At 67.5% G+C, this 112,186-nt stretch carries 106 protein-coding genes and 2 tRNA genes (2 of these 108 only partly in view); 39 read left to right on the top strand and 69 right to left on the bottom strand.

Going from position 1 to position 112,186, the window contains the following annotated elements:
• Positions 1–95: the start of an Rrf2 family transcriptional regulator gene (locus CEW88_RS09370; protein ID WP_108966198.1), read on the bottom strand. 418 nt of this gene lie to the left of the window's left edge; only the first 95 of its 513 coding nucleotides appear in the window; it begins with the start codon at positions 93–95; its stop codon lies off the left edge, out of view.
• Between the two features lie 168 nt (positions 96–263).
• Here CEW88_RS09370 and CEW88_RS09375 point away from each other — a divergent pair, with 168 nt between their 5' ends.
• The 3 genes from CEW88_RS09375 (at position 264) to CEW88_RS09385 (ending at position 1,864) form a co-directional block, all read left to right on the top strand.
• Positions 264–917, top strand: a complete 654-nt coding sequence (locus CEW88_RS09375) for an alpha/beta hydrolase (RefSeq protein WP_108966200.1) — start codon at positions 264–266, stop codon at positions 915–917.
• Between the two features lie 99 nt (positions 918–1,016).
• Complete coding sequence (locus CEW88_RS09380) at positions 1,017–1,268, top strand: hypothetical protein (RefSeq protein ID WP_108966202.1); 252 nt, start codon at positions 1,017–1,019, stop codon at positions 1,266–1,268.
• Complete coding sequence (locus CEW88_RS09385; RefSeq protein ID WP_108966204.1) at positions 1,265–1,864, top strand: HD domain-containing protein; 600 nt, start codon at positions 1,265–1,267, stop codon at positions 1,862–1,864. The genes CEW88_RS09380 and CEW88_RS09385 overlap by 4 nt, the downstream gene beginning before the upstream one ends.
• 109 nt (positions 1,865–1,973) lie before the next feature.
• Here the strand turns inward: CEW88_RS09385 and lpdA are convergent, their stop codons facing one another.
• The 3 genes from lpdA to CEW88_RS09400 all read right to left on the bottom strand — a co-directional run bounded on the left by lpdA (position 1,974) and on the right by CEW88_RS09400 (position 5,619).
• Positions 1,974–3,368: a dihydrolipoyl dehydrogenase gene (gene lpdA, locus CEW88_RS09390; RefSeq protein ID WP_108966206.1), complete on the bottom strand. Its 1,395-nt coding sequence runs from the start codon at positions 3,366–3,368 to the stop codon at positions 1,974–1,976.
• A 234-nt stretch (positions 3,369–3,602) separates the two neighbouring features.
• A complete protein-coding gene (locus tag CEW88_RS09395) occupies positions 3,603–4,187 on the bottom strand; it encodes a DUF924 family protein (RefSeq protein ID WP_108966208.1) in 585 nt (194 codons plus the stop codon).
• 130 nt (positions 4,188–4,317) lie between these two features.
• Positions 4,318–5,619, bottom strand: coding sequence for an MFS transporter (locus CEW88_RS09400; RefSeq protein ID WP_108966210.1), 1,302 nt, complete (start codon positions 5,617–5,619; stop codon positions 4,318–4,320).
• Positions 5,620–6,009: 390 nt separating this feature from the next.
• Between CEW88_RS09400 and CEW88_RS09405 the strand changes: the two genes are divergently transcribed.
• Together CEW88_RS09405 and CEW88_RS09410 are read left to right on the top strand one after the other, a co-directional pair.
• Complete coding sequence (locus CEW88_RS09405) at positions 6,010–6,459, top strand: TadE/TadG family type IV pilus assembly protein (RefSeq protein WP_108966212.1); 450 nt, start codon at positions 6,010–6,012, stop codon at positions 6,457–6,459.
• Positions 6,459–7,751, top strand: a complete 1,293-nt coding sequence (locus CEW88_RS09410; RefSeq protein WP_108966215.1) for a pilus assembly protein TadG-related protein — start codon at positions 6,459–6,461, stop codon at positions 7,749–7,751. Before CEW88_RS09405 ends, CEW88_RS09410 begins: the two co-directional genes overlap by 1 nt.
• A gap of 8 nt (positions 7,752–7,759) precedes the next feature.
• On the opposite strand, the gene queA is transcribed toward CEW88_RS09410, so the two are convergent.
• Together queA and CEW88_RS09420 are read right to left on the bottom strand one after the other, a co-directional pair.
• The gene (queA, locus tag CEW88_RS09415; RefSeq protein ID WP_108966217.1) at positions 7,760–8,809 is read right to left on the bottom strand and encodes a tRNA preQ1(34) S-adenosylmethionine ribosyltransferase-isomerase QueA; all 1,050 of its coding nucleotides are present in this window, start codon (positions 8,807–8,809) and stop codon (positions 7,760–7,762) included.
• 20 nt (positions 8,810–8,829) lie between these two features.
• Positions 8,830–12,111: a YhdP family protein gene (locus CEW88_RS09420; RefSeq protein ID WP_254694379.1), complete on the bottom strand. Its 3,282-nt coding sequence runs from the start codon at positions 12,109–12,111 to the stop codon at positions 8,830–8,832.
• Between the two features lie 87 nt (positions 12,112–12,198).
• Between CEW88_RS09420 and CEW88_RS09425 the strand changes: the two genes are divergently transcribed.
• The 4 genes from CEW88_RS09425 to CEW88_RS09440 all read left to right on the top strand — a co-directional run bounded on the left by CEW88_RS09425 (position 12,199) and on the right by CEW88_RS09440 (position 15,867).
• Positions 12,199–12,651: a peroxiredoxin gene (locus tag CEW88_RS09425; RefSeq protein WP_108966219.1), complete on the top strand. Its 453-nt coding sequence runs from the start codon at positions 12,199–12,201 to the stop codon at positions 12,649–12,651.
• Positions 12,652–12,931: 280 nt separating this feature from the next.
• Complete coding sequence (locus CEW88_RS09430) at positions 12,932–14,245, top strand: M23 family metallopeptidase (RefSeq protein WP_108966221.1); 1,314 nt, start codon at positions 12,932–12,934, stop codon at positions 14,243–14,245.
• On the top strand, positions 14,235–14,726 hold the full coding sequence (locus CEW88_RS09435) for a bactofilin family protein (RefSeq protein ID WP_108966223.1): 492 nt from the start codon (positions 14,235–14,237) through the stop codon (positions 14,724–14,726). Before CEW88_RS09430 ends, CEW88_RS09435 begins: the two co-directional genes overlap by 11 nt.
• Positions 14,727–14,922: 196 nt before the next feature.
• On the top strand, positions 14,923–15,867 hold the full coding sequence (locus CEW88_RS09440; RefSeq protein WP_159099585.1) for a hypothetical protein: 945 nt from the start codon (positions 14,923–14,925) through the stop codon (positions 15,865–15,867).
• Here CEW88_RS09440 and CEW88_RS09445 read toward each other — a convergent pair.
• Entirely contained in the window at positions 15,840–16,424 is a 585-nt protein-coding gene (locus CEW88_RS09445) for an HNH endonuclease (RefSeq protein WP_108966227.1), read from the bottom strand. The two genes, CEW88_RS09440 and CEW88_RS09445, sit on opposite strands and share 28 nt — an antisense overlap.
• Positions 16,425–16,614: 190 nt before the next feature.
• Here CEW88_RS09445 and CEW88_RS09450 point away from each other — a divergent pair, with 190 nt between their 5' ends.
• The gene (locus CEW88_RS09450) at positions 16,615–17,046 is read left to right on the top strand and encodes a VOC family protein (RefSeq protein WP_108966229.1); all 432 of its coding nucleotides are present in this window, start codon (positions 16,615–16,617) and stop codon (positions 17,044–17,046) included.
• Positions 17,047–17,145: 99 nt separating this feature from the next.
• Here the strand turns inward: CEW88_RS09450 and CEW88_RS09455 are convergent, their stop codons facing one another.
• Positions 17,146–17,811, bottom strand: a complete 666-nt coding sequence (locus CEW88_RS09455) for an alpha/beta hydrolase (protein ID WP_108966231.1) — start codon at positions 17,809–17,811, stop codon at positions 17,146–17,148.
• A complete protein-coding gene (locus CEW88_RS09460) occupies positions 17,808–18,458 on the bottom strand; it encodes a DNA-3-methyladenine glycosylase family protein (protein WP_193989025.1) in 651 nt (216 codons plus the stop codon). Before CEW88_RS09460 ends, CEW88_RS09455 begins: the two co-directional genes overlap by 4 nt.
• 131 nt (positions 18,459–18,589) lie before the next feature.
• Here CEW88_RS09460 and CEW88_RS09465 point away from each other — a divergent pair, with 131 nt between their 5' ends.
• Complete coding sequence (locus CEW88_RS09465) at positions 18,590–19,804, top strand: MFS transporter (protein ID WP_108966232.1); 1,215 nt, start codon at positions 18,590–18,592, stop codon at positions 19,802–19,804.
• 48 nt (positions 19,805–19,852) lie between these two features.
• Here CEW88_RS09465 and CEW88_RS09470 read toward each other — a convergent pair whose 3' ends face one another.
• The 6 genes from CEW88_RS09470 to prfA form a co-directional block, all read right to left on the bottom strand.
• Positions 19,853–20,629 carry a squalene/phytoene synthase family protein gene (locus CEW88_RS09470; protein ID WP_108966234.1) on the bottom strand — a complete coding sequence of 259 codons (777 nt, stop codon included), beginning with the start codon at positions 20,627–20,629 and terminating at the stop codon, positions 19,853–19,855.
• Positions 20,616–22,247, bottom strand: a complete 1,632-nt coding sequence (gene cimA / locus CEW88_RS09475; RefSeq protein WP_108966236.1) for a citramalate synthase — start codon at positions 22,245–22,247, stop codon at positions 20,616–20,618. The genes CEW88_RS09470 and cimA overlap by 14 nt, the downstream gene beginning before the upstream one ends.
• Positions 22,244–23,662 carry a cysteine--tRNA ligase gene (gene cysS, locus CEW88_RS09480; RefSeq protein ID WP_108966238.1) on the bottom strand — a complete coding sequence of 473 codons (1,419 nt, stop codon included), beginning with the start codon at positions 23,660–23,662 and terminating at the stop codon, positions 22,244–22,246. Before cysS ends, cimA begins: the two co-directional genes overlap by 4 nt.
• 303 nt (positions 23,663–23,965) lie before the next feature.
• Positions 23,966–24,691 (bottom strand): DUF4167 domain-containing protein, encoded by a 726-nt coding sequence (locus tag CEW88_RS09485; protein WP_108966240.1) that lies wholly within the window; start codon positions 24,689–24,691, stop codon positions 23,966–23,968.
• Positions 24,692–24,918: 227 nt separating this feature from the next.
• On the bottom strand, positions 24,919–25,767 hold the full coding sequence (gene prmC, locus CEW88_RS09490) for a peptide chain release factor N(5)-glutamine methyltransferase (RefSeq protein ID WP_108966242.1): 849 nt from the start codon (positions 25,765–25,767) through the stop codon (positions 24,919–24,921).
• Positions 25,764–26,810 carry a peptide chain release factor 1 gene (gene prfA / locus CEW88_RS09495; RefSeq protein ID WP_108966244.1) on the bottom strand — a complete coding sequence of 349 codons (1,047 nt, stop codon included), beginning with the start codon at positions 26,808–26,810 and terminating at the stop codon, positions 25,764–25,766. Before prfA ends, prmC begins: the two co-directional genes overlap by 4 nt.
• Positions 26,811–26,977: 167 nt before the next feature.
• Between prfA and CEW88_RS09500 the strand changes: the two genes are divergently transcribed.
• A complete protein-coding gene (locus CEW88_RS09500) occupies positions 26,978–27,667 on the top strand; it encodes a glutathione S-transferase family protein (protein ID WP_203595057.1) in 690 nt (229 codons plus the stop codon).
• 49 nt (positions 27,668–27,716) lie between these two features.
• On the opposite strand, the gene CEW88_RS09505 is transcribed toward CEW88_RS09500, so the two are convergent.
• The 4 genes from CEW88_RS09505 to CEW88_RS09520 all read right to left on the bottom strand — a co-directional run bounded on the left by CEW88_RS09505 (position 27,717) and on the right by CEW88_RS09520 (position 31,631).
• Positions 27,717–28,124 (bottom strand): DUF1499 domain-containing protein, encoded by a 408-nt coding sequence (locus CEW88_RS09505; RefSeq protein WP_108966246.1) that lies wholly within the window; start codon positions 28,122–28,124, stop codon positions 27,717–27,719.
• A 137-nt stretch (positions 28,125–28,261) separates the two neighbouring features.
• Complete coding sequence (speB, locus tag CEW88_RS09510; RefSeq protein ID WP_108966248.1) at positions 28,262–29,221, bottom strand: agmatinase; 960 nt, start codon at positions 29,219–29,221, stop codon at positions 28,262–28,264.
• A gap of 4 nt (positions 29,222–29,225) precedes the next feature.
• Positions 29,226–30,392: a M20 aminoacylase family protein gene (locus tag CEW88_RS09515; RefSeq protein WP_108966250.1), complete on the bottom strand. Its 1,167-nt coding sequence runs from the start codon at positions 30,390–30,392 to the stop codon at positions 29,226–29,228.
• Positions 30,393–30,470: 78 nt separating this feature from the next.
• Positions 30,471–31,631 carry a M20 aminoacylase family protein gene (locus CEW88_RS09520; RefSeq protein ID WP_108966252.1) on the bottom strand — a complete coding sequence of 387 codons (1,161 nt, stop codon included), beginning with the start codon at positions 31,629–31,631 and terminating at the stop codon, positions 30,471–30,473.
• 63 nt (positions 31,632–31,694) lie between these two features.
• Between CEW88_RS09520 and mazG the strand changes: the two genes are divergently transcribed.
• Positions 31,695–32,567, top strand: coding sequence for a nucleoside triphosphate pyrophosphohydrolase (mazG, locus tag CEW88_RS09525; protein ID WP_108967700.1), 873 nt, complete (start codon positions 31,695–31,697; stop codon positions 32,565–32,567).
• 91 nt (positions 32,568–32,658) lie between these two features.
• A complete protein-coding gene (locus CEW88_RS09530) occupies positions 32,659–33,660 on the top strand; it encodes a Fe(3+) ABC transporter substrate-binding protein (RefSeq protein ID WP_193989026.1) in 1,002 nt (333 codons plus the stop codon).
• A gap of 195 nt (positions 33,661–33,855) precedes the next feature.
• On the opposite strand, the gene CEW88_RS09535 is transcribed toward CEW88_RS09530, so the two are convergent.
• Entirely contained in the window at positions 33,856–35,001 is a 1,146-nt protein-coding gene (locus tag CEW88_RS09535) for an alpha-D-ribose 1-methylphosphonate 5-triphosphate diphosphatase (protein WP_108966254.1), read from the bottom strand.
• 72 nt (positions 35,002–35,073) lie between these two features.
• On the opposite strand from CEW88_RS09535, the gene CEW88_RS09540 reads away from it, so the two are divergent.
• On the top strand, positions 35,074–35,757 hold the full coding sequence (locus CEW88_RS09540) for a DUF1045 domain-containing protein (protein ID WP_193989027.1): 684 nt from the start codon (positions 35,074–35,076) through the stop codon (positions 35,755–35,757).
• Here the strand turns inward: CEW88_RS09540 and phnN are convergent.
• From phnN to phnG, 8 genes are all read right to left on the bottom strand, one after another.
• Positions 35,739–36,293, bottom strand: coding sequence for a phosphonate metabolism protein/1,5-bisphosphokinase (PRPP-forming) PhnN (phnN, locus tag CEW88_RS09545; protein WP_108966258.1), 555 nt, complete (start codon positions 36,291–36,293; stop codon positions 35,739–35,741). The genes CEW88_RS09540 and phnN overlap by 19 nt on opposite strands.
• Entirely contained in the window at positions 36,290–36,973 is a 684-nt protein-coding gene (gene phnL / locus CEW88_RS09550) for a phosphonate C-P lyase system protein PhnL (RefSeq protein WP_108966259.1), read from the bottom strand. The genes phnN and phnL overlap by 4 nt, the downstream gene beginning before the upstream one ends.
• Before the next feature lie 64 nt (positions 36,974–37,037).
• Positions 37,038–37,808, bottom strand: coding sequence for a phosphonate C-P lyase system protein PhnK (gene phnK, locus CEW88_RS09555; RefSeq protein WP_108966261.1), 771 nt, complete (start codon positions 37,806–37,808; stop codon positions 37,038–37,040).
• Positions 37,805–38,674 carry an alpha-D-ribose 1-methylphosphonate 5-phosphate C-P-lyase PhnJ gene (locus CEW88_RS09560; RefSeq protein WP_108966263.1) on the bottom strand — a complete coding sequence of 290 codons (870 nt, stop codon included), beginning with the start codon at positions 38,672–38,674 and terminating at the stop codon, positions 37,805–37,807. Before CEW88_RS09560 ends, phnK begins: the two co-directional genes overlap by 4 nt.
• Entirely contained in the window at positions 38,671–39,075 is a 405-nt protein-coding gene (locus CEW88_RS09565; protein WP_108966265.1) for a hypothetical protein, read from the bottom strand. Before CEW88_RS09565 ends, CEW88_RS09560 begins: the two co-directional genes overlap by 4 nt.
• Positions 39,072–40,163, bottom strand: coding sequence for a carbon-phosphorus lyase complex subunit PhnI (locus CEW88_RS09570; RefSeq protein WP_108966267.1), 1,092 nt, complete (start codon positions 40,161–40,163; stop codon positions 39,072–39,074). The genes CEW88_RS09565 and CEW88_RS09570 overlap by 4 nt, the downstream gene beginning before the upstream one ends.
• Entirely contained in the window at positions 40,163–40,744 is a 582-nt protein-coding gene (phnH, locus tag CEW88_RS09575) for a phosphonate C-P lyase system protein PhnH (protein ID WP_438839464.1), read from the bottom strand. The genes CEW88_RS09570 and phnH overlap by 1 nt, the downstream gene beginning before the upstream one ends.
• Positions 40,744–41,193 carry a phosphonate C-P lyase system protein PhnG gene (gene phnG, locus CEW88_RS09580; RefSeq protein ID WP_108966269.1) on the bottom strand — a complete coding sequence of 150 codons (450 nt, stop codon included), beginning with the start codon at positions 41,191–41,193 and terminating at the stop codon, positions 40,744–40,746. The genes phnH and phnG overlap by 1 nt, the downstream gene beginning before the upstream one ends.
• 114 nt (positions 41,194–41,307) lie before the next feature.
• On the opposite strand from phnG, the gene phnF reads away from it, so the two are divergent.
• The 5 genes from phnF to CEW88_RS09600 all read left to right on the top strand — a co-directional run bounded on the left by phnF (position 41,308) and on the right by CEW88_RS09600 (position 46,770).
• Positions 41,308–42,036, top strand: coding sequence for a phosphonate metabolism transcriptional regulator PhnF (phnF, locus tag CEW88_RS09585; RefSeq protein WP_108966271.1), 729 nt, complete (start codon positions 41,308–41,310; stop codon positions 42,034–42,036).
• A 76-nt stretch (positions 42,037–42,112) separates the two neighbouring features.
• Positions 42,113–43,294 (top strand): alpha-D-ribose 1-methylphosphonate 5-triphosphate diphosphatase, encoded by a 1,182-nt coding sequence (locus CEW88_RS09590; RefSeq protein WP_108966272.1) that lies wholly within the window; start codon positions 42,113–42,115, stop codon positions 43,292–43,294.
• A gap of 104 nt (positions 43,295–43,398) precedes the next feature.
• Positions 43,399–44,205 (top strand): substrate-binding domain-containing protein, encoded by an 807-nt coding sequence (locus CEW88_RS09595; protein ID WP_254694380.1) that lies wholly within the window; start codon positions 43,399–43,401, stop codon positions 44,203–44,205.
• A 39-nt stretch (positions 44,206–44,244) separates the two neighbouring features.
• Complete coding sequence (locus CEW88_RS25110; protein WP_302664664.1) at positions 44,245–44,376, top strand: hypothetical protein; 132 nt, start codon at positions 44,245–44,247, stop codon at positions 44,374–44,376.
• Between the two features lie 120 nt (positions 44,377–44,496).
• Positions 44,497–46,770 (top strand): methyl-accepting chemotaxis protein, encoded by a 2,274-nt coding sequence (locus tag CEW88_RS09600; RefSeq protein ID WP_108966274.1) that lies wholly within the window; start codon positions 44,497–44,499, stop codon positions 46,768–46,770.
• A 48-nt stretch (positions 46,771–46,818) separates the two neighbouring features.
• Here the strand turns inward: CEW88_RS09600 and CEW88_RS09605 are convergent, their stop codons facing one another.
• The 5 genes from CEW88_RS09605 to phnC all read right to left on the bottom strand — a co-directional run bounded on the left by CEW88_RS09605 (position 46,819) and on the right by phnC (position 51,498).
• Positions 46,819–47,451, bottom strand: coding sequence for a chloramphenicol acetyltransferase (locus CEW88_RS09605; protein WP_108966276.1), 633 nt, complete (start codon positions 47,449–47,451; stop codon positions 46,819–46,821).
• A complete protein-coding gene (gene phnE, locus CEW88_RS09610) occupies positions 47,452–48,762 on the bottom strand; it encodes a phosphonate ABC transporter, permease protein PhnE (protein ID WP_108966278.1) in 1,311 nt (436 codons plus the stop codon).
• Between the two features lies 1 nt (position 48,763).
• Positions 48,764–49,630, bottom strand: coding sequence for a phosphonate ABC transporter, permease protein PhnE (gene phnE / locus CEW88_RS09615; protein WP_108966280.1), 867 nt, complete (start codon positions 49,628–49,630; stop codon positions 48,764–48,766).
• 99 nt (positions 49,631–49,729) lie between these two features.
• Positions 49,730–50,629, bottom strand: a complete 900-nt coding sequence (phnD, locus tag CEW88_RS09620) for a phosphonate ABC transporter substrate-binding protein (RefSeq protein ID WP_108966282.1) — start codon at positions 50,627–50,629, stop codon at positions 49,730–49,732.
• A gap of 50 nt (positions 50,630–50,679) precedes the next feature.
• On the bottom strand, positions 50,680–51,498 hold the full coding sequence (phnC, locus tag CEW88_RS09625; RefSeq protein WP_108966284.1) for a phosphonate ABC transporter ATP-binding protein: 819 nt from the start codon (positions 51,496–51,498) through the stop codon (positions 50,680–50,682).
• A 305-nt stretch (positions 51,499–51,803) separates the two neighbouring features.
• Here phnC and CEW88_RS09630 point away from each other — a divergent pair, with 305 nt between their 5' ends.
• Together CEW88_RS09630 and CEW88_RS09635 are read left to right on the top strand one after the other, a co-directional pair.
• Positions 51,804–53,195 carry a hypothetical protein gene (locus CEW88_RS09630; RefSeq protein ID WP_108966285.1) on the top strand — a complete coding sequence of 464 codons (1,392 nt, stop codon included), beginning with the start codon at positions 51,804–51,806 and terminating at the stop codon, positions 53,193–53,195.
• 32 nt (positions 53,196–53,227) lie between these two features.
• Complete coding sequence (locus CEW88_RS09635) at positions 53,228–54,286, top strand: dipeptidase (RefSeq protein WP_108966287.1); 1,059 nt, start codon at positions 53,228–53,230, stop codon at positions 54,284–54,286.
• 131 nt (positions 54,287–54,417) lie between these two features.
• Here the strand turns inward: CEW88_RS09635 and fabD are convergent, their stop codons facing one another.
• Positions 54,418–55,353 (bottom strand): ACP S-malonyltransferase, encoded by a 936-nt coding sequence (gene fabD / locus CEW88_RS09640; RefSeq protein WP_108966290.1) that lies wholly within the window; start codon positions 55,351–55,353, stop codon positions 54,418–54,420.
• Between the two features lie 214 nt (positions 55,354–55,567).
• On the opposite strand from fabD, the gene CEW88_RS09645 reads away from it, so the two are divergent.
• The 5 genes from CEW88_RS09645 (at position 55,568) to CEW88_RS09665 (ending at position 60,805) form a co-directional block, all read left to right on the top strand.
• Positions 55,568–56,791: an ABC transporter substrate-binding protein gene (locus CEW88_RS09645; protein ID WP_193989028.1), complete on the top strand. Its 1,224-nt coding sequence runs from the start codon at positions 55,568–55,570 to the stop codon at positions 56,789–56,791.
• A 161-nt stretch (positions 56,792–56,952) separates the two neighbouring features.
• Positions 56,953–58,812, top strand: coding sequence for an ABC transporter permease (locus tag CEW88_RS09650; protein ID WP_108966292.1), 1,860 nt, complete (start codon positions 56,953–56,955; stop codon positions 58,810–58,812).
• On the top strand, positions 58,809–59,579 hold the full coding sequence (locus CEW88_RS09655) for an ABC transporter ATP-binding protein (protein ID WP_108966294.1): 771 nt from the start codon (positions 58,809–58,811) through the stop codon (positions 59,577–59,579). The genes CEW88_RS09650 and CEW88_RS09655 overlap by 4 nt, the downstream gene beginning before the upstream one ends.
• Positions 59,572–60,273: an ABC transporter ATP-binding protein gene (locus CEW88_RS09660; RefSeq protein WP_108966295.1), complete on the top strand. Its 702-nt coding sequence runs from the start codon at positions 59,572–59,574 to the stop codon at positions 60,271–60,273. The genes CEW88_RS09655 and CEW88_RS09660 overlap by 8 nt, the downstream gene beginning before the upstream one ends.
• Positions 60,274–60,355: 82 nt before the next feature.
• Positions 60,356–60,805: a MarR family winged helix-turn-helix transcriptional regulator gene (locus tag CEW88_RS09665; protein ID WP_108966297.1), complete on the top strand. Its 450-nt coding sequence runs from the start codon at positions 60,356–60,358 to the stop codon at positions 60,803–60,805.
• Positions 60,806–60,833: 28 nt separating this feature from the next.
• Here CEW88_RS09665 and CEW88_RS09670 read toward each other — a convergent pair whose 3' ends face one another.
• From CEW88_RS09670 to CEW88_RS09730, 14 genes are all read right to left on the bottom strand, one after another.
• A complete protein-coding gene (locus CEW88_RS09670; protein ID WP_108966299.1) occupies positions 60,834–63,947 on the bottom strand; it encodes a multidrug efflux RND transporter permease subunit in 3,114 nt (1,037 codons plus the stop codon).
• 4 nt (positions 63,948–63,951) lie between these two features.
• The gene (locus CEW88_RS09675; protein WP_108966301.1) at positions 63,952–65,178 is read right to left on the bottom strand and encodes an efflux RND transporter periplasmic adaptor subunit; all 1,227 of its coding nucleotides are present in this window, start codon (positions 65,176–65,178) and stop codon (positions 63,952–63,954) included.
• 194 nt (positions 65,179–65,372) lie between these two features.
• Positions 65,373–66,605, bottom strand: a complete 1,233-nt coding sequence (locus CEW88_RS09680) for an OpgC family protein (RefSeq protein WP_108966303.1) — start codon at positions 66,603–66,605, stop codon at positions 65,373–65,375.
• Complete coding sequence (gene mdoH / locus CEW88_RS09685) at positions 66,592–68,400, bottom strand: glucans biosynthesis glucosyltransferase MdoH (RefSeq protein WP_108966305.1); 1,809 nt, start codon at positions 68,398–68,400, stop codon at positions 66,592–66,594. Before mdoH ends, CEW88_RS09680 begins: the two co-directional genes overlap by 14 nt.
• Before the next feature lie 10 nt (positions 68,401–68,410).
• Positions 68,411–68,593, bottom strand: a complete 183-nt coding sequence (locus CEW88_RS24485) for a hypothetical protein (RefSeq protein WP_159099586.1) — start codon at positions 68,591–68,593, stop codon at positions 68,411–68,413.
• Positions 68,590–70,200 carry a glucan biosynthesis protein gene (locus CEW88_RS09690; RefSeq protein WP_254694381.1) on the bottom strand — a complete coding sequence of 537 codons (1,611 nt, stop codon included), beginning with the start codon at positions 70,198–70,200 and terminating at the stop codon, positions 68,590–68,592. Before CEW88_RS09690 ends, CEW88_RS24485 begins: the two co-directional genes overlap by 4 nt.
• A gap of 228 nt (positions 70,201–70,428) precedes the next feature.
• Entirely contained in the window at positions 70,429–71,085 is a 657-nt protein-coding gene (locus CEW88_RS09695; protein WP_254694382.1) for an aspartate/glutamate racemase family protein, read from the bottom strand.
• The gene (locus CEW88_RS09700; RefSeq protein WP_108966310.1) at positions 71,078–71,539 is read right to left on the bottom strand and encodes a RidA family protein; all 462 of its coding nucleotides are present in this window, start codon (positions 71,537–71,539) and stop codon (positions 71,078–71,080) included. Before CEW88_RS09700 ends, CEW88_RS09695 begins: the two co-directional genes overlap by 8 nt.
• Positions 71,540–71,550: 11 nt before the next feature.
• Entirely contained in the window at positions 71,551–72,735 is a 1,185-nt protein-coding gene (locus tag CEW88_RS09705) for an amidase (RefSeq protein WP_108966312.1), read from the bottom strand.
• A gap of 10 nt (positions 72,736–72,745) precedes the next feature.
• Positions 72,746–73,723, bottom strand: coding sequence for an ABC transporter ATP-binding protein (locus tag CEW88_RS09710; RefSeq protein WP_108966314.1), 978 nt, complete (start codon positions 73,721–73,723; stop codon positions 72,746–72,748).
• 94 nt (positions 73,724–73,817) lie between these two features.
• On the bottom strand, positions 73,818–74,891 hold the full coding sequence (locus CEW88_RS09715) for an ABC transporter ATP-binding protein (protein ID WP_108966316.1): 1,074 nt from the start codon (positions 74,889–74,891) through the stop codon (positions 73,818–73,820).
• Entirely contained in the window at positions 74,878–75,765 is an 888-nt protein-coding gene (locus tag CEW88_RS09720) for an ABC transporter permease (protein WP_108966318.1), read from the bottom strand. Before CEW88_RS09720 ends, CEW88_RS09715 begins: the two co-directional genes overlap by 14 nt.
• Before the next feature lie 3 nt (positions 75,766–75,768).
• Positions 75,769–76,722: an ABC transporter permease gene (locus CEW88_RS09725; protein ID WP_108966320.1), complete on the bottom strand. Its 954-nt coding sequence runs from the start codon at positions 76,720–76,722 to the stop codon at positions 75,769–75,771.
• 70 nt (positions 76,723–76,792) lie between these two features.
• Positions 76,793–78,391 carry an ABC transporter substrate-binding protein gene (locus CEW88_RS09730; protein WP_108966322.1) on the bottom strand — a complete coding sequence of 533 codons (1,599 nt, stop codon included), beginning with the start codon at positions 78,389–78,391 and terminating at the stop codon, positions 76,793–76,795.
• 384 nt (positions 78,392–78,775) lie between these two features.
• Between CEW88_RS09730 and CEW88_RS09735 the strand changes: the two genes are divergently transcribed.
• From CEW88_RS09735 to CEW88_RS09745, 3 genes are all read left to right on the top strand, one after another.
• The gene (locus tag CEW88_RS09735; RefSeq protein ID WP_108967714.1) at positions 78,776–79,783 is read left to right on the top strand and encodes a glycosyl hydrolase family 8; all 1,008 of its coding nucleotides are present in this window, start codon (positions 78,776–78,778) and stop codon (positions 79,781–79,783) included.
• Between the two features lie 139 nt (positions 79,784–79,922).
• Positions 79,923–81,092, top strand: a complete 1,170-nt coding sequence (locus tag CEW88_RS09740; RefSeq protein WP_108966324.1) for an HlyD family efflux transporter periplasmic adaptor subunit — start codon at positions 79,923–79,925, stop codon at positions 81,090–81,092.
• A 1-nt stretch (position 81,093) separates the two neighbouring features.
• Positions 81,094–83,073 (top strand): glycosyltransferase, encoded by a 1,980-nt coding sequence (locus CEW88_RS09745; RefSeq protein WP_108966326.1) that lies wholly within the window; start codon positions 81,094–81,096, stop codon positions 83,071–83,073.
• A gap of 19 nt (positions 83,074–83,092) precedes the next feature.
• Here CEW88_RS09745 and CEW88_RS09750 read toward each other — a convergent pair whose 3' ends face one another.
• From CEW88_RS09750 to CEW88_RS09765, 4 genes are all read right to left on the bottom strand, one after another.
• Positions 83,093–83,662 carry a hypothetical protein gene (locus CEW88_RS09750; RefSeq protein ID WP_108966328.1) on the bottom strand — a complete coding sequence of 190 codons (570 nt, stop codon included), beginning with the start codon at positions 83,660–83,662 and terminating at the stop codon, positions 83,093–83,095.
• A 251-nt stretch (positions 83,663–83,913) separates the two neighbouring features.
• Positions 83,914–85,107: a 3-oxoadipyl-CoA thiolase gene (gene pcaF / locus CEW88_RS09755; protein ID WP_108966330.1), complete on the bottom strand. Its 1,194-nt coding sequence runs from the start codon at positions 85,105–85,107 to the stop codon at positions 83,914–83,916.
• A 1-nt stretch (position 85,108) separates the two neighbouring features.
• Positions 85,109–85,792 carry a 3-oxoacid CoA-transferase subunit B gene (locus CEW88_RS09760; RefSeq protein WP_302664670.1) on the bottom strand — a complete coding sequence of 228 codons (684 nt, stop codon included), beginning with the start codon at positions 85,790–85,792 and terminating at the stop codon, positions 85,109–85,111.
• Positions 85,793–85,800: 8 nt separating this feature from the next.
• Positions 85,801–86,508, bottom strand: a complete 708-nt coding sequence (locus CEW88_RS09765; RefSeq protein WP_108966334.1) for a 3-oxoacid CoA-transferase subunit A — start codon at positions 86,506–86,508, stop codon at positions 85,801–85,803.
• A 119-nt stretch (positions 86,509–86,627) separates the two neighbouring features.
• Between CEW88_RS09765 and CEW88_RS09770 the strand changes: the two genes are divergently transcribed.
• On the top strand, positions 86,628–87,389 hold the full coding sequence (locus CEW88_RS09770) for an IclR family transcriptional regulator (RefSeq protein WP_108966336.1): 762 nt from the start codon (positions 86,628–86,630) through the stop codon (positions 87,387–87,389).
• A 102-nt stretch (positions 87,390–87,491) separates the two neighbouring features.
• On the opposite strand, the gene CEW88_RS09775 is transcribed toward CEW88_RS09770, so the two are convergent.
• From CEW88_RS09775 to rpiA, 6 genes are all read right to left on the bottom strand, one after another.
• Positions 87,492–88,895, bottom strand: coding sequence for a DegQ family serine endoprotease (locus CEW88_RS09775; RefSeq protein WP_108967717.1), 1,404 nt, complete (start codon positions 88,893–88,895; stop codon positions 87,492–87,494).
• Between the two features lie 280 nt (positions 88,896–89,175).
• Complete coding sequence (locus tag CEW88_RS09780) at positions 89,176–89,376, bottom strand: DUF2065 domain-containing protein (protein WP_108966337.1); 201 nt, start codon at positions 89,374–89,376, stop codon at positions 89,176–89,178.
• Entirely contained in the window at positions 89,373–90,401 is a 1,029-nt protein-coding gene (gene hflC / locus CEW88_RS09785; RefSeq protein WP_108966339.1) for a protease modulator HflC, read from the bottom strand. Before hflC ends, CEW88_RS09780 begins: the two co-directional genes overlap by 4 nt.
• Before the next feature lies 1 nt (position 90,402).
• A complete protein-coding gene (gene hflK / locus CEW88_RS09790; RefSeq protein ID WP_108966341.1) occupies positions 90,403–91,548 on the bottom strand; it encodes an FtsH protease activity modulator HflK in 1,146 nt (381 codons plus the stop codon).
• 63 nt (positions 91,549–91,611) lie between these two features.
• Positions 91,612–93,069 (bottom strand): FAD-dependent oxidoreductase, encoded by a 1,458-nt coding sequence (locus tag CEW88_RS09795; RefSeq protein ID WP_108966343.1) that lies wholly within the window; start codon positions 93,067–93,069, stop codon positions 91,612–91,614.
• A 176-nt stretch (positions 93,070–93,245) separates the two neighbouring features.
• Positions 93,246–94,016 carry a ribose-5-phosphate isomerase RpiA gene (gene rpiA, locus CEW88_RS09800; RefSeq protein WP_108966345.1) on the bottom strand — a complete coding sequence of 257 codons (771 nt, stop codon included), beginning with the start codon at positions 94,014–94,016 and terminating at the stop codon, positions 93,246–93,248.
• Positions 94,017–94,199: 183 nt separating this feature from the next.
• Between rpiA and CEW88_RS09805 the strand changes: the two genes are divergently transcribed.
• The gene (locus CEW88_RS09805) at positions 94,200–95,573 is read left to right on the top strand and encodes an L-serine ammonia-lyase (RefSeq protein ID WP_108966347.1); all 1,374 of its coding nucleotides are present in this window, start codon (positions 94,200–94,202) and stop codon (positions 95,571–95,573) included.
• A gap of 10 nt (positions 95,574–95,583) precedes the next feature.
• Here CEW88_RS09805 and CEW88_RS09810 read toward each other — a convergent pair whose 3' ends face one another.
• The 3 genes from CEW88_RS09810 to CEW88_RS09820 all read right to left on the bottom strand — a co-directional run bounded on the left by CEW88_RS09810 (position 95,584) and on the right by CEW88_RS09820 (position 98,017).
• Positions 95,584–96,072 (bottom strand): GNAT family N-acetyltransferase, encoded by a 489-nt coding sequence (locus CEW88_RS09810; protein WP_254694383.1) that lies wholly within the window; start codon positions 96,070–96,072, stop codon positions 95,584–95,586.
• Positions 96,073–96,107: 35 nt separating this feature from the next.
• Positions 96,108–96,704 carry a helix-turn-helix domain-containing protein gene (locus tag CEW88_RS09815; RefSeq protein WP_108966351.1) on the bottom strand — a complete coding sequence of 199 codons (597 nt, stop codon included), beginning with the start codon at positions 96,702–96,704 and terminating at the stop codon, positions 96,108–96,110.
• 68 nt (positions 96,705–96,772) lie between these two features.
• A complete protein-coding gene (locus CEW88_RS09820; protein WP_108966352.1) occupies positions 96,773–98,017 on the bottom strand; it encodes a malonyl-CoA decarboxylase in 1,245 nt (414 codons plus the stop codon).
• A gap of 367 nt (positions 98,018–98,384) precedes the next feature.
• On the opposite strand from CEW88_RS09820, the gene CEW88_RS09825 reads away from it, so the two are divergent.
• From CEW88_RS09825 to CEW88_RS09845, 5 genes are all read left to right on the top strand, one after another.
• Positions 98,385–99,410: a BMP family protein gene (locus CEW88_RS09825; RefSeq protein ID WP_108966354.1), complete on the top strand. Its 1,026-nt coding sequence runs from the start codon at positions 98,385–98,387 to the stop codon at positions 99,408–99,410.
• A 22-nt stretch (positions 99,411–99,432) separates the two neighbouring features.
• On the top strand, positions 99,433–100,971 hold the full coding sequence (locus CEW88_RS09830) for an ABC transporter ATP-binding protein (protein WP_108966356.1): 1,539 nt from the start codon (positions 99,433–99,435) through the stop codon (positions 100,969–100,971).
• A gap of 116 nt (positions 100,972–101,087) precedes the next feature.
• Entirely contained in the window at positions 101,088–102,134 is a 1,047-nt protein-coding gene (locus CEW88_RS09835; protein WP_108966357.1) for an ABC transporter permease, read from the top strand.
• Positions 102,131–103,078, top strand: coding sequence for an ABC transporter permease (locus CEW88_RS09840; protein ID WP_108966359.1), 948 nt, complete (start codon positions 102,131–102,133; stop codon positions 103,076–103,078). The genes CEW88_RS09835 and CEW88_RS09840 overlap by 4 nt, the downstream gene beginning before the upstream one ends.
• Entirely contained in the window at positions 103,079–104,365 is a 1,287-nt protein-coding gene (locus tag CEW88_RS09845; RefSeq protein ID WP_108966361.1) for an amidohydrolase family protein, read from the top strand.
• A gap of 146 nt (positions 104,366–104,511) precedes the next feature.
• On the opposite strand, the gene CEW88_RS09850 is transcribed toward CEW88_RS09845, so the two are convergent.
• The 6 genes from CEW88_RS09850 to CEW88_RS09875 all read right to left on the bottom strand — a co-directional run bounded on the left by CEW88_RS09850 (position 104,512) and on the right by CEW88_RS09875 (position 109,729).
• Positions 104,512–104,586, bottom strand: a tRNA-Glu gene (locus CEW88_RS09850).
• Between the two features lie 124 nt (positions 104,587–104,710).
• Positions 104,711–104,785 (bottom strand) — tRNA-Glu (locus CEW88_RS09855).
• 131 nt (positions 104,786–104,916) lie between these two features.
• On the bottom strand, positions 104,917–106,662 hold the full coding sequence (recJ, locus tag CEW88_RS09860) for a single-stranded-DNA-specific exonuclease RecJ (RefSeq protein ID WP_108966363.1): 1,746 nt from the start codon (positions 106,660–106,662) through the stop codon (positions 104,917–104,919).
• A gap of 224 nt (positions 106,663–106,886) precedes the next feature.
• Positions 106,887–107,855 carry a class II fructose-bisphosphatase gene (gene glpX / locus CEW88_RS09865; protein ID WP_108966364.1) on the bottom strand — a complete coding sequence of 323 codons (969 nt, stop codon included), beginning with the start codon at positions 107,853–107,855 and terminating at the stop codon, positions 106,887–106,889.
• A 148-nt stretch (positions 107,856–108,003) separates the two neighbouring features.
• Positions 108,004–109,296 carry a homoserine dehydrogenase gene (locus CEW88_RS09870; protein ID WP_108966366.1) on the bottom strand — a complete coding sequence of 431 codons (1,293 nt, stop codon included), beginning with the start codon at positions 109,294–109,296 and terminating at the stop codon, positions 108,004–108,006.
• 130 nt (positions 109,297–109,426) lie between these two features.
• A complete protein-coding gene (locus CEW88_RS09875; RefSeq protein ID WP_108966368.1) occupies positions 109,427–109,729 on the bottom strand; it encodes a hypothetical protein in 303 nt (100 codons plus the stop codon).
• A gap of 129 nt (positions 109,730–109,858) precedes the next feature.
• Here CEW88_RS09875 and CEW88_RS09880 point away from each other — a divergent pair, with 129 nt between their 5' ends.
• Entirely contained in the window at positions 109,859–110,449 is a 591-nt protein-coding gene (locus CEW88_RS09880; RefSeq protein ID WP_108966370.1) for a TetR/AcrR family transcriptional regulator, read from the top strand.
• 34 nt (positions 110,450–110,483) lie between these two features.
• On the opposite strand, the gene CEW88_RS09885 is transcribed toward CEW88_RS09880, so the two are convergent.
• Positions 110,484–110,912: a c-type cytochrome gene (locus CEW88_RS09885; RefSeq protein ID WP_108966372.1), complete on the bottom strand. Its 429-nt coding sequence runs from the start codon at positions 110,910–110,912 to the stop codon at positions 110,484–110,486.
• 205 nt (positions 110,913–111,117) lie between these two features.
• On the opposite strand from CEW88_RS09885, the gene CEW88_RS09890 reads away from it, so the two are divergent.
• Positions 111,118–111,549, top strand: coding sequence for a DMT family transporter (locus tag CEW88_RS09890; protein WP_108966374.1), 432 nt, complete (start codon positions 111,118–111,120; stop codon positions 111,547–111,549).
• 21 nt (positions 111,550–111,570) lie between these two features.
• Here CEW88_RS09890 and CEW88_RS09895 read toward each other — a convergent pair whose 3' ends face one another.
• Positions 111,571–112,186 carry the 3' portion of a calcium-binding protein gene (locus tag CEW88_RS09895; RefSeq protein WP_108966376.1) on the bottom strand. The gene runs 230 nt beyond the window's last position, so 616 of the gene's 846 nt are visible here — the last part of the coding sequence; its start codon lies off the right edge, out of view; its stop codon occupies positions 111,571–111,573.

The raw sequence follows: 112,186 nt of genomic DNA on the forward strand, positions 1-112,186 counted from the left end.
GAGATGTCTCCCAGCGTCACCAGCTCTCCCTCCGGCTGGAGGGCGATGTCGACCAGCGCGACCATCGCGTAACGCCCCTTGGTGCTCAGCTTCACGCTTGCCTCCCGGGCACCTTCGCGCCCAACCGATTGACCTTGACCGGGCAATTGCATATCTGCAATCAAGCCCTCTCCCGTGCCCGCACGGGATTTAGAAACGTTCTAAAGTGCCGCAGAAATTTCGTCAACAATTTCGCGCACACCGATCAGGAGCACTTCCGCCCGATGCCCGAGGTCATATTTCCCGGACCCGAAGGCCGCCTCGAAGGCCGCTATCATCCGCAGAAAGACAACGACGCCCCCATTGCCATCGTCCTGCACCCGCATCCGCAGTTCGGCGGGACGATGAACAACAAGGTCGTCTATAACCTTCACTACGCGTTCTACAACATGGGATTCACCGTGCTGCGGTTCAACTTCCGTGGCGTGGGGCGCAGTCAGGGCGAATACGACCAGGGCATCGGCGAGCTTTCCGACGCCGCCTCGGCGCTCGACTACCTGCAGTCGATGAACAACAACTCCAAGCACTGCTGGGTCGCCGGGTTCTCCTTTGGCGCCTGGATCGGCATGCAGCTTCTGATGCGCCGCCCCGAGATCACCGGCTTCGTCTCGGTCTCGCCGCCGGCCAACATGTACGACTTCTCATTCCTCGCGCCCTGCCCCTCCTCTGGGCTGATCATCAATGGCACCAATGACCGCGTGGCCCCGCCCGCGGACACGACGACGCTGGTGAACAAGCTCAAGGAGCAGAAGGGCATCACCATCACCCACGATCAGGTCGAGGGCGCCGGGCACTTCTTCGAAGAGCCGCACATGGAGACGATGATCGACAGCGTCACCGGCTACGTGAAGCGCCGCCTGACCGAGACCAGCCGCTGAAACAGCCCAAAGGCCGGCCTCGCGCCGGCCTTTGCATGTCCGTCGCCCGCCCTGGCTGACCTCCGAAAACCCTAGACCGCACGACCGGGAGGAGTGCCCATGAACCTCACCCAGGAGCTGGCCGACAAGCTGGCCGAGGACACGTTCAAGGTGATGAAGCTCACCGGCGACGAACGCTTCTTCATGGAGGTGGCCAAAGTCATCGGTGCCTCCTCCACCACGCTCGAGGAAGCCTATCTCACCTCGATCCGCGTCCGCCTCGCCGAGCGCCGGGCACGGGCCTTCCTCGTCGAGCGGCTGAATGCCGCCAAGGCCGGCGGCACCAACATCCCCGAGGAGCCGCAGGAATGACCCCCGACGGCCAGACCAACCGCCTTGATGCACAGATGGCCTTCCTCATCGAGGCGGGCCGCCTCTCGGCGGTCACCCGCGCCACCAAGACATCGGACGGCGCCCGCTTCGAGAACTCTGCCGAGCACAGCTGGCACCTTGCGCTCTTCGCGCTGGTGCTGGGAGAGCATGCTCCAGAGGGCGTCACCATCGAGCGCGTCATCAAGATGCTGCTGCTGCATGATCTGGTGGAGATCGACGCCGGAGACAACCCGTTCTTCGGCGAGGTCGACGAGGCCGCCAAGGAGGCCGAGGAAGCCGCCGCCGCCGACCGGCTCTTCGGCCTGCTGCCCGCCGACCAGGGCGCCGCGCTGCGCGCGCTCTGGGACGAATTCGAGGCCAACGAGACGCCCGACGCGCGCTTCGCCAAGTCGGTAGACCGCTTCCAGCCGCCCAACATGAACCTCGTCACGGAGGGCGGCTCCTGGGTGGACTACAAGGTCACCTGGCCGGTGTTCGAGAAGAAGATGGCGCCGAAGATCCAAAGCGGCGCCCCGAAGCTCTGGGACTGGCTGGCGCCGAAGGTCGAAGCTTTCCTCGCGCGGCTCTCGCACTGATACCTCGCGCGGCCGGGGGCTGAGCCCCCTCACCGGCCCCAAGTGTCGACTCGCCATAAAAAAGGGCGCCGCAAGGGCGCCCTTTCGTGCTTTTGACCCTGCCACGCCCTCAGTAATGGATCACGCGGCCGTAGGCGTCGAGCACGCTCTCGTGCATCATTTCCGACAGCGTCGGGTGCGGGAAGACCGTGTTCATCAGATCCTCTTCGGTGGTCTCGAGCTGGCGGCCCACGACGTAGCCCTGGATCAGCTCGGTCACTTCCGCGCCGACCATATGCGCGCCCAGAAGCTCGCCGGTCTTTTCGTCGAAGATCGTCTTGACCAGGCCTTCGGGCTCGCCGAGCGCGATCGCCTTGCCATTGCCGATGAAGGGGAAGCGACCGACCTTGATCTTGTAGCCGGCTTCCTTGGCCTTGGCTTCCGTCAGGCCCACCGAGGCGACCTGCGGGTGGCAGTAGGTGCAACCGGCGATGGACGAGGGCTCGACCGCGTGCGGATGGCCGCCGGCGATGAGTTCGGCCACCATCACGCCCTCGTGGCTGGCTTTATGCGCCAGCCAGGGCGCGCCGGCGATGTCGCCGATGGCGTAGACGCCCTCGATGCCCGTGCGGCAATGCTTGTCGACCACCACATGGGTGCGCTCGACCTTCACGCCAAGCGCCTCGAGGCCCAGCCCCTCGGTGTTGCCGACGATGCCGACCGCCGAGATCACCGTGTCGAACTCTTCCTTGGTCACCTTGCCGTTCTGCTCGATATGCGCGGTGACCTTGCCCTTGGCGCGGTCGAGCTGCTTGACCATGGTCTTCTCGCGGATGGTCATGCCCTGCTTCTCGAACTGCTTCTTGGCGAATTTCGAGATCTCCTCATCCTCCACCGGCAGGATTCGGTCCATCACCTCGACCACCGTCGTGTCGGCGCCGAGCGTGTTGTAGAAGCTGGCGAACTCGATGCCGATGGCGCCCGAGCCGATGACGAGCAGCTTCTTGGGCATGCGGCTCGGCACCAGCGCGTGCTTGTAGGTCCAGACGCTCTCGCCGTCGGCCTCGAGGCCGGGCAGCTCGCGGGCACGGGCGCCAGTGGCAATCACGATGTTCTTCGCCGTCAGCTCCTCGGTGCCCTTGTCCGTCTTGACGGTGACCTTGCCCTTTGCGGGGATGGTCGCCTCGCCCATGAAGGCGGTGACCTTGTTCTTCTTCAGCAGGTGGGTGACGCCCGAGTTGAGCTGCTTCGCCACGCCGCGCGAGCGCTTGACCACCGCGTCGAGATCGTAACCGATCTTTTCGGCGGTCAGGCCGTACTCCTTGGCGCGCTGCATGAAATGGTAGATTTCCGAGCTGCGCAGCAGCGCCTTGGTCGGAATGCAGCCCCAGTTGAGGCAGATGCCGCCCATGTGCTCGCGCTCCACCACGGCCACCTTCAGGCCGAGCTGCGCGCCGCGGATGGCGGCGACGTAGCCCCCGGGTCCGGCACCGATGACGATCATGTCGAAGCTTTGCGAAGCCATGGCTCTCTCCCGCCGAGTCAAATTAGTTTGATATTAAACCATCCCCCGCGGAGCTTCAACGCCACGCCGCAAGAGAACGCCTTCCGCCCGGTCAGCTAGGGCTCGGCCGGGTCGAGAGCAAGGTGGCTAGCCAGAAGCAAATGCGCAACCCACCGTCGACACCCCGCCAGCAGGCATGCGAAGGGCCCGCGCGATCCGATCGTGCGGGCCCTGCCGAATGTCGTTGCGAGGCGCTCAGGCCGCCTCGACCGTCTGCAGCTTGCGCAGCACCTCGCCGTAGCCGCCACCCTGCAGGTAGCCGCTTTCCGGCGTGGTCGTGGGGCGCGAGAGCGCCTCGTTGCGGGTCGGGAAGCGCCCATACTCGCGGATCACCTCGCGGTGGGCGCGGGCGTGCAGCAGGTTGGAGGCGCCGGTTTCGGGCAGACGCTCCTTCATCAGGCGAATGCAGCGCTCCTGATCGCAAAGATTCTCGGAGTGCATCAGCGGCAGGTAGAAGAACTGCCGAGCGGGCTCGTCGATCTTCACGTCCCAGCCGCGCCAGATTGCCTGCTTCGCCGCCGCCAGTGCGATTGCATCCGCGGAAAAGGCCTTGGCGCTGCCGCGGAACATGTTGCGGGAGAACTGGTCCAGCAGGAGGATATAGGCCAGCGCGCCGCCGGGATAGGTGAGCCAGAGGCCGAACCGTCCCTCCATCGCGCCGTTCCAGGTCTCCTCGAACCGGGAGCGGATCTCGGCGTCCAGCGCCTCGTCCGCCTTGTACCATTGCTCTGCCTCTGTTTCGTCGAGCCAGAATGCCAGAATGTCTTCGGGGGCTTTCATGGTTCCATCCTTACGTGCCGCTCCGCTGTCACTAAAAGGTTACACGCGCCCCTGCCGCAAGGCGAAGTCACAAATTCTGTCAATTGCGACATTCCCTGGTTCCTTGATGCAACGCTCAGAAAATGGGCACTCAGCGGGAGGTCGGCGCGCCGCTGGCCTCGAGACGCGCGGCCTCCTCGGCTTCCGCCTCGGCTGCCTCCTGCGCCTCGATGGCCACTTCCTGCGCCAGTTCGACCGCGACGGGCGAGGACACCGGGCCCACGGCTGTAACGCTTGCGGCGTCATCCGACTCCGGCGCCGGGCGCCGGGTCATGCGCCAGCCGGCATAGGCGGTGAGCCCCAGCATCAGCGCCGCGATCAGCACGAAGAAGCCGCCCGGCCCCATGGTCTCCATCGCGTAGCCCGAGATCAGCGGGCCGGCGATGGCGCCGAGTCCGTTGATGAACAGCAGCCCCGCCGAGCCCGCCGCCATGCGGTCGGTGCCGAGGTAGTCGTTGGTGTGGGCGATGAGGATCGAGTAGAGCGGGTTGGACGCGCCGCCGATCAGGAAGGCCGCGCCGAGCAGCACGGTGAAGTGACCCGACAGCGAAACCGCCGCCGCCGCGGCGAGTCCCCCGACCAGCGCCACGATCACCACAAGCACGCGTCGGTCCATCCGGTCCGACAGCCAGCCAAGCGGATACTGAGTGACCAGCGCACCGACGTAGAAGGCGGCGACGAAGGTCGAGATCTGCGCCAGCGTCAGCCCCGCCTCGGAGCCGTAGACCGCCGCCATGCCGAACTGCGAGGCGAAGACCCCGCCAAGCAGGAACATGCCGACCATGCCAAGCGGCGAGACGGTGTAGAGCTCGCGCAGGCTCATCGGGCGAGTGGTGTCGAAGGCTGGAGTCGGCGAGATCGACAGCAGAATCGGGGCGAAGGCGATGGAGACCAGCACCGAAGGGATCACGAAGAGCAGGAAGCCCGAAGGGTCGGGCACCAGCAGAAGCATCTGCGCGGCGATGATGCCGACCATCTGCACGATCATGTAGGCCGAGAGCGCCTGGCCGCGGTTCTCGTTCGACGAGGCGTTGTTGAGCCAGCTCTCGGCGGTCACGTAGACGCCGCAGTAGCAAAAGCCGATGATCATGCGCTCGATGGTCCAGACGATGGGATGCGGGAAGGCCGGGTAAAGGATCAGGACCGCCGAGATGAACGAGCCTAGCGCGGCGAAGACCCGCACGTGGCCGACCCGGCGGATCATCCCCGGGGTGACCCGCGACGCCAGCAGGAAGCCGGCGAAGTACCCCGCCATGACCACGGACATGGCAAAGGCCGAGAAGCCGGCGCCACCGCCGCGCACGCCAAGCAGCGAGCCCTGCAGGCCGTTGCCCACCATCAGCAGCATGACCCCGAGCAGCAGCGCCCAGGAGTGTTTCAGAACCTCAGTCATCGGTCAGACCCTTTGTCCCAATCTAGCGCCACGCCCTGGCGCCGATTCTGCCTTTCTCCCTGCCCTGCCTGTCACGCGGCCCATGCGCAAGAGGCTTCGCGAATTGCCCGTATTTTGGGCATGTCGCATCCGGTGGCGAGGTGGCGACCTGAGCGGAATGTGCCCTCAAAGGCGAACGGAAACGGACTGTTTCAATTCCCAGAGCGAAAATAAACTATTTGTTTTGCAACAATTTAACGAAATCCTATTCCGAAAATTCACATCAAATACATATAGGACGACTCACTGCGCGAAGGTTGCCGCAATATCGGCAAGATTCAGTCTAAAATAGACTTCCGGCGGGTCGAGTTTCCCCGCCGAAGGAGGAACCAGTAAAAGGGGGCGCTCGCCATGACGACGCGCACGACGGGTATTGCCAGAACCGGCATGATTTTTCGATTTCCCTGGAAAAACATTGGCGCAAGGAAGTTCGTCCGCGACGAGGAGGGGTCGCTCACGGTCGAGGTCGCAATCTGGGCGCCCGCGATGATTTTCATGCTCGCGCTTGTTTTGGACTTTGCCTTCATGATGGTCCTGAACGCGAGCATGTGGAACGCCGCACGCGAAACCGCACGCGCCGTATCCCTGCACCGGGTGCTGCCCGATCGCGCCGACGACTACCTCAGGGACCGGCTGCTGTTTCGTAATGCGCCCTATCGGATCTCGGTCGAGACCGGCCCCGACGAGGTCGACGCGCGGGTTGCCCTTGCCGGCCCCGAGGCCTCGCTGACCCCTGTCATGGGACGCTACCTCGTCGGGGACCTCAACGCTTCGGTTTCCATGCTGCGGGAGCCGAACTGATGCCCGGCCGCCTCGCGAAGGCGCGCGCCGCCGGGCTCTGGAGAGAAGAAGATGGCGCGGGCACCGTCTACGCGCTGTTTCTGGTGGTTGTCGGCGTGCTCGCAGGCGGCGCGGCGGTGGATTCCGCAAATGCCTGGCGGGTGCGCGAGATCCTGCAGTCGACCGCGGAGGCAGCGGCGCTGAGCGCCGCCATCCGCGCCTCGGAGCCGATCGCGCTCGAAACGCCGCGCGGGGTTGCCGAACGGATCGCCGACGACGGGTTGCGCACGGCCAAGCTCGGGGACGCCTGGCATGACGGCAGCTTCGAGATTGGCCGGCGCGATCCCGAGAGCGGCGTTTTCATTCCCAACCAGACACCGACCGACGCGGTGCGCGTCACGCTCAACCGCGATAGGGTCCACGGCAATCCCGAGCCCCTGCATTTCGTCGGCCTTTTCGGCTATGACCCCTGGAATATCCAGGGACAGGCCGTCGCGCAGTTCCGCACCCGGGGGGCGCTTGATTGCCCGGACCCATTGCTCTCGCTGCAGGCGCGAGCCGATATCTCGGCACTCGATGTTTATATCGGCATCTGCCTCATGGCGAATGCGGGAGTGGGTTACGGCGAAGCACCGCTCTGGCGCACCGAGGAAACCGACAGGCTGATCGACAAGCTGATTTCCCGGGGGATCGAATTGCCCGGTCTCGATCTCTTCGGCCTCGAGACGCTCAGCCAGCACGACCTCGAGGAGGTTGCGCGCACCGCGACGCAGAACATCAATATCCGCGATCTCGATGACGTCGAGGTGATCAGCGACGGCAGCGTCTACATCGACTGCGAGCCCGGCGAAGTGCTCCGGCTGGGGGATGGCTTCGTGGTGGAGAACGCGGCGATCTTCTCCGAGTGCCCGATCAGTTTCGAGGGCGAGGTCTCGCTGCGCGCCAGCCTTGTGGTGACGAACCTGCTTTCGCTGGTGCGCGATCTCGACGAACTTCGGCTGCAGCCCGATAGGGTCCTCACCGGCTCCCCAGCCTGCGCACCCGGCGACGGGGTGAAGGTGCTGCTCTTTGCCGATCTCGATGCGGTGGCGGGCATTCCCGCATTGGTTTCGACGGACTCGCCGCTTGGCCAGTATCTCGACCAGACGGTCGAGGAGACTGGCGGGGTGCTGCACGACACGCTCGGCCTCCTCGGCGGCGTTGTGAACCCGCTAGTGCGCGAGATTTCCGAAATCACCACGGATCTGCAGCTGCTGCCCATCTGCCTCAACGCCACGACCCTGCTGAACGGCGATACGGTCACCCTGCGCTGAGGCCCGAGTCAGGGGATCAGCAGCGAAGCGTCGCCGTAAGAGAAAAACCGGTACCGCTCGGCCAGCGCATGGGCATAGACCCGGTCCATCCGCGCCTTGCCCATGAAGGCGGCGACCAGCATCATCAGGGTCGACTTCGGCAGATGGAAGTTGGTCATCAGCGCGTCGGCGACGTGGAAGTCAAAGCCGGGGTAGATGAAGATATCCGTCACGCCGCGCCAGGGCGCGATCAACCCCGTCCCGCGCGCCGCAGTCTCGATCAGCCGCAGCGCCGTGGTGCCGACGGGAATGACGCGCCCGCCCGCCGCCTTGGTCGCAGCGATCTCGGCGGCGGCGACGTCGGTAACCTCGCCCCATTCGCCGTGCATCTTGTGGGTGGTCACGTCATCGACCTTGACTGGCAGGAAGGTGCCCGCGCCCACGTGCAGCGTCACATGGGTGAACTCCACACCCCTCTCTTTCAGCGCCGCCAGCAGCGGCACGTCGAAGTGCAGCGATGCCGTCGGGGCGGCGACCGCGCCCGAGGCGCGCGCCCAGACGGTCTGGTAGTCTTCCTTGTCCTGCTCGTCCGCGGCGCGCTTGGCGGCGATATAGGGCGGCAACGGCATTGCCCCGGCCTCGGCGAGCGCGGCGTCGAAATCCTCGCCGCTCAGGTTGAAGCGGAACAGCCCCTGCCCCTCCTCGCGCGCCTCGAGTGTCGCCGAAAGCCGCTCTGACAGCACCACCGTCTCGCCCTCGCGCAGCTTCTTCAGCGGCTTGACCAGCGCCGCCCAGAGCCCGTCCGCCCGCGGCTCGAGCAGGGTGATCTCGATACGGGCCTCGGTCTCGCCCTGCGCGCCCGAGCGGTGCCGCAGCCCCGAGAGCCGCGCCGGGATCACCTTGGTGTCGTTCAGCACCAGCCGGTCGCCGGGGCGCAGCCAGTCGGTGAGGTCGCGCACGATGGCGTCGGTGATCGTCTCGCCCTCGGCCACCAGCAGCCGCGCCGAGGAGCGCGGATGCGCCGGGCGCGTGGCGATGAGGTCCTCGGGCAGAGGGAAGTCGAAATCGGAAAGCTGCATAGGTCTCGGGGTCTCTGGCGCTATTGACTCACCTGCGGGGGCGGGCGCCGGAAAATGTCACGGAACATGCCGGGAGTGAAGACCGAAAGCGGGTTCACGCTGACCGCCGGATCGGCCACCGGCCCGCGCAGGTTGAAGTTGAACCCGATCAACCCCTCGCCCTTGCGCGAGAAGAGCTGACCGATGCCGTTGATCACGTAGATCGGCGAGAGCACGCCCTGCATGTCCATCATCCCGGTGGCGAGGTTCGCATAGCCGTCCATCGAGATGCCCATCGAGGGGCCCGTGGCGCTGGAACGGGTCAGGGTGATCTGCTGCGGCGTCATGCGGAACCGGGCCTCGACCTCGGAAAAGAAGATGCCCGGCCCGTTGAGCTGGTCGATGATGCCGACCACGCTGATCCCGTCGAGCAGCTGCACCACGGCGGGGTTCTTCTGCATCCGCGTGCCCTCGATCTTCAGCGCGCCATCGTATTCGCCGCTGCGGCCCTGCACCGGCACGAGGGTCAGATCGAAAGTGCCGTCCTCGATGTTCTGCATGACGCCCGCGCCCTTCAGCACGTCGCCGGCGTCTCGCGCGCGGATGCGGATCGCCGTGCCGCCGTTCTGCGGCACCACGTCGCCCTGGATCGGGGCGCGGCCGCCGACCACGCCGGTGAAGCTGCCGTTGATGCCGCGCGCCGTGCTGAACTTGCCCTGGAAATTGTCGATGGCGATCTTGTCGGTGACCTGGAGGCGGTTCACCGCGACCTCGACCGGGCCGCCGCCGCGGCCACTGCCCCCGGCCCCGCCAAGCGGCGCGCCGCGCATGTCGAGCGCAGTGCCGGTGATCCGCATCGCCGGAGCGGCGTTGCGCCCGCGCCCGGTGAGCACCGCCGCCCCGTCGAGCCAGCCGCCCGCGCGCAGCACCGGCAACGACAGGCGCCGCAGCGTGCCATCCGCGTTGATTGCCACCGACCCCTGCGCCGTCAGACCCGGGGCCTTGAGGGCCAGCTTGTCGACCGAGACGGGCGTGCCCAGCGTCGCCTCGAGCTCGAGCGATCCCGTGCCCGCCTGCGACAGCCGCCAGCCAAGTTGCGGCACTGACACGCCAAGCCCCACCATGTCCGAGGTCAGCGCCAGCCGCGGCGGCTGGCCATGCGCAAGGGTGATGTCGATCTTCCCGCGCCCCTGGCCCGAGAAGGTGCCCTTGGGCAAGCCGATCCCCAGTGCCTGCGAGACCGCCTCGGAGAGCACCACCTCTCCCTCGACCTTGCCCGGCGTGCCCGGGGTGAAGGACTGTGTCCAGCTGCCGTCGAAGGGCGCGCCGGACAGATCCCCCTTGCCGCCGACACTCACCCCGGTGTCATCCACGGCAACATAGAGCTCGTCGGCGCTCAGCACCTTGCCGGGCACCAGCTCGGCGCTTTGCACCCCGGTGATGGTGCCGTCGGCGATCACCGTGATCTCCTCGCGCTTCACGCCGCGCTTGAGCGGGGTGACGATGCGCACGTTCGCCGCGACTTCACCGGTGCCGAGCGCCACGGGTTTCTTGGCCTTGGTCATCACCTCGAGCGGCTTCTCATCAAGATAGGAAAGCGCGGCCTCGAGGCTTCCCGTGGCATGCACGTCTACCTCGCCCATCATCGGCCGTTCGGTCAGGTCGGGGATCACGAAACTCGAGCCCCTGCCCTCCAGCACCCCGCCCTGTCGCGGACGCACCTCACCGCTGTCCAGGGCCACCGTCAGCCGGTTTCGCAGGAAAGTGAGCTGCCCCACCCCCTTGTAGAGCCGCGGCAGGGTGCGCGAGTAGGTCAGCTCGACGCCGGTGAAATCGCTCTGCAGGTACGGAACGAGCCTTCCGCCCGGCGCGAGACGCAGCGCCGCAGTCACATCGTGGAAGCTGCCCGCGTAGATGTTCTTCTCGACCCAGTCGCGCGCCTTTTCCCCGGCGGAAGGTGGCCAGTAGGCCAACAGCGTCTCGGGGGTCAGCCTGTCGAGTTCCGCGTCGAGCGCCATGCGCCAGCCGCCCTCTTCGGCCGACAGCGTGCCGCTGGCCCGCAGCGGCAGCGCCGGGTCGGTGACCCGCAGCCGACCGAGCTCGAAACGGAAGGGATTGAAGCTCAGCCGCCAGTCGGTCTCGGCCCCCGCGAGCTTGAGCTTATCCTCGAAGAACCCCTCGGGATCGGCCTCGAGCCGGGTGAAACGGAACTGCCCGACCATCGCATCGGGCATCCCCTGCGAGAGCCCCTCGAGCACCGCCCGCCCGTCCGAGACCATTGTGCCGATCGCGCTCTTCACCGAGATCTCGTCAAAGGCCAGCGTCGCCGTCGCGGGGTCGAAGGAGAAGTAGGTGCGTGCCTCCTCGAAGGGGATCGGCTGGGTGTCCGCCCGCGGCTGCAGCACGCCGGCACCGATCTGCAGCGTGGCGGACATATCGCCAAGGTCGCTCGCCTCGGTCAGCGAGCCGCGCAGCGAACCCGAGATCGGCGCGCGCAACCCATTGAGCCAGGCGAGCGCCGGTGCCTGGGCGGCGATGTCCTGCGCATCGAGGCTGTTCAACGTCACGCCGAAGCTGGCGCTGCCGCTGCCGATGGGGCTTTCGGCGTTGAAGGCCAGCGTCGCCGGCACATCCCCGCGCCCGAGCAGCGCCACATCGCCCGACAGCACCAGCGCCGCGCCGTCGCGTCGCAACCCGATCCGCCCGCCGTCGGCGGTCCAGGCGCGGTCCGCGCGGGCATCTTCGTAGCGCAGCGTGATCGCATCCGCCTCGACCGACCGCAGGCCAGAGAGCCGAGGGTCGTCGGCCAGCCTGTCGATCTGCGCCATGATCGTCGGCAGGTCCGGCGCGGCCGCCCCTGCGCCGAACAACTCGTCGAAACCCATGGTCAGCCGTCCCTCGGCGTCGCGGCGCGCGGTCAGCTGTACGCCCGACACCCGCGCCACCCGCAGCTCGTACTCGCCGCGCAGCAGCTTGGTCGGCGCCAGCCCCGCCTCGATCAGTCCGAAGGTCGCCAGACTCGTGCCGTCGGTGCCCCGCAGCTCAACATCGGTGAGCGCGATGCGGGCCAGCCAGTCGGGCTGCAGGCGCATGCGCAGGTCACCGAAATCCACCTCGGTGCCCGGCAGCGCCTCGGCAAGACGCGTCTCGATCGCCCCGCGCAGCCACTCCGGCGCCGAGACCGAGCGACCCATCGCGTACCAAAGCCCGCCACCCAGAAGCAGCACCACGAGAACCGCCGCCCCCAGCCCGCAGCCGCACCCCCAGAGCACGACGCGGCGACGTCTCGAGCGTGGTTTCTTGCGGTGGGGGCCGTCTGTCACTGGCAGCGCGCTCTCATCTGGCTATTGTCCTATTCCGGGTTCTAGCCCAAGAACCCGGCAAAGCGAACCGCCCAAAGGAGATGCACGATGACCGACTTGGCCCCTGATTTCACCCTCCCCGTGAGCGGCGGCGGAGAGATCACCCTGTCCGCGCTGCGCCCCGCGAAGGTGGTGCTCTTCTTCTACCCGCGCGACGACACCTCGGGCTGCACCGTCGAAAACCAGGACTTCACCCGCCTGCTGCCCGACTTCGAGGCGCTTGGCGTGAAGGTCTTCGGTATCTCCGCGGACTCGCTGGAAAGCCATGAGAAGTTCATGCGCAAGAAGGCCCTGACCGTGCCGCTGCTGTCCGACGAGACGGCGCAGACCTGCGCCGCCTTCGGCGTGTGGAAGGAAAAGAAGATGTACGGCAAGACCTTCATGGGGATCGAGCGCAGCACCTTCCTGATCGACGGCGAGGGCCGCATCGCGCGCGAATGGCGCAAGGTGAAGGTGCCTGGTCACGCCGACGAGGTCCTGGACGCCGCCAAGGAGCTCTGAAGGGCGCAGTCGCCCGCTCCCGCGCAGAAGGGCTGCCGTGCGGCGGCCCTCCTGCCGCAAGGTCATCCCGTGCACAAAAAATCGGCACAAATCCGGGCAAAACCTATCCTAAAGAAGTACCTGAGATCGGCGAGTTTTCGCCGCGTGCGCGCCCATCCGCCTTCCACGACGAATCGCAAGCCCAAAATTGTTGCGATTTCGGGGGCGTCTGTTAGTCCCTTTGCAGGTTTGGGGATTAGGGGACCCGGGCCCGAATTGGGACGGAACGAGGGACAGACACGTGCGCACGCGGCTCGCGATAAAATGGCACGCGCTTCTTGAGCGCTATTTTCCGGAACGTCGGCTCTTTCTCAGATCGGACACCGACACGCGGTTCATCCGCCTCCGATCAGGCACACAGGCCATCGCGACGCTCGGCATCGCCGTTACCGTGGGCTGGACCATCGTCGCCACCTCGATCCTGCTGATGGACAGCATCAGCGCCGGCAACTTCCGCGAGCAGTCCCGCCGCGACCAGACCACCTACCAGCAGCGTCTCAACGAACTTTCCCGCGAGCGCGACATCCGCGCCGCCGAGGCCAAGGCCGCCCAGGACCGGTTCAACACCGCCCTCGCACAGGTCTCCGAAATGCAGTCCCAGCTTCTCGACAGCGAGACCCGCCGCCGCGAGCTCGAGACCGGCATCGACGTCATCCAGTCCACCCTCGGCACCACGATGAAGCAGCGCGAGGAGGCCAGCGCCCGCCTTGCCGCGCTCGAAGAGCAGCTCAGCAACGGCGGCACTGCGCTGGCTGCCGCCAGCAGCGAAGGCGACGGCACGCTCGACCTGCTCACCGATATGCTCGCCCGCACCGCCGCGGAGCGCGACCAGGTGGTCTCCGACGCGCAGGACGCGCTGGTCCGCGCCGACGAGATCGCCACGGAGCTGCGCCTGCGCGAAGAGCAGAACGACATCATCTTCCGCCAGCTCGAGGACGCGATGACCATTTCGGTCGAGCCGCTGGACAAGATGTTCAAGGCCGCCGGGATGAACCCCGACAGCCTGATCAAGCAGGTCCGCAAGGGCTATTCCGGCCGCGGCGGTCCGCTCACTCCGCTGACCTTCAGCACCCGCGGCCAGGCGCCCTCGCTCGACGCCGAGCGCGCCAACCGCATCCTCGGCGAGATGGACAAGCTGAACCTCTACCGCATCGCCGCCGAGAAGGCGCCCTTTTCGGTGCCTCTGAAAGACCCGTTCCGCTTCACCTCGGGCTTTGGCCGCCGGTGGGGCCGGCTGCACGCGGGCACCGATTTCGCCGCGCCGCACGGTACGCCGATCTACGCCACCGCCGACGGCGTGGTCACCCACGCGGGTTGGATGTCGGGCTACGGCCGTCTGGTGAAGGTGCAGCACGAGTTCGGCATCGAGACCCGCTACGCCCACATGTCCAAAATCAACGTGAAGGTCGGCCAAAGGGTCTCGCGCGGACAGCAGGTTGGTGCTATGGGAAATACAGGACGGTCGACCGGCACGCACCTGCACTACGAGGTCCGCGTTGGTGGGGAGCCCGTCAATCCCATGATCTACATCAAGGCTGCTAACGATGTTTTCTAAGAGCAAGATCAATGAACCCGGGCCCAAGGCCGAGGATACTGCGGTGAAACCCGCTGTTTCCGATGCGCCCCGGTCGACCGAGTTCAAACCGACCGCACCGAAAGCCAAGCCGCCGGCCTCGGTCCTGTCGAGCGATCTGCACATCACGGGCAACATCAAGACCACCGGCGACATCCAGGTCGAAGGCACGATCGAGGGCGACATCCGCGCCCACCTGCTGACCGTCGGCGAGAGCGCCACCATCAAGGGCGAGATCGTCGCCGATGACGTGGTGATCAACGGCCGCATCGTCGGCCGCGTGCGCGGCCTCAAGGTGCGCCTGACCGCCACCGCCCGCGTCGAGGGCGACATCATCCACAAGACCATCGCCATCGAGTCCGGCGCCCATTTCGAGGGCTCGGTGCAGCGTGCCGACGATCCGCTCTCGACCGGCAAGGGCAAGGTTGCAGCGCCCCCCGCGGCAGAACCGACCGCCGGCTGAACCTTTCGGCATCGACAGATTACGAAACGCCGGGCCTGTGCCCGGCGTTTTCGTTCACAGCATGTGCAAATATCCCAGATAAGACGCCTCCGAAAATTTCACCATGGAGCGGCGAATTGGCCCGAGCGCAATAAAGAAATCATTAACCGAATCGAGCGCATTAATTTCACCTGTAGTTAACGAGTGGACTTGGATAATGCGCAAATCACTGCTGATCTCTGTTTTTTCCTTCGCCCTTCTAACCGCATGTGATCCCGTGCGTGACGAACTACATTCAACAGATGGTTTCGCGGGCCCACAGATGGATAAACTCCTATTCGCGTCGACCCCTGAGCAACGAGCGGACCGATACCTTCTCTCGCTGGCCATTCTCGCACCTGTCATCCTCGAAAGCAGTGAGGCTGGATTGGAAACGAAGACCAGCATCGACCGAGTTCGAAATGCCTACGCCGAGCTCGCCGAACTCTACTTAGCAGCGCAGCAATGCCAATTTGATACTACCCCCTTCGTCTGTAACAACAACGATCTGCCTGGCGTTTTTCAGTTCGAAAATATGAGCTATGACGTCCAGAAAAGCCTCTTCCAGATTGCTAAGGCGATCATCGTCAATCTCGACTTGGATGAGTCAGCCGAAAGCCTCCTGAGCTTGAATATGAGTTCTCTGTCCGCCCTATCCAAAAACGGTTCAATGTACTTCAGAACTTTTAGACGCGGCGCTGCGAGTTACCGGGACGCAATCGTCATCTATTCCAATGGCGTCGCGAGAAGCTGCCTCCACGAGGATTGCGAGTCGCTGAAAAGCCTTCTGAGATCGCGATATTCCGGATCTGAAGTAGCGTCACCACGGAACTCTCCAGCGTCGCAGGAGCGCTATCTCAAGAGAGTCATGGGAAAAGCGAGGGACATGTCAGAAACTAGAGCGAGCGGCTGGAAACTTACGCCTGAATTGCGCATCGCACTTTTGGGTATTATCGATGATGCATGTCATGCGGCGTATCCATTTCAGGTCGAGGGCTTGCTCGAGACCGACAAGCCATCCAACTGCGGCCCCGGCAATGCGAACGCGTCGCAGTCCGAGGAACGCACGCGGCTGGTGAGTGCTTTCCAGCGTCGTCAGGCGTCCAGCTCGGCGTCCCAGTAAAGGAAGTCCAGCCAGCTGTCGTGCAGGTGGTTGGGCGGGAACTTGCGGCCGACGTTGAGCAGCTCCCCTGCCGTGGGCTGACGCGGCGCGCGGTAGAGCGACATGCCGGCGCGGCGCAGGCTCTTCGAGCCCTTGCGCAGGTTGCACGGCGAGCAGGCTGCCACCACGTTCTCCCAGCTGGTGATCCCCCCCGAGGCGCGCGGCACCACGTGGTCGAAGGTCAGGTCGCCCTTGCTGCCGCAGTACTGGCAGCGGAACTCATCCCTCAGAAAAAGATTAAAGCGCGTGAAGGCCACGCGCTTTCTCGGTTTTACGTAATCTTTGAGGACCACGACGCTCGGTATCTTCAGCACCATCGAGGGGCTTCGGACCACTTCGTCGTATTCGGCGATGATGTCCACCCTGTCGAGGAAGGCCGCCTTCACCGCTTCCTGCCAAGGCCAGAGCGACAGCGGGTAGTAAGAGAGCGGGCGATAGTCCGCGTTCAGCACCAGCGCCGGATGTTGGCGGAGCGCCGAGGGCTCTCGTACGAAATGGGTCCTGAAGTCGCCGTCCATGAGTGAGTCGTCCCTCGCTCTGTCTGCTCGTTAGGGCACCAGAGCGGGACCACCCGCCCCAGCTGCAAGACTACTATATATCGCGGAAAAGCTCTGGCAAGCCTCGCTATATGCCCTGATGCCCCTGTGGATAGGTCATGCTCATGACATGAGCATGACACCACGGCGCGCCATCGGCTAGTGTTCTCGGATGAGTGATATCCCCCTGACCGACGTCGCCGCGCCCGGCTTCCTGCTTGAAGCTGCGCTTTATTGTCCCGATCTCGATGCCGCCGAGGCCTTTTACCAAGGGGTGATCGGCCTGGAGAAGATCTCCCGCGTCGACAGCCGCCACGTGTTCTTTCGGGTCGGCACCGGTGTGCTGCTGATCTTCAATCCCGAAGAGACCGAGAAGCCGGCGCGCAACCCCGCCCTGCCCGTGCCCAGCCATGGCGCGCGCGGCCCGGGGCACGTCTGCCTTGCCATGCCGGGCGAGGCGATGGAGCGCTGGCGCAAGCGGCTGCAGGCGGCGGGGGTGGTGATCGAGGCCGATTTCATCTGGCCGAACGGCGCGCGCTCGATCTACGTCCGCGATCCGGCGGGGAATTCGGTGGAACTGGCCGAGCCGAAGCTTTGGGCGTAGCGGAGCCTGATGCAAGCCGGTGCGCCATGCCGCGCGCCGACCTCCCATCGCTCTCAAGCCCGCAGGTCCGCTACACGCACTGATCGCGCAAGGCGCGACCTAGAACCCGCACTTGTCGCGCAAGAAGGCCAGAGCCACGCCCAGACCTTCGGGGTCGATGCCGTGGCCGGTGCCCTTCATCACGTGGGCATAGACCTCTTTCCAGCCTGCGCCCTGCAGCGCCTCGGCGGCGGCGGGCAGCGACTCGGGCGGCACCACCTCGTCTTGGTCGCCATGCAGCAGCAGCACCGGCGGGCGGCTCACCACCTCGTCGGCCAGCAATTCTGGTGAGATCAGTCGCCCCGAAAAGGCGACGACACCGGCAACCTCATCCTCGCGCCGCGGCGCCACGTGCAGCGACATCATCGACCCCTGCGAGAAGCCGACAAGCGCCACCTGCTCCGGCAGCAGGTCCTCGTCGACCATCAGCGCGTCGAGAAAGGCGTTCAGATCGTCGACCGCCCGCGCCATGCCCTGCATGGATTCCTCTTCCGAGGAGCCGTCGATCCAGGGGATCGGAAACCACTGGAAGCCCATGGGCGAGCCGGCGCAGTCCTCGGGCGCGTCGGGGGCCACGAACATCGTGTCGGGCAGGTGCTCTGCGAGGGGGTCAGCGAGGCCCAGCAGGTCGGCGCCATTGGCACCATAGCCGTGCAGGAAGACGACGCAGGAATGGGTCTCGCCCGATGCGGGGCCCTTGCGGCCGGCCTGGAGAACGCGGGTCATGCAATACCTTCTCTTTGCTTGCGCACATGGTAGTAGGCCCAGAGCGCGCGCGCCGCAACCGCCCGCCAAGGCGACCAGGCCTCGGCCATCTGCCTGAGTGCCTTTTCCTTGGGCCGTTCGTCGAGGTCGAAGAGCAGCCTCGCCGCCTCCTGCAGCGCCAGATCGCCCGGCGCAAAGACATCCGCATGGCCAAGCGAGAACATGGCGTAGATCTCGGCGGTCCAGACGCCGATCCCCTTCACCGCCGTCAGCCGTTCGACCACCACCGGTGTCGGCGCCTCGCGCAGCGCGTCGAAGTCGATGCCCTCCGCCGCCAGCGCCTGCGCGTAGGTCGCCTTCTGCCGCGACAGGCCAAGCGCGCGCAGCCCCTCGAGATCGGTCTTCAGGATCGCTTCGGGCCGGGTCATCCCCGCGGCCTCGAGCCGCGCCCAGATCGCGCGCGCCGAGGCAACGCTGACCTGCTGGCTGACGATGGCCGACAGAAGCTGGCCAAAGCCGTCCTCGCGCCGCCGCAGCGGCAAGGGGCCGGTCAACTCGAGCGCATGGGCAAAGCGCGGCTCGGCCGCCGCCAGCCAGTCGCAGCCCTCGGTCACGCAGGCATCCGAATGAATGATCCGCCCGACCGCCACCGTCTCGCCTTTTGCCATCTGCGCCTCGCCTTTCGTGTTCCTCTGTCCTAGCGCAGACGCGGCGCGCTGGCCACCGTGGCGGGGGAGCGACGCCAAGCCGCGTCTACGGGCCCTTGTGCTCGCCCGCGCCCCGCCCTACCGATAACCTCATGCAGGCATCTTCCGCTTCCCGCGCCCGGCGCAACGTCACCGTTCTGGTTCTCGCACAGGCCTTCCTGGGTGCGCAGATGCCGATGATCTTCACCATCGGCGGGCTCGCCGGGCAATCGCTGGCGCCGAACCCCTGCTTCGCCACCCTGCCGATCTCGCTGATCGTGCTGGGCTCGATGCTCTCGGCGACGCCGGTCTCGGCCTTCATGCAGCGCTACGGTCGCCGCGCCGGGTTCTTCCTCGGCACCATGGGCGGCACGCTGGGCGGCATCGTCGGGGCGACGGGGCTCTACCTGCAGTCCTTCCCGATCTTCCTCCTCGGCAGCCTGCTGACCGGGCTCTACATGTCGGCGCAGGGCTTCTACCGCTTTGCCGCCGCCGACACCGCCAGCCCCGAGTTCCGCGCCAAGGCGATCTCCTACGTGATGGCAGGAGGGCTGCTCTCGGCGCTCATCGGCCCGCAACTGGTGAAGCTGACCGCCAACGCCTACGTGATCCCCTTCTTCGGCACCTATGCCACGGTGATCGCGATCAACCTGCTGGGCGCGCTGCTCTTTCTCTTCCTCGACATCCCGAGGCCCCCTGCCCCTGCCGAGGGCAGCCCTTACGGCCGCACCCGCTGGCAGCTCCTGCAAACGCCGCGCATCGCGGTGGCGGTGATCTGCGGCATGGTCAGCTACGCGCTGATGAACCTCGTGATGACCTCCACCCCGCTGGCGGTGGTTGGCTGCGGCTATGACACCTCGGACGCCGCCAATGTCGTCAGCGCCCACGTGCTGGCGATGTTCGCGCCGTCCTTCTTCACCGGACAGATCATCAACCGTTTCGGCGTGGAAAAGGTGATGGGGCTTGGCCTCTTTATCCTCGCCGGTGCTGGCGCGGTGGCAATGGCCGGGGTCGAGCTGGAGAATTTCTTCCTCGCGCTGGTGCTGCTGGGCATCGGCTGGAACTTCGGCTTCATCGGCGCGACCACGATGCTCGCCGGCGCGCACACCGCCGAGGAACGGGGCCGCATGCAAGGGCTGAACGATCTGCTGGTGTTCGGCGGCGTGACCTTTGCCTCGCTCGCCTCGGGTGGGTTGATGAACTGCTCGGGTGGCACGCCGCAGGAGGGCTGGAGCGCCGTGGTCATGGCAATGGCGCCCTTCCTGGTGCTGGCGGGCGGCGCGCTGATCTGGCTGGTGCTGCGGCCGGTGGAACAGCCCGCCGAGTAAGGCAGGTTCCACCGAAGCAGGTGCCCCCTCTGCCGGGAACGCGCGGCCCTAGACCCGCCCTGTGAAGCCCGCCTTCACCAGTCGCGCGCGCCTCGAGAACTCCGACAGCTCGAGCGCCCCTTCGGCGACCCGCTGCGGCTCTTTCGCCGCCAGCGCCAGCAGCGGTCCCGCCTGCCATCCGGCAAGCAGCGCCGGGCGCGATTCCTTCGGAACCCCGGCAAAGCCCTTGCGTGCCCGTTTCAGGCGCGCGAGCCCGCCGCGCGCCAGCGCCGCCACGCCCTCGGGCCGCCCATCGAGCAGCGGCACCCGGCCCTTGCTTTCGAGCTCCGGCACCGCGCGCAGGAAGGCGGCCAGGCCGAAGGCATAACCCGCGTCCAGCGCAACCTGCTCGTCAATCCCGCCAAGCGCCCGCCCCGCCGCGAGCAGCAGCAGCCCCGAGGTCTCCTCGAGGTAGCGCGTCAGGTGCTCTTCGTCCTCGAACGGATCGCGGTAAATGTCCCAGCGCCGCGCGCCGACCAGCGGATCGAGACGGGCTGCCGTCTCGCGGTCAAGAACCTGCGCCAGCGGCGTCACCACCTCGTGCCGCCGCACCGCGCCGCCCTTGGCGATCTCTTCCAGGGCATCGCGCCACCATTGCAGGCGCATCTCGGCGATCATCGTCTCCTGCGTCACCCAGGGCGCGCGGGCGACCTCGAGGTTGAAGGCATAGAGCGGGAAGAGCACGCGCCGCGCCTCGGGAGGCGCGGCCATGGCAGCGGTAAAACGATCGGGATCTCCGCGTTCGATCAGCCCGGCACAGGCGATCAGATCGTCACTGAGCTGCACGCGCCACCCCGCAGTCGCGGATCAGCTTCCAGCGCACGGCATCCAGAAGCGCCTCGAACGAGGCATCGACTATGTTGGCGCTGACGCCAACGGTCTGCCAGCGCCGGCCCGATCCATCTTCGCTGTCGATGATCACCCGGGTCACGGCCTCGGTGCCGCCCTGCGTGATGCGCACCTTGAAGTCCACCAGCCGCATGTCGTCGATCACCGACTGGTAAGGGCCGAGATCCTTGGCCAGCGCCTTCGACAGCGCGTTGACCGGGCCGCGGTCGTGCCCGTCGGTGTCGAGGCTATCCGACACGGAGAGCTTCTTCTCGCCGCCCACTTTCACCACCACCACGGCCTCGGAGAGCGAGACCATCTGGTCATACTTGTTCTTGCGCCGCTCGATGGTCACCCGGTAGCGCTTGACCTCGAAGAACTCCGGCAGGCACCCCAGCTCGTCCCGCGCCAGAAGCTCGAAGCTCGCCTGCGCGGTGTCATAGGTGTAGCCCTCGGCTTCCTTGGCCTTGATCCGCTCAAGGATACGCCCCAGCGCAGCATCGCCTTTCTCGACCTCCAGCCCCGCCTCGGCGAGGCGGCGGCGCAGGTTCGACTGGCCGGCCTGGTTCGACATCGGGATGACCCGGCGGTTTCCCACCACGCCCGGCTCGATGTGCTCATAGGTGCTGGGGTCCTTGAGGATCGCGCTCGCATGCAGCCCCGCCTTGTGGGCAAAGGCCGAGCTGCCCACATAGGCCGCCTGCCGCATCGGCACGCGGTTGAGGATCTCGTCGAGCATGCGGCTCACCTGGGTGATGCCCTCGACCGCCTCGAGGCTCACCCCGGTCTCGTAGGCGCTTGCATAGGGCTCCTTCAGCAGCAGCGTCGGAATGAGCGTCGTCAGGTTGGCATTGCCGCAGCGCTCGCCGAGGCCGTTCAAGGTGCCCTGCAGCTGCCGCACGCCCGCGTCGATTGCCGCCAGCGTGCAGGCCACGGCGTTCTCGGTGTCGTTGTGGGTGTGGATGCCGAGCTTGTCTCCGGGCACGCCCGCCGCCCTGACCTCACGCACGATGCGGCCCAGCTCCTCGGGCAGCGTGCCGCCGTTGGTGTCGCACAGCACCACCCAGCGCGCGCCGCTGTCCAGCGCGGCCTTCACGCAGTCCAGCGCATAGCCGGGGTTGGACTTGTAGCCATCGAAGAAGTGCTCGGCGTCGAAGAGCGTCTCGCGCTGCTGCGACACGCAATGGGCGATCGAGGACGAGATCGCCTCGAGGTTCTCCTCCAGCGTGATGCCGAGCGCGGTGGTGACATGGAACTCGTGGGTCTTGCCGACGAGGCAAACCGAGGGCGTGCCCGCGTTCAGCACCGCCGCCAGCACGTCGTCATTGGCCGCCGAGCGCCCGGCCCGCTTGGTCATGCCAAAGGCGGTCACCGTGGCGCGGGTCTGGCCGACCTCGTCGAAAAAGGCGCTGTCGGTGGGGTTGGCCCCCGGCCAGCCGCCCTCGATGTAGTCGACCCCCAGCGCGTCCAGCGCCGCGACGATGCGGTGCTTCTCGGCAGTCGAGAACTGCACGCCCTGTGTCTGCTGCCCGTCGCGCAGCGTGGTGTCGTAGATGTAAAGACGCTCCTTGCTCACAGCAGCCCCTCCAGCTTGGCGGCATCGAATCCCGCGCCCGGCAGAAGCTCGACGCCTGCCTTCGACATGCGCACCTCGACCCCCGCGTCGATCAGCGCGGTCTTGAGCCGGTCGACCTCCGAGAAATCCTTGGTCTCCATGGCCGCGGCGCGGACACCGGCGAGATGATCGGCAAGGCCGGAAAGGTCCGGCCCGGCACTGACCCAATCGCCCAGCTCGTCCGTCAGCAACCCCAGCAGCTGCGCCGAGGCGAGCAGAACACCCGCCGCGGTCAGATCGCCGGCCGCCTCCTTGGCCAGCTTGTGCAGCCGTGTCAGTGCTCCTGCGGTGTTCAGGTCATCCGACAGCAGCCCCACCAGCTCGGCATCCGCCGCACCGGGCTCGGCGCCCTCGGTCACCGAGTGCCAGGTGCGCAGCGTCGCCTCGGCCTGCGCCGCCTTCTCGGCGGTCCAGTCCATCGGCTTGCGGTAGTGGCTCGAGAGCATGACGAAGCGGATCACCTCGCCCGGCACGGCGGGCTGCCCGTCATGCCCGTCCAGCAGGTCGCGCACGGTGAAGAAGTTGCCCAAGGACTTGGACATCTTCTTGCCCTCGACCTGCAGCATCTCGTTGTGCAACCAGACCTTGGCGAAGTCGCCATGGGGGTGCGCACAGCAGCTCTGGGCGATCTCGTTCTCGTGGTGCGGGAACATCAGGTCGTTGCCGCCGCCATGGATGTCGAAACTCTCGCCCAGCAGGTCATAGGCCATGGCTGAGCACTCGATGTGCCAGCCCGGACGGCCCCGGCCCCAGGGCGAGTTCCACCCCGGCAGGTCGTCCGCAGAGGGCTTCCACAGCACGAAGTCCATCGGGTTGCGCTTGTAGGGGGCCACCTCGACCCGCGCCCCGGCGATCATGTCGTCGACCGAACGGCCCGACAGCGCGCCGTAGGTCTTGTAGCTCTCGACCGCGAAGAGCACGTGACCCTCGGCCTCGTAGGCGTGGCCGTCCCGGATCAGCCCCTCGATCATCGCGATCATCTGGGGGATGAACTGCGTCGCGCGCGGCATGTGGTCGGGCTCGGCGACCCCGACCGCGCCCATGTCCTGCAGGTACCAGCCGATGGTCTCTTCGGTGCGCTCGGCGATCAGGTCCTCGAGGCTGCGCGGGTCGCCCGCCGCCTTGCGCGCCTGCGCGGTGGCGTTGATCTTGTCGTCGACGTCGGTGAAGTTGCGCACGTAGGTCACGTGATCGGGCCCGTAGACATGCCGCAGCAGCCGCGCCAGCACGTCGAAGACGATGGCCGGGCGGGCGTTGCCGAGGTGCGCGCGGTCGTAGACCGTGGGCCCGCAGACATACATCCGGACATTGCTGGGATCGATCGGCGTGAAGACCTCCTTGCGGCGAGTCTTCGTGTTGGTCAGCGAGATGGTCATGGCGCGCTCCTTCGCGGCGGTCGCGGCGGGAGTAGCAACTTCATCTCTCGATTGGAATAGAAGACCGGCCCGCCGAAGAAATCAGCAGGTAATGCAGCAAATCAGGGTGGTGATGCGCAGGGTCATGCAAGGCTTCTAACGCGTCTCTTCGCGTGCGTCCAGCGGCGTGGCGAGCCTGCCCCCGGCGAGCTGCTGCCCGAGGAGAAATGTCCCCGCAGGTCCTGCCGGCGCCATGCGCAAGCAAAAGGCCCCGTCCTTGCGGCGGGGCCTTTGCGAGTTTTGAGCAAGGTCATCTGCCCCGCGTCATTCGGCCGCGTCGGGCGCCGAGCCACCATCGCTGGAGGGTTGCTCGGGTTTCTTGCGCGGCTTGCGCGGACGCTTGGGCTTCTCGGCGGGCTGCGCCTCGGCACCGGGCTCCGCGGCGGCGGCGGCCGCGGCCTCTCCGCCCTCGGTTTTCTTGCTGCGGCGGGCGCGCGGCTTGGGCTTGCTCTCGGCGCGGCTTTCCGGCGTCTCGACCAGACCGCTGTCTTCTTCGTCTTCGCTGCCGGCGCCCATCAGGTCGGGCTGATCACCCAGGCCCGGCACGCTGGCCTTTTCGGGCTCGGGCTGACGGGGCTGCGGCTGTTGCTCGAAGCCGACGTCAGGCTGGTGGCTGCCGCCCTGATGCCCGCCCTCGCCACGCGTGTCGCCGCGAGTCTGGTCGCGATCCGAGCGGTCACGGTCGCGCTGCGCCTGGCGCTCGCGGTTTTCACGCTCCTGCTGTTCGCGGCGCTGGTCTGCCTCTTTCTGCGCCTCCGAGAGCAGGCGCATGTAGTGCTCGGCGTGCTGCTGGAAGTTTTCGGTGGCGACGCGGTCATTGCTGAGCGCCGCATCGCGGGCAAGCTGGTTATACTTGTCGATGATCTGCTGCGGCGTACCGCGCACCTTGCCCTCCGGGCCCGAACTGTCGAACACGCGGTTGACGACGTTCCCAAGAGTATTGCGGTTGCGGTTGTTCTTCGACCGCGAGCGGGATTTCGAGGATCGCATCTTGTCTGCTATCAGCCTTGTGTCTGACCGTCCCTGTGATCGCGGCGCTGCACCTTTTGGGCGCGGTCTTGACCGTGATCACTCCAATGTCGGGTTAACGTCGAGCGGGACCGCTGTGAGGCATCCACCGCTCCGACCCCTCCTGCTAATCATTTGTGGCCACGCGTGACAAGAGAAAAATCGTCCGAAATCTGTCGATTTCCCCGCGACCGGGTCGAATCTTAGGCTCAAAGCGCTTCCAGACGTCCGCTCACCACCCTGTCACGGCCGTCGAGATCGGCGATCACCGCCACGTCACGCAGCCCAGCCGCGGAGAAGAGCGCCGCCACATCCGCCCCTTGGGCCGGGCCGATCTCGACCAGCAGCCGCCCGCCGGGAAGCAGGTGCCGCGCTGCCCCGGCCGCGATGGCGCGATAGGCGGCAAGCCCGTCGCCCTCGTCGGTCAGCGCCAGGCGCGGCTCGTATTCGCGAACCTCCGGAGAGAGAGCGGCCATTTCCGACAGCGCGATATAGGGCGGGTTCGAGACGATCAGGTCAAAGCGCTCGGGCGCCTGCCCCAGCGCCCCCCACCAGTCGCCCTGCGCCAGCGCCGCGCGCGGCTCGAGATGCAGCGCGTTGCGGTTCCAGAAGGCCACCTCGAGCGCCTTCTCGCTGAGATCGGTGCCGATTCCATTGGCGCCCTCGCGTTCGGCAAGCAGGGTCAGCAGAATGCAGCCCGACCCGGTGCCCAGATCGAGCACCCGGGTGAAGGCGCCCGAGAGCGCCGCCTCGATCAGGATTTCCGTCTCGGGGCGCGGGTCGAGCACCTCTGGCGTGACGAGGAACTCGCGACCGTAGAACTGCCGCCGCCCGATGAGATGCGAGACCGGCACGCGTTGCGCGCGGCGGTCGATCAGCGCGTCGAAGATCACCGCATGCTCGGGCGAGATCGGCTCGGGCAAGAAGAGCGTCAGCCGCCCTGGCGGCACCTTCAGCACATGCGCCATCAGGCGACGCGCGTCACGGCCCGGATCGGCCACCCCCGCCTCGACGAGGCGCGCCGTGGCCCGGGCGAGCAGTGCAGAGCCGGTGGTCATGCGAGTTCCGCCAGAAGCGCCGCCTGCGCGTCGGCGGTCAGCGCGTCGATGATCTCGTCGAGATCGCCGCCGAGGATGGCGTCGAGCCGGTAGAGTGTCAGCCCGATGCGGTGATCGGTCAGCCGCCCCTGCGGGAAGTTGTAGGTGCGGATGCGCTCCGAGCGGTCGCCCGAGCCCACCTGCGCCTTGCGGTCCGAGGCGCGGCTGTCGGCCGCCTTTTGCCGCTCCATGTCGTAGAGCCGGGCGCGCAGCACGTTCATCGCGATCTCTCGGTTGCGGTGCTGCGACTTTTCCGAAGAGGTCACCACCAGCCCGGTCGGAATGTGGGTGATGCGCACGGCGGAATCGGTGGTGTTGACGTGCTGGCCACCCGCGCCCGAGCTGCGCATCGTGTCGATGCGGATGTCATTCGCGTTGATCTCGATGTCCACCGCCTCGGCCTCGGGCAGCACCGCCACCGTGGCCGCCGAGGTGTGGATGCGGCCGCCGCTCTCGGTCTCGGGTACGCGCTGCACCCGATGCACGCCGCTTTCGAACTTCAGCCGGGCAAAGACGTTCTCGCCCTCGATGCGCACCACGAGCTCCTTGATGCCGCCGAGCTCGGAGAGCTGCTCCTCGATCACCTCCCAGCGCCAGCCGCGGGATTCCACGTAGCGCTGGTACATCCGAGCAAGGTCCCCGGCGAAAAGCGCCGCCTCGTCGCCACCGGTGCCGGGGCGGATCTCGAGGATCGCCGGGCGGGCGTCGGCGGCATCGCGCGGCAGCAGTGCCAGCTGCAAGGCGTGCTCTGCCTCGGGCAGCCGCGCGCGCAGCTGCGGCAGCTCTTCCTCGGCAAGCGCCTTCATCTCGGGATCGGCAAGCATCTCCTCGGCCTCGGCGAGGTCCGCCTGCAGGGATTCCCACTCGGCGATCTGGTCGACCACCGGCTTGAGCTCTGAATACTCCCGTCCCAGCGCGGCGATGTCGCCACGGCCTTCGGCCATGCAGGCCTGGACATATTCGAAACGGTCACGGATCTGGTGAAGGCGGTCTGCGGGGATCATGCCGACCTCCTTTCCCGATTGCCGCGCGGCGGTCAAGAGCGGGCAGCCGCCGATGCCTGCCCCTCCCTGTGAGAAGGTTTGACGGAAGGGTCATATGTTGATATCAACGTAAAAGTTGATATCAACCCTTTTCCTCGCTCCTCAGGCACGCCGAAAGGTCCGCTTCCATGACCGAGACATTGATAGACACCCCGCTCACCGTCACCGCCTTCGACTGGGTTCCGCCTTTCGCCCAGGGGCTCGTGCGCGACCTGCGCGTCCGCTGGGCGCTGAAGGAGGCCGCCCTGCCCTACGAGGTGGAGCTGCTCGCCATGGGCACGCAGGGCGAGCCCGCGCATCTGTCGCGCCAACCCTTCGGCCAGGTGCCGGTGCTGACCGCCGGTACGACCCCCATGTTCGAAAGCGGAGCCATCCTCTGGCGTATCGCCGAGGCTGGCGGCACCGCGCTGCTGCCCGCGGACACGCCCGGCCGCGACCGCACGCTGAGCTGGGTCTTTGCCGCGCTGAACACGATCGAGCCGCCGATCACCATGTACCAGCAGATGACCCGGCTCGCGGTGGACAAGGCCGCCGCCGACACCATGGAGCGCGAGATCCGCAAGGCCATCGAGCGTCGGCTGGGCCAGCTTCAGGCGACGATGGAGGGGCGGCCCTGGTTGGCCTGCGACCAGTTCACCGTGGCCGACCTGGTGATGGCGACGGTGCTGCGCGGGCTGCGGGATACGCAGATCGTCGCGCAATTCCCGAAACTGGACGAGTTTCTCTCGCGCTGCACCGCCCGCCCCGCCTTTGCCGAGTCGCTGGCGGAACAACTGGGGGCCTTCGAGGAGAACGCCCCGCGCTACGCGGCGGAGTGATCCGAACATCAAAAGAGTTCTGCAAGGCCCAAAAAGGACCTTGCACCCTTCAGTTCTGCCGCGCCTCCAGCTCCGAAAGCCAGGCGTCGACGCGGGCCTTGTTCACCCCCATGTCCGACTGGCCGAACCGTTGGCGGGCGTAGAGCCCCAGTTGCCCCTCGCCCTGCTGCACGGTGGTGTAATCGGGAAAGCCCATCCATTTCGAGCGCGAGATGTAAGTCACCCGCCCCTCGCCGGGGCTGCCCGCCAGCACCTCGGTGCGCGGGCTCTCGAGGATGATCCGGTGCAGCGCCTCGAAGGTCTCCTCTCCGCCCGGGATGCGCCGGCGCACGCCGCTGGCTAGATCCTGGTCGGCGCTCACCTGAGGGTCGACGTTCCAGACGGCGGGGTCCGAAGGCGCCAGCCGTATCCAGGCAAGCCCGGCGACCACCAGCAGAAGCAAAACCCAGAATATCATCCGCACCACGCGATCCTTTCGTCTCTCTCCACCCGCGGCGCCCGGCGCGGCGGGTGGCTCCTGATTTCACGATTCCCGCGCCTTTTCAAAGCGCATCACGCCCGGCTCGCGGGATCGTGCTTATACTGGCGCCGAGATCAGCGCCGGGTCCAGCCCCAGAGGCACAGCAGCTCCGTTGCCACATGCGCGCCCGCGATGGCGGTCGCGCCGGTGGTGTCGAACGGCGGCGAGACCTCGACGATGTCGCCGCCGACCAGATTGATGCCCGCCAGCTCGCGCAGGCAGACTGCGGCCTGATGGTTCGACAGCCCTCCCCAGACCGGCGTGCCCGTCCCCGGCGCGAAGGCCGGATCGAGCGCGTCGATGTCGAAGCTGAGGTAAACCGGGTGGCCGCGCACGATCTCGCGCGCCTTGGCCGCCGCGGCCTCGGGGCCGATGCGGTGCAGCTCGCGCGCGTCGATGATGTTGAAGCCGAGCGTGTCGGGATTGTCGGTCCGGATGCCGATCTGCACCGAGCGCGCCGGATCCACCAAGCCCAACTTCACCGCCTTGTACATGAAGGTCCCGTGGTCGATCCGGTTGAAATCATCGTCGGCCCAGGTGTCAGTGTGGGCGTCGAACTGGATCACCGACATCGGCCCGTACTTGGCGGCATAGGCCTTGAGAATCGGCAGGGTGATCGAATGGTCGCCGCCCAGCGTCACCGTCGCCGTCTCGGTGGCAAGGATGCCTGCGATATGCGCCTCGAGCGTGTCCGGGAAGGCCGGGACATTGGCGTAGTCGAAGGCCAGATCGCCGTAGTCGGCGATGGCGAATTCCGACAGCACATCGTAGCCCCAGCCATAGGGCGCGTCGCAGGGCTGCAGCAGCGAGGCCTCGCGGATAGCCCGCGGGCCGAAGCGCGTGCCGGTGCGGTTGGTGACCGCCTGGTCGAAGGGCACGCCGGTCACCGCGATATCGGCGCCCGACAGGTCCTTGGTGTAGCGCCGGCGCAGGAACGAGACCGCGCCGCCGAAGACATTTTCGAAACTCGGACCCTTCAGTTCCTGCCGGGTGAAGGCGTGGTCGATCTGGGATTTCGCGTCTTCAAGGGCCATGGTGTCACTCCTGCAGGGGCAGCGCGGTCTCGATCAGACGCGCGAAGAAGCTGGCGCCAATCGGCGCGATCTCGTCGTTGAAGTCGTATTTCGGATGGTGGCAGCCGAAGGTGTCCCCTTGCCCGAGAAAGAGATAGGCGCCGGGGCGGGCCTCGAGCATGTAGGAGAAATCCTCGGCAGGCATGATCGGGTCACAATCATCGGTCACCCTGTCGTCGCCCACCACCTCGCGCGCCACCTGCGCGGCAAAAGCCGCCTGCTCGGGGTGGTTGATTGTCACCGGGTAGCCGCGGTCATAGGTCAGCTTGGCGGTGCAGCCGTAGACCTGCGCCTGCGCCTCGACGATCTCGCGGATCCGCCGTTCGGCGAGGTCGCGGGTCTCGGCCGAGAAGCAGCGCACGGTGCCGGTCAGATAGGCGGTCTCGGGGATGATGTTGAAGGTCGTCCCGGCGTGGAACTCGGTCACCGAGACCACGAGGCGGTCGAGCGCATTGACGTTGCGGCTGACAATCGTCTGCATGGCCTGCACGATGGCCGCCCCCGCCGGGATCGGGTCGATGCACTCCTGCGGCGAGGCGCCGTGGCCGCCCTTGCCGGTGATGTCGATGCGGAACTCGTCGGCCGAGGCCTGCAAAGGGCCGGCGGTGGTCAGGAAATGCCCCTGCGCGTCGCCCGGCGCATTGTGCATGCCATAGACCTCGGAGACGTCGAACCGGTCCATGATGCCCGCCTCGATCATCGCCTTGGCCCCGGCCCCGCCTTCTTCGGCGGGCTGGAAGATGAGCGCGACGCGGCCGGCGAAATTGCGTGTCTCGGCAAGGTACTTGGCGGCGGCGAGCAGCATGGTCGTGTGACCGTCATGGCCGCAGGTATGCGCAACCCCCGGCACCTTCGAGGCGTGCTCGGTGCCCGACATATCCTCCATCGGCAGCGCGTCCATGTCGGCCCGCAGCGCAATGGTGCGCCCCGCGCCGCGACCCTCGATCAGCGCCACGACGCCGGATTGGGCGATGCCGGAATGAATCTCGGTGATGCCGAAGCTCCGCAGCTTGTCGACCACGAATTTCGCCGTCTCGTGACAGTCGTACTGCAACTCGGGGTGCTGGTGCAGATGGCGGCGCCAGGCCTTCAGCGTTTCGGCATCGGCGGCGATGGAATTGATAACGGGCATTCGGGGTCTTCCCTCGGGTCTTGCCCCCTGCCCAGACGGCCGGGGGCGTTGCTTGCCCGCAATCAAGACCGAAAAGCCTTACGTCCGCAAGGGTTGCCGGGTCTCGATCAGCTTCACGAAATAGGAGGCGCCGAGCGGCGCGGCCTCGTCGTTGAAATCGAACTTCGGATGGTGCACCGAAGGCCCGACGCCCTGACCGAGGTAGAGGAAGGACCCCGGCCGCGCCTCGAGCATATAGGAGAAATCCTCGGCCCCCATCGAGGGCGCGATCTCGTCCAGCACCTCGGACACCACGCCCGAGGCGACCCCCACCGCGAAATCGGTCTGCGCGGCGTGGTTGACGGTCGGCGGGTAGTTCGGCTGGAAATCGAGGTCGGCACTGACGCCATAGGCCATGGCCTGACCCTCGACGATCTCGCGCAGGCGGCGTTCGGCCATGGCGCGGATGCCGGGATCGAAGCTGCGGATGGTCCCGGCCAGACGCATGGTCTCGGGGATGACGTTGGTGGCCGAGCCGCCCTGCACCGTGGTCAGCGAGACCACCAGCGATTTCAGCGGGTCGGCGTTGCGCGACGGCACCGACAGCAGCGCCTGCCCGATGGCCAGCGCGCAGGGCACCGGGTCGATGCAGAGGTCGGGGTGCGCCGCGTGGCCGCCCTTGCCGGTCAGCACCAATTCGAAATCGTCGACCGCCGCCATGATCGGCCCGCGCGTGGTCGCCATGGTGCCCAGAGGCAGCGAGGGGTCGGTGTGGATGGCGTAGACCTCGGAGATCCCGAAGCGGTCCATGATGCCCTCTTCGACCATGATCCGCCCGCCACCGATGGTCTCCTCGGCGGGCTGGAAGATCAGCGCCACCTTGCCCGCGAAGTTGCGGGTCTCCGACAGGTACTTCGCCGCGCCGAGCAGCATGGTGGTATGCCCGTCGTGGCCGCAGGCGTGCATCTTGCCGGGCACGCGGCTGGCGTGCTCGGCGCCGGTTTCCTCGTCCATCGGCAGCGCGTCCATGTCGGCGCGCAGGCCGGTCACCGGCCCCTCGCCCTGCCCCTCGATGATCGCAACGACGCCGGATTGGGCGATGCCCTCGTGAATCTCGGTGATCCCGAACTCCCGCAGCCGCGCCGCGACGAAGGCCGCCGTCTCGTGGCAGTCGAGGCTCAGCTCGGGGTTCTGGTGCAGATGGCGGCGCCATGTGCGCATCTCGTCGGCGTAATCCGCGATCCGGTTCACGATGGGCATGGGTGGACTCCTGAAGGTCTTTGAAGCAGGAAAAGGTCAAATACCGATTTGCCGGAGATGTCCATGACCCTCGATCCGCGTGACGATCTGATCCACGATCCCAAGGGCGGCATGCCCCGTCTGCTCGAGATCATGCGCCGCCTGCGCCACCCCGAGACCGGCTGTCCCTGGGATCTGGAGCAGGATTTCTCCACCATCGCCCCCTACACCATCGAGGAAGCTTACGAGGTCGCCGACGCCATCGAGCGCGAGGCCTGGGACGAGCTGAAGGGCGAGCTTGGCGATCTGCTGTTCCAGTCGGTCTTCCACGCGCAGATGGCCGAGGAGCGCGGGCTCTTCAGCTTCGACGAGGTGGCCGACACCATGTCCGACAAGATGGTCGCCCGCCACCCGCATGTCTTCGGTGACGAGAGCAACGAGAAATCCCCCGCCCAGCAGGTGGCCGACTGGGAGAAGATCAAGGCCGCCGAACGCGCTGCCAAGGCGGAAAAGGGCGTGCTGGATGGCGTGGCGCTTGGGCTGCCGGCGCTGCTGCGTGCGGTGAAACTGCAGAACCGCGCCGCCCGTGTCGGCTTCGACTGGCCCTCGACCGACGAGGTGATCGACAAGCTGATCGAGGAGACACAGGAGTTGCGCGAGGCCACCGATCCCGACCACGCAGAGGAGGAGTTCGGCGACCTGCTCTTCGTCATGGCCAACCTCGCCCGGCACATGAAGATCGACCCCGAGCAAGCGCTGCGCCGCGCCAATGCCAAGTTCGCCCGCCGCTTCAACTCCATCGAGGCCGCGCTCGAGGCCCGCGGCAAGCGCCCCGAGGACAGCGATCTGGCCGAGATGGATGCGCTCTGGGACGCGGCGAAGGTGGAGGAAAAGGCGCAGAAGGCCGCTCGCGCCACGTCACGCCCCGACCGGACGCAGGCCGACACAATTACCTGATCTTTCCGATAGGGCATTGATCTGATAATTTCAGTCGGGTAAGTGGCTGTCAGTGACGAACCAATACCACGAGCATGACCGGAGGACTTTGATGCTGCGTCTTGGAACCGCCCTCGCCCTGATTGCCACCGCGGCCCCCGCGCTGGCCGAAGAGGTCAACCTCTACTCCTACCGTCAGCCCGAGCTTCTCCAGCCGCTGACCGACGCCTTCACCGAAGCCACCGGCATCGAGGTGAACGTGGCCTATATCGACAAGGGCCTCGAGGAACGCCTCGTCGCCGAGGGCGACCGTTCGCCCGCCGACCTGATCTTCACCGTCGACATCTCGCGCCTCGCCGCCGCCGTGCAGGCGGGTGTGACCCAGCCGGTCGAAAGCGCCGTGCTCGAGGAGAACGTGCCGGCGCAATACCGTGACCCCGACGGTCAGTGGTTCGGCCTGACGACGCGCGCGCGGATCGTCTATGCCTCGAAGGAGCGCGTGGACCCGTCCGAGATCACCACCTACGAGGATCTTGCCGATCCGAAGTGGAAGGGCCGCATCTGCACCCGTTCGGGCACCCATGACTACAACGTCGCGCTGGTGGCGGCGATGATCCACCATCACGGCGAAGAGTATGCCAAGGAGTGGCTGCAGGGGCTGAAGGACAACCTCGCCCGCCGCCCGCAGGGCAACGACCGCGCGCAGGTCAAGGCGATCTGGGCCGGGGAATGCGATATCAGCCTCGGCAACACCTACTACATGGGCCAGATGCTGAACGATCCCGAGCAGGTGGAATGGGCCAATTCGGTCAACGTGCTCTTCCCCGAGTTCGAGAACGGCGGCACCCATGTGAACATCTCCGGCGTGGCGATGACCAAATCGGCACCGAACCGCGAGAACGCGCTGAAGATGATGGAATACCTGACCTCGCCCGAGGCGCAGGAAATCTATGCCCACGCCAATTACGAATACCCGATCGCGCCCGGCACCGAGGCCGACGAGCTGGTCAAGGGCTGGGGCAGCTTCACCGCCGACGACACCAACCTCATGACCCTCGCCGAGCAGCGCGGCGCGGCGCTGCGGCTGGTCGAAGAGGTCGATTACGACGGCTGAGCCAATTCTCTGCCGAAGACGCGAAAGGGCCCCCTCGGGGCCCTTTTTTCTTGCAGAGCTAAGGGGATGCAGTTGCCGAGGGGGCGCTGCCCCCTCGCCGCGGTGCGGCTCACCCCATACGTATTTTGCAAGAGAAGAACGACAGGACGCCTGCCGCTGCCCTTCTTCTCTTTTCAAATCCGCACTTCCCGCGTCTCAGGCCACGCGGCGCCCGTGGCTCCAGACGCCGCGCAGGCAGGGCTGCCCCTCGATCCGGCGCAGGCGCACCACGTCGGCCAGAAGCCCCGGCGCAAGCCGCCCCCGGTCGTCCAGCCCCGCGGCGGCGGCGGGCGCCGCGCTCACCGTGGCAATGCCGCGCGGCAGGTCATCCCAGAGGTCCGCCAGCAGGAAGGCCGCCCCCATCAACGCCGCCGGCACGTAATCCGACGAGACGATGTCCAGCAGGTCCAGCCGCGCCAGTTCCTCTGCCGCGACATTGCCCGAGTGCGAGCCGCCGCGGATCAGGTTCGGCGCGCCCATCATCACCGCGATTCCCGCCGCCTTGCAGGCCCGTGCCGCCTCGACCGTGGTCGGGAATTCCGCCAGCCGCACGCCATGGTCGCGGCTGGTCCCGACATGCCCTGCGGTCGTGTCGTCATGGCTTGCCAGCACCGCGCCGAGCCGCCGCGCCGCCGCCACCGCCCCAGCCTCATGCGCCGCGCCGAGTTCGCTGCGCAACCGGGTCAGATGGCCGACATGGGCGTCGAAATCATCGGCGCTCAGCCCGTGCTTGCCGCACATGTAATCGCGGTATTTCTCGATATCGCGGAACTGGCGCTGGCCCGGTGTGTGGTCCATCAGCGACAGGATGCCCACCCGGTCCTCGGCACCGAACTCGGCCAGTTCCTCGAGGAGCGTCTCCGAACAGGTCTCGGCCCTCAGGTGCAGGAAGTGGCTGATCTTGAGCATGTCGCGGCCGCGCGCCGCGAGCAGCTCGCCCGCCAGAGCCCGCGCGTATTTGCCGTATTTCGACTTTCGGTCGGTCACCACCGAGCCCACGCGCATGGCGTCGAAGACCGTGGTGATGCCGCAGGCGGCAAGCTCGGCATCATGCGCGAGGATCGCCGCCATATGCGGCCAGGTCACCTTGGGGCGCGGCTGCATGTGGCGCTCGAGGTTGTCGGTGTGCAGCTCGATCAGCCCGGGAATCAGCAGATCGCCGTCGCAGTCCTCGGCCTCCGCCGCCGTGGTGGTCGTTCCGGGATTGATCGCCTCGATCCGTCCCTCGTTCATCACCAGCGTGCCGGCGATCACCTCGTTCTCGAGCACGATCCGCGCATTGCTCAGGATGGTCCGTGCCATGGTCTACCTCTTTCTCTCGGCGCTCTTTGCGCCGTCATGCAACTGTGACATGACGCTGTCATGACGCGCGCCATGCATGATTTTTCCCGTTACGCCATCTACTATGCCCCGCAGCCGGGGCCGCTGGCAGAGTTCGCCGCCGCCTGGCTGGGCTGGGACCCCGCCCGCGGCGCCCTTGTTCCGCACCCGGCGCTGCCCGGGCTGCCGCGCCCCGTCGCCGAGATCACCGAGGCGCCGCGCAAATACGGCTTCCACGGCACGCTGAAGCCGCCGATGCGGCTGACCGGCAGTGCCGAGGCGCTGCACGCCGACCTTGGCACGCTGGCCGCCCGGCTGGCGCCGGTCACCCTGCCCGGGCTGGCGCTCACGCGGATCGGCAGCTTCCTCGCGCTGACCCCCCTTGGCGATGCGACGCCGCTGGCGCGCCTCGCCGCCGAGGTGGTCGAGGCGCTGGACCCGCACCGCGCGCCGCCTTCCGACGCCGAGCTGGAGCGCCGCCGCCGCAGCCGCCTGAGCCCGGCGCAGGAAGAGAACCTGGCGCGCTGGGGCTATCCCTATGTGATGGAAGAGTTCAAATTCCACCTCACGCTCACCGGCAAGTTGGCCTTCGGCGAGGCCGAGCGGGTGGCCGAGACGCTGCAGCCGGTGCTCGCCCCGCTGCTGCCGCAGCCGTTCGACATTCGCGACCTGTGCCTCTTCGGCGAGGCGGAGGACGGGCACTTCCACCTGCTGCACCGCTACGCCCTCACCGGCTGAAGCAGGGCGACCAGCCGGGCCGCAGCGATCTCCAGCGGCCCGGAATTGTCGATCTCGTGCACCTTGAGCCCCTGGTTGATCTGCGGCGGCAGCGGCAGCGCCGCGCGAGAGAGCCGCGCCGTGATCTCCGCCGCGCTTTCGCGCCCCCGCGCCGCCAGCCGCTCTGCCAGCACCTCGGGGCGGGCGGTCACGTGCAGCACCTCGAGCTCGGGCAGAACCTGCGCCGCCTGCTCAAGCGCGCCGCGCGAGCCGTTGAAGACCACCGGGCGGCCCTTCGCGCGCGGCGCCAGTTCGGACCAGCGGATGCCGTAGCGCAGCCCGTGCGCGCCCCAGTGCAGGGCGAAGTCGCCCTCTTGCAGCATCTCTTCGAACCTCTCCTCCGAGACCGCAAGGCAGGGCTCGCCCCCGGCTTCGGCCGCGCGGGTCACCACGCGCTGAACCACCTGCAGGCCCGGCACGCGCGCCGCCGCCTCGGCGAGGAGGCTGTCCTTGCCCACACCGGACGGGCCGACGAGGGCGAAGACCCGCCCCCTCATGCCGCCCGCGCCGAGGTAAATCCGCTGACGTCGATCTCCCGGTCGCAGACCTTCTCCCGCGCTTCGGCGTCATGGAAGATGCCGATGATCGCCGCACCGCGCGCCTTGGCCTCCGTGATCAGCTCCAGCACAACTGCGCGGTTGGTGGCGTCGAGCGAGGCCGTCGGCTCGTCGAGCAGCAGCGCCGGGAAGCCGTGGGCGAAACCGCGCGCGATATTGACCCGCTGTTGCTCGCCGCCCGAAAATGTGGTGGGCGAGAGGCTCCAGAGCCGCTCGGGGATGTTGAGCCGCGCCAAGAGCTCGCGCGCCCGCGCCTCGCCCGCCGCGGCGCTGCCGCCCGCGGCAAGTACCGGCTCTGCCACCACCTCGAGTGTCGGCACCCGCGGCACCACGCGCAGGAACTGGCTGACGTAGCCCAGCACCTCGCGGCGCAGCGTCAGGATCTCGCGCGGCTCGGCTTTCGCCACATCCACATCGCCAACCATGATGCTCCCGGCCCCGGCAAGGTAATTGCCGTAGATCATCCGCATCAGCGTGGACTTGCCCGCGCCGGAATTGCCCACCAGCGCCACGCATTCCCCGGGCGCCACCGAGAGCGACGCGCCCTCCATCACCGGGATCACCGCGCTGCCCTGGTTGTGCAGCACGAAGCTCTTCGACACGTCCGAGATCCGGATCATCGCTTCTGTCCCTCTTCTCTTTCCAAATACGCAGACCCCGCCCGCACCACGGGCATCGACCGGCTCATACCTGCAGCACGCTCGACACCAGCAGCTGCGTGTAGCCATGCTGCGGGTCGTCGAGCACCTGGTCGGTGAGGCCGGTCTCGACCACCTGCCCGCCCTTCATCACCATCAGCCGGTCTGCGAGCAGCCGCACCACCGCCAGATCGTGCGTGACGATCACCGCCGAGAGCCCCATCTCGCGCACCAGACCGCGCAAGAGGTCCAAGAGGCGCGCCTGCACCGAGACGTCGAGGCCCCCGGTGGGCTCGTCCATGAACACCAGCCGTGGGCCGGTGACGAGGTTACGGGCGATCTGCAGGCGCTGCTGCATGCCGCCCGAGAAGGCGCGCGGACGGTCGTCGACACGGTCCTCGGAGATCTCGACCCGGCCCAGCCAGTCGATGACCTGTTCGCGGATGCCTTCGTAGTTGCGCGCGCCCACGGCCATCAGCCGCTCGCCGACGTTGCCGCCCGCCGAGACGCCCATGCGCAGCCCGTCGCGGGCGTTCTGATGCACGAAGGCCCAGTCGGTGCGCGCCAGCATCCGCCGCTCGGGCTCTGACATGGTGAGCACGTCGCGCGGGCCGCCCGCGCGGGTGTCGAAGACCACCTTGCCCGCATCCGGGGCGAGCTGGCCTGAGAGGCACGACAGCAGTGTCGACTTGCCAGAGCCGCTCTCGCCGACGATGCCCATGACCTCGCCCGGCCAGAGATCGAAACTCACGTCGCCGCAGCCGAGCCGCGCGCCGTAGTGCTTGGTGACGCCCTGAACGGAAAGCAGCGGGGTCATGCGTGTTCCTCCTGCGGGGAGAGCGCACCACGGTGCCCTTGGGCCTGCCGCGAGGCGCAGAAATCGGTGTCGGAGCAGACGAACATCCGCCCGCCCGCATCATCGGTGATCACCTCGTCGAGGTAACTGGTGCCGCAGCCGCAAAGATCGCAGTCATGATCGGCCTTGCTGGGCTCGAAGGGATGGTCCTCGAAATCGAGGCTGACCACCTTGGTATGTGGCGGCAGCGCGTAGATACGCTGCTCGCGCCCCGCGCCGAAGAGCTGGATCGACCCGCTTTCGAGCTTGGGGTTGTCGAACTTGGGGATCGGCGAGGGGTCCATGACGTAGCGGCCCTCGACCTTCACGGGGTAGGCATAGGCCGTCGAGATGGCGCCATTGTGGGCGATATCCTCGTAGAGCTTGACGTGCATCAGCCCGTATTCCTCGAGCGCGTGCATCTTGCGGGTCTCGGTCTCGCGCGGCTCGAGGAAGCGCAGCGGCTCGGGGATCGGCACCTGATAGACGAGGATCTGCCCTTCCCCGAGCGGCTGCTCGGGGATGCGGTGGCGGGTCTGGATCACCGTCGCCTCGGCAGTGTGCTCGGTGGTCTCCACCTCGGCGGTGCGCTCGAAGAACTTGCGGATCGAGACGGCGTTGGTGGTGTCGTCGGCGCCCTGGTCGATGACCTTGAGCCGGTCCTCGGGGGTGAGGCAGGCGGCAGTCACCTGCACGCCCCCCGTTCCCCAACCATAGGGCATCGGCATCTCGCGGCTGGCAAAGGGCACCTGATAGCCCGGCACCGCCAGCGCCTTGAGCAGCGCGCGGCGGATCATCCGCTTGGTCTGCTCGTCGAGATAGGCGAAGTTGTAGGCCTGATCGGTCATGACTCTGGCTCCTCGCCGAAGAGATAGATTTCACCCCAGACGATCTCGTCGCCCAGCTCGGGGTCGCTGAAGGCTTCCAGAAGCCCCTCGTCGACTGCGCCGTCCTCGTCGAGCGGCAGGTCCGAGGGGACCGAGATCAACCGCACGTCCTCGATGCTGCTCGCCACGCCGCCGCATTCCGCGACATGCTCGGAGAGCTGCACCTCGACCTCGGCCGGGGAATTGGCCGAAAGGCAAATCCACAGCACCGCCAGCGCCGCGTCCTCGTCCACCTCTCCCTCGTCATCTCCGAAAAAGGGACAGGGCGTGCCCGGCATGCGGACCACCTCGACCAAGGCGCAGTACCAATCTTGACCCTTCGGCAGTTCGGGCAGTTTCGCCCCGTGATAACCCTTGCTCATTCCGCAGCCTCCTTGATTTTTGCTGTGCCCAGAGCCTCTGCCCGCATCTTGCGGACCAGTTCCAGCTCGGACTGAAAATCGACGTAGTGCGGCAGTTTGATATGTTCGAGGAAACCTGTCCCCTGAATATTGTCGGAATGGGCCAGAACGAACTCCTCGTCCTGCGCCGGGGCGCCGATGTTCTCCTCGCCAAGCTCCTCCCAGCGCAGCGCCCGGTCGACCAGCGCCATGGAGATCGCCTTGCGCTCGGTCTGGCCAAAGACTAGCCCGTAGCCGCGGGTGAACTGCGCCGGCTCGGTCTTGGAGCCGGCGAACTGGTTGACGGTCTCGCATTCGGTGAGCGTAAGCTCGCCGATGCAGACGGCAAAGCCCAGCTCCGGCACCTCCATCTCGACTTCGACCGCGCCGATGCGCAGCTCACCGACGAAGGGGTGATTGCGGCCGTAGCCACGCTGGGTGGAATAGGCCATGCCCAGCACGAAGCCCTCGTCGCCGCGGGTCAGCGCCTGCAGCCGCAGCGGACGGCTCGCCGGGTATTCCATCGGCTCGCGCGTCATGTCGGGCGGCGGGGCGTCGCTGCGCGGCTCGTCCTGGATCAGCCCGTCCTTGTTCAGGAACTCGGTCACCCGCGGCGTCGGCTCGCGGCGCGGCTCGGCGGCGAGCGCGCGTGGCGCCTCGCCCTCGGCCTCTAATGCGAAGTCGAGCAGGCGGTGCGTGTAATCGAAGGTCGGCCCCAGCACCTGCCCGCCGGGCACGTCCTTAAAGGTCGCGCTGATGCGGCGGTCGCAGAGCATCGCGGTGGTGTCCACCGGTGCGGAATGGCCGAGCCGCGGCAGCGTCGTGCGGTAGGCGCGGATCAGGAAGATCGCCTCGATGAGATCGCCGCGCGCCTGCTTGATCGCCAGCGCCGCGAGGTCGGGATCGTAGAGGGAGCCCTCGGCCATAACCCGGTTCACCGCCAGCGCCATCTGCTCGCGGATCTGCGGCACGGTGAGCTCGGGCACCGCGGGATCGCCGCGCCGCTCCTCGGCCAGCCAGTCATGCGCCGCGTCGATCGCGCGCTCGCCGCCTTTCACAGCCACATACATCAGAGCGTCTCCACTTTGGTTGTCCGCGGCAACGCCGCCAGCTTGTCGTCCGCGGTGAAGTAGCAATCCCAGCCGAGCGGGAAGCGCAGCGCATTGCGCCTGAAGGCCTCGGTCTCGGGAAGAGTCAGCGCCGCCTCGGTCTCGATGCCCGGGCCGGTGAGTTTCATGCCGGCGCTCTCCAGCCTGTCCACCTCGACGATCAGCGTCACCGAGCGGTCGGGGTATTCGGCGGTGCCGATGCGGTAGCGGTCCAGCGGCCTCAGCGTCTCCCAGCTGCCGAGGGCGAACATCGCCTCTTCGGCGGGCACGACCGGCGCGCCGATGTGGAAGGCGATCCAGCGCTTCAGCGCCGCGCCGTCGCAGCCGGGTGCGAGGTGGATCGGCGTCTCGCGGTCGCAGAGGGTCAGCAGGAGCACCGCTGCCGCCGTGGAGATCCCCGGCGCCTCGGCGCCCGCGACCGTCTCGATCCGGCCCGGCCGTGCCATCGCCTCGAGCGCCGCGCGGAAGGCCCGCGCCGCCTGCACGGGGGCGTCGGCAAAACCGCCCGTGAGCACATCGCCTGTCAGAATGTCGGACTGCATCATTCCCCCCGCACCATGGTGAAGAAATCCACCTTCGTCGCCGCGGCCTTCGCCGCCCGCGCCGCGCGCCGCGCCGCTTCCTCGGCGGCCAGAGGCGCCAGCACCCGGGCCTGCATTTCTTCGGCCCGCGGACCCTGCATCAGCGCGTCGACCAGCGCCGCGCGCTCGGCATGGCTGCGCCCCCGGCCCTGCACATGGGCATGGCCCACCTCGCCGCTTTCCAGCCGCAGCGCGCACCGGGTCACCGTCATCTCGCCGAGGTTGAAGGGGGCGCCGGTGCCGCCCATGCGGCCGCGCACCATGACGCCGCCGGTCTCGGGCACCCGCAGCCAGTCGAAGCCGGGCAGCTCCGCGCCCTCGAGCAGCGCGTTAAGCCGCTCGGCCGGGGCACGCGCCAGCAGGCCCATCCAGCCCTGCCGCGCGGCGATTTCCTGTTCAGGAGTTTCCATCTGGACACCTTGCCGATTTGTCTAGATAACTATACAACTAGACACGTGATACGCCCTTCGACCCGAGTCGGGCAAGCGCTCATCGCGTGAAATTTCGGTGACAGAGGTCCAACCATGCCCCGCTCTCCCGTCTGGCACGCCATTGCCACAACCCTCGAAAGCGAGATCTCGCGCGGCCATTATCGCCCCGGCGACAAGCTCCCGACCGAGGCCGAGCTGGCCACGCGCTTCGGGGTGAACCGGCACACGGTGCGTCATGCGCTGAAAGACCTCGGCGACCGCGGCCTCACCCATTCCCGGCGCGGCGCCGGGGTCTTCGTGCGGATGGCGCCGATGGACTACCCGATTGGCGGGCGCACGCGCTTCAGCCAGAACGTCCGCGCCTCGGGCCGGCTGCCCGACCGCAGGCTGCTGCGGATGGAAACCCGCCCCGCCGACAGCACCGAGGCCGAAGCGCTGCAGCTTGATCCTGGCGAGCCGCTTCTGGTGCTCGAGGGCGTCTCTCTGGCCGGTGGCGTCCCGATGGCACATTTCGTCTCGCTCTTCCCCATCGGCCGCCTGCCCGGCCTCGACGAGACCCTGCGCGAGGTGAACTCGGTCACCGAAGCGCTGCGCCGCCATGGCATCACCGATTACACCCGCGCGCAGACGCGGCTCACCGCCGAGCCCGCCTCGGCCACGCAGGCGCTGCACCTCAACCTGCGCGAGGGCGAGCCGCTGCTCCGCTCGACCTCGATCAACCTCGGCCCCGACGGCGCGCCGGTGGAGCAAGGGCACACCTGGTTCGCGGGCGACCGCGTGGCGCTCACGATCAGCCATGAGGAAACGGGCGCCGCAAGGTGAGCCGCCGTCACGCCCATGACACAGACGCCGGGTAGAACCGCCTGAAATCCCAGAGCAGCCATGGCGGGTGACAGACATGACGGCCCTACTCCCTCCCCTGCGTCTCACCGGCGCAGCCCTCCTGCGCGACGGCGAGATGCAGAAGCGCTCTCTGGTGATCGAGGGCGGCGTGATCAGCAAGGGGCCGCTGCCAGAGGTGGACCTTTCGGGGAACCTCATTCTGCCGGGCATCATCGACCTGCACGGCGACGCCTTCGAGCGCCATATCGCGCCGCGCCCCTCGGCCCTCTTCCCGATCCTCGCTGGACTGCGTTGGACCGATCGCGAGGCCGCCGCCCATGGCGTCACCACCGCCTGGCTGGCGCAGTGCTGGAGTTGGGAGGGCGGCATGCGCGGCCCGGAGTTCGCCGAAGAGGTGATGGCCGCCCTCGCTGCCTACCGCCCGCAGGCCCACACCGATCTGCGCCTGCAGATCCGCTGCGAGACCCATATGCCCGACACGCGCGCGCGCATGCTCGAAGCAATCCTCGCGCATGGGGTCGATTACGTGGTGTTCAACGATCACCTGCCCGAGGCGCTCGAGGTCGCCGACCGCGATCCGCACCGGCTCGCGCTCTGGGCCGAGCGTGCCGGCGAGACGCCCCAGACCTTCGTCGCCCGGCTGCGGGAGGCCCGCGCCCGTTCGCGCGATGTGCCCCGCCACCTCTGCGCGCTGGCCGAGAGCTTCGACGCCCATGACATCCGCTACGGCAGCCACGACGATCCGGACGGCGACACCCGCGAATACTACCGTCTGATCGGCGCCCGCATCGCAGAGTTCCCGACCACCGTCAGCGCTGCCAAGCTCGCCCGCGCCTTCAACGATCCGGTGCTGATGGGGGCGCCCAACGTGGTGCGCGGCCGCAGCCAGGCAGGCAATGTCTCGGCCCAGCACCTGATCGCCGACGGGCTCTGCGACGCGCTGGTCTCGGATTACCACTACCCCTGTCTGGCCGAGGCCGCCTGGACGCTGGTTGACAAGGGGATGAAGACGCTGCCCGAGGCCTGGGCGATGATCTCGACCACCCCGGCCGAGATCATGGGACTGGTCGACCGTGGCAGCCTCGAGCACGGCAAGCGCGCCGACTTCGTGGTGGTGAACGCGGAGAGCCGTGCCATCGAGGCGACGGTCTGCGGCGGCCGGCTGACCTATCTCGCCGGCGAGGCGGGCGCCCGGCTGGTCTCGGCGATGCAGCGCCGGCGCATGGCCGCCGAGTAACGCCGGCCGGCGGCTTCGGGCCGTCGTCGCCTTAAGCGGTTGTTCAACTCTCCTGTCGTAAGACCCCGGCACCCCCGACCACGCCGGAGACAGGAGTCCGTGCCATGCCCCGCCCCGCTCTCCTTCGCAGGCTGCGCCATCTGCTGCTGCTGGCGCTGCTGCTCGCCACGGCGCAGGCGCAGGCGCAGGCACAGGCACAGGCACGGGCCGAGGGACGGATCAGCATCATCGTCAACAACCCCGAGAACCCCTATTGGGCCGCAGAGGGGGACGTGGCGAAGGCCACGGCGACCGAACTCGGCTACAAGGCCGTCGTCACCGCGCATGAGGGCAATCCGCTGATCGAGGGCGCCCGGGTGGACGCCGCCATCGCCGCCGGGGTCGATGCGATCATCCTCGACCCCGCCGACGCAACCGACTCCGCCGAGACGGTCAGGCGGGCAAAGTCGGCGGGCATTCCCGTCTTCATCGTCAACGCGGGCCTGGCCATGCCGGGGCTCGCGGTGGCGCAGCTCCTGTCGAACAACGTGCAGGGGGCGGAACTCGGCGCGCGCCGCTGGCTCCGGGCGATGGGGGAAACGGGCAGCTACGTGGAGTTGCTCGGTGCCGCCGCCGATCCCAATGCCGCCATCCGGCCCAAGGGCTTTGGCAATATCCTCGGCGCGGCGGAGGGGCTGCACCGCGTCGCTGCGACACCCGCCGATTGGAACCGCACGCGCGCCTACGAGGAAACCCGGAAACTCCTGGCCAGCCATCCGCAGATCACCGGGGTGATCGCCGGCAATGACGAAATGGCGCTTGGTGCCGTCGCCGCCCTGAAGGAGGCGGGGCGGCTCGCTTCGGTCACGGTGGGCGGCTTCGACGGCTCGCCCGACGCGGTGACCGCGGTGACCGCGGACGAACTGGTCTAAACGCTGCTGCAACCCGTCGCCATCTTCGTCGAGGAGGCGGTGCGCCGGGCGGACCACTACATCCGCACCGGCAAACCCCGCGAAAAGCGCGAGATCCAGCTTTTCGACTGCCTGCTGATCGACGCCGGCACGGCCGACAACATGCCGTCAGCTTTCGAGCTGGGCGACTGACTGTCCCGCGTGACAACGCCGGAGCCGCGCCGGTTAGGCGCTTGTTCAGCCTTTCATGGTTGAAAGATCCCACCGGCGGGCGCCCCGCCCGAACCCCGCCAGCAGCAATAGGAACACGGCATGTCCCGCCTGCGCAGCCTCTCTGTCGCTCTCAAACTGCCCCTCCTGATGATCGCGATCGCGATCTTCTGCCTCGGCGTCGCGGGGGCAATTGCCTACAAGGTCTCGCTCGCGCAGCTGATGCAGGAGGTGAGTTTCCGCCTCGCCGCCGTCCGCGACACCCGCGCCGCGCTGCTCGAAGATTGGTTCGACGACAAGCTCGCTGCGCTCCGCGACATCGCGACGCAAGCCCACACCATCGAGGCAGCGAGCAGCTTCCTCAGCACTTACAACAGCCTTGGCCCCGGGGCGAACGACCACCTGCGGCGCAGTTACGTCGATGAAAACCCCAACCCGCCCGAGGCCCGCGACGCCCTGGAAGAGGCACCGGATGCCACCGCCTATTCGCTTTTCCACAAGAAGTTCCATGCTGCCTTCCGCAACGACGTCGAGACCCTGGGCCTGCGCGACCTGCTCATCGTCTCGGCCACGGGCGATGTGATCTACTCGGTGCGCAAGCAGGGTAACTTCGCCACGCACCTTGGCGAGGACGGCGGCGCGTTCGTCACTGCGGTCCGCGCCGTGCTGGCCGAGGGTGCGGCGTTCGGGTTCGCCGATTTCACCGCGGAGCCGGCGCTCGGCGGCGCTGTGGCGGGCTTTGTGGCGCTGCAGCTGGACAATGAATGGGGGGATCTGGGCGCGGCGCTGGTCTTCGAACTCGATGAGGCAGAGATCGGAAAGATCCTCGCGATGCCTTCGGCGCTCACCGCCACCACGCGTATCGAGCTGATCGGCCCGGACCACACCCGGCGCAGCACCGGCCGCCTCTCTGGCGGGACCGGCGCGCTCGGCAGCGCCGCGCCGGACAATCCGGCGATCAGCGCCGCGCTCTCCGGCGAGAGCGGCGTCACCGAGCTTGCGCTGCCGGGTGGCGAGAGCTTTCTCGCGGCCTTCCAGCCGGTCCGCCTCGGCCCGCCCGAGGCGTCCGGCGGCACAAGCTGGGCGCTGCTCGCCGCGGAACCTTCCGAGGTGATCGCGGCAGGACCGCGTGCCCTGCTCGGCAAGCTGGTGCGTGCCGCGGTGCCGGCGCTCATCGTCGCCCTGCTGGTTGCGGTGCTCGCGGCGCGCAACATCGCCCGCCCGCTGGGGCGGATCACCGCCGCCGTGGGCGAGGTCGCGGCGGGTCAGTACGACACCGAGATCCCGGCGCGCAAACGCGGCGACGAGATTGGCCGCATCGCCCGCGCACTCGACGCCCTGCGCCACGACCTGCGGCAGAGCCGGGATGACCTGCAATCCGGCGCCAGCACCCGCGCCGCGATGCAAAGCGCCCAGGCGTCCGTGGTGGCGGCGCTGCAGACAGCCCTCTCCCGACTTGCCGAGGGCGATCTCGGCAACACCATCAGGCAGGATTTCCCCGAGGACTACGCGCGCCTGCGCACCGATTTCAACCGCGCGACAGACCGGTTGCAGCAGGCGATGATCGATGTGTCGCAAAGCGCCGAGGCGATCAACCACGACGTCGATCACATCACCCAGGCATCCGAAGAGCTGGGCCAGCGCACCGAACGCCAGGCGGCCACGGTCGAAGAAACCGCCGCCGCGCTCGACCAGCTCACTGCCTCGGTCTCGGAGTCGGCGAAGAACGCCGCGGAGGTGGACGGCCTCGTCGGAAAAGCGCGCGAGGACGCGCAGGCCAGCGGCGAAGTCGTCCGCGAGACCATTGAGGCGATCGGCGTCATCGAAGCCGCGTTTCAGCAGATCTCAGGCAATATCAGGGTGATCGACGACATCGCCTTTCAAACCAACCTGCTGGCACTCAATGCCGGGGTCGAGGCGGCGCGGGCCGGAGACGCGGGCCGGGGATTCGCGGTTGTCGCCTCCGAGGTGCGGCTGCTCGCGCAGCGCTGCTCCGAGGCGGCGAGCGAGATCAACACGCAGATCACCGCCTCGTCCGACCACGTGCAGAACGGCGTGCGGCTGGTCGGACGCACCGGCGGCGCCTTGAAGGAAATCATCGACTCGATCCGCACCATCGCCGACCGCGTCACCACCATCGCCGAGTCGGCGCGCGAGCAGTCCACCGGCCTGTCGGAACTCAACAGCGCGGTGAGCGAGCTCGACATGACAACCCAGAAGAACGCGGCGATGTTCGAGCAGACCTCCGCCGCCAGCTCGGACCTGCGCGAGGCCGCGCAGGCGCTTCGGCAGAACGTCGGCCGCTTCAAACTCGGCAGCCGCGCCGAAGACTGGTCCGCGGAAACGGCCGGGACGCGACACGCCGCCTCTGCCTGAGGCCAGGCAACCCGGCGCAAGCGTGAAGCGTCGTCTCCCCCGGCCGGATCAGGCGGGGTCGACCGATTCCGTCTCGTATTTCTCGAGAAATGCCTCTGCAGGCAAGGCCCGGAAATCCGCCAGGCGCGCGCGCAGCACCTCGTGCGGCCAGTCCCACCAGGCCAGCGCCACCATGCGCTCTGCCACCTCCGGCGCGAACCGTGGGCGCAGCGGCTGCGCGGGCACCCCGGCGACGATGGTATAGGGCGCCACGTCCCGGGTCACCACCGCCGAGGAAGCGACCACCGCGCCATGGCCGATGGTCACCTCCGGGCGCACCACGGCGCCATGCCCGATCCAGGTGTCATGGCCGATGCAGGCGCGGCGGGCGTGACGCGCGGCGAAGAAGTCTTCGTCTCGGCTGGTGTCGTCCCAATAGTCTTCGGACCGATAGAGAAAATGGTGCAACGAGGCGTTGCCCATCGGGTGGTCGGTCGGCCCGATGCGGGTGAAGCTGGCGATATTGGCGAACTTGCCGACCGTCACATTCGCCAGATCGGCGTAGCGATCGCAGTAGGAATAGTCGCCCATCTCCACCCGTTTCAGCCGCGAGCCACGACCGATCTCGACATAGGCGCCAAGTTCCGAGCCGGTGATCTCGCAGTCCGGGTGGATGAAGGGATCAGGTCCAAGACGCGGCATTCAAAGCCCCTTGATGAGTTTGCGGCGCAGCCAGCCAGAGGCGCTGTCCATCGCCATGACCATGAGGATCACCAGGATGATGTAGTAGGTCACCTCTTCCCAGTCCTTCTGGGTGATCATCGCCTGGGTCAGCAGCAGACCGATGCCGCCGCCGGTGATCGCGCCGATGATGGTCGCCGAGCGGGTGTTAGATTCCAGGAAGTAGAGCACCTGGCTGACCAGCACCGGCACCACCTGCGGGATCACCCCGAAGCGGTAGCGCTGGATCGGCTTGGCCCCGGTCGAGGCGACGCCCTCGATCTGCTTGCCGTCGACATTCTCGAGCGCCTCGGAAAACAGCTTGCCAAAGGAGCCAGTGTCTGTGAGCAGGATCGCCAGCGCCCCGGTCATCGGCCCCGGCCCGAAGGCGCGGCTCAGCACGATGGTCCAGATCAGCCCGTCCACGCCGCGCAGGAAATCGAAGACCCGGCGGGCGGCGAAGCGCAGCGCCATGAGCGGCGCGAAGTTCTTCGCCGACAGGAAGGCCAGCGGCAAGGCAACCAGCGCCGCGCCCATGGTGCCGAGGAAGGCCATGAGGAGCGTCTCGAAAAGCGCCCAGGCGACGTCGCTGTGGCGCCACATGGCGTTGCCCCAGAAGTCCTGCCAGGCGCCGGCGAGGTTGCCGCGCGCGGGGTCGATCTGGGCGCCGAAAAGGATCTCGCCCAGGCCATGCCCGTGATAGGGGCTGTCGAGGGTGAAGAAGAACAGCTCCCAGCCCGGGAAGTAGCGGAAGAGCTCGGTCTTGGACCGGGTCAGCGAGACCCGCGCGCCGTCGGTGGTGACCTGCAGCCGCGAGGTCGATGCCGAGATCCACTCCGGCAGGCCGTCTTCGGGCAGGTTGCTGACGATATTGCGGCCTTCGAGACGCGCCTCGATCAGACCAAAGCCCGGCACGTCCCAGCGGAAGCCGTTGCCGGGCAGCACGATCACCTCCTGCCCGCCTTCCAGCGCAACGCGGATGGCGCCGCCGTCCTGCGGGATGACCCAGTCGGGCGTCGTCCCTTCGGGGTATTCACCCTTGCGTTCGCCCTCGATGGCGACGGCGACGCCGCCGCTGCGGTTGTCGCGGGTGACATGGGTCTTGTAGCTCCAGGTGTCGGCGAGCAGCGTGCGCGCATTGTCCCAGCGCGCCCGCTCGGCCAGCCCGGGCAAGTCGAAGACGAAGAAGATATAGGCCAGATAGGCCAGGATCACGGCGGGCAGGCCGAAGGCGAGGAACCTCTTGCGGCGGAAGAGCCGGTCGGCAAAAGCGTAGAGCGCGGCGTCAGCCATCTCAGTGGCCTCCCTTGCTGGACGAGATCATGGCACCCCGCACATGGCTCGAAAGCTGGTCGAAGACGACGATGGTCAGGAAGAGCAGCAGGAAAATCGCCGCCGCCTCGTCGAAGCGGCCCTTGCCCCAGGCCATGGCGTTGCGCAGTTCGTAACCGATGCCCCCCGCCCCGACGAAGCCAAGGATGGCCGAGGCGCGGATGTTGATCTCGAAGCGCAGCAGCGCGTAGCTGAAGTAGTTGGGCGAGACCTGCGGCACCACGCCTAGCCACATGCGCTGCAGCCAGGTGCCCCCGACCGAGCAAAGGCCCTCGACCGGCTTGAGATCGGCGTTTTCATTGACCTCGGAGAAGAGCTTGCCGAGCGCCCCGGCGGTGTGCAGCGCGATGGCGAGCATTGCGGGCACCGGCCCGCCGCCCAGCACGAAGATCAGCACCAGCGCAACGACGATCTCGGGCACGGCGCGCAGGATGTCCATGAACCGGCGAAACACAGGGATCAGACGCGGCCAGCGCGCCAGCCCCCGGGTCGAAAGCAGCGACAGCACGATGGCCCCGGCCGTCCCCAGCAGCGTCGAGACCGCGGCGATGTTGATCGTCTCGACCAGCGCCGGGAAGTAGCGCACGAGGTGGCCGGGCAGCCGGTCGAGCTTGGGCAGCGTGTCGGCGATCACGTCGGCGGGAAAGTCGAAGATCTGCGGCAGGCCGCTCCAGAACCCGCCCGCGTTGCGCGCGTCGGCCAGCATGAAGCCGGAGATCATGAGCAGGGCAAAGAGCGCGAGCGTCAGCCCGCCATAAAGGCGCCTTTGCGCCATCAGGGCCATGTAGTGGCCGCGCGTGTCGTGCGGGGCGTCTGGGGTCTGGGTCATCAACGGGTCCTGCAGCGGCGAACGGGCGGCGCATGCCGCCCGCGCGACCGGTAAACGAAAAGGACCCCGCGCGGCGGCGGGGTCCCTCGGGTCTTGTGATCAGTTGATCTTCGAGCGGCGTGCCGCGACGATCGATTCGTATTCGGCGTGGGTCACCGGGATGAAGTCCTTGGCGTCGCCCGCCGCAACGCCGTAAGCGCAGTCGGGGTCTTCTTCCCAGAGGTTGGCGGTCAGCTCGGTGACGGTATCCTTCACGTCCTGCGGCAGCGCCTTGCGGATCACGAAGGGGCCTTCGGGGATGATGTTCGACTGCCAGATCTGCACCAGGTCGTTCATGTCGACGAGGCCGGCGTCCACGGCCTTGCGCAGCGCGCCCGAGTTGTAGCCGTCTTCCCAGTTGCCCTGGCCGTCGGCCCAGGTCACGCCCGCCTCGACGTCGCCATTGTTGACCGCGACGATGGTCTGCTCGTGGCCGCCGGTGAAGACGACGTCGCCGAAGTAGGTGCCCGGGGTCATGTCATAGCCGGCCGCGGCGATCTCGATCGACGGGATCAGGTAGCCCGAGGTCGAGTTCGGATCGCCGAAGCCGAACTTCTTGCCCTTGAGGTCCTCGAGCGAGGTCACGCCGCTGTCGGCGCGGGCGAAGCCGATCGAATAGTAGCCGATGGAACCGTCGAGGTTCTGTTTGACCAGCACCGGCTCGACCGCCTCGGGGTCGGCAATGTAGGTGCCGGCATAGGAGGAGGCGCCCATCCAGGCCGCGTCGATGGTGCCGCCGAGCAGGCCCTGCATCACGCCGTTGTAGTCGGCCGGGGTGAAGACCTTCACCTCGACGCCGAGGGCTTCGGCGATCTTTTCGGCGAAGCACTGGTTCGAGGTCATGCGGTCCTGGGCGTTCTCGCCGCCGAGGATGCCGAGGCGGAATTCGGTGATCTCCTGTGCCTGGGCGGCGCCCACGAGCACGGTGCTGGCCAGAGCCGCTGCGATCAGTTTCTTCATCTTCTGTCCCTCATGTCAGGTATTGGGCCCGTCCCGATGGGCCCGGGTGATCAGACCGCGACTTCCGCAGCCCGGATTTCCGCCGCGACCACCGGGTCGCGGATCTCGGTAGAGGTGGCGTTCTCCGAAAAGTCGGCGCCCGCCCCGTAGATGTCGCGCGCCACGCCGGTGGTCAGCTGCGCCGGGGTACCGTCGAAGACGATCCGCCCGTCGCGCATGCCGATGACCCGGTCGCAGTAGCGCCGCGCCGTATCCAGCGTGTGCAGGTTGGCGATGACCATGCGGCCGTCCTCGTCGTGGATGCGGCGCAGGTCCTGCATCACCAGCTGGGCGTTCATCGGATCGAGCGAGGCGATGGGCTCGTCGGCCAGCACCACCTTGGGATCCTGCATCAGCGCCCGGGCAATGGCGACGCGCTGCTGCTGACCGCCCGAGAGCGCCTCGGCGCGCTTGGCCGCATGGGCTGCGATGCCGAGCCGCTCGAGGATGTCGATGGCGCGGTGCACGTCCTCGCGCGGGTAGAGGTTGAACATCGTCGCCAGCGTGTTACGGCGCGCGAGCGTGCCGTGCAGCACGTTCGACACCACGTCCATGCGCGGCACGAGGTTGAACTGCTGGAAGATCATCGCGCAGTCGGACTGCCAGAGCCGCTTCTCGCTGCCCTTGAGCTGCAGCACATCGCGGCCCTCGAAGACCAGCGTGCCCTCGGTGGCGTCGGTGAGGCGGTTCATCATCCGCAAAAAAGTCGACTTGCCGGCGCCGGAGCGTCCGATGATGCCGATCATCATCGGGCGGTCGACCGTAAAGCTCGCCCTGTCCACGGCGGTGTTCGCGCCGAAGCGCTTCGTCAGGTTCTCGACGGTGAGCATGATTTCCCCTGTCTGTCCGGAACGGTGTCTCGCCCCGAACCGTATCGAGGCTGTGACGGCGGGGATTCGATTGCGTATCATTTGGATGAAGCTTTCGTGACAGGCCGGCAGTACGGCCCGAACGATGCCCCGGCGCCGCTGCCGCGCCTGAAAACCACGCAGGTGGCCGCGGCTCCGATACCCCCGGGCCGGTCTCGAGCCGGAGCGCCGACCCCGGGGCATTGCCCTCTCCCGGCAAGGATGGTCTATGTCCGGACAAAAGCCCGCACGAGACTGGAATCCGCACCGTGCCCACGCGCCTGCCCGTGTCCCCCACGCCCCTCGCCCGCCTGACCGGACTGCTGCTGGGGCTGATCACCTGCCTCGTCGTCGTTCAGGAATGGCATCTCACCGGCCCGCTCAATTTGCTGGTCGTGCCAGCGGTGACGCTGCTGGTGGGCCTGCTGACGCTGCAGGTCGCGCCGGGGCGCCGGCTCTTCGTCGCCCTGGCGGTGCTGCTCGGCTTCGCGCTGATCTGGCGGGTACCGGACTGGCAGGCGGTGCTGCTCAAGGCCTTTCACTCGGCCGCCTTCATCGCTGCCTTCTTTGCCGCGCTCGCCACGCTGCGCAGCGCCGCGCAGCAGGCCCCCTCGATCCGCGCCGCCGGCAACTTCCTCGCGCTGCAACCGCCCGGGCGGCGGTACCTCGCGCTGACCCTCGGCGGACAGGCCTTCGCGTTGCTGCTGAACTACGGCGCCATCGCGCTGCTCGGCAGCCTCGCCACCGCCGCCGCCCAGGACGAGCCCGATGCCGAGATCCGCAGCCACCGCACCCGCCGCATGCTGCTGGCGATCCAGCGCGGGTTCGTCGCATCGCTGCCTTGGTCGCCCATGTCCTTTTCCGTCGCCATCACCACCGCGCTGATCCCCGGTACGAGCTGGGGCTCGGTGGTGCTGCCCGCGCTTGGCACCTCGGCGCTGATCACTCTGACCGGCTGGGCACTCGACACGATCTTCAAGCCAAAGCTCTCGCAGCCCGCCGCGCCGCGCGCCGCGCCCAAGGGAAGCTGGGCGCTGATGAGCCCGCTTCTGGTGCTGCTCGGCCTGTTGGGGGTCTCGGTGCTGGTCCTGCAATCGCTCACTGGCCTGCGGATCATCGCCATCGTCTTGCTTGTCGTGCCGACCATGGCCACCTGCTGGGTCCTTTTGCAGAAGCGCGGCGGCGGCGCCCCGCTGCAGAGCCGCGCCGCCGAATTCGTCTTCCGCGAGCTGCCGTCCTACCGCGGTGAGGTCACCCTTCTGATGATGGCCGGCTTCATCGGCACCGTCGGCGCGCCGCTGCTGGCGCCGCTGGTCAAGGCCTCGGGTTTCCACCCCGAGGACCTGCCCCCCGCGCTGGTGCTGGTCAGCTTTGTCTGGATCATCCCGCTGCTCGGTCAGCTTGGCATGAACCCCATCCTCGCGGTCACGCTGATCGCACCGCTGGTGCCGCATGCGGACCAGCTCGGAGTGTCGCCCGAGGTCATCGTCGTCGCGATCACCGCCGGCTGGGCGCTCGGCGGCATCAGCTCGCCCTTCACCGCCACCACCCTGCTGATCGGCAGCTTCGGCAACGTCAGCGCCCGCCACGTCGGCCTGCGCTGGAACGGCGGCTACATGCTGTGCCTGCTTGTCCTGCTCTCGGCTTGGGTTCTCGTCCTCGGCCACCTCCTCAACTGAGCTTCGCCAACTGTACCATTGAAAGTCCTCTCATGACGCATGCGACCACCCCGCCCATCTTCGACGGCCACAACGATCTCCTGCTGCGCCTGCTGGGCGGCGCGGTCACCGCGAGCGGCGTCGCCAACGGTCTTGGCAGTGGCCACATCGACCTGCCCCGGGCGCAGCGGGGCGGCTTCGGCGGCGGCTTTTTCGCGATCTTTGTGCCGAGCCCGGCCAAGCCCGGCGACGACCTCGACGCGATGAGCCGCCCGCAGTATGATCTGCCGTTGCCCGAGATGATCCCCCAGCCCGAGGCGCTCGAGACCACATGGCGCGGGGTCGAGGCCTTTGAAGCACTGGCCGCCGCCGGGGCCATCACCCCCTGCACCACCGTCGCCGAAATCGAGGCCGCGCTCGGCGGGCCGAAGATGGCGGGGGTGCTGCACCTTGAGGGCGCCGAGGCGATCGGCCCCGATCTCGAAGAGCTGCACGCGCTTTATGCCCGCGGACTGCGCTCGCTGGGCCCGGTCTGGTCGCGCCCGACGATCTTCGGCAATGGCGTGCCCTTCCGCTACCCCTCCACCCCCGACACCGGCGACGGGCTCACCGAGGCCGGCAAGCGGCTGGTCAAGGAATGCAACGCGCTCAAGGTGATGATCGATGTGTCTCACCTCAACGAGAAGGGCATGGACGACGTGGCCGCGCTTTCGGATGCGCCGCTGGTCGCCACCCATTCGAACGCCCATGCGGTGACCACCCACGCCCGCAACCTCACCGACCGGCAACTGGCGATGATCGCCGAGAGCGACGGTATGGTCGGCATCAACTTCGCCACCGCCTTCCTGCGCGAGGACGGGCGGATGGGAAGCGACTGCGGCCTCGACGTGGTGCTGCGCCATCTGGACCACCTGATCGGCAAGCTCGGCGAGGACCGGGTCGGCTTCGGCTCGGACTTCGACGGCGCGACCGTGCCCGAGGGCATCGCCGATGTCGCCGGCCTGCCGAACCTGCGCGCCGCGCTCACCGCGCATGGCGTCGACGCCGCGCTGATGGAGAAGCTCTGCCACGGCAACTGGCTGCGCGTGCTGCGCAAGACCTGGGGCGCCTGAGTCGCCGCGCGGCTCACCCGTCTTGCGCGTCAAGACGCCCCCCGGCCCACCCGGACATCGGCCCCTAGCAAAAAAGGCAGGGAAGCGCGTGCTCCCCTGCCTTTTTCAGCATGTACACGCAGTGCGGGCGGTCAGACGGCTTCGAGAGCCGCGGTCACATCGTCCGGCGCGCCGACGTTGCGCAGGACGGCGCTGCGCTCGATGCGCTTGACCATGCCCGACAGCGCCTTGCCCGCGCCGATCTCCCAGAACTCGGTCACGCCCTGTGCGACCATGTATTCCACCGACTCGCGCCAGCGCACCGAGCCGGTCACCTGCTCGACCAGCAGCGCGCGGATGCGGGCGGGGTCGGTGACGGCCTCGGCGATCACGTTGGCGACCAGCGGCACGCTCGGCGCGGTGATCTCGACCTGCTCCAGCGCCTCGGCCATGACTTCGGCGGCGGGGGCCATCAGGGCGCAGTGGAAGGGGGCGCTCACCGGCAGCAGCAGCGCGCGCTTGGCGCCTTTCGCCTTGGCGATATCAAGCGCACGCTCGACCGCGCCCTTGCTGCCCGAGATCACCACCTGCGACGGATCGTTGTCATTGGCCGCGGCGCAGACTTCGCCCTGCGCGGCTTCTTCCGCGACAGCACGGGCGCTTGCCAGATCGAGGCCGAGCAGCGCCGCCATGGCGCCCTCGCCGACCGGGACGGCGGCCTGCATGGCCTTGCCCCGGGTGCGCAGCAGCTTGGCCGCGTCGCCGACGCTCAGCGCGCCGGCGGCGGTCAGCGCCGAGTATTCCCCCAGCGAATGGCCGGCAACGAAGCGCGCCGCGCCGATCTCGATGCCCTCGGCCTCGAGCGCCCGCATGGCGGCGAGCGAGGTCGCCATCAGCGCCGGCTGCGCGTTCTCGGTCAGGGTGAGCGTTTCGATCTCGCCCTCCCAGATCAGCGACGAGAGGTTCTCTCCCAGTGCCGAATCCACCTCGTCGAACACGGCTTTTGCCGACGGGTAGGTCTCGGCAAGCGCCTTGCCCATGCCGATGGTCTGCGCCCCCTGACCGGGGAAAATGAAAGCTCGCGTCATGATCGTCTCTCCTAAGGCTCTGTCCGCGCTTTGGCGCGCAGTCCTACTCCCAAGCGCAGGTCCGCGCAACGCCCGGCGCTTCCGACGGATCTTTCAGACCCAAATACCCATAGCGCGCCCGCCAAGGTGACAGCACCTTTGTCAGGCGCCGCATTCGCGCGTATGAGGGGCCCGCGGGGGGTCCACACCCCGCCAACGAGGAGACGCGACCGAGATGACCCTGCTTCGACGCACCGTTCTGGCGCTTGCCGCAGCCACTGCCCTGACCCCGACCACCCTGCTTGCCCAAGCGGCGGACACGGCGCCGATCAAGATCGGCGAGATCAACCACTTCAAGCGCCTCGCGGCCTTTGCCGAGCCCTACCGCAAGGGTATCGAGCTGGCGGTGTCCGAGATCAACGCGGGCGGTGGTGTGCTCGGCCGACCGCTGGAGTTCATCTTCCGCGACGACCAGGGCGATCCCGCCGAGGCGGTGCGCATCGCCGAGGAACTGATGACCCGCGATGGCGCGGTGATGCTCACCGGCACGATCCTCAGCAACGTCGGGCTGGCAATCAGCTCCTTCGCCGCCGAGAAGCATTACGTCTACCTCGCCTCGGAACCGCTGGCGGACACGCTGGTGTGGGGGTCGGGCAATCCCTACACTTTCCGCCTGCGCACCTCGACCTGGGTGCAGGCGGCGATGCTGGCTGAGCAGGCGGCGAGCACCGACGCCATCCGCTATGCCACCATCGCGCCGAACTACGCCTATGGCACCGAGGCGGTGGAGGCCTTCAAAGCCAACCTCAAGCGGCTCAAGCCCGACGTCGAGTTCGTCGCCGAGCAATGGCCGCCGCTCTTCAACATCGACGCCGGCGCCGAGGCACAGGCGCTGGAACGCGCCAAGCCCGATGCGATCTACAACGTTACCTTCGGCACCGACCTTGCAAAACTCGTGCGCGAGGGCACCGACCGCGGGCTCTTCGACGGGCGCGACGTCTATGGCCTGCTGACCGGCGAGCCCGAGTACTTGGAGCCGCTCGGCGACGAGGCGCCCGAGGGCTGGTTCGTCACTGGCTACCCCTGGTACGACTTTGCCGAGGATACCCCCGGCGGTGCCTTCGTCGCCGCCTACGAGGAGAAGTTCGGCGAGACCCCGAAGAACGGCAGCAACGTCGGCTATCTCACCGCACTCTCGGTCGCCGCCGCCATCGAACGCGCCGGCAGCACCGAAACCGAGGCAATCCGCGCCGCTTTCGAGGATCTGGAAATCCCCGATACCCCCATCGGCCCCCTGCACTACCGCGCGCTCGACAATCAGTCGACGCTGGGCGCCTTCGTCGGCACCACGGCGCTCAACGATGCGGGCGAAGGCGTGATGGTGGATTGGTCCTACAAGGACCCCGCGCCCTACATGCCCTCGGACGACGAGATCCGCGCCATGCGCCCCGCCGAGTGAGCCCGGGCTGAAACATGGGCGGAGAGGCCCTTGCGCCTCTCTGCCTTCCCGCCGTCCTCTGGCGGACCGATCTTGCGCCACCGGCAGCCGGCGACCGCTCTGCCCTGGCCGCGCGCCTGTGCCGCCCATATCCCACCTACCGAAAGCCGAGCCTCCGCCCCATGGCCTTCTACCTCGCCCTGTTCCTGACCGGTCTTGCCAATGCCGCGGCGCTCTTTCTCGTTGCCTCGGGGCTGTCGCTGATCTTTGGCGTTACGCGCATCGTCAACTTCGCGCATGGCTCCTTCTACATGCTGGGGGCCTTCATCGGGGTCACGTTGATGCAGCTGCTTCCCGGTGCGGTGGGCTTTTGGGGGGCGATCCTGCTGACCGGGCTTGCCGTAGGAGGCATCGGTGCGCTGATCGAAATCGTCGTGCTGAGGCGCATCTACCGTGCCCCCGAACTCTTTCAGCTGGTCGCCACCTTCGGGGTGATCCTGATCATCCAGGATCTGGCGCTGATGATCTGGGGGGCCGAGGACCGGCTCGGCCCGCGCGCGCCCGGCCTGCGCGGCGTCTGGCGCATCTTCGGCGAACCGGTGCCCAAGTATGACATCGTGCTGATCGCGATCACGCCGATCATCCTGCTGGCGCTTTGGTACCTGATCACCCGTACACGGCTCGGCATCCTCGTGCGCGCGGCAACGCAGGACCGCGAGATGGTCGGCGCGCTCGGGGTCAACCAGGCGTGGCTCTTCACCGGCGTCTTTGCCCTTGGCTCCGCGCTGGCCGGATGGGGCGGCGCGCTGCAGCTGCCGAAAGGCGGCGCAGACTTGCTGATGGATTTCAACATCATCGGCGCGGTTTTCGTGGTGGTCGTGATCGGCGGCATGGGGAGCTTGCCCGGCGCCTTCATCGCGTCGGTGCTGATCTCGGTGCTCAATGCCTTTGGCGTGGCCTTCGTGCCGCAGTCGACGCTGGTGCTGATGTTCGTGGTCATGGCGGCGGTGCTGATCGTCCGGCCCTACGGCCTCCTGGGCCGCGAGGAGGTGGCGGGCGAGCACGGGCAGGTTGGCGCGCCGGAGACCCCGATCCGCCCCTATGGCGCGGTCGGCATCGCGCTCACCGCCGCGCTCTTGATCCTGCTCGCGGCCCTGCCCGGCGTGGCCGAGCCATTCGTGCTGACCCTGGTGATCGACATCGTGGTCTTCGCCCTCTTCGCCGCCTCGTTGCATTTCATCCTCGGCACCGGCGGAATGGTGAGCTTCGGCCACGCCGCCTTCTTCGGCGGCGGCGCCTATGCGGCGGCGCTGCTGGTCTTCCATACCGACACTCCGATGGAGCTGGCTTTCCTCTTCGCGCCGCTCGCCGCCGGTCTTCTGGCGCTGGGGATCGGTTGGTTCTGCATCCGTCTCTCGGGGGTCTATTTCGCCATGCTGACGCTGGCTTTCTCGCAGCTCGTCTGGTCGCTGGCCTTCCAGTGGCGCAGCCTGACGCGTGGCGACGACGGGCTCATCAACATCTGGCCGGCAGACTGGCTGAACGGCCCGCTGCCCTATTACTACTTCACGCTGGCGTTCGGGGTCGGCGGCATTCTCACCCTGCGGCACATCATCCATTCGCCCTTCGGCTATGCACTGCGTGCCGGGCGCGACAGCCCGCGACAGGCCGAGGCCATGGGCATCAACGTGCGGCGCGTGCAGCTCGTCGCCTTCGCGATCGCCGGGATGATGGCGGGGCTGGCGGGCGGGCTCTTCGTCTTCTCCAAGGGCTCGGTCTTTCCCACCGAGCTGGAGATCGCCAAGAGCTTCGACGCGCTGATCGTGGTCTTCCTTGGCGGGGTAAAGACCTTGGCCGGCGGCGTGGTCGGCGCGAGCTTCCTGACCTCGGTCGAGCATTGGCTCACCCGGCTGGAGTACTGGCGTCTGCTGCTGGGGCTGGTCATCATTGCCGTGGTCATTCTGATGCCCGAGGGCATCGTCGGGACCCTGCGGCGGCTGGCGCTGCGCTTCCGGTCCTCGGACGAGGAGGCGGAGCGATGACAGAGATCCTGCGCGCCGACAACCTGCGCAAGAGCTACGACGGCTTCCTCGCCGTGGACGGGGTCAGCTTCTCGGTCCGCGAGGGCGAACTGAAGGCCCTCATCGGCCCCAACGGCGCCGGCAAGTCCACCTGCTTCAACATGCTCACCGGGCAGCTCAAGCCTACGACGGGCGAGGTCTATCTGCGCGGCACCAAAATCACCGGCAAGCCGCCGCGGGACATCTGGCGAATGGGCGTCGGGCGCACTTTCCAGATCACCGGCACCTATCGCTCGATGAGCGTTGTCGAGAACGTCCAGATGGCCCTGATCAGTCACCACCGGCGGCTCTTCTCCTTCGGGCCACGGGCGTGGAAACTCTACCGCGAGGACGCGCTGGAGGTCCTGCGCACCGTCTCGCTGGCAGATCAGGCCGACCGCCCCTGCTCGGTGCTGGCCTATGGCGATCTCAAGCGGCTCGAGCTGGCCATCGCGCTCTGCCACCGCCCGCGTCTGTTGCTGATGGACGAGCCGACGGCGGGCATGGCCCCTTCGGCGCGGATCGACCTCATGCAGCTGGTGGCGGATATCGTGCGCGAACAGGGGCTCTCGGTGCTCTTTACCGAGCATGACATGGACGTGGTCTTTGCCCATGCGCATCACATAATGGTGCTGAACCGGGGCAAGCTGATCGCCGATGGCACCGCCGAGCAGGTGCGCAGCGATCCGAGCGTGCAGGAGGTCTACCTGGGTGGCGGGACGCTCTTCAAGGAGGCCGGCGATGCTTGACGTTTCCGAGATCCACAGCTTCTACGGCAAGGCGCATATCCTGGGCGGGCTGAGCTTTTCCGTAGCGCGCGGCGAGGTGGTCGCGCTGCTCGGGCGCAACGGCGCGGGCAAGTCCACAACGCTGAAATCGGTGATGCAACTGCTGCCGCCGCGCGCGGGCTCGGTGACTTTCGAAGGGCGCGAGCTGGTCGGCCTGCCCGCCTACCGCGTCGCCAAGTCGGGGATCGGCTATGTGCCCGAGGACCGGCGGGTCTTTTCGGACCTCACCGTGCTCGAGAACCTCGAGGTCGGCCGCCAGCCCAAGCGCGACGGGGCGCCGCATTGGACCGTCGAGCAACTCTTCGAGCTCTTTCCAAACCTCGCGGAGCGGCGGCACAACCGCGGCAAGCACATGTCGGGCGGCGAACAGCAGATGCTCACCATCGCCCGCACGCTGATGGGCAACCCGGCGCTGCTGTTGCTCGACGAGCCCTCCGAGGGCATCGCCCCGGTGATCGTCGAGCAGATGGCGCGCAGCATCCTCAGGCTCAAGGCCGAGGGGCTGACGGTGCTCATCTCGGAACAGAACCTGCATTTCGCCCGCGCCGTCGCCGACCGGGCGATCATACTCGAGAGCGGTCGGAAAAAGTTCGACGGCAGCTTCGGAACGCTCGAAAAGCAGCCGGAAATCCGGGACGCCTACCTGTCGGTCTAGAATTGACGCCAAGTAGCGCCACATCGGCGTTGCGATGCGGCGCCGGGCGCCCTACCTCTTTCAAGGAGGAAGGAGCGCACCAATGGCCGACACGCCCAAAGCCCGCACCAGCGACGAGCATGGCTACCAGCTGCACGAGCAGGTGGGCTTCCTGCTGCGCAAGGCCTACCAGCGCAATTGCACGATCTTCTCGGACAAGATCGACGGCGCCCTGACACCGATGCAGTTCTCCATCCTGCACCGGCTGGCCGAGGACGGACCGATGTCGCAGAACATGCTGGGTCGCTCGGTGGCCATGGACGGGGCGACGACGAAAGGCGTGGTCGACCGGCTTGGCGCGCGCGGCCTGCTGCGCACCGAGCGCGACCCCACGGACCGGCGCCGGCATCTCGTCTCGCTCACCCCCGAGGGCGTGGCGCTGGTGGACAGCGCGACATATGCAGCCATCGAGGTCAGCGCCGACATGCTCGACCCGCTGAACAAGCGCGAGCGCCAGACCCTGATCCGCCTGCTTGGCAAGATCGCCACGTGACAGGGACGTGCCGCCGCGCCCGGCAGCGTCAGGCCGTGGCCTTGCCACCCTTCACCCGGCGCACCAGGAGCATGACCAGCACGTAGAAGCCCGGAACCAGGAAGATGCCGATGGCGGTCGAGGCGATCATCCCGCCGATCACCCCGACGCCGATGGCGTTCTGCGCCCCCGCCCCCGCGCCGCTGGCCGTGGCCAGAGGCACCACCCCGAGGATGAAGGTCAGCGCGGTCATGAGGATCGGCCGCAGGCGCAGCTGCGCCGCCTCCTTGGCGGCCTGCGCGATGCTCCGCCCCTGCCGCCTCAGGTCCTCGGCGAACTCGACGATCAGGATCGCGTTGCGCGCAGAAAGGCCGATCGTCGTCAGGATGCCGACCTTGAAGTAGACGTCGTTCGACTGGCCGAACCAATAGGCCGCCAGCAGCGCCCCAAACAGGCCGACCGGCACCGACAGCATCACCGAGAAGGGGATCGCCCAGCTTTCGTAAAGCGCCGCCAGCGCAAGGAACACCACGAGCCCAGAGATCGCGTAGAGCAGTGGCGCCTGCGCGCCCGACTGCTGCTCCTGGTATGACAGCCCCGTCCAGGCCAGCCCGTAGCCGCCGTCCATGCCGTTGACCAACTCCTGCATGACGGTCATCGCGACGCCCGAGCTGACATCGGCGCTCGGCGAGCCCGAGACCTCGATCGCCTGCGTCGCCGAGTAGCGCTGAAGGCGCGGGGCGACGGGCTCCCATTCGGTTTTCATGAAAGCCGAGAAGGGCACCATCTCGCCCTCCGCGTTCCTGGCGTACCACGCCATGATGTTCTCGGGTTGCATGCGGTGCTCGGCATCGGCCTGCACAATGACCGGGCGAAGCTCCGAGCCGAGGACGAAGTCGTTCACCTCGCTGCCCGAGAAGATCACCGAGAGCATCGCATTGATCTCCGACAGCGTGAGCCCGAAGCTCTCGGCCTTCTCGCGGTCGATGGAGATGCGCAGCGCGCTCTCGTTCTCGGTGCCCGAGACCCGGACGTTGGCGATCTCGGGCCGCGCGGCGGCGAGCGCTTCGAGCCGGTCGGCGGCATCCTGCAGCGCCTCGACACCGTTGCCCGCCTGATCGACGAGGTAGAACGAGAAGCCGCCGGTGTTGCCGAGGCCGCGGATCGCGGGCGGCTGCATCACCATGATCTGTCCGGCGCGGCTCGAAGCAAAGGCCGCGGTGGCCCGCGCCGCCACGGCGTTGGCCGAGAGCTCGGGCTTGTCCTGCCGCAGCGCGAAGTCGCGCAGTTTCACGAAGACCATGGCGCGGTTCTGCCCCGAGCCGCCAAAGCCGAAACCCAGCGAGGCGAAGGTGCTTTCGACCGCCTCGCTCTCTTGGTTCAGCAGGTAATCCTCGACCTGCTCCAGCGTGGCCTTCGTCTGCTGCGTCGTCGCGCCTTCGGTGAGGTTGATGATCGTCATCAACACGCCCTGGTCCTCGGCAGGAATGAAGGAGGAGGTCAGCCGCTCGTTGACCACCCACGCCCCGCCAAGCGCCGCCGCCAGCACCAGCAGAACCAGCGCGGGCATCTTCAGCGACCAGTCGACGACGCGTCCGTAGCCCTCGGTGACCTTGCCGAGCCCGGCGTTGAACCAGCGCGCCGGGGGGAATTTCGCCGGACCGTGCGCGGGTTTCAGCAGCCGCGCCGACATGGGCGGCGAAAGGATGATCGCCATGATCAGCGAGATCGCCATGGCCGCGACCATGGTGATCGAGAACTGCCGATAGATCACCCCGGTGGATCCGCCGAAGAAGGCCATCGGCAGGAAAACCGCCGCCAGCACCACGTTGATCCCGACGAGCGCCGAGGTGATCTGGCTCATCGAGCGTTTCGTCGCCTCGAAGGCCGAGAGCTTCTCTTCCTCCATCAGGCGCTCGACGTTCTCGACCACCACGATGGCGTCATCCACGAGCAAACCGATGGCCAGCACCATGGCGAACATGGTCAGCGTGTTGATCGAATAGCCCGCGACCATCAGCACCCCGAAAGTCCCGAGCAGCACCACCGGCACGGCGATGAGCGGCACCAGCGTGGCGCGCCAGCTCTGCAGGAAGATCAGCAGAACCGCGAGCACCAGCACGATCGCCTCGAAGAGCGTGTGATAAACCTGCTCGATCGACAGCTCGACGAAGGGCGAGGTGTCATAGGCGGTGCGGAACTCCACCCCCTCGGGCAGCGCGGCGCTCAGCCGGTCCAGCTGCGCGCGCACGGCGGCGGCGGTGTCCACGGCGTTGGCGCCAGTTTCGAGGTTCACCCCGAAGCCCGAGGCGTTGAGCCCGTTGAAGCGCGAGTCCCCGCCGTAGCTCTCCTGCCCGATCTCGACCCGCGCTACGTCGCCGAGCCGCACCACCCCACCCTCTTCCGAAGAGCGCAGCAGGATGGACTCGAATTCATCCACGGTGGTCAGCTGGCTCTGGGCGGTGATGGTCGCGGTGAACTGCTGGCCCCTGGTGGTGGGCTGCTCCCCGAGCGCGCCGACCGAGACGGTGGAGTTCTGCGCCGAGACCGCGCTCATCACATCCGAGGGGGTGAGCTGGTAGCGCGCCAGCGACAGCGGATCGAGCCAGATGCGCATGGCATAGCCCGAGCCGAAGCTCTGCACGCCGCCGACGCCCTCGGTGCGCTCGATCGGCCCTTCGACCGTGGTGGACATGATGTCGCCCAGCTCGACCGTGCTGTAGGTGCCGGTGGTGTCGACCAGCGCGCCGACCATGAGGATCGACGAGGAGGACCGCGAAACGCTCACCCCCTGGCTCTGCACCGCGTTCGGCAGGCGACCCTCGACCTGGCTGATCTTGGACTGCGCCTCGTTCTGGGCGTCCACCGGATCGACGCTCTCGTCGAAGGTGATCTCGATCGAGGCCCGCCCCTTGGACGAGCTGGAGGTCATGTAGAGCATGCCTTCGAGGCCGGTCATCGCGTCCTCGATCTCGCGAGTCACCGAGTTCTGCACCGCCTCGGCGGTGGCGCCGCTGTAGCTGGCCGAGACCCGCACCGTGGTGGGGGCGATGTCAGGATACTGGCTGACCGGCAGGGTGACCACGGCCAAGGCCCCCGCCAGCATGGTGAGGATCGCCAGCACCCAGGCAAAGACCGGGCGCGCAATAAAGAAATTTCCCATGCCGTCAGCCCTTTGCCCGCGTATCCGCAGCGGGCTCGGGCGCGGCACCGAAGCTGTCGGGCCTCCCGTCGGCGCGGGTGACCACGCCGGTTTCGGAAATCACCACATCGATGGGGCTGACCGCAGCGCCGCGCTGCAGGTTGCGCAGCCCATCGACGATGAGCTGCTCGCCGATCTCGACGCCCTCGGTGACGATCCAGGCGTTGTTGTAGCTGCCCTGCGCCGCCAGGGTCCGCTTCTCGGCCTTGCCATCGGCAGCGACGAAGGCGGTCAGCGTGCCGTCCAAGGCGCGCGAGGTGGCGCCTTGCGGCACGAGGATCGAGGGGGTGGTGCCGAAGGTCAGCTTCACCCGCAGGAACTGCCCCGGAAGGATGCCGCGCCTCGGGTTGTCGAAGCGCAGCCGGATGACCGAAGTGCCGGTCGTGGTCGAAACACTCACCGGGGGCGACACGAAGGTGCCCTGCCCCTCGAACATCGAACCAGTCTCAAGTTCCAGTTCGGCCTCGATCCGCGCGCCGCGGTTCAGCGAGCCCTGGGCGAGCCGCTCTCGGGTCTGCTGCACCCGGGTGATGGATTCCTGCACGTCGACATAAATCGGGTCGATCCGCGTGACAGTGGTCAACGCGCCCTCCTGGTTGGCGGTCACCAGATCGCCGACCGAGACCTCGGGCAGCACGGCAATGCCATCGATGGGGCTGGTGATCTCGGTGCGCTCGAGGTCGAGCCTGGCGAGCTCCAGCGCTGCCTGCGCCGCGCTCAGCGTCGCCTTGGCCTGCATCACGTCGACCTCGGCGGCGTCCACGTCGGCGGCGGTCACCCCGGTGCCGACCAGCTTCTGATAGCGTGACAGCGTCGTCCCCGCGCTGCGTAGCGCCGCCTCGGCGCCCGCCACATCCGCTTCGGCGGCATCGACATCGGCCTGATAGGTGTCACCGTCGATGCGGAAGAGCACCTCGCCCTTGGTCACGTCGCTGCCCGGCTCATAGAGAATTTCGGAAATCACCCCCGAAACGCGCGGCCGGATTGCCACCTCCTCGAAGGCGGTGGAGCGCCCCGGCAGGGTCACCGAATAGGGCACGTCGCTGGCCTCGAGCGTGATCACTCCGACCTCGCGCGCCGCGCGCGCGGCCGGAGGGGCGTCCTGGGCATGCAGCAGCTCGGCCTGTGGGAGGGTCAGCGCAAAGGCTGCGACAAGGACGCGGATGGTCCGGGGGGTGCGGCTCGACGCCATCTTCTTCTCCTTCGGTCGGACGCGCGGGCGATCGCCGCCCGCGCGAACCCTTGATACGCAGCAACGGTGACTTTCCGTCTCGACATTTGGAGAACATCGTCTGACCTTTTCGTGACCGCGAGCCGGAAGGCTCAAGCCAAGGAAAAAGGGGCGTGCCGCAGCCTGCCCCTTCTCCTGGTCATGAGTGCCGGTCCTCAGCTCACCCGACGTTGATCGGGCTTTGCGACGAGCCCTCCCGGCGACTGTATCTCGCGCCGCACCGGTTTGCGCGACTGGGCCATCCAGGCGATAACAAGCATGATCACGACGCCCAGCGGCGGCAGACCCCAGCCCATCCAGGCCGACAGCGGGTTGCCCGCCATGATCACCTGGAAGGCCAGCGCGACGATGGTGCCGGTGCAGAAGACCAGCAGCCCCTGCTGGCCCAGCAGCCGCAGCGGTGCAGCCGCCTTGCTCGCGCAGAAGCGTGTCACGGCGGGCAGGCACGAGAGCACATAGGCCAGCGCCAGGATATTCAGAAGCCGCGGCAGGGCGACGAATGTCTTGTCGTGGGTGGTCAGGTGGAACGGGATCCCCGCCTGGTAGAGCCGCGCCATCTGATGATTGATCACCGCGCCGAACTCGGGGATGAACTTCCAGGCCACCACCAGACCGCAGAAACCCAGGCTTGCCCAGAAGAGCGGACGGGAAACCGGCACAAAGCGCTCGCCCCGGCGCATGGCAAGGCCAGTCAGCATGCCGATGGCGAAGAGCAGCTCCCAGCTGATCGGGTTGAAGAACCAGCCGCCGGGGTTGGGGAAGTTGGGCAGGTTAAGGCGCCAGAGACCCGCGGCCATCCAGATCGCCAGCGCGGTCCAGAGCAGCGCTTTGGGCTTCCAGAGCCCCAGCAGCAGCATCGCCGGCGCGAAGAAGAGCAGCACCGAATAGGCCGGCAAGATGTTCACGTAGCCAAGCTGGTGGGTCAGAGCGGCAATGCCGAAGAGCGACTCCTCGGGGTTGGAGAACACCTGCCGCAGGTTGATCGTCTCGAGCAGCTCGGGAAGGTTGTAGATCCCCGCCCCCGCCGAGAATATGGCAATCGCCCAGACCGTCATGAAGATATGGGCCAGGTAGAGCGTCCAGCTCCGCTTCCAGACGGGCAGCACGCCGTTCAACAGCCCGTGCTCGGCGCGCGCCTCGGGCGTTAGTCGCCCGGAATAGGCCAGGGCCGCGGCGAGGCCGGACATGATGAAGAACGCTTCGGCGGCATCCGAATGGGTGAAGTTGCGGATCGTCAGGTACTCGTAAGGGTTCCCCGGCACGTGATCGATGAAGATCATGATCAGCGCCAGCCCGCGGAAGGCGTCGATGCGTGCATCGCGCGGACGCCGCGCGGGCGGTGTCTTCGTGCCAGGAAAGGAGACGAGCTTGTGTTCAGGCTGCTGCATGCTGTGCGCCCCTTCCGAGACCGGGTTCCGGCAGGGGGGCCTGCGGCGTCCCGCTCCAGCGGGCGTGAATTTCGCGGTAGCTGCGCACCACCGGCGCGGGGGCGAGCTCATCGGGAGTGATGAAAAGACTGTGGGTCAACGGGCGCGACGTCCAGGAGATCAGAACCGGTGCGAAGAGCATCGGCAGGCAGACCGGCAGCAGCCAGGGCACCAGATCGGGCGACAGCCAGGCCGTAACCGCCAGAGCCACGGCACCGGTCGCGGTGATCCAGAGGCCCGCGCGAATGCCCTGCACCAAGGTCAACTGTCCCTCGCCGCGCTGGCTGGAGGGCCAGCCGCCGTCACGGCCGGAAAGCACCTGAAGCACGGCCTTGGTCTGGTACATCAGCATCAAGGGCGCGATGAGTGAGGTCAGCGCGACCTCGGTGATCACCGACCAGAAGGCCCGCATCCCGCCTCCGAACCCGCCGACCCGGCGGGTCAGGACGCTTTCGATGAGGATCGCGAACTTGGGCATGATGAGCAGGCCGAAAATCCCGATCATCAGGGCGATCATCTCCTTGGTCCGATCGCTCGGAAAGACCGGAAACAGCAGGTGCGGCTCGGGGAAGTAATCGGGCGGTGGCGCGGTCACCGCGGCGATCACCGAGGCCACGAGGAAGCCGAACCAAAGCAGCGACACGAGATACGAGAAGATGCCCAGCACGAAGACGAAGCGGCTCCAGGGCGCGAGGCCCGGCGCCGTCAGCAGCCGGATGTGCTGCAGATTGCCCTGACACCAGCGGCGGTCGCGCTTGGCAAAGGACAGAAGGTTCTCGGGGCCTTCCTCGAAGGAGCCGTCGATACCGCCATCCACCTCGACCTTCCAGCCCGCGCGGGCTAGCAGCGCCGCCTCGACGTAGTCATGGCTGAGGATATGCCCGCCGAAGGGCGGCTTGCCCTGCAATTCGGGCAGACCGCAGCTCTCGGCGAAGGCTTGCACCCGCACGATGGCGTTGTGACCCCAGAACGGTCCGGTCGCCCCCTGCATGCGGGCCAGCCCGCGAGTGAAGACCGGGCCATGGAAAGCAGCGGCGAACTGCATGGCGCGGCCGAAGAAGCTGCGCCCGCCGACGATGCGCGGAAGGGTCTGCAGCAGGCCGATCTGAGTGTCGGCCTGCATCCGTGCGATCATCTGACGGATGGCGGCACCCTCCATCAGGCTGTCCGCGTCGAGGATCACAGCCAGTTCGTAGGCGCCGCCGGAGCGGCGGAAGAAATCCTCGATATTGCCCGCCTTGCGACCACGGTTGTCCTCGCGGCGGCGGTAGAAGATGCGCCCATGCCCACCGGTCTCTTCGAGCAGACGCACGAAGGTGCGGCGCTCTTCTTCTGCCGCGGCGTCGTCACGGGTGTCCGACAGAATGGCAACGTCCGCCGTCACCCCTGCCGCCAGGATCGATGAGTCCATTGCGGCGATGCGCGCGAAGGTGGCCACCGGGTCCTCGTTGCAAATTGGCACGAGCACCGCGGTGCGCGGCTGCGGCATCTGCACCTGCATCTGCATCTGCATCTCGCGCGTCCCGCGCCGGCTCAGCGGCGCAAGCCCGGTGAGCGCCAGCGCAGCCCCCCAAGCCAGCCAGGCGGTGGTGACCAGGATCAGCCCGGCGCGCACGAAGTCAAAAGGTTCGACCCCGTCCTGCAGGGCAACCTCAAGCAATAGACCTGTCGCTACCCCCGCCGCGACGAGCGCGAAGGCCGCAGAGAAAAGACGGGTGGCCACAGTCATGCGGCTGGGCGAGGGCAAGACCGGCATGCGCAGGTCCTCAGGCTCTCTGGCCGGGCATCAATATGCGCGCAATCATCTCTCCCAGCGACACGCGCTCGGCGCGCGGTGCCTCGATTTCCTGCCGCGGCATGTCCATCGGCGCCTCGGGCGGAGCCCAATGCGGCATTTCGATAGCGCGAGCCTCGGCGACGTGCAGTTCCTTCATCGGTTCAGCATTCATTCCTTCACCCATTGATAAGTCCAGGTTTCGGTAAGCATACGACCATACCCTTTGAGCCCCGCCTTGAGTTCGGCGACCGCGCCGTCCGGCGCGTCGACTTCCAGAACAAGACGCCATGTCTCGGTCCCCGAGATTCGGCTCACTACCGCTTCGGCAATCTCAGCGTTGGCGGCACTTACTTGTGGTTCAACTTCGGCGCCAGCGGGAAGTTCCCCCAAAGTGCCGCCTTCGAAATCGATGACGAATTTCCGCCGATCGGTGTCCTGCTCGACCCCAGATATGCCGCCCCTGCCAACCCGCGTGCGCACCACGCGGGCCCGGTCGACGGCCCCGTCGCCCACCGGGGTCATGCCCCAATGCAGGTGATAGGAAAATTCCAGCGCATCCCCGGCCTTGGTCTCGGCCTTGGGGATCCAGAAAGCGACGATATTGTCGTTGGCCTCCAGATCCGAAGGGATCTCGACCAGCCGCACCGAGCCCTCGCCCCAATCGCCGATCGGCTCCACCAGCAGCGTCGGGCGCTTCTCGTAATGGGCCTGGGCGTCGAGGTAATGCTCGAACTCGCGAGTCCGCTGTACCAGCCCGAAGCGCACCGGGCTGAGCGCGCCGAAGTAGGAACTTGCCAGCCGCGGCGGGTTGTTGAGCGGGCGGAAGAAGGTCTCGCCGCCCTGGGTGGTCAGCATCAGCGCTTCGCTGTCGTGCACCGCAGGGCGGAAATCGTCGAAGTCACCCATGTCCGGCCCGCCGAAAAGGAACATCGAGGTGAGCGGCGCAATGCCGAGCTGCTGGATGTCATTGCGCAAGAAGAGCCGCGCGGTCACGTCGATCTGCGTGTCCTCGCCGGGGCGGATCACGAAGCGGTAGGCGCCGGTGATCGAGGCACTGCCAAGCGCCGCGTAGACGGTCATGTGCTCGGCGCCCGGGCCGGGGCGTTCGAGCCAGAACTCGTTGAACCGCGGGAATTCCTCGGCCCCCGACAGACCGGTGTTCACCGCCAGCCCGCGGGCGCTGAGCCCGTAGGTGTTGTCGCGTCCGAGCGCGCGGAAATAGCTCGCGCCGAGGAAGGCCACCAGCTCGTCGAAGGTGTCGGCGCGGTTCAGCGGGTTGTGCAGCCGGAAGCCGGCGACGCCCGGCATCTCGGCATTTTCGGGGATCGGTGTCTCGACCGAGGAATAGTCGAAATCCGCGGTCGAGAAATGCATCAGCCGCGACTCGCCGTTGACCACCTCATGCAGGCGCACAGGCTGCTTGAACAGCCAGCCGAGGTGGAAGGCATGCAGCCGGAACGTGTCGTCCGGCAGATCCGCCCAACGGGCCTTGTCGGGATCGAACCGGATGCGCTGGTAGCCGTCGTAGTCGAGCTCGGCAAGGAAGCCCTCGACCTGCTCGGGTTCCAGCGGGGGCGCTTTCGCGGCCTCGGCCATCTGCGCCGAGAGGATGTCGAAGGAAAAGGGGGTTGTCTCGCTCTGGGTCTGCTCGTCGGGGGCCGCGTTGGTGCCTTCTTCGGTCGTCTCCTGCGCGTCAAGGGACGTCGCGCTCAGAAGCGCGGGAACGGCGGCGGAGCCGGCAAGCTGGGCCAGGAACTGGCGTCGGTTTTGACGCGCCACGAACGCGCGTCCGGACACAACAGGACTAGAGATCGGATACTTCCGCAAATGTCTGCTCCAAGGGGTGGTACTGGGCGGGAATCTGATAGCGAGTACGGGAAAGACAACACCCCGTAATCTAAGGGGTTCCCTACAAAAGCGGGCTTTTGCTGCGCGGCGGCAAGACTCTGCCGAATCTCCGCTCATGCTGCGCTTTCGAAGGCAATCCACTGGCGGATTGCCGCAGATTCAGGCGGTTGGCAAGCGGAGTCTCGCTCGCAATTCAACTGCTGCGCGTAAAATAGGCGAAACAAGAATACAGGGTGCGTGATCAGCGAGTCGATCGGCCGCCTCGCCCAACGGCCCCCCTCCGATGATCACCGCCTCGGCGCCGTCGCCATGCGCGCGTATCGCGGCATAAAGCAATGCGTTGTCTAGCTTTTTGGGATCTTCAGACAGCGCGATCGGGTCCCCCTCGGCAAGGTAGGTCCCAAGATAGCGCCCGTCGGGAGCGGCACTGTTCATCAATCGATCAATGCTTGTTTCCAGTGCAGGCGTATGGGTGACCACGGCAAAGGCGCGGCCTCCTTTTGCTGCCGCACGGGCCGCGGCGGCGCCAATGCCGATTACGGGAACCTGCAACCTCGCAGCCAGCGCCACCTGCCCCGGATCGCCAAAGGCCGAGACGATGACCCCGGCGCACTCCGGTGCAATCTCTGCCGCCGCGACATAGGCGGCGGCCTCGGCCAGCGCCTCGGGATCGGTGATCAGCGGCGGCCCCCCTGGCGCGGTCCAGCCGCGCACCCCCGGCAGCACCCGCCCCGCGATGGCGCACATGGCGCGGGTGGTGTCGGCGTTGCTGTTGGGATTGATCAGCAGGATCGAAGGGACGCCCGTGTCAATCAAGCTCGACCGTCGCCTCGATCTCGACCAGCGCGTTCGCGGGCAACGACGTGACGTTGACGGCGGTGCGGGCGTGTCGCCCAGCCTCGCCCCAGAGATCGATGAAGAGCTGCGAGGCGCCATTGACGATCAACGGCCCGTCGCCATAGCCCGGCGGCGCGGCGACAAAGCCACCCAGCCGCACCACGCTCCGAACCCGGTCGAGCGAGCCCGCGACCGCCTTGATCGAGTAGAGCAGGTTCAGCGCGCACATCCGCGCCGCCGCCTGCCCCAATTTCACGTCGAAGCCTTGTGGCACCGGGCCGAAGTACTTCGGCACACCCTCCCACTCGCAGATCTGCCCCGAAAGGAACAGAAGGTTGCCGCTGATCTTGCCGGGAAGGAACAGCGCGCGCGAGGGAGCCGAGGGCGGCAGGGCCAGGCCCATCCCGGCAAGCTTGCGTTCGATTTCTTCCATGGAACTCTCCGTCAGGCCGGAACCGCGAAACCGGCGGCGATGCGGCAGGCCAGCGAGATCAGCGACAGGTCCGAGCCGCGCGGCCCGATCAACGACAGGCCGTAGGGTGCCCCGCCCAGCCTGCCCGCCGGGAAGACCACCTGCGGCAGACCCGACAGGCCCGCGACGCAAAGCAGCCGCGCGCAGTCGTGCCGGAACCCGTCGAACAGCTCCAGCGGCGGGTCGAGCCGGAACGGCGCGTCATGCACCGCCGGGGCGAGGATCACGCCCGACTGACCCAGCAGCGCTTCGACATGCGCGGTGAAGGCGCGCCGCGCCGCCTGCCCGCCCGCGATCTCGGCCTCGGTCAGCGCCTCGGCAGCGTCGGCGCGCTGGTCGATCCCGCGCGCCAGGGGCATGCCGCTCTGGCGGATGAAGGGCAGCACCCAGTTGCGCGCATCGGCGCCGAGGGTGCGCAGGAAAGCGGTGTAAGCGGCATCGACCCCGTCGGGATAAACGCGAACCTCGCGGGCCGGAAGCTCTCCGAACCTCGCCTCCCAAAGGGCCAGCGCCTCTGGCCCGAGCTGCGCCAGCATGTCGATCGGACGCAGGAACTCCGGCACCTCGGGCAGCGGCGCGGAGCTGCCGTCCAGCAGCACAGACATCGCCCGCAGCAGCGTCTCTCCGTCACGCGCGAAGAGCCCGCAGGTGTCGTAGCTTGCGGCCAGCGGCTGCGCGAGATCGAGCGGGATGCGCCCATGGGTCGGGCGGATCCCCCAGATGCCGCAGAAACTGGCCGGCGCACGGACCGAGCCGCCGGTGTCCGAACCGATGGCGATGTCGGCGAGCCCCCCGGCCACCGCGACGGCCGAGCCCGAGGATGAACCGCCGGGGATGCGGTCCGGCGCGGCGGGGTTCACCGGCGTGCCGAAGTGCATGTTCATCCCGTACATCGACCAGGCCAGCTCGTCGGTGTGGGTCTTGCCGACGAAGCGCGCGCCCGCATCGAGTAATCTTTGCGCCGCCGGCGCGGTGGCGGCGCGCACCGGGCTCGCCGCCAGCCGCAGCGGGCAGCCCGATCCGGTGCGGTAGCCCGCCACGTCGAAGATGTCCTTCACCGCGATCGTGAGATCGGCCAGCGGCCCGTCCTCGGCGCTCTCCACCTGAACCGGCTCGTAGGGCATGAAGCAGCGGTAGGGGTCGTGCTCGATCAACATGGCTTTCCCGTCACTCCGCCGCCACGGCGGGCGCGGCCTTCACGCAGGCCACGCGTCGGCGCGGCGCGGGGGCGAAGACCGGCGGCAGCGCGGCGCGGCACTCGGCGGTGGCATGGGCGCAGCGCGGCGCAAAGGAGCAGCTGTCCGGCTTGGTCTCGAGCGAGGGCGGCGCGCCGGGGATGGCGTTGAGCCGTGCACCGCGCGCGACGTCGTGCAGGTTCGCCGCCAAGAGGCCCTGCGTATAGGGATGCTGCGCCGACTTGATGATCTCCGAGGTCGTCCCTTCCTCGACGATCTGTCCGGCGTACATCACGGCCACGCGCTCGGAGATCTCCACCGCCACGCCGATGTCATGGGTGACAAAGATCACCCCCATGCCGAACTCCTTCTGCAATTCGCGCAGCAGCAGCAGGATCTGGATCTGCACCGTGGCATCGAGCGCCGTCGTCGGCTCGTCGGCCAGCAGCAGCCGAGGCCGGCACGCCAGCGCGAGGGCGATCATGACCCGCTGGCGCATGCCCCCCGACAGCTCGTGCGGGTAGTTGTGCAGCCGCCGGTTGGCCGAGGGAATGCGCACCCGGTCGAGCATGTCGAGCGCGGTCGACATGGCGTCGGCCTTGCTGACCCCCTTGTGGCGCATGACGGACTCGGCGATCTGGTGACCGACGGTGTAGACCGGATCGAGCGCCAGCGCCGGCTCCTGAAACACCATCGAGACCTCGCCGCCCCGGTACTTCTGCAGCTTCCTGCCGGACAGGCTCAGCACGTCGGTGCCGTTGACCTCGATCTTGCCTTCGATCTCGGTGCGCTTCGGCGGCAGGAGCCCCAAAAGCGCCTTCAGCGTCACCGATTTGCCCGACCCGGACTCGCCCAGCAGCGCCAGCGTCTCGCCCTGCTCCATGCCCAGCGAGACGTCGTTGAGCGCATGCACCGTGCGCTTGCCCCTGAAGCGCAGCGTGAGGTTCTGGATGTCGAGCAGCTTTGTCATTTGCCCTCCTCCGGCTGGGTCTGGGGGGTGGGGGCGGATTGCGGCGCGGTCCAGAAGACCTCGCGCGCTTTCGTCGTGCGGCATCCCGAGAGGATCATTGCGGCACCCCCTGCCCGGCTTTCGGGTGGCCGGAGGTTGCGTCATGCAGGTGGCAGGCCGTCAGGTGTTCGGCCTTTCCCGCGAGTCCCATCAGCTTTGGCACCTTGCTCTTGCACACCTCGCTGACAAAGCGGCAGCGGGTGTGGAAGCGGCAGCCCTTGGGCGGGTCGATCGGGTTCGGCGGATCCCCGGCCAGCGGCGGCTCCTGAGTGCGGTTGTCGGGATCCATCGAGGGCATCGCCGAGAACAGCGAGCGGGTGTAGGGATGCGCCTGGCTCTCCCAGATGCTGTCCACCGGCGCGACCTCGACCACCTCGCCGAGATACATGACAAGGATGCGGTCAGAAATGTAGCGCACCACGTTCAGGTCGTGGCTGATGAAGATATAGGTCAGCCCGAACTCGCGGCGCAGGTCCGACAGCAGGTTCAGCACCTGCGCCTCGACCGATTTGTCGAGCGCAGACACGGCCTCGTCCAGCACCACCAGCCGCGGCGACATGGCGAGCGCGCGGGCGATGTTCACCCGCTGGCGCTGGCCGCCGGAGAGCTCGTGCGGGTAGCGGTGGGCGAAACGGTCGGGATCGAGCCCGACGCGCGCCATCAGGCTGCGCGCCCGTCCGTTGGGATCGTCGAGCCCCTGCACCTTGGCGCCGAAGGCTACGCTGTCCTCGATGGTCAGCCGTGGGTTGAGCGAGGCATAGCTGTCCTGAAAGACCATCTGCACATCCTTGCGCAGGTCCTTCAGCGACAGCCGCTCGCCCAGCCCCTGCCCGTCGAAGATGATCTCGCCCTTGTCCTTCTCGATGAGGCCGATGAGCAGCCGCGCGGTGGTCGACTTGCCGCAACCTGACTCGCCGACGATGCCGAGCGTCTCGCCCTTCTTCACCTCGAAGGACACGCCGTCCACCGCCTGCACCATGGCCTGTGTACGGCCAAGGATGCCGCCTCGGACGGGGAAGTGCTTTTGCAGGCCCTTGACGATGACCAGAGGCTGCGCCGGCCCGCCCTTGTCGCGGCTCGCGGGGGCAGCGGTCCTGGGTTTGATAGCAGACAGGTCAGTCACGGACATTCATCGCACTCCTCAGGCCGTCGCTCAGCAGGTTGAGACAGAGCGACGTGACAAAGATCATCACCCCCGGCAGCGCCGAGAGCCACGGGTTGATGTAGATGGCCGAGCGCAGCGTGTTCAGCATCAGCCCCCATTCGGGCTCGGGCGGGCGCACGCCGATGCCGAGGAACGACAGGCCCGCGGCAAGGATCATGCACACGCTCGTCAGCGAGGTGGCATAGACGAAGATCGGCGACAGCACGTTTCCGATCACATGCACGCGGATCACCGTCAGCGCGTTCGCCCCGGTGGCCCGCGCGGCGTCGATGTAGTCGAGCGCGCGCACCCCCGAGGTCACCGCCTCGGCGACGCGGGTGATCGGCGGGATGAAGACGATGGTCAGCGACACGAGGGAGTTGACGATCCCCGCCCCCAGCGCCCCCGAGATGGCGATCGCCAAGAGCACCGAGGGGAAGGCGAAGAAGACATCCACGATGCGCATGATGATGGTGTTGGTCATGCCGCCGACATAGCCCGCGACGATCCCCAGCGCGGAGCCGATGAAGAAGGCCAGCACCACCGGCATCAGCCCGATGAAGAGCGTCAGCCGCCCGCCGTAGATCAGCCGCGCCAGCATGTCCCGGCCCTGTTCGTCGGTGCCCAAAAGGTGCCCCTCGCTGCCGAGCGGTTTCAAGCGGGCGATCATCGAGCCCTTGTAGGGGTCGGCAAGACCAAGCCAGGGCGCGAAGATCGCCGAGAGGATCAGCGCCAGCACCACCGCGAGGCAGATCATCGAGACCGGGTCGCGCACCACTCGTGCGCCCACCCCGGCCCAGTAGCCCTGCGGTTTCTCGGCCCTGACGTCCTGCATGGTGTCGGTTTCGGCAAGAGCCATGGGTCAGCTCCTCTTGATGCGCGGATCGATCGCGGCCTGCGCCACGTCGACGATGAGGTTCATCGCCACGAAGAACAGGGCGAGGATCAGGATCGTGCCCTGCAACAGCGGCAGGTCACGCTGGAAGATGGCGTTCGACAGCAGGAACCCCGAGCCTGGCCAGTTGAACACGGTCTCAATGAGGATCGAGCCGCCCAGCAGGTAGCCCAGCTGCAGCCCCATGACCGACAGCGCCGTGGCGGCGGCGTTGCGCGCCACGTGGCGCAGCACGTCGCCGCGGCTCATGCCCTTGGCATAAAGCGCCTGCACGAAGTCCTGCGTCAGGATGTCTCCGGCGAGCGCGCGCACGGTGCGGGCGACGATGCCGATGGGCACCACGGCCAGCGTGACCGCGGGCAGGATCAGGTGGCGCATGTGCAGCCAGTCCCATTCCCAGCTCTGCGAGCCGCCCGGCCCGGCGCCCATCGAGGGCAGCCAGCCGAGGTTCACGGAAAAGATGATGACCAGCACGATGCCGAGCCAGTAGTTCGGCACCGACACGCCGGTGATCGACAGCGCGGTGACCGCGCGATCCAGCAGCGTGTCGCGGAAATAGCCCGCGAGAAAGCCGAGGAAAATGCCGATGGGAAAGGCGATGACCGCAGCCGAGACCGCCAGCAGCAGCGAGTTCTGCACCGCGCCGAAGACCTCCTGCGCGACCGGGCGACCGGTGGCGATGGACTTGCCCATGTCGCCCTGCACGAGGTTGCCGATCCAGATCGCGTATTGGATGGGCAGCGGTTTATCGAGCCCATAGGCCGCGCGCATGGCGGCCTGTTCTTCGGCGGTGGCGTCGACGGGCATGATGGCTGTGAGCGGATCGCCGGGGGCGATCTGCACCAGCAGGAAACAGATGACCGACACCCCGAAGGCCACGGGCAGCACGAGGATGAGGCGGCGGAGAAAGTAGCTGAGCACGGGTGGTGGTCCCTGGCTGGAAGTGATCCCCGCCGCAGCGCGCGCGGCGGGGGATGGGCCTGGCGGGGCCTTACTCTTCGATCGTGATCGACGAGAAGTTCTGGTACCAGTTCTGGGCCTGAACGAAGCCCTTCACCTTCGGCGCCATGGCGCGCGGGGCGACGTCATGGGTGACCATCAGGAAGAGTGCGTCATCGACGTATTTCTCATGCGTCTTGCGCAGCACCTCGTCCTGAGCCTCGGGGTCGAAGGTCGTCTTGATCTGCGAGAAAAGCTCCTGCATCTCGGGGTCGCTGTAGTGGCCCCAGTTGGTGCCGTTCGGTGCGATCAGGTTCTCGTCGAGGTGCCGGATCAGGCCGGTGAACGGGTCCTGAATGAAGTAGGTGAAGTTGATCGACATAGCGCCGTCGACCGCGGGATCGGCCGCGCCGGCACGCCACAGGTTGATCATCTGGTTCCACTCGACGACCATGAACTCGACGTCGATCCAGATCTCGGCAAGGCTCTGCTGGACATATTCGTTCATCGGCAGCGGCAGCATCTGGCCCGAACCCGAGGGCGAGATCAGCGCCTTGACCTTCAGGTGGTTGTCGGGACCGTAGCCCGCTTCTTCCATCAGCGCCTTGGCGGCCTCGAGGTCATATTTCACCTCGAAGCTCGGATTGCCGAACCACTGCGAACTCGGCGGCAGGAAGCCCTTGGCCGGAACCATGAGCCCGCCCAGCAGCGGCATCATGCCCTCGCGGTCGATGGCGAGGTTGGCGGCCTTGCGCACACGGATGTCGTTCCAGGGCGAGCCCTCGAGGCGCGACAGGTGCCAGGTCCAGTTGTGCGGATAGGCATTCGAGGAGATGACGAAACCGTTGCCTTCCATCGCCGGGATGGTGTCGGGCGCCGGGGCCTCGATCCAGTCGACCTGCCCCGAGAGCAGCGCGGCAGAGCGGGCGTTGGGCTCGGGCAGCGGGATCAGCACCATCTTGTCGAGCTTGGGGATGCGGGTCTCGTCCCAGTAATCGGCAAAGGGCACCATCTCGGCGCGCTCGCGCGGCACGAAGGTCTCGAGCTTCCAGGGGCCGGTGCCCGAGGGGCTGCCCGCAACCTTCTCCCAGTCCTTGTCCATGGCTTCCCAGTTGGCCTTGGACGACATCAGGATCCAGGTCATCTGGTAAGGCAACGTGGCGTCGGGCTCCTTGGTGGTGATCACCAGCGTGTAGTCGTCCACCGCTTCGTATGAGGCCACGGCGGGGATGCGCGACTTGCCCTGCGCCGCCTGGCGCGGGTCATACTGCTCGGAGCTCTCGTCGAGGATCTTGTCGAGGTTCCACACCACGTCGGCGGCGGTGAAGGGCGCACCGTCGTGGAAGGTCACCCCCTCGCGCAGCTTGAAGGTCCACTTGGTCTTGTCCTCGGCGTCCACCGACCACTCGGTGGCGAGGCCAGGGATCAACACCGACGGCTTGTCGGCGCTGGTGAGATCCCATTCGATCAGCGAGTCATAGACGGTGTAGCCCATGAAGCGCATGCCCTCGCCGCCCTGGTCGGTCTGACCGGTGGTGAGAGGGATGTCGGCCGCGGTCATGCCGACGCGCAGCGTGCCCTGCGCCAGTGCGGCACCGGCCATGGTGGCAGCGACGGCGAGCGCCGCGATACCTGCTTTCAGACGAAGCATTGGAACCTCCGAGATTTCCCTGTTGCACGGCCCGGCTTTTCTGTGCTGCCGGTCCCCGGATCATTTGACGCGACCACCCGGGCTTTTTGCAGTGGCCGTGGCGGTTCAGGGCAAAGCGACCGCCAACAATTGCAAAAGTCGCCCACAAAAAATGCAAACAAACCCCGCGCGCTCAGGAAAAGGGCGGCGCGAAATCGTATTTGTACGAATAAACTCGCCTCTGCCGATCGAAGGAACCCGTTGCGGATTAGCCTCACGCCATGGTGGAACGTCACAGGTTCTGCTCGCGTAAACTTTGGGAATGGGGCAGAAGACGGCTAATTATCAGTCATATGCGTCCCGGAAGCCGAAAGACGATAGCGAGTGATCAACAGACGCCAAATGATGTCCGGAGCCGCAGCCCTGCTTGCGACCGGGCTCCCGGCCGAGGCCGCCCCCCTGGATCCGGGGCAATGCTGGCGCTTCTGGCGCGCGCGGTTCGTTCAGCCCGACGGGCGCGTGGTGGATGATCTGCAGAACGCCACGAGCCACTCCGAGGGTCAGGGATACGGGCTTCTGCTGGCACAGGCCCATGGCGACGAGCGCACCTTCCGCAATATCGAGGAATGGACCGACCACAACTTGGCCATTCGCCAGGACAACCTCATGGCGTGGCAGTGGATTCCGCGCCGGCGCGACAATATCGACGACTGGCACAATGCCACCGATGGCGACCTGTTCCGGGCCTGGGCGCTGCTGCGCGCCGCGCGGGACAGCGGTTGGTGGGAATACCGCGACAAGGCCATCGCCATTGCCCGCGACATCTCGGCACTCTGCCTTGCGCCCGATCCGCGCGCACCCGGGGAGTTGCTGCTCAAGCCCGGCGCCGAATCCCGCGCCACCCCCGAGAGGGTGCTCTTCAACCCTTCCTACATCATGCCTCGCGCCCTGCGCGAGCTGGGCTACGCCGCCGACGACGACCGGCTGATCCGCGCCGCCGATCACTGCGAAACGGTGCTCGCCGAACTCTCGCGCGAGCCGGTGATGCCCGACTGGATCGACGTGACGCCGGGCGGCTTCGCCCCCCCGCAGGAACACGAGCTGCGCTCAAGCTATGACGCGCTGCGCATTCCACTCTACCTCGGCTGGTCCGAGCGCAATGGCAATCCGGCAGTGAGCCATGTGCTTGACCGGCTGGAAAGCGCGGGCGCGCCGGGTAAGCTCGCGGTGAGCGTCGATGCCGCCGGAGGCCTCCGGGACCTTTCCGACCATGCGGGCTACCTCGCGATCCTCGCCCTCGGCCGCTGCGGCCCGCTCCCCGAGATCACCACGCAGGATACGGCGCAATCCTACTATCCTGCCACCCTGCAGCTTCTTGCCCACCTCGCCAAAAGAGAACAACGTCACTGCTGACCGCCCTGTTCGGGCCACAATCCGACGCTAGGAAACCGGCGGCGCGCACCGGCGGTCAATGGGCCGTGCAACTGCTTGCACCTCGGAGAGGGCTGCGGTGTTATGCCCTTGAAGCAGGCACAAAAAATACGAGCAGGACATGAAGTACACCCGCCTCATCATCGGCATCGCCGCCATTCTTGTCACGCTCTGGGTCATCATCGGTGAACAGATGACCGCTGCCAGCGCCAACGCCGTGGTCAACGCGCCGGTCGCGACACTGCGCAGCCCGATCGCCGGAACCCTCGAACTGCAGGCCCATGCACTTGGCGCGCGCCTTTCGCAAAACGAGCTGCTCGCAACGGTGACCGACACGCGCGCCGACACGACGCGCCTCGCCGACCTGCAACTCGAGCTCGAAACGCTGGACGCCGGGATCAACCGCATTCAGGCGCAGATCGCAGCGCTCAGCAGGGAGCGCGACACGCTGCTGCAGCGCAGCGAGACTTTCACAAAGGCGCGCCTCGCCGAGCTTGAGGCCGAGCTTGCCGAAGCGCGGATCCGGCGAGACCTCCTGCAGCGCGGCGACGCCTACGCAAGCGCCGCCCCCGGTGGCGAGGCAACCTTCGATGAAAGCGGTCGCGCCGGCACGCCGCACGCCTCTGCCCTTGCGCTCTCGCATGCCCGCGAGCGGGTCGAGACCCTGCAGATCGCGCGCGACGCCCTGCAGCAGGGGGTCTTCCTTGGCGACGGCTACAACGACGCCCCCTTCTCCGAACAGCGCCGGATCCAGCTCGACGCGCAAATCGCCGAGCTTGGGCTCGCCCGCATCGAGGCGAGCGCAAAAACGGCGGCGCTCGAACGCCGCATCACCCGCGCCCGCCAGACGCAGGGCCTCGAGTCGCGCAGCGAGCTGCGCGCGCCCGCCGCCGATATGCTCTATTGGGAGACCCTCCAGGCCGATGCTGTCACCGTGCAGCGCGGCGATCCGCTGATCCGGGTCGTGGACTGCGGGCAGAGCATCATCACCCTGTCGGTGACCGAGCGCGTCTTCAACACGCTGCGCGTCGGTCAGGACGCCAGCTTCCGCTTCACCGGCCAGTCCCACGTCTATCCCGCCACCGTGGGGCGGCTCGCGGGAAGCGGCGCGCGCAGCATCTATGCCAATCTCGCCGTCGCACCGAGCGAAAAGCACCTCGAGCGCTTCGACGTCACCCTGCTGGCACCCGACCTTAACGCCGACCCTGAGCTCGGCTGCGCCATCGGACGCACCGGGCGCGCCTTCTTCGACGGCCGTCCGCTCGACCTCTTCCGCCACTGGTTCAACTGACGTGGCGCCCTTCCCGCACCTTGGCGAGCTCGGCTCGAGCAGTGCCTACCTTCTGCTGGTGGCGGGGGTTGGGCTCGTGCTGCCCTTCGTCGTCAACCCAGACCGGACCCGCGCCCGCGCGCTGCTCTTCGGAGTCGCCGGCATCTTCGCGATCCGCTACGCCTGGTGGCGCGGCACCGAGACGCTGGCGCCTCCGGGACTGACCATCGACGCGGTGATGAGCTACGCGCTCTACGCGCTCGAGTTGCTCACCCTCGTCGGCTCGCTCAGTGCCTTTCTCATCCTCGCCCGCGTCAAGCAACGCGGCGCCGAGGCAACGGAGCACCTCGGCTGGTGGGGCGAGGCCGAACCCAAGGTGGCGGTGATGATCGCCACCTACAACGAGGATCGCGATATTCTCGAGCGCACGATCATCGGCGCCAAGTCGCTGCGGCACAGCAACACGGAAGTCATCATCCTCGATGACAACCGGCGGGACTGGCTGCGCGACTACTGCATCGAGCAAAAGGTGCGCTACATGCGCCGGCCCGACAACAAGGGCTCGAAGGCCGGCAACATCAACCACGCGCTTGATCGGCTCGCCGAGGATCCCGAGCCGCCGCAGTTCATTGCCGTGCTCGACGCGGATTTCGTGCCGCACCGGGGCTTCCTGTCGCGCTCCTTGGCGCTGTTCCACGATCCGACCGTGGGGCTGGTGCAGACCCCCCAGCATTTCTTCAACGCGGACCCGATCCAGCACAACCTCGGGCTCAGCGCCTCCTATCCCGATGAGCAGCGCTTTTTCTTCGACCACATGCAGGCCTCGCGCGATGCCTGGGACATCGCCTTTTGCTGCGGCACCTCGTCGGTCTGCCGCTGGGAGGCGGTGCGCAGCATCGGCGGCTTCCCGACCGAGAGCATCACCGAGGACTTCATGCTCACCATCGCGCTGCAGAACGAAGGCTGGCGCTCGATTTATCTCAACGAGCCGCTGACCGAGGGGCTCGCGCCGGAGGGGCTCAAGGAGTACGTCACCCAACGCGCCCGCTGGTGCCTTGGACTGATGCAGATCGCCCGCTCCTCGCTCGGCCCCTTCTCGAAGTCGAACCTGCGCCTGCGCGACCGCTGGAGCGTGATCGACTCGGTGTTCTTCTGGACCACGAGTTTCCCCTTTCGCATCGCCGCAGTGATCTTTCCGCTGCTCTACTGGTTCTTCGGCATCACCGTCGTCGACGCGCGGCTGGCCGACGTGCTGGTCTACTTCGGGCCCTACTACGTCTGGGTGACCATGGTGATGAACCTGATGTCACGGGGTCTGATGATCCCGGTGATCCACGAGGTCGGCCAGCTGATCGCCGCAATCCCGATCACCCGCGCCGCCTATACCGGGCTGCTGCGCCCCAAGGGCCACAAGTTCTCCGTCACCGCCAAGGGTGGCGACCGCTCGCGCGTGGTGGTGCAGTGGCGATTGATGATGCCTTTCGCGATCGCCCTGGGGCTCAGCATCGTCGGGCTGTGCCTCGGCATCTTCAGCGACAGATTCGCGATGAACGATGCCGGCGACGGCAAATGGGTCATCCTGTTCTGGACGCTCTACAACGTGGTCGTTCTGGCGGTGACCTGCTTCACTTGCGTCGAGCTTCCGCGCTCGGAAACCCATATGGCCGACAAGCCCGAGCGGGTCACCTTCAGCGCGGGCGGCGAGACCCAGGAGCTCTGGCTGTCCTCGCTGACGCTCGACACCGCCCGGCTACGCGGCAAGCCCTACCCGCCTCAGACGCGGGGCGTGCTGCACCTGCCCGACGTCGGCAACCTCGAGGCCTATGTGATTGCGCCCACCACCGACGGCGCGCGGCTGCAGCTCGTGCCGACCGAGGAGCAGCGAGAGGCGCTCTTCGTGCGCTTCTACGCCGAGGGCGACGCGCCGGGGGTGGTCAGCACCCGCGTCTCGGCGGTGCTCTCCGACATCGCACGCCGCGTCAGCTTCGGCCTGCCCGGCTGAGCACGGCTGGCGGGGAACCTCAGAAGGTGTTCACCGAGAAGCCGATGAAGAACTCCTCGGACTCGAAGCGGTAGCCGGCGCGGAAGCTCACCGGCCCGTCATAATGCTTGGTCACCGCCAGCGTCGTGTCGCTGTAGCTGTCGCTGCCGCCGGTCGAAAGCTCTGTGCCAAAACCCGTTTCTCCCCAACCGCTTGAGGCCAGCAGGAACCAGCTGTTGTCGATGCTGTTGACCTCGGCGAGGTAGTAGAACGACCCCCAGTCGGTGGCCATCCAGCGATCGAGCGAGGCGCGTACCCCCAGCTCGTAGCTGTCTTCCTCGCCATCCTTGAAGACAGCGCCCAGGGCCGGGCCGACCTTGAAGTTGGCGCCGAAGGGCGTGTCGAAACCGTAGAGCACGCTGCCGACCACCGAATAGCCGCCGTCCCAATGGCTCACGATGCCGCCGTAGTTGAGCCGATCCCGGGTCACGGCCAGCACCGCACCGGCAGTGGTATTGGCCTGTTCGATCTGCACGAAGGTGCCATCGGCAAGCGCGGCTAGCGGGCTGATGGCAAGCGCTGCCGCGCCGAGGGAGGCGGTGATCTTCATGGCTGGGTCCGTTTTCCTGAAACTGCTCCCCGGATCTGTGCCCGGCTTGACGCGAGCTTTGCAAGGCAAGCCCGCCGATGCAAGAGGCGGGGGAGACAGCCGCGGCGCGTGACCCGCCTGCACTGGTCGCCGCGCAATTGCAGAGGGGCGGAGGTTTCCCCCGCCCCTTGCGAGCTCTCTCGAACTCGGGTCGCTCCGCTCACGCGCCTTCGAGCACAGTCGGGATCACGCGCCTTCGAGCGCAGTCGGGATCACGCGCCTTCGAGCGCGATCGCAATCCCCTGGCCGACGCCAATGCACATGGTCGCCAGCGCCTTCTGGCCTGCCTTCAGCTCCAGCGCGGCAGTGCCGGTGATGCGCGCGCCCGACATGCCGAGCGGATGGCCAAGCGCGATGGCGCCGCCGTTGGGGTTCACCCGCGCGTCATCATCGGCGATGCCGAGGTCGCGCAGCGTGGCGAGCCCCTGCGAGGCAAAGGCCTCGTTCAGCTCGATCACGTCGAAGGCGTCCTGCGTCAGACCCAGCCGCGCCATCAGCTTCTTCGAGGCCGGCGCAGGACCGAAGCCCATGATGCGCGGCTCGACACCCGCCGTAGCGCCGCCAATAATGCGCGCGATCGGTGTCAGCCCGTGCGCCTTCACCGCCGCTTCCGAAGCGACGATGAGCGCCGCGGCGCCGTCGTTCACCCCCGAGGCGTTGCCCGCGGTCACCGACCCGCCCTCGCGGAAGGGCGTCGGCAGCTTGGCGAGCTTCTCGAGCGAGGTCTGGCGCGGGTGCTCGTCGGTATCGACGACCAGCGGATCGCCCTTGCGCTGCGGGATGGTCACCGGGGTGATCTCCTGCGCAAGGCGGCCATTGACCTGCGCGGCAGCGGCCTTCTCCTGCGAGCGCATCGCGAAGGCATCCTGATCCTCGCGCGAGATGCCGAACTCTTCGGCGACGTTCTCGCCGGTCTCGGGCATGCTATCCACGCCGTATTGCGCCTTCAGCGCCTTGTTGACGAAGCGCCAGCCGATGGTGGTGTCGTAGATCTCGGCGTTGCGCGAAAAGGCCGAAGTGGCCTTCGGCAGGACGAAGGGCGCGCGGCTCATGCTCTCGACACCGCCCGCGATCGCCAGCTCGATCTCGCCCGCCTTGATGGCGCGCGCCGCCGCGATGATCGCGTCCATGCCCGAGCCGCACAGGCGGTTGAGCGTGGTGCCCGGCACGGAGACCGGCAGACCCGCCAGCAGCGCCGACATGCGCGCGACGTTGCGGTTGTCTTCGCCCGCCTGGTTGGCGCAGCCAAAGTAGACCTCGTCCACCGCCGACCAGTCGATGTCGTGCTTGGCCATCAGCGCCTTCAGCGGGATGGCCCCCAGATCGTCGGCGCGCACCGACGAGAGCGCGCCGCCGAAACGGCCGATGGGCGTGCGGATGTAGGAACAGATATAGGCGTCGGTCATCTCAGAGCTCCGGGCAGATCAGGTCGGCGACCTCGCCCTCGACATGCAGCGGGGCACCGGTGATGGCCTGCAGCTCGTCAAAGGAAATGGCGGGGATCTTCTCGCGCAGGACGAACTTGCCGCCCTCCACGTCGACCACGGCCAGCGAGGTGTAGATGCGGGTGACGCAGCCCACGCCGGTCAGCGGCAGGGTGCAGCTGGCGACCAGCTTCGGCGCGCCCTTTTTGGTCACGTGGTCGGTCAGCACCGCCACGCGCTTGGCGCTCTGCACCAGATCCATCGCGCCGCCGACGGCCGGCACGCCGCCCCGGCCCGTGGACCAGTTGGCAAGATCGCCGGTTTGCGCGATCTCGTAGGCGCCGAGGATGGCCACATCGAGGTGGCCGCCGCGCACCATGGCGAAGCTGTCGGCATGGTGGAAGAAGGCCGTGCCAGGCTTGATGGTGATCGCCTTCTTGCCGGCGTTGATGCAGTCCCAGTCCTCCTCGCCCGGCTTCGGCGCCTCGCCGAAGTCGAGCACGCCGTTCTCGGTGTGGAAGATCGCCTGCTTGCCCTCGGGTTGGAACTTGGCGACCATCTCCGGGAAGCCGATGCCGAGGTTGACGTAGGCGCCGTCCTCGATGTCCTGCGCCGCGCGCCAGGCGATCTGGGCGTTGCTGAGCTTGATGCTGTCGATGTCGGTCATGGTCTCACTCATGGGTAGACGGCCTCCGCCCGGTTCAGCTCTTCTTCCTGTGCGGGCTTTGCCACCTCGACCACCGAGCCGACGAAGATGCCCGGGGTGATGACGTGCTCGGGATCGATCCCGCCCAGCTCGACCACTTTGCTCGCCTGCACGATGGTGTGCGTCGCGGCCATGGCCATCACCGGGTTGAAGTTGCGCGCCGCCATCCGGTAGGTCAGGTTGCCGTGCGGATCGGCCAGCTCGGCCTTGATCAGCGCGTAATCGGCCTTGAGCCAGCGCTCGCGGACGTAATGCTTGCCTTCGAACTCCTCGGTGGGTTTGCCCTCGGCCAGCTCGGTGCCGTAGCTCGTCGCGGTGTAGAAGGCGGGGATGCCCGCGCCGCCTGCGCGGATGCGCTCGGCGAGCGTGCCCTGCGGCACCAGCTCAAGCTCGATCTCTCCGGCCAAGTAGGCTTCGGTAAAGACCCGCGGGTCGGCAGACCGCGGGAAGGAGCAGATCAGCTTCTTCACCCGCTTCTGTTCGATCAGCGCCGCAAGTCCGACGTGGCCGTTGCCGGCGTTGTTGTTGACGACGGTCAGGTCCTTGGCGCCGTGGTCGATCAGTGCGTGGATCAGCTCGATCGGCGCGCCGGAGCCGCCGAAGCCGCCGATCATCACGGTCGCGCCGTCGGGAATGACCGAGACGGCCTCCGCGACGCTGGCGATGGTCTTGTCCATGAAATCCTCCTGTGGGCGCGGATCGCCCTCGACGCCTGAAATATGACTTGGACCTCACAGGAGCCACGCATTTCGTGCGCATCTTGACATTTGTTCACATTCCGCGAGAAATCGTGCGCATGTTGAACAAACCGACCGATTTCATCGCCTCGCTGGCAAAGGGGCTGCAGGTGATCGAGAGCTTCCGCGCCGAAACCCCGCGGCTGTCGATCGCGCAGGTGGCCGAGAAGACCGGGCTCGACCGCGCCACCGCGCGGCGCTGCCTGCTGACCCTGCACCGGCTGGGCTATGCCGATTACGACGGCAAGTTCTTCCAGCTCACGCCGCGCATCTTGCGGCTCGGCATGGGGGCGCTGGCCGCCCTGCCCCTGCCGCAACTGGTGCAGCCCTGGCTCGACCAGCTGTCGGAGCAGATCGGCCAGTCGAGCAGCGTGTCGATCCTCGACGAGACCGAGATCGTCTACCTCGCCCGCGCCGCGCAGCGCCGGGTGATGAGCATCGGGCTGATGCCCGGCTCGCGGCTGCCCGCCCATTGCACGTCGATGGGGCGGGTGCTCCTCGCTGCCCTGCCCGAGGCCGAGATGCTGGCGCTGCTCGAACGCTCGGATCTCACCCCGCGCACGCCGCGCGCCCTGACGGACCCGGCCGAGATCGCCGCGCGCATCGCGCAGGTTCGGGACCAGGGCTTCGCGATCATCGACCAGGAGGTCGAGATGGGGCTGCGCTCCATCGCGGTGCCGCTCTACAACGTCCACGGGCAGGTGGTGGCGGCGCTGAACACCGGGCTGCCCGCCACGCAGGCCGAACCCGAGGAACTGGCGCGCGACTATCTTCCGGCGCTTCTGAAGGTGCAGGCCGGGCTGCGGCGGGTGCTGCACTGACCCAGCGCCAGGCCATCGACCAGGCAACGCGAACTGCCGGCACGAAAAAGGGGCGAGGTTTCCCCCGCGCCCATTTCATGAGTGGTCCTGTGGAACCGAGGTTCAGTTGTCCTCGAAGGTCAGCGCCACGAAGCGCGGGTCGCCGCCACGGCGCACCAGCAGCAGGATCGACTTGCGGCCAGCATCCTTGGCTTCGGTGATCTTGGTCTCGAGGTCCTCGATGCTCAGCACCTCGGCCTGACCGGCCTCGGTGATCACGTCGCCCGACCGCAGGCCCTTCTCGTAGGCTTTCGACGCGGGATCGACATCGGTCACCGCAAGACCCTTGGCGCTGTCCGCAAGGCCCAGTTCGCCGCGCAGCTCGCTGGTGAGCGGCGAGAGCGTCAGGCCCATGAGGTCCTTCGTTGCCGGGGACTCGGGGGTGGCTTGCTCTTGCGAGGCGGGGACCGCTTCGGCGGTGTCCTCGCGCAGGCCGAGGGTGACCAGCAGCGTCTCGGTGTTGCCGTTGCGGTTGACCACCACGCGGACCGACTTGCCGACCTCGGTATTGCCGACGATGCGCACGAGCTGGCGAGTGTCGGTGACCGGCTTGCCGTCGAAGGAAACGATCACGTCACCCGACTTCATCCCGGCGTCCATCGCAGGGCCCTCGGGCACGTCCGAGACCATGGCACCCTCGGCGTTGGCAAGGCCAAGCGCCTCGGCCATGTCCGGGGTCACGTCCTGGATTCGCACGCCCAGCCAGCCGCGACGGGTTTCGCCGAACTGCTTGAGCTGGTCGACCACCTTGGTCACCACGTTCGACGCCATCGAGAAGCCGATGCCGATCGAGCCGCCGTTGGGCGAGAGGATCGCGGTGTTCACCCCGATCACGTCGCCGTTCATGTTGAACAGCGGGCCGCCCGAGTTGCCCCGGTTGATGGCGGCGTCGGTCTGGATGTAGTCGTCATAGCTGCCCGAAAGCGCACGGTTGCGGGCCGAGACGATGCCGGCCGAGACCGAAAAGCCCTGCCCAAGCGGGTTGCCCATGGCCATGACCCAGTCGCCGACCTTGGCATCGTCCGAATTACCGAACTTCACGAAGGGCAGCGGCTCGTCTGCCTCGACCTTCAGCAGGGCGATGTCGGTGTTGGGATCGGTGCCGACCAGCGTCGCGTCCAGCTCCTTGCCGGAGAAGAACTCGATGGTGATCTCGTCAGCGCCCTCGATGACGTGGTTGTTGGTGACGATGTAGCCGTCCTCCGAGACCACGAAGCCCGAGCCAAGCGCCGACGAGCGGCGCGGGCGGTCGCCATCGGGGCCGCCGTTCGGGTTCTGGAACTCGCGGAAGAAATCCTCGAAAGGCGAGCCTTCGGGCACGATGCCCTGCGGGCCGGTGCGTCCGGCGACCATGGTCGAGGTGGTGATGTTCACCACAGCCGGGCTGACCCGCTCGGCGAGCGGTGCAAAGCTGGACGGGGCACTCTGCGCCTCGGCCATGAGCGTTTGCGAGACGATCATGAACATCGAGACGGTGGCCAGCCAGAACAGGCGCACCGGGCTCGATCCCTCCGTCACTGCAAGGTTTTGTGGTTTCACAGGGAACTCCTTCTGTTCGGCGGCTGCTGCACGGCCCCCGCGCGGCAACTCTGCCTCCTCATGAACAAGCGTAACATAGGAGCTTTTTCCGACCACCAAAGAAAAGGTTTCAAGCTTTCAAGCCCATGTGACATGCGAGTGAAAAACCATCCGTGCAGAAATGCAATCCGGTGGAACCTTGCGTAGCCCACAGCTCGATGCGTGGGCGTCACCCGCCGAAACGCCGCGAGATCCAAAGCAGAAGCACGCCTGTAATAATTGTCACCAGCCCGAGCGTCCGGCGTGTCTCCAGCGGCATCTGCCGCAGAGCCTCGAGCATGCGCTCGACAAGCGAAGGGGCCAGTGCGTACACCAGCCCCTCGATCACGAGGACCAGAGCGATCCCCGTCAGTATGTCCGTCACCGTCACTCGGTCGCGGTTCCGCTGGCACCCGTGGCGCCCGGACCCGTGGCGCCCGGACCCGTGGTGCTCGGACCCTCGGCGCTGGTCTCTGCATTGCCCGAAGTGGTGGGGCTGGCATCCGCGCCGTCCGCGGGCGCGGCGGACGCCGCCGGCAGGTCGATCTCACCTTGCGACTTGAAGTATTCGAAGAACTCACCCTTCGGGGTCATGACCATCGAGGAATTGCCCGAACCGAGCGATGTCTCATAGGCCTGCAGCGACCGGTAGAAGGCAAAGAACTCCGGGTCCGCGCCATAGGCCTCGGCAAAGATGCCGTTGCGCTCGGCGTCGGCCTCACCGCGGATGATGTCGCCGTCCCGGTTGGCTTCCGACTGGGTTTCCACCACGGTCCGGTCGGCCAGCGCGCGCACGCGCTGCGCGGCCTCGTTACCACGGGCGATCTCGTCGGCGGCTTCGCGTTCGCGCTCGGCGCGCATCCGGGCGAAGGTCGCGTCGAGGTTCTGCGACGGCAGGTTGGTCTGCTTGAGACGCACGTCCACCACGTCGAGACCCAGCGACAGCGCCTGCTGGCGTGCCTGGTCGCGGATGCGGTTGGTAAGGCCGCGGCGATCCGTCGAGAGGATCACGTCCGAAGTCACCTGATCGGCACCCAGGACTTCGCGGATCTGTGCGTTGAGGATGCCGGAAAGGCGGTCCTCGGCGGTGCGCAGACCGCCCACGCCGACGGCCTGGCGGAAGCGGACCACATCGGAGATGCGGTAGCGCGCGAAGGCATCCACCACGAGGCGGCGGTCATCCGACGGCGTGACCTCGATGGTCTCGGTGTCGAGCGACAGGATGCGGTCGTCGTATTTCACCACTTCCTGGATGAGCGGGATCTTGAACGCCAGACCCGGCTCTTCCTTGACCGATTTGATCTGGCCGAACTGCATCACCAGCGCCTTCTCGCGCTCGTCCACGACGAAGATCGACGACAGGGCGATCACCGCAAGGACGACGATGACGGGCAGCACATAAGTCGACTTGCGCATGTCAGTTGCCTCCTTCGGTGGTGGTTCGCGAGCTGTTGAGCTGTTTCAGCGGCAGGTATGGCACGACGCCGCCCTCGCCGGTCAGACCCTCGTCGAGGATGGTCTTGTCGACGCCTCGCAGCACCTTCTCCATCGTCTCGATATAGAGACGGCGGCGGGTGACCTCGGGCGCCTTGGCGTATTCCTCGCGCACGGCCGAGAAGCGGCTGGCTTCACCCAGCGCCTCGTTGACCACGCGGGCGCGGTAGCCTTCGGCCTGCTCGCGGATCTGCGCGGCTTCACCGCGGGCCTCGGCGACGACGCGGTTGGCATAGGCGTCTGCCTGGCGCTCGAGCCGGTCACGTTCCTGCTCCGCGGCCTGCACTTCGCGGAAGGCGTCGATCACCTCGCGCGGCGGGTCGGCCTGGTCGAGGTTGATCCGCACGATGTTGATGCCGCTCTCGTACTCGTCGAGCGTCGCCTGGATCTGCTCGCGCGCGGTATCGGCAATGATGCCGCGGTCGCGGTTGAGGATCGGCGCGAGGTTGCTGGCCGCGATGATCTCGCGCATCACCGCTTCCGACACCGCCTGCACGGTCAGCTGCGGGTCGCGGATGTTGAACAGCAGTTTCGCCGGGTCGTTGATGTTCCAGACCACCTGGAACTCGATGTCGACGATGTTCGCGTCGGTGGTCAGCATCAGGCTGTCCGCCGGATCGCGGCCATTGCCAATGGTTTCGGTACGCTCGGAGGTCACATTGACCACCTCATGCGTCACGAAAGGCCAGGGCGCAAAGTTCAAACCGGGGTTGCCGGTCGAGGAATACTTGCCGAGGAAAAGTTCCACCGACTGTTCCTCGGGACGCACGGTGTAGAAACTCATCCACGCCCAGACGCCAATCGCCGCCAGTGCTGCGATGGCCACGGTGCCACGGTTCAGTTTCGGCCCACCCGAGCCGCCGCTGGTACCACCGGTGCCACCACCGCCGCCGCGCCCGCCCATCAGCACGCGCAGCCGCTCCTGGCCCTTCTTCATCAGCTCGTCAATCTCGGGGATCTGCGGATCGTCGGGGCGCTTGCCCCCGTTTCCGCCGCCGCCACCGCTCGGGGGCCGGCCTCCGCCTTGATTGCCACCGCCGCCCCAGGGGCCGCCGCCGTGTCCTGCCATTAGGTTCCTTCCCTCTCACTCACTTGTCCGTGTCTCCCCTACCTGTGCATTAAGCCCGCAGATTCAAGCGCTGCGCACCGGGTTCCGCATCGTGACCATCTCTTCGGCCATGGTGGGGTGCACCGCCACGGTGCGATCGAAATCTTCCTTGGTCGCGCCCATCTTCACCGCGATGCCCGCCAACTGGATCATCTCGCCCGCATTCGGTGCGACGATGTGACAGCCCAGCACCTTGCGCGTCTCCTTGGAGACGACGAGCTTCATCATCACCCGGTCGGGACGCCCGGCAAAGGCCGTCTGCATCGGACGGAAGGAGGTCGCATAGACCTCGATCGGCTCCTGCTCGGCGGCGTCTTCCTCCGAGAGGCCGACGGTGCCGAACTCGGGCTGCGTGAAGACCGCCGAGGGGATCAGCTCGTGATCGACCTTGGTGGGGTTGTCCTTGAAGACGGTCTCGACAAAGGCCATGCCCTCGCGGATCGCCACGGGCGTCAGGTTCACCCGGTCGGTGACGTCGCCGATGGCGTAGATCGAGGGCACCGCGGTGGCGCTGTAGTCATCCACCACGATCTCGCCCTTGCGGCCGAGCGTCACCCCGACCTCCTCGAGACCCATGTCATCGGTGTTGGGCGCGCGGCCGGTCGCAAAGAAGACCTGATCGTAGATCTTCGTGTCGCCGTTGGTGCCCTTGACCAGGATCGGCCCCTCGCCCGGAGTGCCGCCGCTGTGGTCGGCCAGCATCTCCTGCATCGAGGCGCCCATCGAGACGCCTGCCTCGGACTTGCCCTCGAGGTCCTCGTCGATGGCCCGGCGCATCTCGACGATGTCGGTGCCGCAATGCAGCTGCACGCCGTTCTCGATCATGCTTTCGGCGATCAGCCCGCGGGCCTGCTCGTCGAAGCCGCGCAGGATCTGCGCGCCGCGGTAGTATTGCGTCACCTCGACCCCCAGCCCGTTGAGAATGCAGGCAAATTCGCACGCGATATAGCCGCCGCCGACGATCAGGATCGATTTCGGCAGGGTCTCTAGGTGGAAGATGTCATCCGACACCAGCCCCAGCTCCGCATTGGGGATCTCGGGGCGCACCGGACGGCCGCCGGTAGCGATGAGGATATGTTTCGCGGTGAACGTCTCGCCGGTCGACAGCTCGACCGTATGCGCGTCCTTCACCTTGGCCCGCGCGTCATAGGAGGTGACGCCGGAGTTCTTCAGCAGGTTGCGATAGATGCCCTCGAGCCGGTCGAGCTCTGCGTTCAGCCGCTGCTGGAAGTTCCCCCAGTCGAAGCTGCCCGCCTCGATGTCCCAGCCGTAGCCTTTGGCGTCCTCAGCGACGGTGCCGTATTCCGACGCGAAGACCATCAGCTTCTTGGGCACGCAGCCGCGGATGACGCAGGTGCCGCCATAGCGGTCTTCCTCGGCCAGAGCCACCTTGGCCCCTGCCTCGCCGGCGGCCACACGCGCCGCCCGAACGCCACCGGAGCCACCGCCGATGACAAAAAGATCGTAGTCAAAATCGCTCATGGCTCGCCTCTTGGTCAGTTGGCCGAGAGATAGACCACAGGCCGCCGCGGAAGGCCAGAGGCGGCGGATCTTGGCCTTGAGTGCGTGCGATGATTCTGGGCGATTTGATCTTGCTGCGCCACGCGAAAAAGGCCGCCCAAGCGGGCGGCCTCTCATCCTTGCGAGCGGTAGCGCCCTTAGAGGCCCGCCGCCTCGCCCAGGTCGACCTCGGTCACGCTGACCTCGCCGCCGGCACCGTCGCGCAGCTCGGCCCGGCCGTCCTCGAAGCCGATCACCACCTTGTTGCAGATGCCGAGGAAGAGGCCGTTCTCCACCACGCCGGGGATCTGGTTCAGCGCCAGCGACAGCGCCTTCGCGTCGCCGATCCGCTTGAGGTGCAGATCGAGCACGTGGTTGCCCTCGTCGGTGAGGAAGGGCGCGTCCCCGGCCATGCGCAGCGTGGTCTCGCGGCCATCGACGTCCATCTCCGCAAGCACCCGCTCGACCAGCGTCCGGGTCGAGGCACCGCCGAAGCGGATCACTTCCAGCGGCAGCGGGAAGGCCCCGAGCGTCGCCACGTCCTTGGCCGCATCGGCGATGACGATCATCTGGTCCGAGGCGCTGGCCACGATCTTCTCCTGCAGGTGCGCGCCGCCCCCGCCCTTGATCAGGTTGAGATTGGGGTCGAACTCGTCGGCGCCGTCGATGGTCAGATCGAGCCAGCCCGCCTCGTCGAGGCTGATCACCTCGATGCCGACCTGCCGCGCCAGCTCGGCGGTGCGGGTCGAGGTCGGCACGGCGCGGATCTTCAGACCCTCGTCGCGCACCCGGCGGCCAAGGTATTTCACCAGCCAGGCGGCGGTCGATCCGGTGCCGAGACCGACGCGCATGCCGTCCTCGACGAAATCGGCGGCGCGGCGGGAGGCCACGAATTTTGCAATATCGGTCGGCGAGAGCTCTGCGGTCATCGCTGCGATTCCCCTTCTTCGGATGTCGCGGCGCTTATAGGATGATCGCGCGCGGCGGCGATAGGCAAAACTCCCGGACCGCCGCAGCGTTTTCCTTCGCTGAAATGCCGCAATTCTCCATGTGATCCGGCGACGAGAGAGTCTAGGGTCCGGCGCAACCCCAGCGCAGAGTCGAGGCCCTACATGTTTCTTTCCGTGTTCGAGATGTTCAAGGTCGGCATCGGCCCGTCGTCCTCGCACACCATGGGGCCGATGGTGGCCGCGGCCCGCTTTCTCGACCGGCTGCGCGCCGCGCCTTTCGCCGCCGCCGGTCTGCGCGGCTCGCTGCACGGCTCGCTGGCCTTCACCGGCGTCGGCCATGCCACCGACCGCGCCACGATCCTCGGCCTCGCCGGCTTCGAACCCGAGAGCTACGATGCCGAGGCGGCCGAAGCGGCGCTGGCCGAGATCGACAAGACCGGCATGGTCCACCCAGAGGGCCTCGCGCCGCTGAAGTTCTCGCCGAAGACCGACCTGCGCTTCGACTACGACCGCGCCCTGCCCGGCCATGCCAACGGCATGATCCTCATGGCCACCGACGCGCAGGGCGACGTCATCCTGCAGGAGACCTATTACTCCGTCGGCGGCGGCTTCGTGCTGACCGAGGACGAGCTCAGCTCGGGCGAGGACAAGGACCACGGCCCCGCCGTGCCCTTCCCCTTCAAGAGCGCCGCAGAGATGCTAGCGATGGCCGAGACCTCGGGCCTCGGCATCGCCGAGATGAAGCGCCGCAACGAGCTTTCACGCCGCCCCGCCGCCGAGCTTGACGCCGGGTTGCTGCGCATCTCCGAGGTGATGATGAATTGCCTCGACCGCGGCCTCGAGGGCGGCGGCATCCTTCCGGGCGGGCTCAACGTCAAGCGCCGCGCCGGCAACATCCACGAGCAGCTACAGGCCGAGCGCGGCCGCAACCTCACCGCGCCGCATGTGATCAACGACTGGATGAGCTGCTACGCGATGGCGGTGAACGAGGAAAACGCCGCCGGCGGACAGGTGGTCACCGCGCCGACCAACGGTGCCGCCGGGGTGGTGCCGGCGGTCATGCGCTACTGGCTCGACTTCGTGCCCGGCGCGACCTCCGCGCGCATCCCCGAGTTCCTGCTCACCGCCGCCGCCATCGGCGGGCTGGTGAAATACAACGCGTCGATCTCCGGCGCCGAGGCGGGCTGTCAGGCCGAGGTCGGCAGCGCCTCGGCGATGGCCGCCGCCGGGCTCTGCGCCGTGATGGGCGGCACCCCGGCGCAGATCGAGAATGCCGCCGAGATCGCGCTCGAGCATCACCTCGGCATGACCTGCGATCCGGTGAAGGGCCTCGTGCAGGTCCCCTGCATCGAGCGCAACGGCCTCGGCGCGATCAAGGCGGTCTCGGCGGCCTCGCTTTCAATGCGCGGCGATGGCACGCATCTCGTGTCGCTCGACGCCTGCATCGAAACCATGCGCCAGACCGGTCGCGACATGGGGCACGAGTACAAGGAAACCTCGCTTGGCGGCCTCGCGGTGAACGTGCCGAACTGCTGAGCCGGAGCCGCTAGGCCGCCCGCACCCCCAACCGGTACATGAACAGCGTTGCATCGCGCCGCGCCGTGCCCTCGGGCGCCAGCGCGTACTCCGGAATCTCCCCTGCCGGCAGGAACCCGCAGGACGCATAGAGCTGCTGCGCCGCGTCCCCGGTGCGCGTGTCGAGCGTGATCAGATCGCGCCCCAGCCCCTCGGCCCGGTCAAGCAGCGCCGCAACCAGCGCCCGCGCCAGCCCCCGGCGGCGGTACTCGGGATGCACCAGCATCTTCGAGATCTCCGCCCGGTGCGTCTGGTTCGGCATCCCCGCCAGCGCCAGCGAGACCGTACCAACCATGCGCCCTCCGTCGAAGGCGCCAAAGAGGATGCGCCCGCCGCTCTCGATTTCGGGAATGAGCCCCTCCCAGAAGCGCAGCGCCGCATCCATGCCAAAGGGCATCACGAAGCCGACGCTCGCGCCGTCCGCCACGCAGGCACAAAGGACGTCCGCAAGATCCCGCAAATGGGCGCGGCTCCCGGATGCGGGAATCTCGCGGATCATGGCGTCACCAGCACCAGCACGTATTGCGCCGGTTTCTTCTTGCTGAGCGCGGTGAAGCGCGTCGGCCCCTCCAGCCGGTAGCGCAGCGTGTCGCCCGCTACCAGATCATGGGCCACCCCCTCGACCTCGACCCGCAGCTTGCCGGACAGCATGTGCAGGTGATGCTCGAGCCCCGGCACCGGCGCGGCGTCATAGGCGATCTCCGCCCCCGGCTGCAGCCCGCAGCGCAGCATCTCGGCGGCAAGCCCCGTGGCGGCGGGCGAGATCACCCGGCGGGTGAAGCCGGTGGCTTCGTCGCTCCATTCCGGCTGCTCGGCGGGGGGGACATGCGCGGTGAACCCCTCCTCCACCATGGCCATCAGCCGCGACATGCTGAGCGCGTAGGCCAGGCACAGCTTGCCCAGCACCTCGGCGGTGGGGCTGGTCTCACCCTTCTCGAAGCGCGACAGGGCGGCCCGCGAGATGCCGCTGCGCTCGGCCAGCTGGTCGAGCGTCAGCCCGGCCTCGGCGCGCAGCGCAGCAAGCCGCCGCGCCAGCCGCGCGGTCAGATCGCCCAAGGGCGCGGGCAGGGTTTTTTCCGACAAGGCATCCATAGGGGAGTCTCCGGGGTTCTCTCTATAAAGGGAAATATTCCCGATTTAGGCCCACAGCGCAAGCCCGCTCACACCTGCGCCTTCTCCCGCCCCGCCGACAGCGATTTCACCGGCCCCGAGGCGATCACCTCGCCGCTCTCGGCAAAGCGGTCGTGGTACTGCTCGACCTTCGACAGATCGTAGAGATAGTTGACCATCGCCCCGCCTGACTGCCGCACGCCGTTTTCCGATAAGTCGGCCCCCGCGTGCACCGCCTGCACCATGGCGCCATTGCCGAGATGGAAGCGCGCCACCGGATCGCGCGGGCGACCGTCGCCGCGCTTGGCGGTCAGCAGGTAATGCGCCGCGAGCTGGGTCATGCGCTTGGCATCCTGCGGATCGTAAGCCACCCCCTGCTCTTCCAGCCAGCGCACCAGCCCGGGGATCGGCGACAGCGTCACGAAGGTCTTCAGCCCCGGCAGGGTGCTGGCGAGATCCGACGCCACCTGCTTGATCAGCGAATTGCCAAAGGAAATCCCCGCCAGTCCTGGCTGGCAGTTGGAGATCGAGTAGAACACCGCGGTATCGGCACCGGCTTCCTCCAGCGGCACGCGCCCCTCCTCGAGCAAGGCCTGGATCGAGCCCGGCACGCCGCGGGTCAGCGCCACCTCGACAAAGATCAGCGGCTCGTCGGGCATCGCGGGATGGAAGAAGGCAAAGCAGCGCCGGTCGGGCGGCGCGAGCCGGCGGCGCAGGTCGTCCCAGCTCTGGATCGCATGCACCGCCTCGTAGGCGATGATTTTTTCGAGCACATGCGCCGGGCTCTCCCAACTGATTGGCCGCAGCACCAGGAACCCCCGGTTGAACCAGCTCTTGAACAGGTGCCGGAAATCCTCGTCCAGCGCTTCGAGCTCGGGCTCGCCACGGCCATGCCGCAGCAGATCGGCGCGCATGCGCACCAGCCGTTCGGTCGCCCCGGGCACCATGTTGAGCCGACGCAGAAGCTCGGCCCGCGGCGGCTCGGCGGCGGCCATGAAGGCGCGGTAGCTGCGCCCCGAGGGTTCGGCCTCATAGGCCGCGAGAGCCGCACGCACCGCCTCGGCATCGACGTTGAGTGCGGCGAGCCCGTGAAAGGCGACGAGCTTCTCCTCGCCGGACATGCCGTCGTAGCGCTGCAGCACGTGCCGCGCCAGCGTCGCCGCGACGGTCTCGCTGCGCGCCTCCAGAAGCTCCGTCACCAGTTCCGGCAGCGCCCGCGGATCACGCCGGAGCCGCGGCACCGCCCCGGCGCGGCGATCAAAGATCGTGCTGAGCAAATCGGCGAAAAGACTCATGCGAACTCCTTTCCCGGCGCCGCGCGCCCACTCTCGCCCAAGGGTGCGCAGCCCCGGTCCGCCTGACAAGCCTGTTCGCGCCAACGCCTCCGATCCGCGCGATATTCCCCGCTTTCGTCCAGCCCCCTTTGTTCTAGGGCCAAATATCCCGGGGAGCCCGCGCAGCGAAGTGGCGCAGGGTGCCGTTACGCCGGGGCGCCAGCCCGCGGAAGAATGCCCACTGCCTAGGCATCTGCCCCGCCTCTGCCTGCCGCTTGGGCAAAAATCCCCCCTCCAGCGGCGCGGGCAATTGCCACGAATCGGCGCGCTCCTTACCGCTTGGTAAAAAATTCACAAAACACCCACAGGGATGGAAAAGGACAGACGGATGGCAATCGACACAACGGCCGGGAGGCTGACCCGGCGCGGACTGCTGAAAACCACCGGCGGGCTCGCCGCGCTCGCCAGCACCGGGCTCGCAGGCAAGCTGATGGCGCAGGAGCCGATCAGCGTCGCCGGCATCTACACCGTGCCGGTCGAGCAGCAATGGGTGAGCCGCATCCACGTCGCTGCCGAAGCGGCCAAGGCGGCGGGGCTGATCAGCTACACCTACTCCGAGAACACCGCCAACACCGACTACCCCCGCGTCATGCGTGAATATGCCGAGAGCGGCGCGCAGCTCATCGTCGGCGAGATCTTCGGCGTCGAGCAGGAGGCCCGCGAGGTCGTGCTCGACTACCCGGACACGGCCTTCCTGCTGGGTTCGTCCTTCCTGCCCGACGAGGCCTACCCGAACCTCGGCGTTTTCGACAACTACATCCAGGATGCTTCGTACCTGTCGGGCATCATCGCCGGCGCGATGAGCGAGACCGGCAACATCGGCATGGTCGGCGGCTTCCCGATCCCCGAGGTGAACCGCCTCATGCACGCCTTCATGGCCGGCGTGCGCGAGGTCAAACCCGAAGCGACCTTCCAGGTCAGCTTCATCGGCTCCTGGTTCGATCCGCCCAAGGCCAAGGAAACCGCCTTCGCGATGATCGAAAACGGCGCCGACATGCTCTACGCCGAGCGCTTCGGCGTGTCGGACGCGGCGCAGGAAAAGGGCGTGCTGGCGATCGGCAACGTCATCGACACGCAGGCCGACTACCCCGAGACCGTGGTCGCCTCGGCGCTCTGGGACTTCGGCCCGACGCTGGCGGCGGCGCTGGAGAAGGTGGCGAGCGGCAGCTTCTCTGCCGAGAACTACGGCATCTATTCGTTCATGAAGGAAGGCGGCTGCGCGCTCGCCCCGCTCGGCACCTTCGAGGGCAAGGTCCCGCAGGAGGCGCTTGATCTGGTGGCCGAGAAGGAAGCGGCGATCAAGGACGGGTCCTTCACCGTCGAGATCAACGACGAAGAGCCCAAGTCCTCGTGAGGGCGCGGCTGAGGACCCGGCAATGACCAGGACCAAGGAGGCGCAGGACATCGTCCTGCGCCTTTCCGGCATCACCAAGCGCTTCGGCGCGCTGACCGCCAATGACACCATCAGTTTTACGCTGGCGCGCGGCGAGGTCGTGGCGCTGCTCGGCGAGAACGGCGCCGGCAAGACCACGCTGATGAACATCCTCTTCGGCCATTACACCGCCGACGCGGGCAGCGTCGAAGTCTTCGGCCAGCCCCTGCCCCCCGGCCTGCCCGGCGCGGCGCTGGCGGCGGGCGTGGGCATGGTGCACCAGCATTTCACCCTCGCCGGCAATATGACCGTGCTCGAGAACATCCTGCTCGGCACCGCGCCGCTCTGGTCGCCCGGCCTCGGCCGCGCGGCGGCCCGGCGGCGGGTGCAGCAGCTCTCCCGCGATTTCGGCCTGTCGGTGCACCCCGATGCCCGCGTCGCGACCCTCTCGGTGGGCGAGCGGCAGCGGGTCGAGATCCTCAAGGCCCTCTACCGCGACGCCCGCATCCTCATCCTCGACGAGCCCACCGCCGTGCTCACCCCGCAGGAAAGCGACGCGCTCTTCGAAACGCTGCGCAAGGCGGTGGCGCAGGGGCTTTCGGTGATCTTCATCTCGCACAAGCTGCACGAGGTCATGGCGGTCTCGTCGCGCGTGCTGGTCCTCCGCCATGGCAAGCTCGTCGGCGAGGTGGCGACTGCCAAGACCGACCGCCACCAGCTCGCCGAGATGATGGTCGGCGCCGAGATCACCCCGCCCGCCCCCGCCGAAGCCCGTCCCGGCGCGACGCTTCTGCAGCTCAAACAGGTCTTCACCCCCGCCCGCGGCAACCGCACCGGGCTGCGCGGCGTCGACCTTGAGCTGAAGGCCGGGCAGATCCTCGGCCTCGCCGGGGTCTCCGGCAATGGCCAGGGCGCGCTCGCCGACCTGCTCTCGGGTCTCGAGGCGCCCAGCGCGGGGATCATGGAACTGGCGGGCAAGCAGATCACGGACTGGACCCCCCGAGGCGCGCTCGACGCCCGCATCGGCCGCATCCCCGAGGACCGGCACAGGACCGGCACCATCGCCGATTTCACCCTTGCCGAGAACGCCGTGCTCGAGCGCTACGCTGAGTCTCCGATGGCGCGCCGCGGCTGGATGGACTGGTCCGCCGCCCGCCGCGCCGCCGAAGATATCATCAAGATCTACGACGTCCGCTGCCCCGGCCCCGAGACTCGCATCCGCCTGCTCTCGGGCGGCAACATGCAAAAGCTCATTCTTGGCCGGGTGCTCGAAGCGCAGCCCATGATCATCCTCGCCAATCAGCCCGTGCGGGGCCTCGACATCGGCGCGGTCACCTACGTGCAGGAGCGTCTCATCGCCGCCCGCGACGCCGGCGCCGCCGTGCTGCTGATCTCCGAGGATCTCGACGAGGTGCTGATCCTCTCCGACGTGGTCCGGGTGATCTGCGAAGGCCGCCTCTCGCCGGAGTTCCCGCGCGGCAGCAAGACCCCCGCCGAGCTGGGCCAATGGATGGCCGGACAGGGATTCGACGATGCCGCCTGAAATCCACCCTGACCTCACAGGCTCCCTCCGCCCTTCTTCTCTTCGTAAGTACGCACATCCCGCGCCCTCCACCTGCGCCGCACGCGGGGCAGAGTCACAGCCCGCCAGAGCCCCCCATGCGCCTTGATCCCATAACCGCCCCTTCGCCAGCCCGCAGATTCGGCCTGCCCGCATTGGCACTCGGCGCCACGGTGCTCGTCGCCATGGGGCTGGCCCTCATCGCCGGGGCCGACCCGCTCGCCACGCTTGGCCTCATCGCCCGCGGCGCCGCCGGCTCGAAGTTCGCGCTTCTTGAGACGCTCAACCGCGCCACGCCGCTCATTTTCACCGGGCTCGCGGTCTCGGTCGCCTTCCGCGCCAAGCTCTGGAACATCGGCGCCGAGGCGCAGCTTTACGCGGGCGCGCTTCTCACCGTGATCATCGGCACGCAATTCGGCCTGCCCGGCCCGCTCGCCCTGCCGCTCATGGCACTCGCCGCGGTGCTGGCGGGGGCGCTGGTGCTGCTCGGGCCGGTGCTGCTGAAGACCCGGCTCGGTGTCGACGAGGTGGTCACAACCTTGCTGCTCAACTTCATCATGGCGCTGTTCATCTCCTACCTGCTCGAGGGCCCGCTGAAGGACCCGATAGGCATGGGCTGGCCGAAGTCCTCGGCCCTGCCGCGCGATGCCCGCCTGCCGCGGATCGTCGAGGGGCTGCGGCTGCACTGGGGGTTCGGTCTGGCGCTGATCTCGGCGGCGGCCGTCTGGGTCATGCAGACCCGCACCACGCTCGGCTACGAAATCCGCGCCACCGGCCTCAACCCCGAGGCGGCGCGCTTCGCCGGCATTCCGGTCGGCAGGGTGCTGGTCAAGACCGCGCTGATCTCCGGCGGGCTGGCGGCGCTGGCGGGCTTTTCCGAGGTGGCGGGGCTGAAGGGCAACCTCACCGCCGATCTCTCGCCCGGCTTCGGCTACACCGGCATCGTCGTCGCCATGCTGGCGCTCTTGCACCCCCTTGGGGTCATCGTCTCGGCGCTCTTCGTGGCGGGGATCTTCGTAGGTGCCGACAGCATGTCGCGCGCCGCGGGGGTCCCGACCTATATCGCCGACATCCTCTTGGCCGCCGCGCTGCTCTTCATGGTGCTGGCGATCCTTCTGACAAGGTTCCGGGTGGTGCGCGGATGACCGAGATCGTCGATATCCTCCTCTCCGCCAGCTTCTGGGCCGCGGTGCTGCGCATCGCCTCGCCGCTGATCTTCGCCACGCTCGGAGAGCTGATCTGCGAGCGCGCCGGCGTTCTGAACCTCGGCATCGAGGGCATCATGGTCTTCGGCGCCTTCGCCGGCTGGATGGCGGTCTACGCGGGGCTCGGGCTCTGGCCCGGGGTGCTGGTGGCGCTGCTGGCGGGCATGGCCTTTGGTGCGCTCCACGCGCTGCTGACGGTGCCCTTCGGCCTGTCGCAACACGTCGTCGGGCTCGGCATCACCATGCTGGCCACATCCTCGGCCTATTACGCCTACCGCCTCGCCCTGCCCGAGGTCACCAGCCCGCCGCGCATCACGCCCTTCCAGCCTCTGCACATCCCGGGGCTCTCGGACATCCCCTGGCTCGGGCAGGCGCTCTTTTCGCAGACCGCGCTCACCTGGGCGGCCTTCGGTTGCGTGGCCGTCGTGGCGTTGGTGCTCTACCGCACGCCGCTCGGCCTCGCGGTACGCGCGGCAGGCGAGAGCCCGCAGGCGGTCGAAGCACAGGGCCTCTCTGTCACCGCGATCCGCATGGGCGCCGTCATCGTCGGCTCGGGCCTCATGGCCGTGGGCGGCGCCTTCCTGACCATGTCGGCCTTCTCGTCCTTCTTCTTCGAGATGGTCAACGGCCGCGGCTGGATCTGCATCGCGCTGGTGGTCTTCGGCGCGTGGAAGCCGGGCAAGGCGCTCCTCGGCGCGTTGCTGTTCGCCGGCTTCGACGCGCTGCAGATCCGCCTTCAGCAGACGCCCATGGGACAGTTCGTGCCGTATCAGGTCTTCCTGATGATCCCCTATGTGCTGTCGATCCTCGCCCTCATCCTCATGTCGCGCCGGGCCGAGGTGCCCGCAGCGCTGATGACCCCCTTCAACAGCGGAGAGCGCTGAATGGCCACTTTCGACATCCTCGTCACCGGCGGCACCCTGCCGGACGGCACCATTGCCGATATCGGCATCACCAAGGGCCGCATCACCGCCATCGGCGACCTGACCGGCTCCGAGGCGGGCGAGACCATCGATGCCGCGGGCAACCTCGTCTCGCCGCCCTTCGTCGATCCGCATTTCCACATGGATGCGACGCTCAGCTACGGCACCCCGCGGATCAATGCCTCGGGCACCCTGCTCGAGGGCATCAACCTCTGGGGCGAGCTGCGCGAAGAGGCGACGGTCGACGAGATGGTCAGCCGCGCGCTGGAATATTGCGACTGGGCCGTCTCTCTGGGCCTGCTGGCGATCCGCAGCCATGTGGACACCACGCCTGATCACCTCAACACCGTCACCGCCATGCTCGAGGTGCAGGAGCGGGTAAAGCCCTACCTTGACCTGCAGCTCGTCGCCTTTCCGCAGGACGGCTTCCTGCGCAGCGCCACGGGGCGCGAGAACCTGATCCGCGCGCTCGACATGGGCGTCGGCGTGGTCGGCGGCATCCCCCATTTCGAGCGGACCATGGCGGACGGCGCCGCATCGCTGAAGGAGCTTTGCGAGATCGCCGCCGAGCGCGGCCTGCTGGTCGACATCCATTGCGACGAGACCGACGACCCCCTGTCGCGTCACATCGAGGCATTGGCCTTCGAGACCCAGCGGCTCGGGCTGCAGGGGCGCGTGGCGGGCAGCCACCTCACCTCGATGCACTCCATGGACAACTATTACGTGTCAAAGCTCCTACCGCTGATCGTGGAAGCGGAAATCTCCGCCATTCCCAACCCGCTGATCAACATCACCCTGCAGGGGCGGCATGATACCTACCCCAAGCGCCGGGGCCTCACCCGGGTCAAGGAGATGCAGGCCATGGGCATTCGCGTCGGCTGGGGGCAGGACTGCGTGCGCGACCCGTGGTACTCGCTCGGCACCGGCGACATGCTGGACGTCGCCTTCATGGGGCTGCACGTGGCGCAGATGACCTCGCCGCAGGAGATGGCCCGCTGCTTCACCATGGTGACCGAGGAGAACGCGAAGATCCTGCATCTGGAGGACTACGGGCTGGCCGAGGGCAACATGGCCTCGTTGGTGGTTCTGGATGCGGGGGATCCCATCGAGGCGCTGCGGCTGCGGCCCGACCGGCTCTGCGTGATATCCAAGGGCAAGGTGGTGTCGCAGCAGGCCCGCAACGACGCAAAGCTCGCCCTCCCCGGCCGTCCCGGCAGCGTGCGGCGGCGGCACAAGGTAAAGTCCTGAGCGCAGCCGGAACAATTCGCTGTCCCTGCGGGGACAGCGGTTTTCACGGACACCAAGGCCAAGCCGGGAACGCGAGAATGTCCCGCGAAACGCGCGTGCCCTTGGCGGTGCCAATCGCTGCCTTGTTCATGCTGTATTGAGAGAAATGGCAGCCCGTAGGGGAATCGAACCCCTCTTTCCAGGTTGAAAACCTGGCGTCCTAACCGATAGACGAACGGGCCATTGCAACGCGGCCACCGAAACTATCGACCCGGTGGAGAGGCTGTTGCGAACCTCATGAACCCCAGCTGACCCGGTCTCTGACCCCGGTTTTGCCTGTCCCCGCGGGGACAGAAACAAAACCAGTGGCAGCCCGTAGGGGAATCGAACCCCTCTTTCCAGGTTGAAAACCTGGCGTCCTAACCGATAGACGAACGGGCCGTGCCGGCTGGTGAGGGGCGTTCTAGTCAAAGCTCCGACCCCTTGCAAGCGGAATTTTGCGGTTTTTTCACCCATCCGTGACTTTTTCTCAAGACACTGATGTAAAATGATAAATACCCAAGAGAATCCACTTACCCAGCGGCAGGCGCAGCATCCTCCAGGCGCATCTGCACCGAGCGCCGCCCGTTCCACTCGTTGATCTCGAAGCGCCCGGCGAGGTGGAATCGTCCGCCCTTGTGCTGGCTCAGTGCCTGGCCCATCGGCGTGTCGAAGGCACCAAAGCAGATGGCGTCGATCTTCGCCCCGAGCCCGTCCCCGGCGGTGATCTTGAGGTGCCCGGTCCCGACCTCCTTGGCAAAGAGGATCTGCGCGTCGGGCATGGCAAAGCGCGGACCCGGCGCCCCCGCACCGAACGGCCCCGCCTGTTCCAGCCGGTCGCAGAGGTCGGTGCTGGCCACCCCCGGCATCATCAGCCCGTCGAGCCGCAGGTCGGCCGCGCCGCCCTGCCCCGCGCCCTGCTTTGCGAGAAGCTCGGCAAGACGCGCCATCGCCGGTTCCAGCTTGTCCTCGGCCACGGTGAGACCCGCGGCCATCTTGTGCCCGCCGCCCTTGATCAGCAGCCCCTCGGCGGCGAGCTTCTGGATGCTCGCGCCCAGATCGACACCCGAGACCGATCGCCCCGAGCCCTTGCCCTCGCCGCCCTCGAAGCCGATGACGACGGAGGGGCGGTTGGTCATCTCCTTGAGGCGCGAGGCGACGATGCCCACCACGCCCGGATGCCAGCCCTCGCCCGCCGCCCAGACCAGCGGCGCGTCGAGCCCGCGGTCCTCGGCCTGGGCGATTGCCGAGGCGCGCACCGCCTCCTCGACCTCGCGCCGCTCGGAGTTCAGCTTGTCGAGCCGCTCGGCCAGCGCCTCTGCCTCGTGCCGGTCGCGGGTGGCGAGCAGCCTCGCGCCAAGGTCGGCCTGGCCGATCCGCCCGCCGGCGTTGATCCGCGGCCCCAGCACGTAGCCCAGGTGGTAGGAGCTCGGCGCGGTATCGAGCCGCGCCACGTCCGACAGCGCCACCAGGCCGGGCCGCGCGCGCCGCGCCATGACCTGCAGCCCGGAGCGCACGAAAGCGCGGTTCACCCCGCGCAGGGGCGCCACGTCGGCGACGGTGGCCAGCGCCACGAGATCGAGCAGCGACATGAGGTCCGGGCCCTTGGCCCCGGCCTCGCGGATCTGCCGCCCGCAATCGACCAGCACCATGAAGACCACGGCAGCCGCGCAGAGATGCGCCAGCGCGCCGTCCTCGTCCTGCCGGTTGGGGTTCACGACGGCGACGCAGTCGGGCAGCGTCTCGCCGCCGAGGTGGTGATCGAGCACCACCACATCCGCGCCCGAGGCCGCGGCGATGGGGTCGTGCGAGAGCGTGCCGCAGTCGACGCAGATGATCAGGTCATGCGCCGAGGCGAGCTGCTGCATGGCGGGCACGTTGGGGCCATAACCCTCGTCGATGCGGTCGGGCACGTAGAGCGTCGCCTCGAGGCCGAGCTGGCGCAGCCAGTCGATCAGCAGCGCCGCCGAGCTTCCGCCGTCGACGTCGTAATCGGCGAAGATGGCGATGCGCTCGCGGCTGCGCACCGCCTGAAGGATGCGGCCAGACGCTTTCTCCATGTCGCGCATCACCCGTGGGTCGGGCATCAGGTCGCGCAGCTTGGGATCGAGGAACCCCGGCACTTCCTCGCCCGGCACGCCGAGCCGCGCCAGCACCGCGCAGAGCGGCCGCGGCAGGTGGGTGGCCTGCGCCAGCGCCTCGGCCTGCCGCTCGACCTCGACCGCCGGACCGACCCAGCGCCGCCCGGTCAGCGACTGCTCCACACCCAGATAGCTCATGCGCCCCTCGCGTTTCTTCTTTGCCTCGAACCGCCCCCTCCTAGCGTGAAACGTCGCGGAACGGAACGGGCCTCCCCTGCCCGGCGCCGCGCGTGCGCAGAGCGCACAATCTGCCTATCTGCAAAGAGAAGACACCGGGGCCGTGAAACGCGGAAGGGGCCCGCGCGATGCAAGCCCCTCCTTCACTTTCCAAAGACGCAAATCCGGCAACAGCCGCCCCGCGTTTAGCCCTCGAAGGGGTTGCGGTACTGCACGCGGCGCACCGAGCCGGTCTTCGAACGCATCAGGATGGTCTCGGTCTCGATCCAGCCCGGCGAGCGCTTGATGCCCGAGAGAATCGAGCCGTTGGTCACCCCGGTGGCGGCGAAGATCACGTCGGCGGTGACCAGCTCGTCGCGGGCGTAGATCTTGTCGAGATCGGTGATGCCGGCCTTGGCGGCGCGGCCGCGCTCGTCGTCGTTGCGGAACAGCAGACGGCCGTACATCTGGCCGCCCATGCACTTCAGTGCCGCCGCCGCGAGCACGCCCTCGGGCGCGCCGCCCGAGCCCATGTACATGTCGATGCCGGTGATGTCGGGCTCGGCGCAATGCATCACGCCGGCGACGTCGCCGTCGGTGATCAGCCGGATGCCGGCGCCGGTGGCGCGGACCTCGGCGATCAGCTCTTCGTGGCGCGGACGCTCGAGGATGCAGACGGTGATGTCGGTCATCGCGCAGCCCTTGGCCTCGGCCAGCGCCGCGACGCGCTCGGAGGGAGTCATGTCGAGCGTCACCACGCCCTGAGCAAAGCCCGGGCCGATCGCCAGCTTGTCCATGTAGACGTCGGGCGCGTGCAGCATCGAGCCGCGCGGGCCCATGGCGATGACGGTCAGCGCGTTCGGCATGTCCTTGGCGGTCAGCGTGGTGCCTTCGAGCGGGTCGAGCGCAATGTCGACGCCCGGGCCGTTGCCGGTGCCCACTTCCTCGCCGATGTAGAGCATCGGTGCCTCGTCGCGCTCGCCCTCGCCGATCACCACGACGCCCGCGATATCCAGAAGGTTGAGCTGTTCGCGCATGGCGTTCACCGCCGCCTGGTCCGCGGCTTTCTCGTCGCCGCGGCCGATCAGGCTGGCAGAGGCGATGGCGGCCTGTTCGGCGACCCGGGCGAGGCCCAGGGAAAGCATACGATCATTGAAATCGACGGGAGCGGACATGGAGACTTCCTTGAAAAATTTGACGCTTGGAAAGGGTGTAGCGCGCGCGGTCCGACGAGAGCAAGGCCGCTGGCGCTAACCGTCCCCGCGCAGCACGGCGCGGGGACGGAGAGATGCCGGAAGGGGGCAAAGCAGGGCGGCGCGCGCCTCAGACCGCCTCGATGCGCAGCGCCACCGGGGTGCCATGCACCACACCGGTGGCGGCCATGGCCGCCAGCGCCGAATCGAGCGCTTCGCGGGTGGTCTTGTGGGTGACGATCAGCACCGGGGCGGTGTCCGCGGTGGCGGACTGGCCGTACTGGCGCAGGCGGTTGATCGACACGCCCGCCTCGCCGAGCGCCGCGGCGACCTTGGCGAGCGCGCCGGGCCGGTCGGCCAGCGCCATGCGCAGGTAATAGGGCGCGGGGGTGGTCGCCTTGGCCGGGACCGCCCGCAGCAGGCTCGAGGCCGGGGCGCCGAAGGTCGACAGCCGCGTGCCGCGTGCCACGTCCATCACGTCGCCCATCACCGCCGAAGCGGTCGGCCCCTCGCCGGCGCCGGCGCCGCGCAGCACGATCTGGCCAACCTCGTCGCCCTCGATCACCACCATGTTGGTGCCGCCATCGAGCTGACCAAGCGGGGAGGAAGCGGGCACGAGGCTCGGCGCCATGGATTGTTCGAGCCCGCGCTCGGTCATCCGCGACACGCCCAGCAGCTTGATGCGGTAGCCCATGTCGGCGGCCTGGCGGATGTCCTCGATCGAGACCCGGCCGATGCCCTCGAGCTCGACCGCATCGAAGGCGACCTGGGTGCCATAGGCGATGGACGACAGAAGCGAGAGCTTGTGGCCAGCGTCGATGCCGCCCACGTCGAGCTCGGGATCGGCCTCGAGATAGCCCAGCCCGTCTGCCTCGGAGAAGGCTTCCTGGTAAGACAGGCCCGCGTTCTCCATCCGCGTGAGGATGTAGTTGCAGGTGCCGTTCATCACGCCCATGACGCGGGTAATGCGGTTGGCCGAAAGACCCTCGGTCAGCGCCTTGATTACCGGGATGCCGCCCGCAACGGCGGCCTCGAAGCGCAGCACCGCGCCGGTGCTGTCGGCCAGTTCGGCCAACGCCTGCCCGTGGTGGGCCAGCAGCGCCTTGTTGGCCGTGACGACGTCCTTGCCGAGTTTCAGCGCGGCCTCGGTGGCGGCTTTGGCAGGTCCGTCGGAGCCACCCATCAGCTCGACCAGCACGTCGATGTCGTCGCGCTTGGCAAGGGCGACGGGGTCGTCCTCCCAGGCATAATCGGCCAGCGAGACGCCGCGGTCCTTGTCCCGGTTGCGCGCCGAGACCGCCGAGATGACGATTTCGCGGCCAGAGCGGGCGCCGAGCAGCGCCGCCTTTTGTTGCACGATCTTGACGACGCCGGCACCAACGGTGCCAAGGCCCGCAATCCCCAGGCGCAGAGGTTCAGACATTTGCGGGATCCTTCTTCTTCGGTGTCTTCAGGTGATTTGGTCGCCGTTGCCTTAGCCGTATCGCGGCGCGGGTGCAACGTCGCGGAAGGGCGCGGCAGCGCCCGCAAGGCAGCGCCGTGGCCGCCCGGCTTTACGCGCCCGGAACCTCGGGGAAGGTGACGCCGCCGTCCATGCGCCTGCGGGTGCCCTCGTCCACCACATCGCCCTGCTGCAGCGCGGCGGCGCGGCGGCGCAGCGCCTCGGCACGGGTGTCCAGGTCCGCGGCCATCTCGGGCTGGGTCCGCGCCGGCGGCTGGCCCTCGAGCAGCCCCGAGAGCGGCACCAGCCGGGGCCAGGGCGCGCGGGCGACGCCGGGGCTCTGCGAGCCGTCGAACTCGGGGAAGTTGGTGCAGGCGCCCGTCAGGGCAAGGAAGGTCAGGAGCACGAGGCGCATGGGATGTTCGGGTCGCTTTCCGGGCCGGTGTCGCGGCAAACTGTGCCCGTCTTGCCGCAAGCGCCGCGGCAGGGCAAGGGCGGCGCGCGGCGCGCTTGATCTGAACGCACGTTCAGATACACAAGAGAAATGGCCCGTACCGCAGGATCGCATTCCGACATCACCGGGCCGCGGATCCGCGAGGCGGCGCTGCGGCTCTTTGCCAAGCACGGCTATGCCGCCGTCTCGATGCGCCGGATCGCGTCGGAGGTCGGCGTGCAGGCGGGGGCGCTCTACAATTACATCCCCGACAAGCAGGCCCTGCTCTTCTCGCTGCTCAAGGGCCATATGGACGAGCTTCTGGAGGCCTGGGAGGCCGAGCCGCATGCCGCCGATCCGCTGGCCCGGCTCGAGGCCTTTGTGCGCTTTCACATCCGCTTCACCCTGCGGCGCGCGGAATCGATCTTCATCTCCTACATGGAGCTGCGCAACCTCGAGCCGGAGAACTTCGCGCAGATCGAGGCGCTGCGCAGACGCTACGAAGGGGTGCTTGAGCAGATCCTGCGCGACGGACAGGCGGCGGGTCAGCTTTCGGTGCCCGACACGCGGATCGCCGCCTTTGCGCTGATCGGCATGCTGACCGGGGTGAACACCTGGTACCGCGAAGGCGGGCGGCTCTCCGAGCAGGAGGTCGCCGCGCTCTACTGGGACATGGCGCGCAAGGCGGTGGGCGCGGCCTAGGCGCCGCGCCGGACGCCCTGCAAGGGGCGCGGCCTCAGTCGGTGACCTGAATCGACTCGAGGTATTCCATCAACGCCACCATCTTGCGCGGCGTCGGCGTCAGGATGCCGTCGCCGGTGTCGAGCGGCACTTCCTCGCCCTTCAGCAATTCGCCGAATTCCGGCATGCCCGGCCCCTCCATATCGGAGCGCGCGTAGCCATCGATCATCGAGAGAACCTCGGCGCGGGGGAACTCGCCGCCGCGGCGCGCGGCAATATGGGTGAGATCGGCGGGGGTAATCCCGAGATCCGCCGCAAGCGGCCCGTTGCCGACCGCCGTGGTGCCATGGCAGGACGCGCAATAGTCCATGAACAGCGCCTGGCCGTCCGCCGCTTCGGGCATGGAGGCCTCCATACAGGCCCCAAGGCCCAGCAGCCCCGCCGCGGAGATCGCCCAGATCCCGCCCTTCATCACCGTGTTCATTGCGCGTGCTCCCTCAACATGTCGTCCGGGGCCGGGCCCGGCCTTGCAGCGCGGTTGTCCCTGTCCCCTTTCCCCTGTGTCGCCCGGCACCGCGGACGGATCAACCCCGGATCAGACCCGAGGACATTCCAGTGCCCGGTTTCGACGGTGACATTCACCGCAGGTCGCGCCAATGTCGCGCCGACAGCGAAGACGGAGTCCGCAAATGCCCACTCAAGCCCTGATCATGCTCGCCGCCGGGATCGGCATACCGGTGCTCGCCGCGCTCAATTCGCGGCTCGGTGTCTGGATGGGCTCGCCCGCGGCAGCGGCGGTGATCCTCTTCTGCGTTGCGTTGTGTGCCAGCCTGATCGTGCTTGTCTCGCTCGACGTCCGCCCCCTCGCGCGGGCGGCGGATGCCCCGAAGTCCCTGTTCCTTGCCGGGCTCTTCGTCGCCTTCTACGTGCTCAGCGTCACCTATGTCGCCCCGACCTTCGGGGTCGGGCGAGCGGTGTTCTTCGTGCTGCTGGGGCAGCTCATCAGCGCCGCGGCGATCGACCATTTCGGGCTTTTCGGCGTGATCGCCACACCGATCAGCGCGCGGCGCGGGCTGGGGCTGGCGATGATGGCGGCCGGCGTCTTCCTCGCGCAGCGCTGAGGCCCTGCGTCAGGCCGCGCCTCAGGCCGCCGCGCCGAGGAAGGCGACGCTGTCCGAGGTGATCGGCGCGCTGCGGCCGACCAACGTCACCGAGGCACCATTGTCCAGCGTGACCACCAGTCCCGACGGGCCGGCGACCTGCGAGACGATCTCGGGGGCGATGTCGCCCTCGTAGGTGAAGACGACCATGTCCTCGGCCTCGTCGAAATCCTCGATGACCGCGCCGTCGGCGAGCACGAAGCGGTCGGCCCCTGCCCCACCGAGACCGAGGTCGCCGGCGCCAAGCGTCAGCGTGTCGTCGCCGCTGCCGCCGATGAGCAGGTCGGCCTCGCCGTCGTCGCCCTCCGCGTCCGAGCCCCAGAGCAGGTCATCGCCCGAGCCGCCCATCACCGTGTCGGCACCTGCGCCACCGGCGATCGTGTCGCCGCCGCTGCCGCCCTCGGCGTAATCCGCGCCGCCGCCCGCGTCGATGCTGTCGGAGCCCGCAAACCCGTAGATCACATCGCCTCCAGCGCCGCCGAAAAGCGTGTCGCCGGTCTCGCTGCCCGAGAGCGTGTCGTCGCCGTCGTTGCCGATGATCGTGTGGGTGTCGATGCCGGAGGTGTCCTCCTCGGCGGTGGCGCCGGGCGTTTCGGTC

Source organism: Alloyangia pacifica, assembly GCF_003111685.1.
GTDB lineage: Bacteria > Pseudomonadota > Alphaproteobacteria > Rhodobacterales > Rhodobacteraceae > Salipiger > Salipiger pacificus_A.

Bases quoted from the DNA above. Each gene is read 5' to 3' on its own strand.
- CEW88_RS09375 (WP_108966200.1), top strand. From the start codon at position 264: ATGCCCGAGGTCATATTTCCCGGACCCGAAGGCCGCCTCGAAGGCCGC.
- CEW88_RS09380 (WP_108966202.1), top strand. From the start codon at position 1,017: ATGAACCTCACCCAGGAGCTGGCCGACAAGCTGGCCGAGGACACGTTC.
- CEW88_RS09385 (WP_108966204.1), top strand. From the start codon at position 1,265: ATGACCCCCGACGGCCAGACCAACCGCCTTGATGCACAGATGGCCTTC.
- lpdA (WP_108966206.1), bottom strand. From the start codon at position 3,368: ATGGCTTCGCAAAGCTTCGACATGATCGTCATCGGTGCCGGACCCGGG.
- CEW88_RS09395 (WP_108966208.1), bottom strand. From the start codon at position 4,187: ATGAAAGCCCCCGAAGACATTCTGGCATTCTGGCTCGACGAAACAGAG.
- CEW88_RS09400 (WP_108966210.1), bottom strand. From the start codon at position 5,619: ATGACTGAGGTTCTGAAACACTCCTGGGCGCTGCTGCTCGGGGTCATG.
- CEW88_RS09405 (WP_108966212.1), top strand. From the start codon at position 6,010: ATGACGACGCGCACGACGGGTATTGCCAGAACCGGCATGATTTTTCGA.
- CEW88_RS09410 (WP_108966215.1), top strand. From the start codon at position 6,459: ATGCCCGGCCGCCTCGCGAAGGCGCGCGCCGCCGGGCTCTGGAGAGAA.
- queA (WP_108966217.1), bottom strand. From the start codon at position 8,809: ATGCAGCTTTCCGATTTCGACTTCCCTCTGCCCGAGGACCTCATCGCC.
- CEW88_RS09425 (WP_108966219.1), top strand. From the start codon at position 12,199: ATGACCGACTTGGCCCCTGATTTCACCCTCCCCGTGAGCGGCGGCGGA.
- CEW88_RS09435 (WP_108966223.1), top strand. From the start codon at position 14,235: ATGTTTTCTAAGAGCAAGATCAATGAACCCGGGCCCAAGGCCGAGGAT.
- CEW88_RS09440 (WP_159099585.1), top strand. From the start codon at position 14,923: ATGCGCAAATCACTGCTGATCTCTGTTTTTTCCTTCGCCCTTCTAACC.
- CEW88_RS09445 (WP_108966227.1), bottom strand. From the start codon at position 16,424: ATGGACGGCGACTTCAGGACCCATTTCGTACGAGAGCCCTCGGCGCTC.
- CEW88_RS09450 (WP_108966229.1), top strand. From the start codon at position 16,615: ATGAGTGATATCCCCCTGACCGACGTCGCCGCGCCCGGCTTCCTGCTT.
- CEW88_RS09455 (WP_108966231.1), bottom strand. From the start codon at position 17,811: ATGACCCGCGTTCTCCAGGCCGGCCGCAAGGGCCCCGCATCGGGCGAG.
- CEW88_RS09460 (WP_193989025.1), bottom strand. From the start codon at position 18,458: ATGGCAAAAGGCGAGACGGTGGCGGTCGGGCGGATCATTCATTCGGAT.
- CEW88_RS09465 (WP_108966232.1), top strand. From the start codon at position 18,590: ATGCAGGCATCTTCCGCTTCCCGCGCCCGGCGCAACGTCACCGTTCTG.
- cysS (WP_108966238.1), bottom strand. From the start codon at position 23,662: ATGACCATCTCGCTGACCAACACGAAGACTCGCCGCAAGGAGGTCTTC.
- CEW88_RS09485 (WP_108966240.1), bottom strand. From the start codon at position 24,691: ATGCGATCCTCGAAATCCCGCTCGCGGTCGAAGAACAACCGCAACCGC.
- prmC (WP_108966242.1), bottom strand. From the start codon at position 25,767: ATGACCACCGGCTCTGCACTGCTCGCCCGGGCCACGGCGCGCCTCGTC.
- prfA (WP_108966244.1), bottom strand. From the start codon at position 26,810: ATGATCCCCGCAGACCGCCTTCACCAGATCCGTGACCGTTTCGAATAT.
- CEW88_RS09500 (WP_203595057.1), top strand. From the start codon at position 26,978: ATGACCGAGACATTGATAGACACCCCGCTCACCGTCACCGCCTTCGAC.
- CEW88_RS09505 (WP_108966246.1), bottom strand. From the start codon at position 28,124: ATGATATTCTGGGTTTTGCTTCTGCTGGTGGTCGCCGGGCTTGCCTGG.
- speB (WP_108966248.1), bottom strand. From the start codon at position 29,221: ATGGCCCTTGAAGACGCGAAATCCCAGATCGACCACGCCTTCACCCGG.
- CEW88_RS09515 (WP_108966250.1), bottom strand. From the start codon at position 30,392: ATGCCCGTTATCAATTCCATCGCCGCCGATGCCGAAACGCTGAAGGCC.
- CEW88_RS09520 (WP_108966252.1), bottom strand. From the start codon at position 31,631: ATGCCCATCGTGAACCGGATCGCGGATTACGCCGACGAGATGCGCACA.
- mazG (WP_108967700.1), top strand. From the start codon at position 31,695: ATGACCCTCGATCCGCGTGACGATCTGATCCACGATCCCAAGGGCGGC.
- CEW88_RS09530 (WP_193989026.1), top strand. From the start codon at position 32,659: ATGCTGCGTCTTGGAACCGCCCTCGCCCTGATTGCCACCGCGGCCCCC.
- CEW88_RS09535 (WP_108966254.1), bottom strand. From the start codon at position 35,001: ATGGCACGGACCATCCTGAGCAATGCGCGGATCGTGCTCGAGAACGAG.
- CEW88_RS09540 (WP_193989027.1), top strand. From the start codon at position 35,074: ATGCATGATTTTTCCCGTTACGCCATCTACTATGCCCCGCAGCCGGGG.
- phnN (WP_108966258.1), bottom strand. From the start codon at position 36,293: ATGAGGGGGCGGGTCTTCGCCCTCGTCGGCCCGTCCGGTGTGGGCAAG.
- phnL (WP_108966259.1), bottom strand. From the start codon at position 36,973: ATGATCCGGATCTCGGACGTGTCGAAGAGCTTCGTGCTGCACAACCAG.
- phnK (WP_108966261.1), bottom strand. From the start codon at position 37,808: ATGACCCCGCTGCTTTCCGTTCAGGGCGTCACCAAGCACTACGGCGCG.
- CEW88_RS09560 (WP_108966263.1), bottom strand. From the start codon at position 38,674: ATGACCGATCAGGCCTACAACTTCGCCTATCTCGACGAGCAGACCAAG.
- CEW88_RS09565 (WP_108966265.1), bottom strand. From the start codon at position 39,075: ATGAGCAAGGGTTATCACGGGGCGAAACTGCCCGAACTGCCGAAGGGT.
- CEW88_RS09570 (WP_108966267.1), bottom strand. From the start codon at position 40,163: ATGTATGTGGCTGTGAAAGGCGGCGAGCGCGCGATCGACGCGGCGCAT.
- phnH (WP_438839464.1), bottom strand. From the start codon at position 40,744: ATGCAGTCCGACATTCTGACAGGCGATGTGCTCACGGGCGGTTTTGCC.
- phnG (WP_108966269.1), bottom strand. From the start codon at position 41,193: ATGGAAACTCCTGAACAGGAAATCGCCGCGCGGCAGGGCTGGATGGGC.
- phnF (WP_108966271.1), top strand. From the start codon at position 41,308: ATGCCCCGCTCTCCCGTCTGGCACGCCATTGCCACAACCCTCGAAAGC.
- CEW88_RS09590 (WP_108966272.1), top strand. From the start codon at position 42,113: ATGACGGCCCTACTCCCTCCCCTGCGTCTCACCGGCGCAGCCCTCCTG.
- CEW88_RS09595 (WP_254694380.1), top strand. From the start codon at position 43,399: ATGCCCCGCCCCGCTCTCCTTCGCAGGCTGCGCCATCTGCTGCTGCTG.
- CEW88_RS09600 (WP_108966274.1), top strand. From the start codon at position 44,497: ATGTCCCGCCTGCGCAGCCTCTCTGTCGCTCTCAAACTGCCCCTCCTG.
- CEW88_RS09605 (WP_108966276.1), bottom strand. From the start codon at position 47,451: ATGCCGCGTCTTGGACCTGATCCCTTCATCCACCCGGACTGCGAGATC.
- phnE (WP_108966278.1), bottom strand. From the start codon at position 48,762: ATGGCTGACGCCGCGCTCTACGCTTTTGCCGACCGGCTCTTCCGCCGC.
- phnE (WP_108966280.1), bottom strand. From the start codon at position 49,630: ATGACCCAGACCCCAGACGCCCCGCACGACACGCGCGGCCACTACATG.
- phnD (WP_108966282.1), bottom strand. From the start codon at position 50,629: ATGAAGAAACTGATCGCAGCGGCTCTGGCCAGCACCGTGCTCGTGGGC.
- phnC (WP_108966284.1), bottom strand. From the start codon at position 51,498: ATGCTCACCGTCGAGAACCTGACGAAGCGCTTCGGCGCGAACACCGCC.
- CEW88_RS09635 (WP_108966287.1), top strand. From the start codon at position 53,228: ATGACGCATGCGACCACCCCGCCCATCTTCGACGGCCACAACGATCTC.
- fabD (WP_108966290.1), bottom strand. From the start codon at position 55,353: ATGACGCGAGCTTTCATTTTCCCCGGTCAGGGGGCGCAGACCATCGGC.
- CEW88_RS09645 (WP_193989028.1), top strand. From the start codon at position 55,568: ATGACCCTGCTTCGACGCACCGTTCTGGCGCTTGCCGCAGCCACTGCC.
- CEW88_RS09650 (WP_108966292.1), top strand. From the start codon at position 56,953: ATGGCCTTCTACCTCGCCCTGTTCCTGACCGGTCTTGCCAATGCCGCG.
- CEW88_RS09655 (WP_108966294.1), top strand. From the start codon at position 58,809: ATGACAGAGATCCTGCGCGCCGACAACCTGCGCAAGAGCTACGACGGC.
- CEW88_RS09660 (WP_108966295.1), top strand. From the start codon at position 59,572: ATGCTTGACGTTTCCGAGATCCACAGCTTCTACGGCAAGGCGCATATC.
- CEW88_RS09665 (WP_108966297.1), top strand. From the start codon at position 60,356: ATGGCCGACACGCCCAAAGCCCGCACCAGCGACGAGCATGGCTACCAG.
- CEW88_RS09670 (WP_108966299.1), bottom strand. From the start codon at position 63,947: ATGGGAAATTTCTTTATTGCGCGCCCGGTCTTTGCCTGGGTGCTGGCG.
- CEW88_RS09675 (WP_108966301.1), bottom strand. From the start codon at position 65,178: ATGGCGTCGAGCCGCACCCCCCGGACCATCCGCGTCCTTGTCGCAGCC.
- CEW88_RS09680 (WP_108966303.1), bottom strand. From the start codon at position 66,605: ATGCAGCAGCCTGAACACAAGCTCGTCTCCTTTCCTGGCACGAAGACA.
- mdoH (WP_108966305.1), bottom strand. From the start codon at position 68,400: ATGCCGGTCTTGCCCTCGCCCAGCCGCATGACTGTGGCCACCCGTCTT.
- CEW88_RS24485 (WP_159099586.1), bottom strand. From the start codon at position 68,593: ATGAATGCTGAACCGATGAAGGAACTGCACGTCGCCGAGGCTCGCGCT.
- CEW88_RS09700 (WP_108966310.1), bottom strand. From the start codon at position 71,539: ATGGAAGAAATCGAACGCAAGCTTGCCGGGATGGGCCTGGCCCTGCCG.
- CEW88_RS09705 (WP_108966312.1), bottom strand. From the start codon at position 72,735: ATGTTGATCGAGCACGACCCCTACCGCTGCTTCATGCCCTACGAGCCG.
- CEW88_RS09710 (WP_108966314.1), bottom strand. From the start codon at position 73,723: ATGACAAAGCTGCTCGACATCCAGAACCTCACGCTGCGCTTCAGGGGC.
- CEW88_RS09715 (WP_108966316.1), bottom strand. From the start codon at position 74,891: ATGTCCGTGACTGACCTGTCTGCTATCAAACCCAGGACCGCTGCCCCC.
- CEW88_RS09720 (WP_108966318.1), bottom strand. From the start codon at position 75,765: ATGGCTCTTGCCGAAACCGACACCATGCAGGACGTCAGGGCCGAGAAA.
- CEW88_RS09730 (WP_108966322.1), bottom strand. From the start codon at position 78,391: ATGCTTCGTCTGAAAGCAGGTATCGCGGCGCTCGCCGTCGCTGCCACC.
- CEW88_RS09735 (WP_108967714.1), top strand. From the start codon at position 78,776: ATGTCCGGAGCCGCAGCCCTGCTTGCGACCGGGCTCCCGGCCGAGGCC.
- CEW88_RS09740 (WP_108966324.1), top strand. From the start codon at position 79,923: ATGAAGTACACCCGCCTCATCATCGGCATCGCCGCCATTCTTGTCACG.
- CEW88_RS09750 (WP_108966328.1), bottom strand. From the start codon at position 83,662: ATGAAGATCACCGCCTCCCTCGGCGCGGCAGCGCTTGCCATCAGCCCG.
- pcaF (WP_108966330.1), bottom strand. From the start codon at position 85,107: ATGACCGACGCCTATATCTGTTCCTACATCCGCACGCCCATCGGCCGT.
- CEW88_RS09760 (WP_302664670.1), bottom strand. From the start codon at position 85,792: ATGACCGACATCGACAGCATCAAGCTCAGCAACGCCCAGATCGCCTGG.
- CEW88_RS09765 (WP_108966334.1), bottom strand. From the start codon at position 86,508: ATGGACAAGACCATCGCCAGCGTCGCGGAGGCCGTCTCGGTCATTCCC.
- CEW88_RS09770 (WP_108966336.1), top strand. From the start codon at position 86,628: ATGTTGAACAAACCGACCGATTTCATCGCCTCGCTGGCAAAGGGGCTG.
- CEW88_RS09775 (WP_108967717.1), bottom strand. From the start codon at position 88,895: ATGTTCATGATCGTCTCGCAAACGCTCATGGCCGAGGCGCAGAGTGCC.
- hflC (WP_108966339.1), bottom strand. From the start codon at position 90,401: ATGCGCAAGTCGACTTATGTGCTGCCCGTCATCGTCGTCCTTGCGGTG.
- hflK (WP_108966341.1), bottom strand. From the start codon at position 91,548: ATGGCAGGACACGGCGGCGGCCCCTGGGGCGGCGGTGGCAATCAAGGC.
- CEW88_RS09795 (WP_108966343.1), bottom strand. From the start codon at position 93,069: ATGAGCGATTTTGACTACGATCTTTTTGTCATCGGCGGTGGCTCCGGT.
- rpiA (WP_108966345.1), bottom strand. From the start codon at position 94,016: ATGACCGCAGAGCTCTCGCCGACCGATATTGCAAAATTCGTGGCCTCC.
- CEW88_RS09805 (WP_108966347.1), top strand. From the start codon at position 94,200: ATGTTTCTTTCCGTGTTCGAGATGTTCAAGGTCGGCATCGGCCCGTCG.
- CEW88_RS09815 (WP_108966351.1), bottom strand. From the start codon at position 96,704: ATGGATGCCTTGTCGGAAAAAACCCTGCCCGCGCCCTTGGGCGATCTG.
- CEW88_RS09820 (WP_108966352.1), bottom strand. From the start codon at position 98,017: ATGAGTCTTTTCGCCGATTTGCTCAGCACGATCTTTGATCGCCGCGCC.
- CEW88_RS09825 (WP_108966354.1), top strand. From the start codon at position 98,385: ATGGCAATCGACACAACGGCCGGGAGGCTGACCCGGCGCGGACTGCTG.
- CEW88_RS09830 (WP_108966356.1), top strand. From the start codon at position 99,433: ATGACCAGGACCAAGGAGGCGCAGGACATCGTCCTGCGCCTTTCCGGC.
- CEW88_RS09835 (WP_108966357.1), top strand. From the start codon at position 101,088: ATGCGCCTTGATCCCATAACCGCCCCTTCGCCAGCCCGCAGATTCGGC.
- CEW88_RS09840 (WP_108966359.1), top strand. From the start codon at position 102,131: ATGACCGAGATCGTCGATATCCTCCTCTCCGCCAGCTTCTGGGCCGCG.
- CEW88_RS09845 (WP_108966361.1), top strand. From the start codon at position 103,079: ATGGCCACTTTCGACATCCTCGTCACCGGCGGCACCCTGCCGGACGGC.
- recJ (WP_108966363.1), bottom strand. From the start codon at position 106,662: ATGAGCTATCTGGGTGTGGAGCAGTCGCTGACCGGGCGGCGCTGGGTC.
- glpX (WP_108966364.1), bottom strand. From the start codon at position 107,855: ATGTCCGCTCCCGTCGATTTCAATGATCGTATGCTTTCCCTGGGCCTC.
- CEW88_RS09870 (WP_108966366.1), bottom strand. From the start codon at position 109,296: ATGTCTGAACCTCTGCGCCTGGGGATTGCGGGCCTTGGCACCGTTGGT.
- CEW88_RS09875 (WP_108966368.1), bottom strand. From the start codon at position 109,729: ATGCGCCTCGTGCTCCTGACCTTCCTTGCCCTGACGGGCGCCTGCACC.
- CEW88_RS09880 (WP_108966370.1), top strand. From the start codon at position 109,859: ATGGCCCGTACCGCAGGATCGCATTCCGACATCACCGGGCCGCGGATC.
- CEW88_RS09885 (WP_108966372.1), bottom strand. From the start codon at position 110,912: ATGAACACGGTGATGAAGGGCGGGATCTGGGCGATCTCCGCGGCGGGG.
- CEW88_RS09890 (WP_108966374.1), top strand. From the start codon at position 111,118: ATGCCCACTCAAGCCCTGATCATGCTCGCCGCCGGGATCGGCATACCG.